Origin of the sequence: Microbispora sp. H10670, assembly GCF_014161385.1 — a bacterium.
In the GTDB taxonomy this organism is placed as follows: Bacteria; Actinomycetota; Actinomycetes; order Streptosporangiales; family Streptosporangiaceae; genus Microbispora; species Microbispora triticiradicis.
The window spans coordinates 222,356-337,698 of the sequence record NZ_JABBWW010000001.1; the positions used below are offsets into that span (position 1 = coordinate 222,356).

The 115,343-nt window shown below is 71.2% G+C and carries 98 protein-coding genes, 1 tRNA gene and 1 pseudogene (2 of these 100 running past the window's edge); 35 read left to right on the top strand and 65 right to left on the bottom strand.

Features of this window, described 5'->3' with window-relative positions:
• Positions 1-327 carry the 5' portion of a response regulator gene (locus HHX33_RS01120; protein ID WP_182872915.1) on the bottom strand. Its footprint begins 297 nt before the window's first position, so 327 of the gene's 624 nt are visible here — the first part of the coding sequence; the start codon lies at positions 325-327; its stop codon lies beyond the left edge, outside the window.
• Positions 324-1,625, bottom strand: a complete 1,302-nt coding sequence (locus HHX33_RS01125; RefSeq protein ID WP_310741158.1) for a GAF domain-containing sensor histidine kinase — start codon at positions 1,623-1,625, stop codon at positions 324-326. The genes HHX33_RS01120 and HHX33_RS01125 overlap by 4 nt, the downstream gene beginning before the upstream one ends.
• A 124-nt stretch (positions 1,626-1,749) precedes the next feature.
• On the opposite strand from HHX33_RS01125, the gene HHX33_RS01130 reads away from it, so the two are divergent.
• The 4 genes from HHX33_RS01130 (at position 1,750) to HHX33_RS01145 (ending at position 4,878) form a co-directional block, all read left to right on the top strand.
• Positions 1,750-2,412: an SDR family NAD(P)-dependent oxidoreductase gene (locus HHX33_RS01130; protein WP_182872916.1), complete on the top strand. Its 663-nt coding sequence runs from the start codon at positions 1,750-1,752 to the stop codon at positions 2,410-2,412.
• A complete protein-coding gene (locus HHX33_RS01135) occupies positions 2,409-3,572 on the top strand; it encodes an S-adenosylmethionine:tRNA ribosyltransferase-isomerase (RefSeq protein WP_182872917.1) in 1,164 nt (387 codons plus the stop codon). Before HHX33_RS01130 ends, HHX33_RS01135 begins: the two co-directional genes overlap by 4 nt.
• A 41-nt stretch (positions 3,573-3,613) precedes the next feature.
• Positions 3,614-4,195, top strand: coding sequence for a hypothetical protein (locus HHX33_RS01140; protein ID WP_182872918.1), 582 nt, complete (start codon positions 3,614-3,616; stop codon positions 4,193-4,195).
• A gap of 122 nt (positions 4,196-4,317) precedes the next feature.
• On the top strand, positions 4,318-4,878 hold the full coding sequence (locus HHX33_RS01145) for a DUF11 domain-containing protein (protein ID WP_117409118.1): 561 nt from the start codon (positions 4,318-4,320) through the stop codon (positions 4,876-4,878).
• 92 nt (positions 4,879-4,970) lie between these two features.
• On the opposite strand, the gene HHX33_RS01150 is transcribed toward HHX33_RS01145, so the two are convergent.
• Together HHX33_RS01150 and HHX33_RS01155 are read right to left on the bottom strand one after the other, a co-directional pair.
• Positions 4,971-5,999, bottom strand: coding sequence for a lysophospholipid acyltransferase family protein (locus tag HHX33_RS01150; protein ID WP_220501362.1), 1,029 nt, complete (start codon positions 5,997-5,999; stop codon positions 4,971-4,973).
• The gene (locus tag HHX33_RS01155) at positions 5,996-6,754 is read right to left on the bottom strand and encodes a GNAT family N-acetyltransferase (RefSeq protein ID WP_182872919.1); all 759 of its coding nucleotides are present in this window, start codon (positions 6,752-6,754) and stop codon (positions 5,996-5,998) included. The genes HHX33_RS01150 and HHX33_RS01155 overlap by 4 nt, the downstream gene beginning before the upstream one ends.
• Positions 6,755-6,902: 148 nt before the next feature.
• Here HHX33_RS01155 and serB point away from each other — a divergent pair, with 148 nt between their 5' ends.
• Positions 6,903-8,126: a phosphoserine phosphatase SerB gene (serB, locus tag HHX33_RS01160; protein ID WP_182872920.1), complete on the top strand. Its 1,224-nt coding sequence runs from the start codon at positions 6,903-6,905 to the stop codon at positions 8,124-8,126.
• 6 nt (positions 8,127-8,132) lie between these two features.
• Here the strand turns inward: serB and HHX33_RS36980 are convergent, their stop codons facing one another.
• The 5 genes from HHX33_RS36980 to HHX33_RS01185 all read right to left on the bottom strand — a co-directional run bounded on the left by HHX33_RS36980 (position 8,133) and on the right by HHX33_RS01185 (position 14,875).
• On the bottom strand, positions 8,133-10,508 hold the full coding sequence (locus HHX33_RS36980) for an FUSC family protein (RefSeq protein ID WP_182872921.1): 2,376 nt from the start codon (positions 10,506-10,508) through the stop codon (positions 8,133-8,135).
• Positions 10,509-10,576: 68 nt separating this feature from the next.
• A complete protein-coding gene (locus tag HHX33_RS01170; protein ID WP_182872922.1) occupies positions 10,577-11,050 on the bottom strand; it encodes a SixA phosphatase family protein in 474 nt (157 codons plus the stop codon).
• A gap of 236 nt (positions 11,051-11,286) precedes the next feature.
• A complete protein-coding gene (locus HHX33_RS01175) occupies positions 11,287-13,620 on the bottom strand; it encodes a sodium-translocating pyrophosphatase (protein WP_182872923.1) in 2,334 nt (777 codons plus the stop codon).
• A 456-nt stretch (positions 13,621-14,076) separates the two neighbouring features.
• Positions 14,077-14,505 (bottom strand): ATP-binding protein, encoded by a 429-nt coding sequence (locus tag HHX33_RS01180; protein WP_111700492.1) that lies wholly within the window; start codon positions 14,503-14,505, stop codon positions 14,077-14,079.
• A 19-nt stretch (positions 14,506-14,524) separates the two neighbouring features.
• Positions 14,525-14,875, bottom strand: a complete 351-nt coding sequence (locus HHX33_RS01185) for an STAS domain-containing protein (protein WP_030506779.1) — start codon at positions 14,873-14,875, stop codon at positions 14,525-14,527.
• Positions 14,876-15,021: 146 nt separating this feature from the next.
• Between HHX33_RS01185 and HHX33_RS01190 the strand changes: the two genes are divergently transcribed.
• Positions 15,022-17,649, top strand: coding sequence for a DEAD/DEAH box helicase (locus HHX33_RS01190; protein WP_182872924.1), 2,628 nt, complete (start codon positions 15,022-15,024; stop codon positions 17,647-17,649).
• 22 nt (positions 17,650-17,671) lie between these two features.
• Here HHX33_RS01190 and HHX33_RS01195 read toward each other — a convergent pair whose 3' ends face one another.
• From HHX33_RS01195 to HHX33_RS01235, 9 genes are all read right to left on the bottom strand, one after another.
• The gene (locus HHX33_RS01195) at positions 17,672-19,285 is read right to left on the bottom strand and encodes a hypothetical protein (protein ID WP_182872925.1); all 1,614 of its coding nucleotides are present in this window, start codon (positions 19,283-19,285) and stop codon (positions 17,672-17,674) included.
• A 307-nt stretch (positions 19,286-19,592) separates the two neighbouring features.
• Positions 19,593-19,982 (bottom strand): Rv3654c family TadE-like protein, encoded by a 390-nt coding sequence (locus HHX33_RS01200; RefSeq protein WP_182872926.1) that lies wholly within the window; start codon positions 19,980-19,982, stop codon positions 19,593-19,595.
• Complete coding sequence (locus tag HHX33_RS36985) at positions 19,979-20,509, bottom strand: TadE family type IV pilus minor pilin (protein WP_310741159.1); 531 nt, start codon at positions 20,507-20,509, stop codon at positions 19,979-19,981. The genes HHX33_RS01200 and HHX33_RS36985 overlap by 4 nt, the downstream gene beginning before the upstream one ends.
• Positions 20,510-20,546: 37 nt before the next feature.
• A complete protein-coding gene (locus HHX33_RS35455) occupies positions 20,547-21,002 on the bottom strand; it encodes a DUF4244 domain-containing protein (RefSeq protein WP_259402013.1) in 456 nt (151 codons plus the stop codon).
• A 235-nt stretch (positions 21,003-21,237) separates the two neighbouring features.
• A complete protein-coding gene (locus HHX33_RS01215) occupies positions 21,238-21,987 on the bottom strand; it encodes a type II secretion system F family protein (RefSeq protein ID WP_182872928.1) in 750 nt (249 codons plus the stop codon).
• A gap of 301 nt (positions 21,988-22,288) precedes the next feature.
• Positions 22,289-23,047 carry a type II secretion system F family protein gene (locus HHX33_RS01220; RefSeq protein ID WP_310741160.1) on the bottom strand — a complete coding sequence of 253 codons (759 nt, stop codon included), beginning with the start codon at positions 23,045-23,047 and terminating at the stop codon, positions 22,289-22,291.
• Positions 23,034-24,224, bottom strand: coding sequence for a TadA family conjugal transfer-associated ATPase (locus tag HHX33_RS01225; protein WP_182872929.1), 1,191 nt, complete (start codon positions 24,222-24,224; stop codon positions 23,034-23,036). Before HHX33_RS01225 ends, HHX33_RS01220 begins: the two co-directional genes overlap by 14 nt.
• Entirely contained in the window at positions 24,221-25,306 is a 1,086-nt protein-coding gene (gene ssd, locus HHX33_RS01230; protein ID WP_182872930.1) for a septum site-determining protein Ssd, read from the bottom strand. Before ssd ends, HHX33_RS01225 begins: the two co-directional genes overlap by 4 nt.
• A 931-nt stretch (positions 25,307-26,237) precedes the next feature.
• Positions 26,238-27,014, bottom strand: coding sequence for a Fic family protein (locus HHX33_RS01235; RefSeq protein WP_182872931.1), 777 nt, complete (start codon positions 27,012-27,014; stop codon positions 26,238-26,240).
• A gap of 274 nt (positions 27,015-27,288) precedes the next feature.
• Here HHX33_RS01235 and acs point away from each other — a divergent pair, with 274 nt between their 5' ends.
• The 4 genes from acs (at position 27,289) to HHX33_RS01255 (ending at position 31,700) form a co-directional block, all read left to right on the top strand.
• Positions 27,289-29,265: an acetate--CoA ligase gene (acs, locus tag HHX33_RS01240; RefSeq protein WP_182872932.1), complete on the top strand. Its 1,977-nt coding sequence runs from the start codon at positions 27,289-27,291 to the stop codon at positions 29,263-29,265.
• 352 nt (positions 29,266-29,617) lie between these two features.
• The gene (locus HHX33_RS01245; protein ID WP_182872933.1) at positions 29,618-30,118 is read left to right on the top strand and encodes a phage holin family protein; all 501 of its coding nucleotides are present in this window, start codon (positions 29,618-29,620) and stop codon (positions 30,116-30,118) included.
• Positions 30,108-31,028, top strand: coding sequence for an alpha/beta fold hydrolase (locus HHX33_RS01250; protein ID WP_182872934.1), 921 nt, complete (start codon positions 30,108-30,110; stop codon positions 31,026-31,028). Before HHX33_RS01245 ends, HHX33_RS01250 begins: the two co-directional genes overlap by 11 nt.
• Positions 31,029-31,214: 186 nt before the next feature.
• Positions 31,215-31,700: a DUF309 domain-containing protein gene (locus tag HHX33_RS01255; protein WP_111700481.1), complete on the top strand. Its 486-nt coding sequence runs from the start codon at positions 31,215-31,217 to the stop codon at positions 31,698-31,700.
• Positions 31,701-31,790: 90 nt separating this feature from the next.
• On the opposite strand, the gene HHX33_RS01260 is transcribed toward HHX33_RS01255, so the two are convergent.
• Positions 31,791-32,975, bottom strand: a complete 1,185-nt coding sequence (locus tag HHX33_RS01260; protein ID WP_182872935.1) for a MarP family serine protease — start codon at positions 32,973-32,975, stop codon at positions 31,791-31,793.
• Between the two features lie 71 nt (positions 32,976-33,046).
• Here HHX33_RS01260 and HHX33_RS01265 point away from each other — a divergent pair, with 71 nt between their 5' ends.
• A complete protein-coding gene (locus HHX33_RS01265) occupies positions 33,047-33,799 on the top strand; it encodes a HEAT repeat domain-containing protein (protein ID WP_220501363.1) in 753 nt (250 codons plus the stop codon).
• On the opposite strand, the gene HHX33_RS01270 is transcribed toward HHX33_RS01265, so the two are convergent.
• Both HHX33_RS01270 and nth read right to left on the bottom strand, forming a co-directional pair.
• Positions 33,746-34,441 (bottom strand): CoA pyrophosphatase, encoded by a 696-nt coding sequence (locus tag HHX33_RS01270; protein ID WP_310741161.1) that lies wholly within the window; start codon positions 34,439-34,441, stop codon positions 33,746-33,748. The two genes, HHX33_RS01265 and HHX33_RS01270, sit on opposite strands and share 54 nt — an antisense overlap.
• 182 nt (positions 34,442-34,623) lie before the next feature.
• Positions 34,624-35,373 (bottom strand): endonuclease III, encoded by a 750-nt coding sequence (nth, locus tag HHX33_RS01275; protein ID WP_182872936.1) that lies wholly within the window; start codon positions 35,371-35,373, stop codon positions 34,624-34,626.
• Between the two features lie 351 nt (positions 35,374-35,724).
• Between nth and HHX33_RS01280 the strand changes: the two genes are divergently transcribed.
• Entirely contained in the window at positions 35,725-36,405 is a 681-nt protein-coding gene (locus HHX33_RS01280; RefSeq protein WP_111700476.1) for a Crp/Fnr family transcriptional regulator, read from the top strand.
• Here HHX33_RS01280 and HHX33_RS01285 read toward each other — a convergent pair.
• The 4 genes from HHX33_RS01285 to HHX33_RS01300 form a co-directional block, all read right to left on the bottom strand.
• The gene (locus HHX33_RS01285) at positions 36,402-37,205 is read right to left on the bottom strand and encodes an MBL fold metallo-hydrolase (RefSeq protein ID WP_310741162.1); all 804 of its coding nucleotides are present in this window, start codon (positions 37,203-37,205) and stop codon (positions 36,402-36,404) included. The genes HHX33_RS01280 and HHX33_RS01285 overlap by 4 nt on opposite strands.
• The gene (locus tag HHX33_RS01290) at positions 37,202-38,038 is read right to left on the bottom strand and encodes an NUDIX hydrolase (RefSeq protein WP_182872937.1); all 837 of its coding nucleotides are present in this window, start codon (positions 38,036-38,038) and stop codon (positions 37,202-37,204) included. Before HHX33_RS01290 ends, HHX33_RS01285 begins: the two co-directional genes overlap by 4 nt.
• Before the next feature lie 104 nt (positions 38,039-38,142).
• The gene (locus HHX33_RS01295; protein ID WP_182872938.1) at positions 38,143-38,604 is read right to left on the bottom strand and encodes a RidA family protein; all 462 of its coding nucleotides are present in this window, start codon (positions 38,602-38,604) and stop codon (positions 38,143-38,145) included.
• On the bottom strand, positions 38,604-38,756 hold the full coding sequence (locus HHX33_RS01300) for a DUF4177 domain-containing protein (RefSeq protein ID WP_076440089.1): 153 nt from the start codon (positions 38,754-38,756) through the stop codon (positions 38,604-38,606). Before HHX33_RS01300 ends, HHX33_RS01295 begins: the two co-directional genes overlap by 1 nt.
• Before the next feature lie 172 nt (positions 38,757-38,928).
• Here HHX33_RS01300 and HHX33_RS01305 point away from each other — a divergent pair, with 172 nt between their 5' ends.
• The gene (locus tag HHX33_RS01305) at positions 38,929-39,966 is read left to right on the top strand and encodes an ArsA-related P-loop ATPase (RefSeq protein ID WP_310741163.1); all 1,038 of its coding nucleotides are present in this window, start codon (positions 38,929-38,931) and stop codon (positions 39,964-39,966) included.
• A gap of 44 nt (positions 39,967-40,010) precedes the next feature.
• Positions 40,011-41,150 carry an ArsA family ATPase gene (locus HHX33_RS01310; RefSeq protein ID WP_182872939.1) on the top strand — a complete coding sequence of 380 codons (1,140 nt, stop codon included), beginning with the start codon at positions 40,011-40,013 and terminating at the stop codon, positions 41,148-41,150.
• A 36-nt stretch (positions 41,151-41,186) separates the two neighbouring features.
• Here the strand turns inward: HHX33_RS01310 and HHX33_RS01315 are convergent, their stop codons facing one another.
• Positions 41,187-41,483, bottom strand: a complete 297-nt coding sequence (locus HHX33_RS01315) for a WhiB family transcriptional regulator (protein WP_030506755.1) — start codon at positions 41,481-41,483, stop codon at positions 41,187-41,189.
• 312 nt (positions 41,484-41,795) lie between these two features.
• On the opposite strand from HHX33_RS01315, the gene HHX33_RS01320 reads away from it, so the two are divergent.
• Entirely contained in the window at positions 41,796-43,982 is a 2,187-nt protein-coding gene (locus tag HHX33_RS01320) for a transglycosylase domain-containing protein (RefSeq protein ID WP_310741164.1), read from the top strand.
• A 141-nt stretch (positions 43,983-44,123) separates the two neighbouring features.
• Here the strand turns inward: HHX33_RS01320 and HHX33_RS01325 are convergent, their stop codons facing one another.
• Positions 44,124-44,579, bottom strand: coding sequence for a GatB/YqeY domain-containing protein (locus HHX33_RS01325; RefSeq protein ID WP_111700472.1), 456 nt, complete (start codon positions 44,577-44,579; stop codon positions 44,124-44,126).
• A gap of 81 nt (positions 44,580-44,660) precedes the next feature.
• Here HHX33_RS01325 and HHX33_RS01330 point away from each other — a divergent pair, with 81 nt between their 5' ends.
• Together HHX33_RS01330 and HHX33_RS01335 are read left to right on the top strand one after the other, a co-directional pair.
• Positions 44,661-45,593, top strand: a complete 933-nt coding sequence (locus tag HHX33_RS01330; RefSeq protein WP_111700471.1) for a metallophosphoesterase — start codon at positions 44,661-44,663, stop codon at positions 45,591-45,593.
• 35 nt (positions 45,594-45,628) lie between these two features.
• Positions 45,629-45,705 (top strand) — tRNA-Pro (locus tag HHX33_RS01335).
• Between the two features lie 489 nt (positions 45,706-46,194).
• Here the strand turns inward: HHX33_RS01335 and HHX33_RS35460 are convergent.
• From HHX33_RS35460 to HHX33_RS01350, 3 genes are read right to left on the bottom strand one after another with little or no spacing between them, the layout of a single operon-like run.
• Complete coding sequence (locus HHX33_RS35460) at positions 46,195-47,346, bottom strand: tyrosine-type recombinase/integrase (protein ID WP_182872941.1); 1,152 nt, start codon at positions 47,344-47,346, stop codon at positions 46,195-46,197.
• Positions 47,343-47,546, bottom strand: coding sequence for a helix-turn-helix domain-containing protein (locus tag HHX33_RS01345; protein ID WP_182872942.1), 204 nt, complete (start codon positions 47,544-47,546; stop codon positions 47,343-47,345). Before HHX33_RS01345 ends, HHX33_RS35460 begins: the two co-directional genes overlap by 4 nt.
• Entirely contained in the window at positions 47,543-49,054 is a 1,512-nt protein-coding gene (locus HHX33_RS01350) for a replication initiator (protein WP_182872943.1), read from the bottom strand. The genes HHX33_RS01345 and HHX33_RS01350 overlap by 4 nt, the downstream gene beginning before the upstream one ends.
• Before the next feature lie 129 nt (positions 49,055-49,183).
• Here HHX33_RS01350 and HHX33_RS01355 point away from each other — a divergent pair, with 129 nt between their 5' ends.
• On the top strand, positions 49,184-50,026 hold the full coding sequence (locus tag HHX33_RS01355; RefSeq protein ID WP_182872944.1) for a GntR family transcriptional regulator: 843 nt from the start codon (positions 49,184-49,186) through the stop codon (positions 50,024-50,026).
• Positions 50,027-50,242: 216 nt separating this feature from the next.
• On the opposite strand, the gene HHX33_RS01360 is transcribed toward HHX33_RS01355, so the two are convergent.
• From HHX33_RS01360 to HHX33_RS01370, 3 genes are all read right to left on the bottom strand, one after another.
• A complete protein-coding gene (locus tag HHX33_RS01360; RefSeq protein ID WP_259402014.1) occupies positions 50,243-50,953 on the bottom strand; it encodes a HEPN domain-containing protein in 711 nt (236 codons plus the stop codon).
• Between the two features lie 4 nt (positions 50,954-50,957).
• Positions 50,958-52,097, bottom strand: a complete 1,140-nt coding sequence (locus tag HHX33_RS01365) for a DUF262 domain-containing protein (protein ID WP_182872946.1) — start codon at positions 52,095-52,097, stop codon at positions 50,958-50,960.
• A gap of 890 nt (positions 52,098-52,987) precedes the next feature.
• A complete protein-coding gene (locus tag HHX33_RS01370) occupies positions 52,988-53,266 on the bottom strand; it encodes a hypothetical protein (RefSeq protein ID WP_182872947.1) in 279 nt (92 codons plus the stop codon).
• A 112-nt stretch (positions 53,267-53,378) separates the two neighbouring features.
• On the opposite strand from HHX33_RS01370, the gene HHX33_RS01375 reads away from it, so the two are divergent.
• Positions 53,379-53,672: a winged helix-turn-helix domain-containing protein gene (locus HHX33_RS01375; protein ID WP_310741165.1), complete on the top strand. Its 294-nt coding sequence runs from the start codon at positions 53,379-53,381 to the stop codon at positions 53,670-53,672.
• A complete protein-coding gene (locus HHX33_RS01380) occupies positions 53,656-54,279 on the top strand; it encodes an SMI1/KNR4 family protein (protein ID WP_182872948.1) in 624 nt (207 codons plus the stop codon). Before HHX33_RS01375 ends, HHX33_RS01380 begins: the two co-directional genes overlap by 17 nt.
• A gap of 687 nt (positions 54,280-54,966) precedes the next feature.
• Here HHX33_RS01380 and HHX33_RS01385 read toward each other — a convergent pair.
• The 5 genes from HHX33_RS01385 to HHX33_RS01405 form a co-directional block, all read right to left on the bottom strand.
• Positions 54,967-55,644 carry a transglycosylase SLT domain-containing protein gene (locus HHX33_RS01385; RefSeq protein ID WP_182872949.1) on the bottom strand — a complete coding sequence of 226 codons (678 nt, stop codon included), beginning with the start codon at positions 55,642-55,644 and terminating at the stop codon, positions 54,967-54,969.
• 48 nt (positions 55,645-55,692) lie between these two features.
• Positions 55,693-56,178 carry a hypothetical protein gene (locus HHX33_RS01390; protein ID WP_182872950.1) on the bottom strand — a complete coding sequence of 162 codons (486 nt, stop codon included), beginning with the start codon at positions 56,176-56,178 and terminating at the stop codon, positions 55,693-55,695.
• Between the two features lie 95 nt (positions 56,179-56,273).
• Positions 56,274-58,130, bottom strand: coding sequence for a DNA translocase FtsK 4TM domain-containing protein (locus HHX33_RS01395; protein ID WP_182872951.1), 1,857 nt, complete (start codon positions 58,128-58,130; stop codon positions 56,274-56,276).
• A gap of 2 nt (positions 58,131-58,132) precedes the next feature.
• On the bottom strand, positions 58,133-58,504 hold the full coding sequence (locus HHX33_RS01400; RefSeq protein ID WP_182872952.1) for an effector-associated constant component EACC1: 372 nt from the start codon (positions 58,502-58,504) through the stop codon (positions 58,133-58,135).
• A 632-nt stretch (positions 58,505-59,136) separates the two neighbouring features.
• Positions 59,137-61,989 (bottom strand): immunoglobulin-like domain-containing protein, encoded by a 2,853-nt coding sequence (locus HHX33_RS01405; protein ID WP_182872953.1) that lies wholly within the window; start codon positions 61,987-61,989, stop codon positions 59,137-59,139.
• Between the two features lie 463 nt (positions 61,990-62,452).
• On the opposite strand from HHX33_RS01405, the gene HHX33_RS01410 reads away from it, so the two are divergent.
• Together HHX33_RS01410 and HHX33_RS01415 are read left to right on the top strand one after the other, a co-directional pair.
• On the top strand, positions 62,453-62,617 hold the full coding sequence (locus HHX33_RS01410) for a hypothetical protein (RefSeq protein WP_165900635.1): 165 nt from the start codon (positions 62,453-62,455) through the stop codon (positions 62,615-62,617).
• A complete protein-coding gene (locus tag HHX33_RS01415; protein WP_182872954.1) occupies positions 62,614-63,645 on the top strand; it encodes an NAD(P)H-dependent flavin oxidoreductase in 1,032 nt (343 codons plus the stop codon). Before HHX33_RS01410 ends, HHX33_RS01415 begins: the two co-directional genes overlap by 4 nt.
• Before the next feature lie 4 nt (positions 63,646-63,649).
• On the opposite strand, the gene HHX33_RS01420 is transcribed toward HHX33_RS01415, so the two are convergent.
• From HHX33_RS01420 to HHX33_RS01430, 3 genes are all read right to left on the bottom strand, one after another.
• Positions 63,650-64,366 (bottom strand): NADPH-dependent F420 reductase, encoded by a 717-nt coding sequence (locus HHX33_RS01420; RefSeq protein ID WP_182872955.1) that lies wholly within the window; start codon positions 64,364-64,366, stop codon positions 63,650-63,652.
• A gap of 23 nt (positions 64,367-64,389) precedes the next feature.
• On the bottom strand, positions 64,390-65,466 hold the full coding sequence (locus tag HHX33_RS01425; RefSeq protein ID WP_182872956.1) for an LLM class flavin-dependent oxidoreductase: 1,077 nt from the start codon (positions 65,464-65,466) through the stop codon (positions 64,390-64,392).
• A gap of 130 nt (positions 65,467-65,596) precedes the next feature.
• Complete coding sequence (locus HHX33_RS01430) at positions 65,597-66,019, bottom strand: winged helix-turn-helix transcriptional regulator (protein WP_182872957.1); 423 nt, start codon at positions 66,017-66,019, stop codon at positions 65,597-65,599.
• Between the two features lie 194 nt (positions 66,020-66,213).
• Here HHX33_RS01430 and HHX33_RS01435 point away from each other — a divergent pair, with 194 nt between their 5' ends.
• Positions 66,214-66,627, top strand: coding sequence for a VOC family protein (locus HHX33_RS01435; RefSeq protein WP_182872958.1), 414 nt, complete (start codon positions 66,214-66,216; stop codon positions 66,625-66,627).
• A gap of 106 nt (positions 66,628-66,733) precedes the next feature.
• Positions 66,734-67,072: an Imm51 family immunity protein gene (locus HHX33_RS01440; RefSeq protein ID WP_182872959.1), complete on the top strand. Its 339-nt coding sequence runs from the start codon at positions 66,734-66,736 to the stop codon at positions 67,070-67,072.
• Positions 67,073-67,238: 166 nt separating this feature from the next.
• On the opposite strand, the gene HHX33_RS01445 is transcribed toward HHX33_RS01440, so the two are convergent.
• Entirely contained in the window at positions 67,239-68,732 is a 1,494-nt protein-coding gene (locus HHX33_RS01445) for a non-reducing end alpha-L-arabinofuranosidase family hydrolase (protein ID WP_182872960.1), read from the bottom strand.
• A 35-nt stretch (positions 68,733-68,767) separates the two neighbouring features.
• Positions 68,768-70,189: an endo-1,4-beta-xylanase gene (locus tag HHX33_RS01450; RefSeq protein ID WP_182872961.1), complete on the bottom strand. Its 1,422-nt coding sequence runs from the start codon at positions 70,187-70,189 to the stop codon at positions 68,768-68,770.
• 708 nt (positions 70,190-70,897) lie between these two features.
• Between HHX33_RS01450 and HHX33_RS37610 the strand changes: the two are divergent.
• Together HHX33_RS37610 and HHX33_RS37615 are read left to right on the top strand one after the other, a co-directional pair.
• Positions 70,898-71,411, top strand: a pseudogene (locus tag HHX33_RS37610) (aromatic ring-hydroxylating dioxygenase subunit alpha); the annotation flags it as partial.
• Positions 71,412-71,519: 108 nt separating this feature from the next.
• Entirely contained in the window at positions 71,520-71,678 is a 159-nt protein-coding gene (locus tag HHX33_RS37615; RefSeq protein ID WP_396784033.1) for a hypothetical protein, read from the top strand.
• Between the two features lie 169 nt (positions 71,679-71,847).
• Here HHX33_RS37615 and HHX33_RS01460 read toward each other — a convergent pair whose 3' ends face one another.
• The 6 genes from HHX33_RS01460 to HHX33_RS01485 all read right to left on the bottom strand — a co-directional run bounded on the left by HHX33_RS01460 (position 71,848) and on the right by HHX33_RS01485 (position 80,203).
• Entirely contained in the window at positions 71,848-72,879 is a 1,032-nt protein-coding gene (locus HHX33_RS01460; protein ID WP_182872962.1) for an ABC transporter ATP-binding protein, read from the bottom strand.
• Positions 72,876-73,646: a molybdate ABC transporter permease subunit gene (gene modB, locus HHX33_RS01465; protein WP_182873289.1), complete on the bottom strand. Its 771-nt coding sequence runs from the start codon at positions 73,644-73,646 to the stop codon at positions 72,876-72,878. Before modB ends, HHX33_RS01460 begins: the two co-directional genes overlap by 4 nt.
• Positions 73,647-73,681: 35 nt before the next feature.
• Entirely contained in the window at positions 73,682-74,458 is a 777-nt protein-coding gene (gene modA, locus HHX33_RS01470; protein WP_182872963.1) for a molybdate ABC transporter substrate-binding protein, read from the bottom strand.
• A 12-nt stretch (positions 74,459-74,470) separates the two neighbouring features.
• Positions 74,471-74,881 carry a TOBE domain-containing protein gene (locus tag HHX33_RS01475; protein WP_111700393.1) on the bottom strand — a complete coding sequence of 137 codons (411 nt, stop codon included), beginning with the start codon at positions 74,879-74,881 and terminating at the stop codon, positions 74,471-74,473.
• Between the two features lie 98 nt (positions 74,882-74,979).
• Positions 74,980-76,122: a HupE/UreJ family protein gene (locus HHX33_RS01480; RefSeq protein WP_182872964.1), complete on the bottom strand. Its 1,143-nt coding sequence runs from the start codon at positions 76,120-76,122 to the stop codon at positions 74,980-74,982.
• A gap of 94 nt (positions 76,123-76,216) precedes the next feature.
• The gene (locus HHX33_RS01485; RefSeq protein WP_182872965.1) at positions 76,217-80,203 is read right to left on the bottom strand and encodes a metallophosphoesterase; all 3,987 of its coding nucleotides are present in this window, start codon (positions 80,201-80,203) and stop codon (positions 76,217-76,219) included.
• 499 nt (positions 80,204-80,702) lie between these two features.
• Here HHX33_RS01485 and HHX33_RS36990 point away from each other — a divergent pair, with 499 nt between their 5' ends.
• The gene (locus HHX33_RS36990; protein ID WP_220501364.1) at positions 80,703-81,998 is read left to right on the top strand and encodes a cytochrome P450; all 1,296 of its coding nucleotides are present in this window, start codon (positions 80,703-80,705) and stop codon (positions 81,996-81,998) included.
• Between the two features lies 1 nt (position 81,999).
• On the opposite strand, the gene HHX33_RS01495 is transcribed toward HHX33_RS36990, so the two are convergent.
• The 7 genes from HHX33_RS01495 to HHX33_RS01525 all read right to left on the bottom strand — a co-directional run bounded on the left by HHX33_RS01495 (position 82,000) and on the right by HHX33_RS01525 (position 91,133).
• Positions 82,000-83,301, bottom strand: a complete 1,302-nt coding sequence (locus HHX33_RS01495) for a sensor histidine kinase (RefSeq protein WP_220501365.1) — start codon at positions 83,299-83,301, stop codon at positions 82,000-82,002.
• On the bottom strand, positions 83,298-83,987 hold the full coding sequence (locus HHX33_RS01500; RefSeq protein ID WP_208802871.1) for a response regulator transcription factor: 690 nt from the start codon (positions 83,985-83,987) through the stop codon (positions 83,298-83,300). Before HHX33_RS01500 ends, HHX33_RS01495 begins: the two co-directional genes overlap by 4 nt.
• A gap of 141 nt (positions 83,988-84,128) precedes the next feature.
• Entirely contained in the window at positions 84,129-85,460 is a 1,332-nt protein-coding gene (locus tag HHX33_RS01505; RefSeq protein WP_182872967.1) for a cation:proton antiporter, read from the bottom strand.
• 15 nt (positions 85,461-85,475) lie between these two features.
• Positions 85,476-86,864: a cytochrome P450 gene (locus HHX33_RS01510; protein ID WP_220501366.1), complete on the bottom strand. Its 1,389-nt coding sequence runs from the start codon at positions 86,862-86,864 to the stop codon at positions 85,476-85,478.
• Positions 86,858-87,904 (bottom strand): alpha-hydroxy acid oxidase, encoded by a 1,047-nt coding sequence (locus HHX33_RS01515; protein ID WP_208758792.1) that lies wholly within the window; start codon positions 87,902-87,904, stop codon positions 86,858-86,860. The genes HHX33_RS01510 and HHX33_RS01515 overlap by 7 nt, the downstream gene beginning before the upstream one ends.
• A complete protein-coding gene (locus tag HHX33_RS01520) occupies positions 87,901-89,460 on the bottom strand; it encodes an NAD(P)-binding domain-containing protein (protein ID WP_182873293.1) in 1,560 nt (519 codons plus the stop codon). The genes HHX33_RS01515 and HHX33_RS01520 overlap by 4 nt, the downstream gene beginning before the upstream one ends.
• A gap of 74 nt (positions 89,461-89,534) precedes the next feature.
• Positions 89,535-91,133 carry a class I adenylate-forming enzyme family protein gene (locus HHX33_RS01525; RefSeq protein WP_220501368.1) on the bottom strand — a complete coding sequence of 533 codons (1,599 nt, stop codon included), beginning with the start codon at positions 91,131-91,133 and terminating at the stop codon, positions 89,535-89,537.
• A 183-nt stretch (positions 91,134-91,316) separates the two neighbouring features.
• Here HHX33_RS01525 and HHX33_RS01530 point away from each other — a divergent pair, with 183 nt between their 5' ends.
• Entirely contained in the window at positions 91,317-91,970 is a 654-nt protein-coding gene (locus HHX33_RS01530; RefSeq protein WP_182872968.1) for a GNAT family N-acetyltransferase, read from the top strand.
• A gap of 65 nt (positions 91,971-92,035) precedes the next feature.
• Here HHX33_RS01530 and HHX33_RS01535 read toward each other — a convergent pair whose 3' ends face one another.
• The 4 genes from HHX33_RS01535 to HHX33_RS01550 form a co-directional block, all read right to left on the bottom strand.
• The gene (locus HHX33_RS01535) at positions 92,036-92,497 is read right to left on the bottom strand and encodes a PPOX class F420-dependent oxidoreductase (protein ID WP_111700386.1); all 462 of its coding nucleotides are present in this window, start codon (positions 92,495-92,497) and stop codon (positions 92,036-92,038) included.
• Between the two features lie 41 nt (positions 92,498-92,538).
• The gene (locus HHX33_RS01540) at positions 92,539-94,752 is read right to left on the bottom strand and encodes an ATP-binding protein (protein WP_182872969.1); all 2,214 of its coding nucleotides are present in this window, start codon (positions 94,750-94,752) and stop codon (positions 92,539-92,541) included.
• A gap of 73 nt (positions 94,753-94,825) precedes the next feature.
• Positions 94,826-95,053, bottom strand: coding sequence for a hypothetical protein (locus tag HHX33_RS01545; protein WP_182872970.1), 228 nt, complete (start codon positions 95,051-95,053; stop codon positions 94,826-94,828).
• A gap of 72 nt (positions 95,054-95,125) precedes the next feature.
• Positions 95,126-95,599 (bottom strand): NUDIX domain-containing protein, encoded by a 474-nt coding sequence (locus HHX33_RS01550; protein ID WP_244301663.1) that lies wholly within the window; start codon positions 95,597-95,599, stop codon positions 95,126-95,128.
• A gap of 162 nt (positions 95,600-95,761) precedes the next feature.
• Here HHX33_RS01550 and HHX33_RS01555 point away from each other — a divergent pair, with 162 nt between their 5' ends.
• Together HHX33_RS01555 and HHX33_RS01560 are read left to right on the top strand one after the other, a co-directional pair.
• On the top strand, positions 95,762-98,014 hold the full coding sequence (locus tag HHX33_RS01555; protein ID WP_182872971.1) for an MMPL family transporter: 2,253 nt from the start codon (positions 95,762-95,764) through the stop codon (positions 98,012-98,014).
• Positions 98,015-98,201: 187 nt separating this feature from the next.
• Positions 98,202-99,401: an MFS transporter gene (locus HHX33_RS01560; RefSeq protein WP_182872972.1), complete on the top strand. Its 1,200-nt coding sequence runs from the start codon at positions 98,202-98,204 to the stop codon at positions 99,399-99,401.
• 244 nt (positions 99,402-99,645) lie between these two features.
• Here HHX33_RS01560 and HHX33_RS01565 read toward each other — a convergent pair whose 3' ends face one another.
• Both HHX33_RS01565 and HHX33_RS01570 read right to left on the bottom strand, forming a co-directional pair.
• Positions 99,646-99,951, bottom strand: a complete 306-nt coding sequence (locus tag HHX33_RS01565) for a DUF1778 domain-containing protein (RefSeq protein WP_182872973.1) — start codon at positions 99,949-99,951, stop codon at positions 99,646-99,648.
• Positions 99,952-99,991: 40 nt separating this feature from the next.
• Positions 99,992-100,723: an MBL fold metallo-hydrolase gene (locus HHX33_RS01570; RefSeq protein WP_182872974.1), complete on the bottom strand. Its 732-nt coding sequence runs from the start codon at positions 100,721-100,723 to the stop codon at positions 99,992-99,994.
• A 54-nt stretch (positions 100,724-100,777) separates the two neighbouring features.
• On the opposite strand from HHX33_RS01570, the gene HHX33_RS01575 reads away from it, so the two are divergent.
• Together HHX33_RS01575 and HHX33_RS01580 are read left to right on the top strand one after the other, a co-directional pair.
• Positions 100,778-101,593 carry a putative RNA methyltransferase gene (locus HHX33_RS01575; RefSeq protein WP_182873295.1) on the top strand — a complete coding sequence of 272 codons (816 nt, stop codon included), beginning with the start codon at positions 100,778-100,780 and terminating at the stop codon, positions 101,591-101,593.
• A 110-nt stretch (positions 101,594-101,703) separates the two neighbouring features.
• The gene (locus HHX33_RS01580) at positions 101,704-103,485 is read left to right on the top strand and encodes a prolyl oligopeptidase family serine peptidase (RefSeq protein ID WP_182872975.1); all 1,782 of its coding nucleotides are present in this window, start codon (positions 101,704-101,706) and stop codon (positions 103,483-103,485) included.
• A 38-nt stretch (positions 103,486-103,523) separates the two neighbouring features.
• Here the strand turns inward: HHX33_RS01580 and HHX33_RS36995 are convergent, their stop codons facing one another.
• Positions 103,524-105,056 carry a PP2C family protein-serine/threonine phosphatase gene (locus HHX33_RS36995; protein ID WP_310741166.1) on the bottom strand — a complete coding sequence of 511 codons (1,533 nt, stop codon included), beginning with the start codon at positions 105,054-105,056 and terminating at the stop codon, positions 103,524-103,526.
• A gap of 158 nt (positions 105,057-105,214) precedes the next feature.
• Here HHX33_RS36995 and HHX33_RS01590 point away from each other — a divergent pair, with 158 nt between their 5' ends.
• From HHX33_RS01590 to HHX33_RS01600, 3 genes are all read left to right on the top strand, one after another.
• A complete protein-coding gene (locus HHX33_RS01590) occupies positions 105,215-109,429 on the top strand; it encodes a HAMP domain-containing protein (protein WP_182872976.1) in 4,215 nt (1,404 codons plus the stop codon).
• Between the two features lie 3 nt (positions 109,430-109,432).
• Positions 109,433-110,065: a response regulator gene (locus HHX33_RS01595; protein WP_182872977.1), complete on the top strand. Its 633-nt coding sequence runs from the start codon at positions 109,433-109,435 to the stop codon at positions 110,063-110,065.
• A 128-nt stretch (positions 110,066-110,193) separates the two neighbouring features.
• On the top strand, positions 110,194-111,120 hold the full coding sequence (locus HHX33_RS01600; protein WP_396784038.1) for a MerR family transcriptional regulator: 927 nt from the start codon (positions 110,194-110,196) through the stop codon (positions 111,118-111,120).
• A 25-nt stretch (positions 111,121-111,145) separates the two neighbouring features.
• Here HHX33_RS01600 and HHX33_RS35475 read toward each other — a convergent pair whose 3' ends face one another.
• Both HHX33_RS35475 and HHX33_RS01615 read right to left on the bottom strand, forming a co-directional pair.
• Positions 111,146-113,110: an NYN domain-containing protein gene (locus HHX33_RS35475; protein WP_310741167.1), complete on the bottom strand. Its 1,965-nt coding sequence runs from the start codon at positions 113,108-113,110 to the stop codon at positions 111,146-111,148.
• A 229-nt stretch (positions 113,111-113,339) separates the two neighbouring features.
• Positions 113,340-115,343: the 3' portion of a hypothetical protein gene (locus HHX33_RS01615; RefSeq protein ID WP_182872978.1), read on the bottom strand. 918 nt of this gene lie beyond the right edge of the window; 2,004 of the gene's 2,922 nt are visible here — the last part of the coding sequence; its start codon lies beyond the right edge, outside the window; the stop codon is at positions 113,340-113,342.

Sequence of the window (115,343 nt, forward strand, 5' to 3'; positions counted from 1 at the left end):
GAGCGCGGCCGGGTCCACGTCCTTGTAGAGGAAGCCCGCCGCGCCCGCCCGCATCGCGGGGGCGACGTCGCCGCGGTCGCTCACCGAGGTGAGGACGATCACCCTTACGTCCCGCCCGCTCAGCTCCGCCAGCGCGCCGAGGCCGTCGAGCACCGGCATCCTCAGGTCGAGCAGCAGCACGTCGGGGCCGAGCGACTCGGTCAGCGCGACGGCCTCGGCGCCGTCGGCCGCCTCGCCGACGACGTCGATGTCCTCCTGGATCTCCAGGAACGTGCGCAGGCCCTGCCGTACGACGGGATGGTCGTCGGCGATGAGCACGCGGATCACGCGGGCACCTCCAGTCGTACGGTCGTGCCGCGGCCGGGCGTCGAGGAGACCGACAGCCTGCCGCCGACGGCCTGGGCCCGGTCGCCCATCGAGGGCAGCCCGAGGCCGCGCGCCGCCGTCCCGTTCATGTCGTCGCTGTCGAACCCCGCGCCGTCGTCGGTCACCTCCAGCGCCAGGGTGGTCGCGGCGCGCGTCAGGCGTACGCCGATGCGGCCGGCCCCGGCGTGCCGTACGGCGTTGTGCAGCGCCTCCTGGGCGACCCGGAGCACGGCGACCTCGACCTCGGGCGGCAGGTCGCCGGGCGGCTCGCCCTCGGCCGCGAACACGACGGTCGCGGGATGCAGGCGGTCGAGCAGGGCCACCTGCTCGCGCAGGCTCTCCACGAGGCCGTACCGGTCCAGCTCGGGCGGGCGCAGTTCCACGATCACGGCGCGCAGCTCGGTCAGCGCCTCGCCCGCCATCCGCTCGACCCGCTCGATCGCCTCGGCCGCCCGCTCGGGCTCGGTGCGGGCCAGCGCCGCGGCGGCCCGCGCGGTCAGCCGCAGCGAGAACAGCTTCTGGCTGACGGCGTCGTGCAGCTCGCGGGCCATCCGCGTACGCTCCTCGATCACCGTGAGCTCGCGCCCGCGCTCGTACAGGCGGGCGTTGGTGAGCGCGATGGCGGCGTGCGCCGCGAACAGCGTCAGCAGGTCCTCGTCGGCCTCGTCGAACCCGCCGGGCGTCCGCTTGTTCGACAGGAAGATGATCCCGAGCACGGTGTCGCCGTCCGTGATCGGCACGCCGAGGAAGTCCGTGAGCACGGGATGGGCCTTCGGCCACCACCCGTACCGGGGATCCTGGCGGATGTCGGGCAGCCGGACCGGCCTTCCCTCGCGCAGCAGCGCGCCCAGCATGCCGTGCTGGCGGGGGGTGGGGCCGATGGCCTTCCACTGCTCGTCGGAGATGCCCTCGGCCACGAACTCGGCGAACGCGCCGTCGTCGTCGGGCACGCCGAGCGCGGCGTACCGCGCGTCCAGCAGCCGCCGCGCGGACCGCACGATGACCTGGAGGACCTCGCGGACCGACAGGTGGCGGGTCACCGCGAGCACGGCCGAACTGACCGCCTGCAGCACGGCGTCCCGATCCCGGTCGGCCGGATCGTGGGCGGCCGGATCGTGGGCGGCCGGATCGTGGGCGGCCGGATCGTGGGCGTCGGGGTCCGGGGCAGCGCGGTCCAGGGCGGCTCGCTCGCAGGCGCACCCGTCCGGGCCCGGCCGGGGCGGCTCGGGCGGGGGGACGGTGTCGGCGGGCTCGGGCACCCACCCAGCGTAGGTCGCCCGGTGCCCGGCACGCGTCGGCCGGTGGGCCTAGGGCCAACTGCCGAACCCGTGCCGGACCGTGGTCCGATGCCCGCCTGACGTGCCGTTTCCTAGCGTGAGGCGCATGAGACAGGCACTCATCACCGGAGCGTCGCGAGGGCTGGGACTGGCCCTCGCCAGAGCGCTCGCCGACGACGGCTGGTCGCTCCTCCTCACCGCGCGGGGCGAGGAGGACCTGATGTCCGCGGCCTTCGACCTCGGCGCCCGGGCCATCCCCGGGGACGTCGCCGATCCCGCGCACGTGGCCCGGCTCGCCGAGGCCGTCCCCGAACTGGACCTGCTCGTCAACAACGCGAGCGGGCTCGGCCCGGCCCCGCTGCCCAGGCTCGCCGACTATCCGCTGGACGCGTTGCGGGCCCTGTTCGAGACGAACGTGGTCGGGCCGCTGGCACTGGTCCAGGCCACGCTGCCCGCGCTGCGCAAGCGGCGGGGCGCGATCCTGAACATCTCCTCCGACGCCGCCGTGGAGGCCTACGAGGGCTGGGGCGGGTACGGCGCGACCAAGGCCGCCCTCGACCAGGTCTCGAACGTCCTCGCCGCCGAGGAGCCCGACGTCGCCGTGTGGTGGGTGGACCCGGGCGAGATGCGGACCCGCATGCTGGCGGACGCGGTCGGCGAGGAGGAGGCCGGCGCGGCGCCGCCTCCCGAGAGCGTGGCGCCGGCGCTGCTGCGCCTCGTCGCCGCCCGTCCCGCGCCTGGCCGCCTCACCCGTGGAGACCTGCGATGACCGGCGCCGGCGGCCGGACGGCGGCGGAGACCGAGGGCCGCTCGGATACGGCATCGGGTGGGGGTGGGCCGGCGGATGCGATCGGGGAGCCCGCCAGGCCGCAGGCGTCGGGCGACTCGCTGACGTTCGCGCTCGCGGCGCCGCTGGAGGCCCGTGAACCGCCGGAGGCGCGCGGGCTGCGCCGCGACGAGGTCAGGCTGCTGGTCTCCCGCCGCGACACCGGCGAGGTCACCCATCACGTCTTCGCCGACCTGCCGTCGCTGCTGGCCCCCGGCGACCTGCTCGTGGTGAACGACTCCGCCACCCTGCCCGCGGCCGTACGGCTCGACCGCCTGGCCGTGCACTTCTCCGGGCGGCTCGCGTCCGGCGACTGGCTGGTGGAGTTGCGCCGCCGAACGGCCACGGCGACGGAGCCCTACCTCGGCGCCGCGCCGGGAGAGTGGCTGCCGCTCCCAGGAGGGGCCACGCTGCGTCTGGTCGAGCGGGAGACGGCGCGGCTGTGGCGGGCCCGACTGGACCGCGACGTGCTCTCCTACCTCGCCGCGCACGGCGCGCCGATCCGGTACGGCTACGTGCGGCGCGACTGGCCCCTCGCGGACTACCAGACGGTCTTCGGGGTCGAGCCCGGCAGCGCGGAGATGCCGAGCGCGGGCCGCCCGTTCACGCCGGAACTCGTGACCGCGCTGGTCAGCCGGGGCATCGGCATCGCTCCGATCACGCTGCACACCGGCGTCGCGTCTCCGGAGAAGGACGAGCCGCCCTATCCGGAGTGGTTCTCGGTCTCCGCGCGTACGGCCCGGCTGGCGAACCTCACCCGCGCGCACGGGGGCCGGGTGATCGCCGTCGGCACGACGGTCGTACGCGCTCTGGAGACGGCGGCGGCGGTGCGGCCTCCGGTCGCCGAACCGCACCGGGGGGAGGCGGGGCCGGACGGCGACGGGGTGCGGGAGCTCTCGGGGTGGACCTCCCATGTCGTCACCCCGGCGGGAGACGTCCGCGCCGTGGACGGGCTGATCACCGGCCTGCACGAGCCGCGGTCGAGCCACCTGATGATGCTGTCGGCGATCACCGGGACCGGGGTGCTGGCCGACGCGTACGACGAGGCGTTGCGCGAGGGCTACCTCTGGCACGAGTTCGGCGACAGCCATCTCATCCTGTGATATGTGACGAATCTGAGATTTTGTTGGTCAAGGCTGTCCGTATGCGAACACTGATCCGTAAGTCGACGACGTCGCTGGTCGCATCACTGGCCGCCGGAGCGCTGGTGGTCTCCGTCCCCACCGCCACCTCGGCGGCGACCACGGCGACGCGAGCGGCCACCAGCACGGCCACCAGCACAAGCACGACCACCACCGCGGCGGCCGCCGCCCCGGTCGCCATCAAGGTGAGCTATCCCTACCGCGTCAGGGCGGGCCGGGTGGTGTCTTTCAAGGTCACCCTCGTCAACAAGCTCAAGACCAGGACAGACGAGATTTTCCTGGCCGCGAAGTTCCCCAAGAACGTCAGCAAAGCCCGCATTTACGTTCCGCAGGGTTCTCACTACAACGAGCGGTGCACCAGGGAACGAATCCGGGCGCTCTGCGTGCTGCCCGGTCTCAAGAAGGGGAGGATTTACACGTTCTGGGCCAAGGCCTGGGTGAGCGGATCGGCGCGGGGCAAGCTCTACGGCTATTTCGGCGGAGCGGTGACCGACACGTCACTCAACACCGACCCCAAGCAACTGCTCGGCGAGTTCGGTGACAGCATCAGCTGGGTGAAGACGAAGAGCACAATCACCCGCTGACATTCGGATCCGCAATCTTCACATTAAAGATCTTTACGGATGATGTGGGGGGATGGTACAAAATCTTCCCCATTGCGGGGGAACCTCCCTTTCCCCCCATCGTCCTCAGGAGACACACACTCATGCGTCACCCGATCGTGAAGATCGTCGGCCTCGCGACGGCCGCGCCGCTCGCGGGCGCCCTGTTCCTCGCCGCGGCCCCGGCGGCGTCGGCCGCCCCGGCGTCCACCGCTGCGGCGACCGCGAAGGCGGAGCCGTACTCGAGCTTCTACGTGGTCGCGAAGGGCCCGAAGAAGGCCAAGGCCGGCTCGCGGATCACCTACACCGTCGGCGCGGTCAACCAGGGCCCGCACCTCGCCGACACGTACTTCGTCGGCGGCCAGCTGCCCAAGGGCATCGAGCGCAAGGTGTACTACAGCGCTCCCAAGGGCACGGGGTGCGCCTTCTTCCCCGACGGGTTCTGGTGCGTGGTGCCCCGCGCGCTCGAGGTCGACGACGCGGTCTCGTTCTCGATCACCGTCAAGCTGAAGAAGGGCGCCCGCGGCACCGCCCTCGCCCGCGTCGGCGTGGACCAGTGGGACGTCCCCAACGGCGCCGAGGACCTCAACCGGCGCGCCTGGAAGGAACTGGGCGTCAAGCACTGGTACTTCCTGAAGACGGTCAAGACGAAGATCGTCCGCTGACCTCGCCATAGCGACCCGACGACGCCCGTCTGCCCCGGCAGGCGGGCGTCCGCCGTTCCCGGGGTCACCGTCCGAATGATCGGCCGACCGGCTCAGGCCGCCATGGAGGGTCTGCCGGAGTCCGGCAGGAGCGCCGTCCTGACCTGGGCCTCGGTGATCCTGGCCAGCGCCGCGCGCGCCGCGCCGCGCCGGGACCACTCGCCCCGCCCCGGCTCGCCGTGCGCGTCGATCCGGCCGAGGCCGCGCGGGGCCGCCTGGTCCAGGCGTACGCCGGGGAAGACGGTCACCTCCGCGACCAGATCCCGGGTCGCGACGATGCGCAGGAGCGACGCGACCAGGGTGTCGTCGCCGACGAACGACGGCCGGGTGGACGGCGTCACGCACTCGCCCACGCCTTCCACGAAGCGCAGCGCGACCGGCCGTACGGGCACTCCCGCGTCGAGCGCGGCCTGGAACACGGCCGGGCGGAAACGCCCCATCTCCCGGCCGCACCAGGTGGTGCCCTCCGGGAACGCCGCCACGCTCTCGCCGCGGCCCAGCGCGGCGGCCATGTCCGCGACGACCCGCGGCAGGGTGGACAGCGCGTCCCTGTCGACGAACAGCGCGCCGCCGCCTGCGGCCAGGGTGCGGACCACCGGCCAGCGGGCCACCTCCGCCTTGGCCAGCGGACGGCACGGGAGGGTCGCGGCCATCACCAGGGGATCGAGCCAGGAGACGTGGTTGCCCACGAGCAGGGCCGGGCCGCCGTCGTCGCGCACGGCCCGCGCCCGGGCGGAACCTCCGAGACAGGAGAACCCGCGGCGGACCACCACCCTGATGCCGAGTGCCCGCAGGAACAGCCGCGACCAGCGGGCCACGGCCGTTCCCCGCCGGGCCGTACGCCCGATCACGAGCGCGAGCGGCAGACCGGCGGCGAGGACGGCGACCGCGCCCGCGAGCCGGGCGGCCCGCCGCAGCGGCCCGGCCGTCCGCGTCTCGGCCCGCAGGCACGCGGCGGGCACGCAGGACGACACGGGCAGCCAGACCGAGCGCTCAGCCGAGGAGACAGCCGGGGGAACCGGCGCGAGGGCCGGCGACGGGGGCGGTGCGGGGGTGGGCGGCAGGGGCGTGACCGCGCTCACCGCGTCTCTCCCAGAAAGTGCCGCAGATAACGCGGGTCGATCTCGGCCAGCGAGAGCAGCACGAAGAAGTCCGCCGTGCCGAAGTCCGGGTCGTACGCGGGCGCTCCGCAGATCCAGGCGCCGAGCCGCAGATATCCGCGCAGCAGCGGCGGCAGCACGAACCGGTCGGGCCGGGGCACACCCGCGTCGCGCCAGGGCGTGCGCGGGGTCACCCGATACTCCTCCGGCCCGAGCGGCACCCGGTCGACAACCCCCGCGGCGACCACGCCGCCGTCGTCGAGCGGCACCGAGCAGCAGCCCGCCAGCCAGGTGCAGCCGTGATCGGTCAGGTAGCGGGCGATCCCCGCCCACATCAGCGCGACGACCGCCCCGCCCCGGTGCGCGGGATGCACGCAGGTGCGCCCCGCCTCGACCAGGCCGCCGCGCAGGCCCTTCAGCGCGGCGAGGTCGAACTCGGTCTCCGAGTAGAGCCGGTCCGAACGGCCGGGCGGCAGCAGACGGTAGGTGCCGACCACGGTGTCCCCCTCGCGGACGAGGAGATGGTCGCAGTAGGCGTCGAACCGGTCCGCGTCGTGACCGTTCAGCGGCGAGTCGAGCCGGGCGCCCATCTCGACGGCGAAGACCTCGTGGCGCAGCCGCTGGGCGGCGCGGACGTCGGCGGCGCTCTCGGCGAGGCGCACGGTGTAGCGGCCGCTGTGGTGGCCGGTCCGCAGAGAGCCGGGCTGGAGTGGTCCAGGGCCAAGGGAGATCGTCATGTGTCGTCACGTCCTTCCTCGGGGCATGCGCCCACCACCATGACGACATGCGGAAATGACGCCGCTCCCTCAGCCCGGGGGCACGAAGGCGTCCGCATCGTGAACCTCGTGCGCGGCCACGACAAGCCGCACAGTAACCTCAAACAACGTGAACCAGCGCACGCTCCTGATCACGCTGACCGGTCCGGATCGCCCGGGCGTCACCTCACGGCTGTTCGCCGTACTGGCCGGGTTCCCGGTCGTCGTGGCCGACGTGGAGCAGGTCGTCATCCGCGGCCGACTCACCCTCGGCGTGCTCGTCGCCTACGCCGGAGGGCCGCCCACCGGCACCGGAGGCACCATCGGCGGGCTGTGGACGGCCGTCGAGCAGGTGGCCGCCGATCTCGACATGGACCTGGAGATCGCCACCGGCACGACCTCCAAGGAGAAGAGGCGGCGCGGACGACTGCACGTCACCGTCCTGGGCGCGCCGCTGCTGCCCGCCGCGATGGCGGGGATCTCCGGGCGGATCGCCGCGAGCGGCGCCAACATCGACAGGATCGAACGGCTGTCGAGCTACCCCGTCACCTGCATCGAGCTCGCGGTCTCGGGAGCCGACCCGCAGGCGCTGCGGACCGAGCTCGCCACCGAGGCGGCCGCCCAGCAGGTGGACGTGGCGGTCCAGCGCAGCGGCCTGCACCGCCGCGCCAAGCGCCTCATCGTGATGGACGTCGACTCGACGCTGATCCAGAACGAGGTCATCGAGCTGCTGGCCCGGCACGCCGGCTGCCTGGACGAGGTCGCCCGTGTCACCGACGAGGCCATGCGGGGCGAACTCGACTTCGCCGAGTCGCTCGTCAGGCGGGTCGCGCTGCTCGAAGGCCTGTCCGAGGAGGTCTTCGAGAAGGTCGTCAAGGAGGTCGTCCTCACCCCCGGCGCGCGCACGCTGGTCCGCACGCTCAAGCGGCTCGACTACCGCTTCGCGATCGTCAGCGGCGGCTTCACCCAGATCACCGACTCTCTCGTGGCGGATCTCGGCATCGACTACTCGGCCGCCAACACCCTGGAGGTGGTGGACGGCCGGCTCACCGGCCGGGTCGTCGGCGAGATCGTGGACCGGCCGGGCAAGGCCCGCGCGCTGGAGCGGTTCGCCGCCGAGGCGGGCGTCCCACTGAGCCAGACCGTGGCGATCGGCGACGGCGCCAACGACCTCGACATGTTCGCCGTCGCCGGGCTCGGCATCGCGTTCAACGCCAAGCCGATCGTCCGGCAGGCCGCCGACACCGCGGTCAACGTGCCCTACCTCGACTCGATCCTCTACCTCCTCGGCATCTCCCGCGAGGAGGTGGAGGCGGCCGACGCGGAGGACGGCATGCCGCCCGCCACCACCTGACGTCCCTCACCGTACGGTCACGAAGGCGCCGCCCACCGCGGCGCACAGCCGTACGGCGTCGGCGTCCAGCGAGCGCAGCGCCTGGTCGGCGGCGGCGGTCCGCAGGAGCGCCCGGCGTGACCCGGCGCCCTCCGGCGCCGACTCCAGCTCGGCGAGCCGGCGCTCGGCCTGCCCGCCGACCCACAGGGCGTCGTCGGCCAGCCCGCGGCTCACGCCCGCGCCCGGCTCGTACGGCTCCCCCGCCTGCACAGCCTGCGAGGCGGACTGGAGCTGCCCGGCCACGGCGTCCAGGACGTCGGCGACCGGCCCCGCCCCGAGCGGCTCGTCCCGGAGCAGCGAGAACATCGTCAGCAGGTCGTCGCGGACCCGCTGGGCGGCGTCGAGGGCGCCGCCGACGGCCTCCGGGGCGGTGCCGCCCGGTTCCCGCGCGATGTAGCCGAGCGCGCCCGCGACCATCTCGGCGTCCACCCCGGCCTTTCTGATCCGGGCCTCGGCCCGATCGGCGCCCGTCCTCCCCCGCGCCAGCTGCGCCAGCGCGCGGGCGGCCGCCGCGTGCGAGCCGAGCATCCGGCCCACCCGATCGGCGAGCCGCCGGGTCTCGCCCCGCGGCCACAGCAGCCGCGTGCAGGCGATCGCGATGGCCCCGCCCGCGAGGGTCAGGGCGACCCGCGACTCGGCGATCCGCGCGGTCTGCGGCACCTGGAAGTCGAGCAGCAGCAGCACGCACATCGTCATGAACGTCGCCCAGTAGGCCTGGTGGGTCGGGGCCAGGCCGAACGCCAGCGCGGCCGACACCCCGATCAGCGCCACAAGCGCCCAGTGGCCCGGCGTGAGGTGCAGCACGGCGGCCGAGACCAGCCCGCCGACCGTGCTGCCGCCCACCCGCGCCCACACCCTCGCCCGCGTCTCGCCGTACGTCGGCTGGATGGTGACCAGCACGGCGATCACCAGCCAGTGCGGGAACGCGGGCTTGAAGAGCACGATGACGACCGAGGCGAAGGCCGTGCCGAGGACGACGCGCAGGGCGTGCCGCACCCGGGGGTCGTCGAAGGCGAGCGGCGGGGGCGCCGCGAGCCCGGCGAGGCCGCGCGCGGCGGCGTCCAGCCCAGTGACATCGAGCCGGGTGACGTCGAGCCGGGCGTCGAACCCGGGCGCGCAGAGGCGGCGGGCCTGCGCGGCGGCCCCGTCCAGCGCCGCCTGGATCCGTCCCACGCTGTGGGCGACCTGACGCAGCAGGACGAGCACGACCATCTCCCGCTCCCCGCCGGTGATCCGCTCGCGCAGCCGGTCGACCCGGGCGCCGAAGTCGACCACCGGTTCCCGCAGCGGAGGGCAGTCGGCCAGGTAGGCCCGCAGCGCGCCGGCGAGCGACGCGGTCAGGTCGGCGATACCGGCCTCCTCCATCGCGCGGGGCGCCCGGCGCCGCAGTGTGTCGGACAGGCCGCGCAACGCGACGATCTCGTGGAACACCCGGCGAAGCGCGAGCGCGACCTCGTCCGCCGCCCGCGAGCGTTCGCGGCGCAGCCGCCTGGCCCGGGCGGTGCCGACCTCGGCGAGCGCGTCCGCCGCCGCGCGACGGCGCGCGTCCCACTCGTCCCGGCCCGAGTCCCGGCCCGAGTCCCGGCCCGAGTCCCGGCCCGAGTCCAGGCCCGACTCCGGGCCCGCTTTCCGCACCGCGGCGGGGTCCGCGTCCGAGTGCGCGTCCGGGCCTGTGCTCCGGGCGGCGGCGTCGGCGGCGGGGCCGTTCACCGGGCCTGTCCCTGGCACTGTCCCCGGCGCTGTCCCTAGGCCTGTGCCTGGCGCTGTGCCTGGGCCGGGCACGGCCTCGGCCAGCGCGGCCAGGGCGGCGGTCACCTCGTTCAGCGTCGTGATGACCGGGCGGGTGCGCCGCCACGGCCAGGGCAGCGTGAGCAGGACGGCCGACAGCAGCCCGCCGAGCAGTTGCAGGCCCGTGTGCGGCACGGGGTCGAGCGGCAGCGGGTTCGCGGCCGTCAGCAGCAGCGTGAGCGCCGGTGTGACGCCGATCGGCCGCACCAGCCCGCCGAGCCCGGCCAGGGCCGAGGCGGCGCCGATCATGAGCAGGCTGCTGCCCGACACCAGGACCCCGAGCGCCGTTCCCACGCCGACCGAGACCACCACCCCGAGCAGGTACGGCGTCCGTACGCTCGCGGGGTTCGCGATGGCCCGAGCCGCCACCAGCCACGCGCCGAGCCCGGCCGTCGCGCCGCCGGCCGGATGGCCGGTGAGCAGGCCCACGAGCAACGGGACCACCAGGCAGCAGGCCCCGGTCAGGCCGAAGCCGAGCGCGAGGCGCGGATCCTCCAGCCTCGGCGCCCTGGCGAATGCGATGTTCCGGAGCGGCAGGAGCAGGTCCCTACCCACGATCGGCGGGCGTTATCACCCCGGGACGGGCCGGGGCCGGTTCACGTCAGGGACGGGGGCCGGGCGCGTCAGGGACGGCCGACGCGGATCAGCCGTCCCGTCTCCGGCCCGGCCTCCTCCCACGGCACGCCGATCTCGATCACCGCGTACGCGCAGGTCGGGAAGCCGTCGAGCCGGGTGCCGGTCAGCGCCGTGACCAGTTCGTGGACGCCGGGGTTGTGACCGACGAGCACGAGGGACGCGATCTCGGCGTCCGTACGGCGCAGCACGCCGACGAGGTCGTCGAGATAGGCCTCGTAGATGTCCCGCTCGATCTCGGCCGGGACGCCGGGGGCGAGCAGTTCGGCCGTCCTGCGGGTGCGGACCGACGGCGAGCAGAGGACGAGCGCGGGGGCGAGCCGCTGAATCTCCTCGCCGGCCGCCCGCGCGTCCCGCTCGCCGCGGGGGGTGAGGGGACGTTCGCTGTCGGGGAGACCGGGCGCGTGGCCCGCCTGGGCGTGCCGGACCACGACGAGCGTGCGGACGCTCACGGCTTCGGTCACGGCTTCACTCACGGCATCGCTCACGGCATCGCTCACGGCATCGCCCAGACGGCGAGACCCACGATGAGGGCGAGCATCGCCACCATGGTCAGCAGGATCAGCGCGAGCGTCCTGCCCCCGTTCGGCTTGTCCATAACGGCCCAGTCTACGGACGAAGGTCCCCCGCTTGACCAAGCAGGGGACCTTCGGACGAGCGCGGCATGCGGGCCGTCAGTGCGCGACGGCTCGCGCGGGCGTCAGTGCGCGACGGGCTCGCTCGCGCGGGCGGCCGCGTCGGCCTCTCCCGACGGGGCGATGGCCGTCGCCCGGCGCTTGGAGACGACCACGGCGCCCACGACGACCGCCACCGCGGCGACCGTCGCGACGACGCGCACCGTCACGTTGTCGGCGTACGTGACGACGGCCGGGGCGATCAGCAGCGCGACCAGGTTCATCACCTTGATCAGCGGGTTGATGGCCGGGCCGGCGGTGTCCTTGAAGGGGTCGCCGACGGTGTCGCCGATCACGGTGGCGGCGTGCGCCTCGGAGCCCTTGCCGCCGTGGTGGCCGTCCTCGACCAGCTTCTTGGCGTTGTCCCAGGCGCCGCCGGAGTTGGCCAGGAACACCGCCATGAGCGTGCCGCACGCGATGGCGCCGGCGAGGTAGGCGCCGAGTGGCGCGTACCCCAGCGCGAAGCCGACCGCGATCGGGGTCAGCACGGCCAGCAGGCCGGGCGTCGCCAGCTCGCGCAGCGAGTCACGGGTGCAGATGTCCACCACCCGGCCGTAGTCCGGCTGCTCGGTGCCGTCCATGATCCCCGGCTTGGTGCGGAACTGCTCGCGCACCTCGTAGACGACCCGGCCGGCGGCGCGGCCGACGGCGCTGATCGCGAGGCCGGAGAACAGGAACACCACAGAGGCGCCAATGATGAGGCCGACCAGCACGTTGGGGGCGTCCACCGACAGGCTGAAGTCGGCGAACGAGCCCAGGGCGTTCTTCACGCCCTGCGACGCCTTGGCGAGCTCGCCCTCGACCGCCGTACGGAACGACCCGAACAGCGCGGTCGCCGCGAGCACGGCCGTCGCGATCGCGATGCCCTTGGTGATGGCCTTGGTCGTGTTGCCGACCGCGTCCAGGGAGGTGAGCACGCGGGCGCCCTCGCCCTCGACGTCGCCCGACATCTCGGCGATGCCCTGCGCGTTGTCGGAGACCGGGCCGAAGGTGTCCATGGACACGATCACGCCGACCGTGGTCAGCAGACCGGTGCCGGCGAGGGCCACCGCGAACAGGGCCACGGTCACGTTGCCGAAACCGAGCAGGAAGGCGCCGTAGACCGCGCCGCCGATCAGCAGCGCCGAGTAGACCGCCGACTCAAGGCCGACCGAGATGCCGGACAGGATGACCGTGGCCGGGCCGGTGAGCGAGCTCTCGCCGATCTCCCGGACCGGGCGGCGGTTGGTCTCGGTGAAGTAGCCCGTGAGGATCTGGATGGCGCTGGCCAGGACCAGGCCCACGAGCACGGCGCCGATGGCGATCAGACGCGGGTCGGCGGTGAGCGCGGCGACGTCCGGCGACGCGCCGGACAGGCCGGCGAAGCTCGACGGCAGGTACGCGAACGCCGCCACGGCCACCAGCACGGCCGAGATCGCGGCCGAGATGAAGAAGCCGCGGTTGATGGCGGACATCCCGGAGCGGTCGCCGGCGCGGGGGGCGGTGGTGAAGATGCCGATGACCGCGGTGATCACGCCGATCATGGGGACGATCAGCGGGAAGACCAGGCCCTCGGTGCCGAAGGCGACCCGGCCCAGGATCAGGCTGGCGACCAGGGTGACGGCGTACGACTCGAACAGGTCGGCCGCCATGCCCGCGCAGTCGCCGACGTTGTCGCCGACGTTGTCGGCGATGGTGGCCGCGTTGCGCGGGTCGTCCTCGGGGATGCCCTGCTCGACCTTGCCGACCAGGTCGGCGCCGACGTCGGCCGCCTTGGTGAAGATGCCGCCGCCGACCCGCATGAACATCGCGAGCAGCGCGGCGCCGAAGCCGAAGCCCTCCAGGACGTTCGGCGCGTCGCCCTTGTAGACCAGCACCACGATCGCGGCGCCCAGCAGGCCCAGGCCGACCGTGAACATGCCCGCGACGCCGCCGGTGCGGAAGGCGATCCGCATCGCGACCCGCTCGCCCGACTCCCGGGCGGCGGACGCGACGCGGACGTTTCCGCGTACGGCGAGCCACATGCCGATGAATCCCGTCAGAGCGGAGAACACCGCGCCGACGACGAAGAACACGGATCGGCCGATCCGCTCGCCGGTCGAGCCGGCCGGAAGCAGCAGAAGCAGGAACGGAATGACGACGACGAAAATCGCGAGCGTCCGGAACTGCCGCGTGAGATAGGCCGCGGCGCCCTCCTGTACCGCCCGCGCGATGTTCTGCATCCGCTCGGTGCCCTGCCCGGCGGCGAGCACCTCTCGTACCAGTCCGCCCGCGACGGCCAGAGCGAGCAGCGCCACGACGGCGACGACGATGACAAGGGTGAGATGGGAACCGTTCAAAGCTACCGCTGCGCTTTCGCCAGCGGCGTGATAGGCAGACATCCGTCCTCCTCGGCCAGACGGGGTTTCGGTCCTCCTGCCCGGACGACGCTACGGACGAACCCTCTGGCCGTGCGGCGCACTCCCCGGGCGGTTGGCAAGTGCCGCTTCCGGTTGCATCCGCAATACCTTGGCCGGTGCCGGGAGTCTACGCAGCGACGCCGCGGATATGAAGGCCCTCGTGCCCGGGAATCGGGTCGGCGTCCGATGATGAACGAACATTTGCACCACTATGAAGGTGCTTTGACCAGCGCGGTCAGGATCATGTCCGGCGGCATTCCCCTGGTTACGACACATCCTTGCTCTGAATTTTGGACGGCCAGAACCTCTGCCGACATCTGCCGGCGGACCCATCGGAACGCGGGCATACCAAAAGATCGAGTGTCACGCCGGGGGCGACACTCGATCTGTACGGTGGTCGGCGCGCGGAGCCGGAGAGCCGGAGCCGGAACGCGGGAGTCAGAACGCGGCGACGCCGTTGGCGGAGGCGGGCCAGCTCATGCGGATGCGCATGCCCTTCGGCCCGGGAAGCACCTCGACGTCGTCAGCCAGCCCCGCGATGACCGCGATGCCCAGATTGTCGATCTCGGGCATGAGGCTGCCGTTCGCCTCCAGGACCTGCGGCATCACGTCGTCGCCCGGAGCGGCGTCGGTGACCGTCACCTCGAAACGCCCCGCGTCGTCACGTAACTCGATGCGTACGGGCTCCCCGGGGCAGTGGAGGCGGTGTGCCTCCACGGCCCGCGAGCACGCCTCTCCGACGGCGAGCCGCACCTCGTCCAGGATCGCCTCCGCCACCCCGGTGCGCCTGGCGATGGCCGTGGCGACCAGCCTGGCCGTACGCACATGGGCGGGCAGGGCGGTGAACGTCAGCTCGACGGTGGCCATGGTGCTGGTTCCCCGGCCCTCACTTGTCCCGGCCGTGGGCTTCCTTGGCCTCCTCGACCGAGGCGTAGATCCCGAAGACCTTCGTCAAGCCCGTGATACGGAAGATCTTCAGAATGCGCTCCTGTGTGCAGACGAGCTCCAGGGAACCGTCATGCGCCCGCACGCGCTTGAGACCGCCGACCAGCACGCCAAGGCCCGTCGAGTCGAGGAAGTCCACCTTCTCCATGTTCACGAGCAGGTGGAAGTTGCCCTTGTTGACCAGGTCGATCAGCAGCTCACGCAGTCTGGGCGCGGTGTAGACGTCGATCTCACCCTCGACATCGACGATGGTGAGGTTGTCCTCGGAATGGTGGTCCAACTTCAGATCCACAGATCCTCCAGCGCCTTACTTGCGTAGGTCTCCATACGGGTCCTGCATCCTGGTAGTCCAGAAGCACGACCCCGACGCGCGGCATTCAACCACGCTACGACTCCGTGTCTATACGAAATCACGACTCCGGGCGACTCTCCCCGCAGATGCCAAACTGGAAACCAGTGACTCCGACTTCTTCGTCCTCTGCCCGAACAGGCGACCTTCTCACCCGTCTGCTCGCGGTTCCCGCACGCCGGGGGCGCGTGACCCATGTGGAGCATGTTCCAGCACGTCACGCGGGTGAGGCAAGATGGCCCGACTGGGCCCCCGATCTCCTGGTCGCACGACTGAGCCTCCAGGGGGTCGAAGGGCTGTGGGAACATCAGCTTCACGCCGCCGAGCTGGTTAAACGTGGCCAAAACGTGATCATTGCCACAGGGACCGCCTCCGGAAAATCACTGGCGTACGTCGTCCCGGCCGTCACGGAGATCTTCTCCGGCGGCACCGTGCTGTACCTCACCCCCACCAAGGCGCTCGCCGCCGACCAGTTGCGAGCGTTGCGGAGGTTACGGCTGACCCAGGTGCGCGCCGCGACGTACGACGGGGACACCCCGCCGGAGGAACGCCGGTGGGTCCGGCAGAACGCCAACTACGTGCTGACCAACCCCGACATGCTGCACCGGTCGATCCTGCCGAGGCACGCGTCCTGGTCGTCCTTCTGGCGGCGGCTGCGCCTGGTGGTCGTGGACGAGTGCCACGGCTACCGGGGGGTCTTCGGCTCGCACGTCGCCCAGATCCTGCGCCGGCTGCGCCGGGTCTCGGCCAAGTACGGAGCGTCCCCGGTGTTCCTGCTGGCGTCGGCCACCGCGAGCGACCCCGCCGCCGCGGGAATGCGCCTGACCGGCCTTGAGATGGCCGAGGTGACCACGGACGCGTCGCCGAGGGGTTCCACCACCTTCGCCCTGTGGGAGCCGCCTCTGACCGATCTACGCGGGGAGAGCGGCGCCCCGGTCCGCCGTACGGCCACGGCCGAGGCCGCCGACCTCCTGGCCGACCTCGTGATCGAGGACGTCCGCACGCTCGCCTTCGTCCGCTCCCGCCGCGCCGCCGAAGCCGTGGCCCTGTCCGCGCGGCACACCCTGGAGGAGGTCGAGGCGCTCGTCGAGGACGATCCGCCGTACGGGGAGGACCACCCCTGGGCGTCCCCGCTGCCGGACGAACCGGGCGAATCGGCGGAGGCGGCCGAGGCGGTGACGACCCCTGCGACCACCCGGAGAGTACGGCTGGCGGACCGGGTGGCGGCCTACCGGGCGGGCTACCTCGCCGACGACCGCCGAGTGCTGGAGAAGGCCCTGCGGTCGGGGGAGCTGACCGGCCTGGCGACCACCAACGCACTCGAACTCGGCGTCGACGTGTCGGGGCTGGACGCGGTCCTCATCGCGGGATGGCCGGGGACGCGCGCCTCACTCTGGCAGCAGGCGGGCCGGGCCGGGCGCGACGGGCAGGACGCGCTGGCGGTCCTGATCGCCCGGGACGATCCCCTGGACACCTACATCGTCCACCATCCGGAGGCGGTGTTCGGGCGCCCGGTGGAGGCCATCGTCCTCGATCCGGACAATCCGTACGTGCTGGCTCCGCACCTGTGCGCCGCCGCCGCGGAGATCCCGCTCGGCGAGCAGGACCTGGAGATCTTCGGCCCCTCGGCGCGGGACGCGCTGGACGACCTCGTGAACCAGGGGCTGCTCCGCAGAAGGCCCGCCGGCTGGTTCTGGACGAGCCGGGACAACGCGGCCGACCTCGCGGACATCCGGGGCTCGGGCGGCGCCCCGGTCCAGGTCGTGGAGGCGTCGACGGGCCGCCTGCTGGGCACGGTCGACGAGCCGTCGTCGCACACGATGGTCCACCCGGGCGCCGTCTACCTGCACCAGAGCGAGACGTTCGTGGTCGATCTGCTCGACCTCGACGCCGGGGTCGCCCTGGTCACCGCCGCGGAACCGGACTACGCGACCTTCGCGCGGGACGTCACCGACATCCGGGTGATCGAGTCACTGCGTTCGAGGGACCTCGGCCCGGGCACCCTGCACTTCGGGTCCGTGGAGGTCACCCGGCAGGTGGTCTCGTACCTGAAGCGCCGCACCCAGACCGGGGAGGTGCTCGGCGAGGAGCCCCTCGACCTCCCGCCCCGCACGCTGTGCACCCGCGCGGTCTGGTGGACGCTGCCCGACCCCGCCCTCGCCGGCCTGCGCGGGGAAGGCCGCCCCGCGAATGCCGGAGAAGCGGAGCGTACGGCGGACGCCGGGTCGCGGTCCGCAGGACGCACGAAGGATCTCGGGTTGCGGTCCGCGGATTCCGGGTCGCGGTCCGCGGGGCGATTGGCGGATTCCGGGTCGCGGTCCGCGGGGCGCTTGGCGGACGCCGACGGCCCTGCCGCCGGGCACGCGGTGGACCTCGGCGGGGCGGCGCACGCGGCCGAGCACGCCGCCATCGGTCTCCTTCCCCTCTTCGCGACCTGCGACCGCTGGGACATCGGCGGCGTGTCCACGGAGCTCCACCCCGACACCGGCCTGCTCACGGTCTTCGTCTACGACGGCCATGACGGAGGCGCGGGATTCGCCGAGCGGGGGTACGCCCGGGCGTCCGACTGGCTGACGGCGACGCGGGAGGCGATCGCCTCCTGCGAGTGCGATCGGGGCTGCCCGTCCTGTATCCAGTCCCCGAAGTGCGGCAACGGCAACGAACCACTCGACAAGGCAGGGGCCATCCGCCTTCTCGACGTCCTCCTGGGCCCCTGACGTCCACGGCCCAGGGTGGCGGTCAGAAGTCGCGGTGGCGACCGGAGTAGGGATCGTCGTCCTCGTCGGTCCACACGTCGGGCTCGGGCTGGCGCAGCGGCCGATCCGGAAACTGACCGCCGGCCATCGCGCCCGCCGCCACCGACCCGGCCGGTACCGTCGCGGCCGGAACCAGCGGGACCTGCTCTACCGGCACGCGTGCCGGGGCGGCGCGCCCGTCACCCGGCTCACGCTGCTCCCGCTCCGTCTCCGTCCCCCGCCCCGGCTGCGTCCCCTGCCCCGGCTTCGGCTCCGGCTCCGTGTCGGTCGGGGACACGGCGGGGCCATGGCCGGGCAGCGTGATCTCGCCGCTCGTGTCGGGCGCGTGGGCCGCGTCCGGGCCGGACCGGGTGTCGGCCTCCGCTTCCGGTTGACCTCCGCGGCTCTTCGGCGTCGCCAGGATCACGGCGGGGCGACGGGTGGGTGCGTTCCCCCGGCTCTTCGCGGTGGCAACGCTGCCGGCCGTCGCGGCACCGCCGGCGTCAGCGGCGTCCCCAGCCCCGGCGCTCGATCTGCCGATGATGGGCTTCGGCCGGACGGCGGCGGGTTCTCCGTCTCCCGTGGTGTCGCCGGTCACGCCCTTGCGCCGCAGCCACGCCCCGAGATTGGCGCCGATGAGCAGCAGGACGACGGCGATCGCCACGTACACGCCGAAGTTGAGGCCGCCGAGCGGCAGAAAGGACGACTGGGCGGTCGTCTTGGGCGCCTCGGTCTGCTCCGGCACCAGGACCGGCTCGGTCTGGTCGCTTCCGCCGTTCGCCTCCGGCAGTGTGAGCTCCCCGTCCTTCGGCAGCTTGGGCTCGGGGTTCGGCACCGTGGTGGGAAGGTGGGTCTTCGGAGTCTTCGCGGCAGGTGACGTGACCGCCGACTGATCGGGCCTCTTCGACGGCGACGGCGTGGCAGAGGGGGTCCGGGAGGCCTTCGGCGCCGGAACCGTCACATAGACGGGGGCGGAGGGGGAAGAGGCGATGGTGCCGCCGACGCCGTCCGCGCGCACCGCGCGCACGCTGACGTCCACCTTCTGCCCGGCCGTCCTGGCCGGGAGCGTGAGGCTCGCCCGGCAGGTGGAGCCGGGGCAAGCTGAGTCGACGGTCACGGAGCCGGACTTCCCGGCCTTCGCCGAGGTGATCTCGTACTTCTGGAGGTCGGGCTCGCTGCCCTTCGCCCAGCTGACAAGGACGGTCGTGGCGTTCTTCAGTTGCGCTCCGACGCCGGAGGGAGCCTCGGGCGGACGGCTGAGGACGAAGGTCGAGGTGGCATAGGTCTTGTGCGTGACCTCGCCGAGAAGGGTCACCGTGAAGGTGCCGTTGGGGGCGTCACCCGGGTCGAACGATCCGCTGATCGTCTGGTTCGCTCCCCCGGACGCGATCTCCTGCCGGGACACGGAAGGGCCCTCGACGAACAGGGACATCTTCACCTGGTACCAGTCCGTCTTGGCGGACACGGCCACCGGGCCGGGCGCCTTGACGACCTGCCCGTTCGAAGGAGACAGGATCTCGCCGTCCGCCGCTGCCGGGGAGGCGCCCGCCAGCAGCGCGGACACCACCGCGATCGGAACGATCAACGCCGCGGTACCAAGCCTGGGAACCCCGGTCACGACGCATCCCTTCGTGGAGAACCGTCCACCCCTGCCTCGGCCGGCCGAAGGCGTGGGGCGACTGAGAGTACGGGGCACTTTATGCCAGCCGCCCCCTCTTGGACGTTATGTCTAAGAAGATGTGATTCTATTGCGACACAAGTAGTTTCATATCGCGGAAGATCTGAAAAGCGCCGCGTGCCGTCCGTCAAGTAAGCCGCTGGTCGACGGCCTCGATTCGCGTGGCCGTGCCGACTACGCCTCGCCGAGTGCCACCACGGTCGTGGGCGGCGACTTGTCCGCCCGCTCACTGACACCCGCTCCCGCCTCATGCCGTCGCACCGGCCGGGCCGGCCGTCGCGGACGCGACAGCCGTCGCCGCGCCGAGGAGCGGCACCTCGAACCGTACGGACACCGCGACCTCCGCGACGCTCTCCGAGATGGCGCAGGACCGCAGGGACGCATGGTTGGCCACCGCGATGGCCTGTGCCCGGCCACACGCCTCCCCCGGAGCCGCGAGGGTCCAGCGGGCGGCGCCGAGCGCGGCGAGGTCCGCCGCGCTCTGCGCCCGGTGCCGCGCGACCCGCGCGAGGCCCACCTGGACGACGACCATCGCCGCCAGCCAGACGACGGCCATCAAGGTCATCGACCAGATGGTCGCCGAGCCCCGCTCCCGGGCAGGACGCACCACGTCCGCACCGGCGGGCGCGCCCCTCATCGGCGTTCCTGCGTTCCGGCGTCGTCCAGGTGGGGCGAGGAGCGGCCGCCACCATGCGCTTCGCCCGGGCCGGCGTCCCGCTCCCGTCTCGTCAGCGCTCCGGACGTCCTGGGCGCAGGCCTTGGCGATCCGGGCGGAGTCGACGGCATGGACCGGGTGGGCCCGAGTGTCGCGGAGCTGAGGGCCCCGGGCGGGGGCGGGAGGACACCGGGCTCGGTGTCGGAGACGGCGCTCGCCCTGAGGCGAACCGGGCGCAGGAACGACCTCCACAGCGGCCGGACGGTCGCGGTCACCTCGACCCGGACGGTGCCCGCTCCCGCGGCGACGGACACGGTGGCGTCCGCCGGAGCCAGTCGCAGGACCACCGCACGCACCTGTTCCGGCGCCTCGCCCCGGGCAGCGGCCCGGGCGCCCGCCCGGGCCGCGTCCACACATCGCAGTTGGGCGTCCGTGGCCGCCACCGCCCACAGGGAGGCGGTCAGGACCAGAACCAGTGCCGGAAGCGCGACAGCGGTTTCCGCCGTCACCGAACCCCGCTCCCGCCGGCGCGTCATCGCGGGCATCTCAGGCGGCCAGCTTCAAGGCCTTCTGGATCAGCGCGGCCAGCATGGACCGCACCTCCGCGCTGGTGACGATCTTGTAGAGAAGCGCGGCGAAGCCGCAGGCGGCGATCGTCCCGACGGCGTACTCGGCGGTGGACATGCCCGCGTCGGCCCTCGTCCTCGCCTGCACCACCCATTGGATGCCCAGCTTCCGCGCCCGGCTTGTGGCCCTTCCGACGGCTCGCCGCATACCCGGCCATCCTCGCTTCGGCCCGGACGACATGGCCGCGACGACGGCCGGGCCGACGAGCCACGCCCCCCGCCCACAGGCGAGGTCGAGCACCCGCCACACGGCATCGCCGAGCGCCGCCCACCGTCCCGAGCGTGCCCGGTGCCGGCCCGCGCCCTCCGCCGATCGCCGCCGGGGCTCGCTGTCCGTCCGGCTCGTCCGGCCGGTCGCCGCCGCGTGCCTGCTCATCGGTCCTCCTGACCCGTGTGGGGCGGCTCGTCCGCCCTCGTTCAGGCCAGGTTGCGGCAGGATGGGCGACCACGGTCGGGCCGAACGCGGTTCTGTGGACAACGCTCCCGCCGAGCCCGTTCTCCACAAGGACCGCAGCCCTGCATGAATGCCGATCACGCTGGTCATGACGGCCTCGGCGAACCGCCGCACCCCCCACTGTCCACAGGTGTGGATGGCGATGTCCACAGGCTGTTCACGGCAGGAGGATCTGACCCGCCAGGCCCGCGACCATGGGGATGACTCCGAGGAGGACGAAGGCCGGGAGGAAGCAGAGCCCGAGCGGAGCCACGGCGTGGACGCCCACCCGTCGTGCCGCCGCCGCTGCCGTCGCCCTGGCGGTTCGGCGGGCGTCGTCGGCGAGCCTGGTGAGGACGTCGGCTACGGGCGCACCGCTCGCAGCGGCACGGACCATGGCCCTGGACAGGGCGGCGAGCGAGGGTTCGGCCGAAAGCCCGGCCCAGGCGTCCTCCGGGGCCGCACCGAGGCGCAGCTGAGCGCCCACCCAGGTCAGCCGCTCGCCCACCGGACCCGGCATCGCGGCGGCGGTCGTCTCCACGGCTCCGCTCATCGGCTGCCCTGCCCGCAGGCAGGCGACCATGAGATCGACGGCGAACGGGAGATCCGCCTCCATTCGCGCCCGCCGCCGCCCGGCCTCGGCGGGCTCCCGACGACGAACGGCGATGAAGACACCCGAGGCCGCCGCCACTCCTGTCACCAGGCCTGCGGGCCCTCCGACCAGCAGGAAGAGCGCGAACCCCACGGGCAGCGCGACGGCCGCTCCCCGGCGGGACATGCTCTCGCCCTCCGGCGGACACGCCGTCGCGCCGGCCTCCCCGCGGGTACGCGGCGACGCGATGGCGGCGAGACGCCCGGCCGCCGAAGGACGAGCGGGCCACGCCAGCACGGCCAGCGTCGTCAGAACCCCGGCCAGCACGCAGATCATCCGTCATCGCCCTTCCGCAGTCTTGGGCCTTCCGCCGGCGGCGCTCGTCGCCGGCTTTCCGCCACAGGAGCATCCGCTCCCGAGGCCTGATGCCTGGCACTCGGCGCTCGGCACTCGGCCGCCCGACCGTTGGGCATCCGGCTCCCGGCGGGTGACACCTCCGCGCCCGGCGCTCGACGGCGGCGCCCGGCAACTCCGCACTCGGCGTCCGGCACTTGACACGATGGCGTGGGGCCGCCGCGCCCTGCGCCCGACCCTGCGCCGACTCTGTTGCCGACCTGTTGCCGGCCCTGCTCTCGGTTCAGCGTGGGCCGGAGCCTGGGGGCTCCTCCGCCCGCTTGACGAGCCTGTGGGTCCACCACAGGCCGGCGGCGTCCAGGGCGAGCCCGGCGACCAGGCAGGCGAGACCCGCCGGGCCGCCGAGCAGGAACGACAAGGGGTTCATGCCGAGACCCGCGGCCATCAGCAGCCCGAGCGCGGGCAGGCCCGCCAGCATCCGGGCGGTCGCCCGGGGTCCGGAAAGCTGGGCCGCCACCTCCTCGCGATGCGCCTGCGCCTCCCGCAGCGACACGCACACCCGTTCCACCAGCGCGGTCAGACCACCCCCGGCGGCCACGCTCACCCGCCAGCACGCGGCCAGCCGGACCAGCCCCTCCCCGCCTCGGGCCGGCGCGGCGGCGAGCAGAGCGGCCGCGACGTCACCGCCGTCTCTCGCGGCGGCGGTCGCCGGGTCGAGCGCCGCGGGGTCCGGCGGCCGCACCGACGAGACGGCCCGCGCCAGGGCGTCACCGGGAGGCCGGCCCGCCGCCAGTTCGGCCGCGAGGCCCTGGCACAGCTCCAGGGACACCGCTCGCCAGGCCGCGGCGGTCGCGCCCGGACGCGGGGGCCTGGCGAGTGCCGTCCACAACCGGCCGGGGGCCCTCGTCCCCCGCCGTGCGCCGGTGAGACGGGCCAGCCGCGCCGCCGCGGGCTCCGGCCCGGCCCACAGCCAGGCGGCGAGCGCTGTGGCGAGCACCGCGACCAGCCCCAGGGACAGGAACCGGCCGTCAGCGGGCGGCACGACGGCCTCCCGGCTCCGGGCAGAGGTCCCGCAGCGTGCCGAAGGACGACCCCCGGCTCACCCGGCCCTCCGCGTCGAAGGCCAGCGCAGGCACCGCCGTCACCAGGCCGGACGGCCCACGTTCGAGGACGCAGACCTCCGCGACCCGGCGCCGGCCGCCACCTGGTTCCCGTACGAGGTGGACGACGAGGTCGAGGGCGGCGGCGATCTGGCTGTGCACCGCCTCCCGGGACAGCCCCGCCGCGCAGGCGAGCGCCTCCAGCCGGGCGGGCACGTCCGCGGCGTTGTTGGCGTGCAGCGTGCCGCAGCCTCCCTCGTGACCCGTGTTGAGCGCCGCCAGCAGGTCGACGACCTCCGATCCGCGCACCTCGCCCACGACCAGGCGGTCGGGCCGCATGCGCAGGGCCTGCCGTACGAGATCGCGCAGTCCGACGCCGCCCGCGCCCTCCAGGTTGGGCGGCCGGGCCTCCAGCCGTACGACGTGGGGGTGGGCCGGGTGGAGCTCCGCGCTGTCCTCGACCAGCAGCAGGCGCTCGTCCGGACCCGCGAGGGAGAGCATGGCGCTGAGCATGGTCGTCTTGCCGGTGCCGGTCCCTCCGGTGACCAGGAACGCCAGCCGCGCCGCCATGATCGCCCGAAGGACCGCGGCGCCCTCCTCCTCGGCGAGTTCCTCCACCGCGAACGTCCGCCGCGACGGCAGCCTGAGGGACAGGCAGGTCCCCTCGGCGGCGATCGGGGGAAGCACCGCGTGCAGCCGCACGCCACCGGCGAGCCGGGCGTCCACGTAGGGGCAGGCGTCGTCGAGACGCCGTCCGGCCGCCGCGGCCAGCCGCTGGGCGAGGCGGCGCACCTCGTCGTCCCCGGAGAACGTCACACCCGTGCGGCGCAGGCCGTCCCCGTCGTCCACCCACACCTCTCGCGGCCCGTTGACCAGCACGTCCGTGACACCCGGCTCCGCCAGCAGGACTTCGAGCGGCCCGGCGCCGATGAGATGGGCACGCAGGGTGCGCGCGACGGCGAGCACCTCGGCGTCGCCGAGCACCGCGCGTTCCGCCCGCAGGGCCGCGGCCACCTGGGCGGCGGTGGGCGCGGCGTGGGCGTGCGACAGCCGTACCCGGACGGCCTCGACCAGGTCGGCGCTCACGCCGGGCACGGTCGCCGGGCCCTCGCGGCTCATCGGCCCTCCGTCGCCGGCGGCGACCACCCGTTCCGACCGGCGCCGAGCCCGCCCGGCAGGGAGTCGAGCAGATCCGCGCAGAAGCGCCCGAGCGGGGCGCGGCCCAGCGGCGGCGGGTCTCCCCGATCCAGGATCTCGGCCAGTCCGCGTACCTCGGGGAGCACGCCCGCGCACGGAACGGCGAGGGAGGCCGCGACGACCTGGGAGTCCAGCGATCCGGCCCGCATCACCAGGCGCAGGTCGCCGGTCCCGGGGCGCAGCAGCGTCACGGTCTGGGCGGCGGCGAGCGCTCCCCGGAGGTCGGCGGGGACGACGACGATCGTCGCCGCCGCCCTGGTCAGCGCCTCCGCCTCGCCCTCCCCCACATGGCGTGGCAGGTCCACGACGACCAGGTCGCACCCGCGCCGCGCGGCGTCGAGCACTGCGCGCATCGCCTCGCGGGGGATCCGCACGGGCTCCCCGCGGTGCGCCGAAAGCACGGTGAGCTCTCCGAAGGTGGGCAGCGCCTCCTGGAGCGCGGCATAACTCACCCGGCCTTCTCGCCCGGCGACGTCGGGCCAGCGGGCACCCAGCGCCTCCTCCTGTCCGAGGAGCACGTCGATGCCGCCACCGAGCGGGTCCGCGTCGACGAGCAGCGTGCGGAGCCCGCGACGCGACGCCGTGAGCGCCAGGGACGCGGCGAGGACGGTGGCGCCCGCACCGCCCTTGCCGGCGGCGACGCAGACGACCGTCCCGGCCCGGGTCTCCGGCTCGGCCGCATCGCCGAACTCCTCGACCAGAAGCCGCTCGGCCTCGGGCAGCTCCAGCACGGTGCGCGCGCCCACGGCCACGCACCTGCGCCACATGTCGGGATCGCCGGCCGCCCGCGTGACGACGACCACGTTCGGCCGGGGCGGCGGGCCGGTCACGGCGAGGTCGTCGGCCAGGTCCGCCCCGACCACGACCAGCGGCGCCCGGATCCAGTACGGCCGGGCATGGGCGGCCGCCTGGGCGACGTCCAGTTCGACGCCCGCCGCGGCGGCGATGCGGAGCAGATCGTCGAGGAGTTCCTGATCGTCGGTTACGGCCAGCGGGCGTGGCATCGGCTTCTCCCTGTCGTCCGGGAGCACCACGATGCGACAGGACCGGAACCCCGGCTGGGCGCGGACCGCGTCCTGTGGACGACGCGCGTTCTGTGGACGACGCCGCGACCATCCGGACGCGGGGCCGCGGCGGAGACCGATGGAAGACCGATCGGAGAGCGCACGGAGACCGGTCGGAGCCGGCCGGAGAAAAAAGGCGACCCCCGCCGGGGGGGATAGCGGGGGTCGCCGTGGGTCCGGCTCTGGGGGGGTAGAGCCGGGCCGTTATTCCGAAAGCTTTAAACACGAAGCCGGGGCGTGGCAAGAGGTCCGCCGCTCCGATGACACAGATGCCGCCTCTGGGGGGAGACGCACCCGTATGCTGCCTGATCGGGAGAGGTAGGTCGAGCCCGCCGCCGATTTGAGTAAAATTTTTTCTCCGAGTCAGTGTTACATGTGAACACGCGCAATCGCAACGGTGCGCCAGGGGGCTCATCGCATCACGTGCCCCGCTTCGCCTCATCCTTCACAGGCGTCACAATCAGGAAAAAAGACCCTAAAGAGGATGAAGCGCCATGAAAGTCGCATACTCTCGGTAAAGCTTCCGCGCCCGGGGCTTTCCATCCCGAGGATTCGGACGTAAAAAGGGATTACGGGCCTGAGGGTCCGCGTACCGCATCGGGTACCCACGCGCGACCAGCCGCGGGAGGCGTGTCGAGACGGGCTTGACCCGCTCCGACAAATACGAGGTGCACGCTTGGTAACCCGGTGACGTGTACTTGCGACGGCGTTCCACACCAGGGACGCCGTCCGCTTTTTCGGCCTGCTGAACGCCCGAAACATCGGCGTCCCGGGCACCTCGGAACATCGGCGTGCCGGGCACCCCAGAAGATGCGCGGCTTCCCCCCCGGCTTCCCCCGGAAAGACGCCGGACCCCCGCAAAAGGGGTCACTCAGCGGGACATGGCCTCGCAGATCGCCGTCGTCTCACGCACCCCGAGCACGACGGCCGTGGCGCAGTGCCGGATCCAGGTCCCGACGCCCTCGCCCGTCCCCTTCAGGTACGACCTCAGGCTCTCCGCGTACGCGTCGCCCAGATCGGCGTGCCCCACCTCGACGGCGGCGAGCGACTTGGGATCGAGACCGAGGCCGACGAGCGTGAGCCGTTCGGCGGCGCGGGCGACCAGGCCGTCGGCGACGCCGAAGGGCCGCAGCACCGCCAGTTCCGCGTGCACGACCGCCGCGAGCACGAGCGCGGGCACCGTGGACGAGCCGGTCACGAGCCCGGCCAGCGCCGACATGCGGGCCGCGGTCTCCTCCGGGCCGGGGGCCGGGCCGAGACCGAGCGGATCGGCGGTCGTGGGAACCGTACGCGGCCTGCCGGGGTCGGCCGTCAGGCCCGCGGCCGCCAGCGTGTGCAGCCGCGCGAGGACCTGACGCGGGGCCGGCCGCCACGTGGCGGTCAGCCGTCCGAGCTCGGCCGACGCGCGCAGCGCGCCCTGCGCCACCGGGTCGGCCACCTCCCCCGTACGCAGCTGCTCAAGAGGCACGTCGACGCCTTCGAGCGCGGCGGAGGCACGGGCCCCGCGCAGCGCGGACTCGGCCGACACCTCGGGACCGCGCCGCCGCAGCACCCGGTGCCGGTAGAGCCGGTCGACGGCCTCCCGGGCCTCCTGTACGGCCTCGGACACGCCGGGCAGTCCGGCGACGACAGCCAGCGGATCGCTCACAGCCCCCGACCATACCGGCCGGTAGGACGTCGTTCGCCGAGGAGGTGCACCCGTTCACCGCAGACGCGCGTACGCGATCTCGGCGGGCTTCCCACCTGTCACTAAGTTTGCCGGTCATAGCCCTGTTACCACGGACAACGCGAAGCTACGGCGTGCCTGCCCGGATTACTTGTACTTGACGCCGCTCGCCTGGTGAAGTGGGACACGACATACCCCAGCTTGGCCGAGGCGGCCGAACGAGAGACAACCCGAAGACGCTGTGAAGGAGTACGGAGTGGCCACCGAGACCCCTGGTCAGGAAACCCAGGAGACGCTGTCGAACCTGCTGAGTGAGACGCGCCGGTTCGAGCCTCCCGCGGACCTGGCGTCGGCCGCCAACGTCACGGCGGACGCCTACGAGGAGGCCGCCCAGGACCGGCTCGCCTTCTGGGAACGCGCCGCCGAACGCCTCACGTGGGCAGAGCGCTGGGACACCACGCTGGAGTGGAAGCCGCCCTTCTCCAAGTGGTTCGTCGGCGGCAAGCTGAACGTCGCCTACAACTGCGTCGACCGTCACGTCGAGGCCGGCCGGGGCGACAAGGTCGCCTACCACTGGGAGGGCGAGCCGGAGGGCGACACCCGTACGATCACCTACGCCGACCTGCAGAAAGAGGTCGCCAAGGCGGCCAACGCGCTGGAGGAGCTGGGCGTGCGCAAGGGCGACCGGGTCGCCGTGTACATGCCGATGATCCCCGAACTGCCGATCGCGCTGCTGGCCTGCGCCCGGATCGGGGCGATCCACTCGGTGGTCTTCGGCGGGTTCTCCGCGTCCGCCCTGAAGAGCCGCATCGACGACGCCGACGCCAAGATCGTGATCACCGCCGACGGCGGATACCGCCGCGGCGCCCCGAGCGCGCTCAAGCCGACCGTGGACGAGGCGGTCGCCGACTGCCCCGGGGTCGAGCACGTGCTCGTCGTACGCAGGACCGGGCAGGACGTCCCGGTGAACGAGCGCGACGTCTGGTGGCACGACCTCGTCGAGCGCCAGCCCTCCGAGCACGAGCCCGTGCCGCACGACGCCGAGGACCCGCTCTACATCCTCTACACGAGCGGCACGACCGGTAAGCCCAAGGGCATCCTGCACACCACCGGCGGCTACCTCACCCAGGTCGCGTGGACCCACCACGCCGTCTTCGACCTCAAGCCCGAGACCGACATCTACTGGTGCACGGCCGACATCGGCTGGGTCACCGGGCACTCCTACATCGTGTACGGCCCGCTCGCCAACGGCGCGACCAGCGTGATCTACGAGGGCACCCCGGACACCCCGCACCGGGGCCGCTTCTGGGAGATCGTGCAGAAGTACCAGGTCACGATCCTCTACACCGCCCCCACGGCGATCCGTACGTTCATGAAGTGGGGCGACGACATCCCCGCGAAGTACGACATGTCGTCCCTGCGCGTGCTCGGCTCGGTCGGCGAGCCCATCAACCCCGAGGCGTACGTCTGGTACCGCGAGCACATCGGCGCGAACCGCTGCCCGGTCGTGGACACCTGGTGGCAGACCGAGACGGGCGGCATCATGATCAGCCCGCTGCCGGGCGTCACGGCCGCCAAGCCCGGCGCGGCCATGCGCCCGCTGCCCGGCGTCGTGGCCGACGTCGTCGACGACCAGGGCGAGTCCGTGCCGAACGGCGGCGGCGGCTTCCTCGTGGTCCGCGAGCCCTGGCCGGCCATGCTCCGCACCATCTGGGGCGACGACCAGCGCTACATCGACACCTACTGGTCGCGGTTCGAGGGGATGTACTTCCCCGGCGACGGCGCCAAGCGCGACGAGGACGGCGACCTGTGGCTGCTCGGCCGGGTGGACGACGTCATGCTCGTCTCCGGGCACAACATCTCCACGACGGAGGTCGAGAGCGCGCTCGTCAGCCACCCGAAGGTGGCCGAGGCCGCCGTCGTGGGCGCCACCGACCCGCTGACCGGCCAGGCCATCGTGTCCTTCGTCATCCTGCGCGGCGGCGCGGAGGAGAGCGAGGACATCGCCGCCGAGCTGCGCGCCCACGTGGCGAAGACGCTCGGCCCGATCGCCAAGCCGCGGCAGATCCTGGTGGTGCCCGAGCTGCCGAAGACCCGCTCGGGCAAGATCATGCGCCGCCTGCTGCGCGACGTCGCCGAGAACCGGTCGCTCGGCGACGTCACCACGCTCACCGACAGCTCCGTGATGAACCTCATCGCGGAGAAGCTGCCCAGCGCCAAGAGCGACGACTGATCCGCCGGCCCGGCCCCCGGGCGGTTCGGTGATCGGGGGCCGCGGACGGATCGTGGAAGGCGTGGACGGAGCCTGCGTCCACGCCTTCTCCGTCCCGGCTTTCCTGTGGCCCGGCTTTTCCACAAGCTCCGGCTTTTCCACAAGCTCCGGCTTTTCCACGGCCCCGGCGGCGGAGATTCGCCGTGACGGGGAGACGCCGGATCGCCTTCGGCGTCATAATCCAGCCGCCTGTGGGCAGGTCCCCCGCATGCCCGCCGGGCGGGCTGAGGTTGTCCACAGGCGGGGGTCTTCCTGTTCGCGTGCGCGGACGGAGACGAGATGATGTTTGATAGTCGCAGATAGGAGATCGCTGATGCCCGAGGACGAATCGCTCGGCGCGCTGGTCGCCCAGGCGAGCCATCACATCTCGACCCTCGTACGGTCGGAGATCGAGCTGGCGAAGGCCGAGCTCAAGTTCGACGCGAAACGGGTCGGGATCGCCGCCGGGATGTTCGGCGCCGCGGCCTTCATCGGGCACCTGTGCCTGATCCTGGCCTCGTTCGCGATCGCGTACGGCCTCGTGGCGCTCGGGCTGGCCACCTGGCTCGCCTTCACCATCGTCACCGTGTTCTACCTCCTGATGGCCGGGCTGCTGGTCTTCGTCGGCTACCGCCGGCTCAAGGGGCTGGCCGGGATGAAGCGCACCATGCGGAGCCTGCGTGGCCTCGCGGGCCCCGAGGAGGCGGAGGCGCCGCTGCCGGAGACGGCCCCCGTCCCCGCCATGGCGGCCGAGACTCCCGCACCGCCGCCCTACACCGGCCCGACGGCCGGGCAGGTGGGCGCTCACCGGGAGTCCATCCGCGATGGCCACTGACGAGTCGCTGATCGAGGCCGACGGCCCCTGGACGCACCGGGTCGTGTACGCGGGCGGCGTGCGGTTCCATGTGGCGGAGGCCGGAGACGGGCCGCTGATCCTGCTGCTGCACGGGTTCCCCCAGTTCTGGTGGACCTGGCGGCACCAGCTTCCGGCGCTGGCCGAGGCCGGCTACCGCGCCGTCGCCGTCGACCTGCGCGGCTACGGCGGCAGCGACAAGCCGCCGCGCGGCTACGACCTGCCCACGCTGGCCGTGGACGCGGCGGGCCTGGTGCGGGCGCTGGGCGAGACGAGCGCGATCGTGGTGGGTCACGACTGGGGCGGCCTCCTCGGCTGGACGATGAGCGTCCTCGATCCCAAGGTGGTGCGACGGCTGGTCCCGGTGTCGGCGCCGCATCCGCTGCGCATGCGCGCCGCCCTGTTCACCGATCCGCTCGGCCAGCTCAGGGCCAGCCGGTACGGCCTGGGCTTCCAGCTTCCCTTCCTCCCCGAGCGGAAGCTCACCCGGCGGAGCGGCGCCGCCGTGGGGCGGATCATCGACAGGTGGGCCGGACCGCAGTGGCCGGGCGACGGGGCGACCCGCGTCTACCGCGACGCGATGCGGATCCCGACCGTGGCGCACTGCGCCCTGGAGTACTACCGCTGGTTCGCCCGTTCGCAGATCCGCCCGGACGGCTTCCGCTACGCGCGGCAGATGCGCGCCGAGGTCGAGGCCCCGACGCTGCAGATGCACGGCGCGCTCGACCCCTGCGTCCTGCCGCGGACCGCCCAGGGGTCCGGCCGATTCGTCGCCGCGCCGTACCGGTGGCGGCTGATCGAGGGCGCCGGGCACTTCCCGCACGAGGAACGCCCCGGCCAGTTCAACACCGAGCTGATCTCCTGGCTCGCCGACCCCGAGCCCGACCGCTGATCCCGCCCCCGCCGTTCGTGCGTGCCACCCGCGGCCAAGGGCCGGGAACCCCACCCGTGATCTTGCAGAAGATAGTAGAAATGTGCCCTGAAGTGGCCCAACTTCTTGGTTGATCTATCGCGTCCGCCGGGAAGGTCGCTGGTCCTTCGGTCGCCGTGAACCGCCCACGCGCCCTGAGGAGAGACCATGCGTGACCGTGACGAAGCGGGACGTCCCCGCAACGCACGCCCTCGTGACGAGTACGGCAGGCCACTGCCCCGGGGGGCCGAAGGGGTCCCCCGCGTGCCCGACGACTACGCCCCCGGCCCGGAGGAGGCGCTGGAGCAGGCCAGGAGTCTGCTCGCCGACGGACGGCCGTTCCACGCGCACGAGGTGCTGGAGGCCCGCTGGAAGACCGGCCCCGACGAGGAACGCGAGCTGTGGCAGGGACTGGCCCAGATCTGCGTCGGTCTCACGCACCTCCAGCGCGGCAACCTCTCCGGCGCCGCCGCCCTGCTGACCCGTGGCTCCGCCCGCCTGGGCGCGTACGGATCCACCCGGCCCTACGGGCTCGACCTGCGGGCTCTGGCCGTACAGGCCGACGCGATCACGACCGCGATCGACGAGGGAGACGCCGGCGCCGGCACGGCGATCTCCGCGGTCCGCGCCCTCCTGACCCCGGCCGAGCCCTAGAAGCCCGCGTCCTAGGCAGACCCGACGGCCGGCCCCACCCGCGCCCCGCTCATGGCGACGGGTTGTGGTGAGCGTGGTGGGGTGGTGAGCTCAGTCGCAGCCCTCGGTGCTCACCGGGCCGACCGCGTGGCTGCCGTCCTGGGCGTCGGGCAGGACCTCCTCGGCCGTCATGGCGAAGCCCGTCTCCGGCGTGTCGGTCGCGGCGGCGAAGATCACGCCGAACACCTTGCCGTCCGGGCTCAGCAGCGGCCCGCCCGAGTTGCCCGGCTGCACCTTGCCCCGGATGGCGTAGACCTCGCGCTCGACCTTCCGCTTGTTGTAGATGTCGTACATCTCGGCGCGCTGCTTGACCCTGATCCGCGCGGCGAGCGGGGTGAAGCCCTGATCCTTCGGATATCCGGCGATGATCGCGCTGTCGCCCCTTCTGGCGACCGTGTCGAAGCGCAGCGTGCCGATCTGGAGGTCGGGGACGAACAGCACCGCGATGTCGCGTTCGGGGTTGTACAGGACCACCCGGGCGTCGTGCTGGTCACCGCGGTAGTCGGTCACCCGCAGTCCCTCGGTGACCCCGGCGACGACGTGGGCGTTGGTCATGATCCGCTGCCGGGAGTAGACGAATCCCGTCCCCTCGATGCGCTTGCGGCAACTCGGCGCGGTGCCCTGCACCTTGACGATCGCCCGGCGGGCCCGGACCAGGGAAGGGCTCGCGTTGATCAGGGTCTGGTCCGGCGGCGCCACGTTCTGACCGCCGATGGAGGTGATGACCTGCGGCCAGTCGGAGGTCTCCACGAAGTCCCTGAACGGCTTCTGCAGGGCCCGTACACCGTCCGGGATGGCCTCGTCGACGGTCTGCAGCACCAGTGAGCCGTTGATCTGCTCCTTGATGAGCGCGAAGCTCATCGAGACCATGAGCGAGCCGATGAGCCAGGCGATGACCAGGACCGACAACCCGCTGGCCACCGACCCGCCGAAGGCGTCGACCATCCGGGCGGGCTCCCAGGTGACGTGGCTCCGGGCGACGGCGCCGATGGTCGAGGACGCGAACTGCCCGATGGTCGCCGCCAGGAAGACGATCACGATCGCCAGCAGCGCCCGCTCGGTGTCGCCGCTCACGATCGCCCCGGCCAGCGGAGGCGCGATGAACATCCCCAGAACGGCGCCACCGACGAATCCGATGAAGCTGAAGGCCCCGATGATGAATCCCTGCCGATAGCCGGATACCGCGAAGGCCACAACCAGGCCGATCAGGATGAGATCCAGAAGATCGCCGCTCACAGCTACCACGGTATCCAGCCACGCCATTCGTCGTGCGGGCGTCCCTGGAGTCTCATCGATATCGTGACGACATGGGGGTATCGGAACGGCCACCCGCGGCTGGGGACCGCGACGACGGCGCGCGGGGCCCGGAAGACGCGAAGGACACCGCGGACGCGAAGGACACCGCGGACGCGAAGGACACCGCGGACGCGAAGGACACCGCGGACGAGGCCGCGGGGCGAGGCGACGGCGGCGGGGAGCCCGCGCACGAGCTGATCAGGATCGCGCTCACCGACACGGACCCGGACGGGCCGGTCAGGTGGCGGGCGATCACCACGCTGCAGGCGCGGGGCGACCCGGAGACCTTCGCCCTCGCCCGGCGGCTCTGCGTGAGCGCGGACCCCGCGGAGCGGGTGCTGGGGGCCGACATCCTCGGCGAGCTCGGCCGGGACCATCCCTTGAGGGACCGCACGCTGCCCGTGCTCCGCACACTGGCGGCGGACGAGGACGATCCGAGGGTGCTCTACTCCGTGCTGATCGCCTTCGGCCATCTGCGCGACGGGCGAGCGCTGCCGTCCGTGATCGACCTCGCGGCGCACGAGCACCCCACCGTCAGGTACGGCGCGGCCTACGCCCTTCCGCATGTCATGGGCGATCCACCCGACACCGCTGGACTGGCGGCACTGCGCCGCCTGGCGGCCGACGCGGACGAGGACGTCGCCGACTGGGCCGCGCTCGGCCTGTCCCTGAACGGCCTGACGCCGAACGCCGCGCCCGCGAAGCGAAGCTCAGCCTCGCGCGGCCAGGTCGACGACCTCGGGGGGCAGGTCCTCGATCCGTGAACGGTCCCAGGGCCGCTCGAAACCGGCCGCGGTCAGCACGCCGTCGAGCACGCCGGCGGTGAAACCCCACACGAGCAGGCCCCGTACGCGGAACGCCACGGACGGGACCACTCCGCGCGGGTGACGCAGCCGCAGCCGGTTGGCGGGGTCCACCAGCTCCTCGATCGGCACCCGCTCGACGGTCTCGACCTCGTCGGGAGAGGCCGCGTGCACGGCGCACGGCGTGTGCCACCAGCCGAGCACCGGCGTCACCCGGTTGTCGCTGTGCCAGATGTAGAGCTCGGGCATGGTGCCGACGACCTCGACGCCGGCGGGGTCGAGGCCGGTCTCCTCCCCGGCCTCCCGCAGGGCCGCGCCGACCGGGCCGTCGTCGCTGGGGTCGACGCCGCCGCCGGGGAACGCGGGCTGGCCGGCGTGCACCCGGCCCTTCGAACTGCGCTGGATCAGCAGGATGTCCGGGCCCTGCGGCCCCTCGCCGAACAGCAGCAGGACCGCCGCCGAGCGACCGGCGCCGTTCGCGGGCGGCCGCAGCGCGGTGGGGACAGGGCTGTGCGCGGCCTTCGCGGCGAGCCGGGTCAGCCAGTCGGGAGCCGCGACCACCTCCACCACGACCACCTCCACATCGTCGGGGCGGCCGGGCACGCGGACATGCGCCGGCCGGGTGTGCCGTACAACCATCGGCGTGGGCGCGAACTTCCCGCCGGCCTCCCGCCGCTTTCCCGACCGGCTTTCCACCGGGGGCGCACCGAGGACGCCGAGAGGCATCGGGGACGCGCCGGGGAGGCGCCGTTCACCGGGCTCACCGCCACCGGGGCCGGGAGACGTCAGGAGAACGGGCCCGCCTTCACAAGCTTGCGGGCCTCCTCCGGATCGGTGGGACCGGTGCCGTACGACGGGCAGAGCTCGGCGAGAGGGCACGCGCCGCAGGCGGGCCTGCGGGCGTGGCAGATGCGGCGACCGTGCCAGATCAGCCGATGGGACAGCATGGTCCACTCCGGCTTCGGGATCAGCTCCCCGACCTCGTGCTCGATCTTGACGGGATCGGTCTCGGCCGTCCAGCCGAACCGCCGCGTCAGCCGCTGGAAGTGCGTGTCGACGGTGATCCCGGGCACGTCGAAGGCGTTGCCGAGCACCACGTTGGCCGTCTTGCGGCCCACGCCGGGCAGCTTGACCAGGTCGGCGAGCCTGCCGGGGACCTCTCCCTCGTGGCTCTCGCAGAGGGCCTGCGCCATTCCGATGATGCTGTTGGCCTTCGCCCGGAAGAACCCGGTCGACTTGATGATCTCTTCGAGCTCCGCGCGGTCGGCGCCCGCGTAGTCGGCCGCCGTCCGGTACTTGGCGAAGAGCACCGGCGTGACCATGTTGACCCTCTTGTCGGTGCACTGCGCCGAGAGGATCGTGGCGACCAGCAACTCCAGGGGATTGCCGAAGTCCAGCTCACAGTGGGCGTCGGGGTAGGTCTCGGCCAGGATCCGGTTGATCCGCCGCGCTCGCCGCACCAGGCCCAGGCGGGTCTCGGCCTCGCGTCGGCGCCGTCGCGGGACAGCCGTGTTCACGGCCGGGTTCGTCGCCATGCCGCAAGCGTAGGCCCTCCGGCGACCGCCCACCTCCCGTCCCGCCGGGTCGACCGCCTTGTCATACATGCCGCATATGCTGCCCGTATTTGCCAATTTGTCCGTACGCAGCGCAATACACTGTGCCCGTAGGGGGACGGCCGGCCGCCCGAGCCGGTCGAGCGCGGGATGGGCGTAAGAATAGGTTTCGCGAAGATTGTCTAGTTTCGCCAGGCGCGACGCACACGACTGCGAGCCGGGGCCGGCGCTCGTACGACGCAACAGGACACCCCGTAATGCGCCGGGAAGGGTGTGGGTCACAATGGCTAGCACGGAGCCGGCGACCGAGCGCGCCCGCAGCAAGGAGGCACCGTGAGCACCGAGGAAGTACTGAGCAAGGCGCCGCTGTTCTCCGCGCTCGACCGCGAGAGCGCCGCGGCGCTGCGTACGAGCATCACAGAGGTGGAGCTGCCCAAGGGACGCACCCTCTTCAGTGAGAACGAGACGGGCGACCGGCTCTACGTGGTGCTCGAAGGCAAGATCAAGCTGGCGCGCACGGCCCCCGACGGCAGGGAGAACCTGCTCAGCGTGCTCGGCCCGGGCGAGATGTTCGGCGAGCTGTCGCTGTTCGACCCCCGCCCCCGCACCGCCTCGGCGATCGCGCTGACCGACGTCCGCCTGGCCGGGCTCGGGCACGACGACCTCCGCCCGTGGCTGACCGGGCGGCCCGAGGTCGCCCTCCACCTGCTGCGTGCCCTCGCGCAGCGGCTGCGCCGCACCAACGACGTGCTCGCCGACCTCGTCTTCACCGACGTGCCCGGCCGGGTCGCCAAGCAGCTGCTCGACCTCGCCGACCGCTTCGGGCACAAGACCGACGACGGCATCCGGGTGCACCACGACCTCACGCAGGAGGAGCTGGCCCAGCTCGTGGGCGCCTCGCGCGAGACGGTCAACAAGGCACTCGCCGACTTCGCCCAGCGCGGCTGGCTGCGCATCGAGGCCAAGGCCGTCGTGATCATGGACAGGGAACGGCTCTTCAACCGCTCTCGCTAGAGGGTTGTCTTGAGGTAGTCGAGCTGGGCCGCGACCGACATCTCGGCGGCCGGCCACAGCGCCGGGTCGACGTCGGCGTAGATCATCTCCACGATCTCCCGCGCGTCCCTGGCGCCCCTGCGGATCGCCTCGCGGACCTGCTCCAGCCTCATCCGGCGGTGCACGACGTACGCGTTCAGGACCCCGGCGGGATCGGGCAGGACGGGGCCGTGGCCGGGCAGCAACGCGGTGGCCTCCAGCATCTCCGCGCCCTGCCTGAGCCGGTCCAGGCTGCGCAGGTAGTCGCCGAGGTCCCCGTCGGGGGCGATCGTCGTCGTCCCCCGGCCGAGGACGGTGTCGCCGGTGAGCATCGCCCGGTCGCCGGGCAGCCAGAAGCACAGCGAGTCGAACGAGTGCCCCGGCGTGGCGACGACCCTGATCTCCACGTCGCCCGCCGTGACGACGTCGCCGTCGTCCAGGCCCTCCTCGCCCAGGCGGTGCCGGGGGTCGAGCGCCCGCACCGGAGCGCCGAGCAGGCGCGCGAGCGGGCCCGCCCCCTCGCTGTGGTCGGCGTGCCCGTGCGTGAGCAGTACGGCCGTCACCCGGCGGCCGTCCACCCGCTCGGCGACCCGCCGCAGGTGCGCCTCGTCGTCCGGGCCAGGATCAACGACCAGTACGGCGTCCGCCCCGCCGACGATCCACGTGTTGGTGCCGTCGAGGGTCATCGGCGACGGGTTGGGCGCCAGCACGTTCACGGCGGTCGCCGTACCCGCCCCGTCCGGGCCCTCCGCGCCGTCCAGGGGAATGCGCAGGCCGCTCACGCGCCCGCCCTCCCCGCCTCGGGGATCTCCTCGGGGATCACCAGCACCATCCGGCCGTCCACCTCGGCGGGGGCGGGCATGATGGTCGTGACCGACCGGGAACAGGACAACACATCGCCGATCGTCTCGAAAGCGGCGATCTCGGTCAACGTCCGCAAGGTCGGCGGCATCAGGAACGCCGTACGGTCCCGCGCGGCGGCCAGGGCGTCCCCGGGACGCATCCACGCCACCTCGGACGCCTCGCCGCCCACGTCACGCGTACGCTGACCGGACGGCAACGCGGCCACGAAGAAGCGGGTGTCGAACCGCCGGGTCTCCATGACCGGGGTGATCCAGTGTCCCCACGCCTTGAGCAGGTCGGACCGCAGCACCAGCCCCCGCCGGTCGAGGAACTCGGCGAACGACAGCGTGCGCGCGATCAGCGCGAGGCGGTCGGCCTCCCAGTCGTCGCCGGTGGTGTCGGTCACCACGGTCCGCGGGCCCGGCCCGGCGAGGAGCACGCCCGACTCCTCGAACGTCTCGCGTACGGCGGCGCAGACGAGGCCCCGCGCCGTGCCCTCTCCGGTCCCCAGGAGCGCACCCCACTCGGCGGGCGAGGGACCGGCCCAGGCCACGGCCTGGTCGGCGTCCCTGGGGTCGACCGACCCGCCGGGGAACACGTACGCGCCGGCCGCGAAGGCCATCGTCGCGTGCCGCCTGAGGAGATACACCTCAAGGGGGCCCTCGCGGAGCAGCACCACCGTGGCCGCGTCACGGGCCGGGACGGGAGCCATTCGGCCGGCCAGGATCTCCCGCGCCCGCTCGCCGAGATGACCCGGCAGCGGAAACCCCATGGAGCCCTCCCAACCAGAACAAGGATCGGTCCGACCGGCCCCATGCTCCCGTACGCCGTCCCGTGACCGCAATCGACGGGTCTCCGACGGCCATCCTGCGGCGGTCAGCGGACCTCCGCGACGACCTCCACCTCCACGGCCGCGTCGAGCGGCAGGACCGCCACGCCGACCGCGCTCCGCGCGTGCCGCCCCGCCTCGCCGAACACCTCGCCGAGCAGTTCGCTCGCGCCGTTGACGACCTGCGGCTGCCCGGTGAAACCGGGAGCGCTCGCGACGAACCCGACCACCTTCACGATCCGCACGACCTGCGACAGATCGCCGACGACGGACCGGATGGCCGCCAGCGCGTTGACGGCGCAGATCCGCGCCTGTTCCTTCGCCTCCTCGGGCGAGACCTCCGCCCCGACCTTGCCGGTGACGCTCAGCTCGCCCTTCACCAGCGGAAGCTGGCCCGAGGTGTGGACGTGGCCGCCCGTCCGTACGGCCGGCACGTACGCGGCCAGCGGAGGCACGACCTCGGGCAGCGTGATCCCGAGCTCGGCGAGGCGCTCCTCCGGAGTGGCCATCACTTGGGCCGCTTCATGTAGGCGACCAGCTGCTCCGGGTTGGGCCCCGGGATGACGGAGACGAGCTCCCACCCGTCTTCACCCCAGTTGTCCAGGATCTGCTTCGTGGCATGGGTGAGCAGCGGCACCGTGACGTATTCCCACTTGGTCATGGGCAAAGGCTATCGAGGCACAGCCTCTCCGCGCTCGGGGACGACCGGCGCGAATCGGCAGGTGAGCCTTGGGTAGCCTTCCTCACGTGGGCGAGTGGAGCAGGCACGCCGACGGGAACTACCGCGCGACGATCCGCGGAGGCGATCTCGCCGGCCGGCCGGAGGAGGCACGGTGAGTCAGCCGACCAGCAGGCGCGGCGGAGGCGGGGAGACCCGTGACACCGACTGGGACGGCGTGCGGCTGCACGTGGTGAGCGGCAAGGGCGGCACCGGGAAGACGACGGTCGCCGCGGCGCTCGCGCTGGCCCTCGCGGCGGGCGGGCGCAAGGTCCTGCTCGTCGAGGTCGAGGGACGGCAGGGCATCGCCCAGGCGTTCGATCTCCCTCCGCTGCCGTACGAAGAGCGCAAGATCGCGGTGGCGCCCGGCGGCGGGGACGTGTACGCGCTGGCCATCGATCCCGAAGAGGCCATGCTCGAATACCTGGAGATGTTCTACGGCATCAGGCGGGTGGGCAAGGCGCTGACCCGCATCGGCGTGGTCGACTTCGCCACCACGATCGCCCCCGGCCTGCGGGACGTCCTGGTGACGGGCAAGACCAGCGAGGCCGTGCGGCGCCGCGACAAGCTGGGCCGGAGGGCGTACGACGCGGTCGTCATGGACGCGCCGCCGACCGGCCGCATCTCCCGTTTCCTGAACGTGACGCAGGAGGTCGCCGGGCTCGCCCGGGTCGGTCCGATCAAGAACCACGCCGACCTCGTGAGGGGCGTCCTCGCGTCCCCGGAGACGGCGGTGCACTTCGTGACGCTTCTGGAGGAGATGCCGGTCCAGGAGACGCTGGACGGCGTCGCGGAGCTCCGGGAGACCGGGCTGCCGGTCGGCGGGGTGTTCGTCAACATGGTGCGCCCGGCCCTGCTGCCCGCGCGGGCGCTGAAGGCCGCCGCCGAGGGCCGGTTCGACGCCGCCGAGATCGCGCTCGGCCTGAAGGCCGCCGGGCTGGCCGACGCCTCCGCCGGCGCCTCGGCCATCGCCGAGGCGCTCGCCGAGGAGGTCGCCGAGCACGCCCTGCGCGCGGAGCTGGAGAGACGGGAGCGCGCGGAGCTGGAGGAGGCCGGAACGCCGCGGTACGACCTGCCGCTGCTGCCCGACGGCGCCGACCTGGCCGGGCTCTACGAGCTGGCCGACGCGCTGCGCGCCCAGGGCGCCGTGTGACGCCCGCCGACCGATTTCCCGCCCACCGACTGAGAGGCTGAGCTGTGACCAGGACGGCGCCCGCGCTGGACATCGACGCGATTCTGGACGACCCGGACACCCGGATCATCGTGTGCTGCGGCTCCGGCGGCGTCGGCAAGACCACGACGGCCGCGGCCCTCGGGCTGCGCGCCGCCGAGCGCGGCCGCTCTGTGGTCGTCCTGACCGTCGACCCCGCCCGGCGGCTGGCCCAGGCCATGGGCCTGACCGAGCTCGACAACACGCCCAGGCGGGTGGACGGCACCGACGGCGGCGGGGAGACCGGCGGCGAGCTCCACGCGATGATGCTCGACATGAAGCGGACCTTCGACGAGATCATCGAGGCGCACGCCGATCCGGAGCGGGCCGAGCAGATCCTGACGAACCCCTTCTACCAGTCCCTGTCGTCCAGCTTCTCCGGCACGCAGGAGTACATGGCGATGGAGAAGCTCGGCCAGCTCCGCCGCTCGAACGAGTGGGACCTGATCGTGGTGGACACCCCGCCCTCGCGGTCGGCGCTCGACTTCCTCGACGCGCCGGAACGGCTCGGCCGGTTCCTCGACGGGCGGCTCATCCGCATCCTCACTGCGCCCGCCAAGGCCGGCGGGCGCAGCGCGTTCAAGCTGCTCAACGCGGGCTTCGGCGTGGTCGCCGGCATCCTGACGAAGGTGATCGGGGCCCAGGTGCTCCGGGACATCCAGTTGTTCGTCACCGCGCTCGACGCCGTGTTCGGCGGATTCCGCCAGCGGGCCGAGCAGACGTACCGGCTGCTCCAGGCGCCCGGCACCGCCTTCCTCGTCGTCGCCGCGCCCGAGCGCGACGCGATGCGCGAGGCGTCCTACTTCGTCGAACGGCTCGCCGAGGAGCGCATGCCGCTGGCCGGGCTGGTCGTCAACCGGGTGCACCGGTCGCCGGCGCCCTCGCTGTCCGCGGCCCGGAGCTCCGCCGCCGCCGAGGACCTGGAGGCCCGGGGCGAGCACGAGCTGACCGCGGCCGTACTGCGGCTGCACGCCGGAAGGATGCAGCTCGCCGCACGGGAGCAGCGCCAGCGGGAGCACTTCACGTCGGCCCATCCCACGGTGCCGATCGCGCAGGTGCCCGCGATGCCGGAGGACGTGCACGATCTGGCGGGACTTCGCCAGATCGGGCAGCTCCTCGCGTCGTGACGTCCGGCGCCCCTCGGGGAGGAGGCCGGCCGCCGGTCAGCCGGCGATCAACTCGTTGGTCCGCTCGTACTCCTCTTTGGCGGACTCGAGCAGGTCCCGCCAGGACTCCACATCGGGCCGGCGCCTGAGCAGCGCGCGGCGTTCCCGCTCCGTCATCCCGCCCCACACCCCGAACTCGATGCGGTTGTCCAGCGCATCGGCGAGGCATTCGGTACGGACGGGGCATCCACGGCAGATGAGTTTCGCCCGGTTCTGGGCGGCGCCTTGCACGAAGAGCGCGTCAGGATCCGCACCTCGGCAGGCGGCACGGGAGGTCCAATCCGTGATCCACATGTGCGACCCCACTCCCCTTAGGTGGTCAGTCGTTGTTTCGGCCGACGGGCGCGGGCGTCGGGCCTCCTGTATTGCAGTAGCCGCAGAGGAGAACGTACGCAACGAAACGATCGATCCGACATACCCCGGGGGGACCAAATTCGTACATGGTCAAGTCAGGCCATGTGGCCGGGAATGACTAGTCCCCCCTCCCCGGGGTAATGCCGAGCCGTGAGGCCGATGCCTGGTGAGGCACCAAACGGACGTACCCTTGGTTCCGTGCAAGCTCACGGTAAAACACTGGCATCTCGGTCAGCCGCCGTCCTGCGCCTCGTGGGCGCCGCGGGAGTCGCGGGCGTGCTGGCGGCGGCGATTGCACTACCCGCCGTGGGCGGGGCGGGCGTTTCGGTCAAGTCCGGTATCGAGACCCTGAGCCTCAAGCCGGCCGACCTCGACGAACCGCCACTGCCCGAGAAGACCGTACTCCTCGACGCGGACGGCAAGCCGTTCGCCCAGTTCTACTTCGAGAACCGGGAGTCGGTCCCGATGGACCGCATCGCCCCGATCATGCGGAAGGCGATCGTGGCGATCGAGGACTTCCGCTTCTACGAGCACGGCCCGCTCGACCTGGAGGGCACGACCCGCGCGCTGGTCAAGAACATCACCACGGGCGGGGTGACCCAGGGCGGTTCGTCCATCACCCAGCAGTACGTGAAGCAGGTGCTGTTCAACAAGGCGGAGACCGACGAGGAGAAGGCCGCCGCCGTGGCGCCGACCGTGGGGCGCAAGCTCAACGAGATCCGGTACGCCATGACGATGGAGCAGAAGTACAGCAAGGACGAGATCCTCAACCGGTATCTCAACATCGCCTACTTCGGCGCCAGCGCGTACGGCGTCGAGGCCGCCTCCAAGCGCTTCTTCGGCAAGCACGCGTCCGAGCTCACTCTGGCCCAGGCCGCGACGCTGGCGGGAGCCGTACAGGACCCGAACGCCACCGACCCCAACCGGGGCAAGACGTTCCGGGACCGGCTGCTGGCCCGGCGCAACGTCGTGCTCGACCGGATGGCCGAGTTGAAGATCGTCACCGAGGCCGAGCGCGACGAGGCCAAGAAGAAGAAGCTGGGGTGGAAGGACAAGGAGATCCCCGGCGGCTGCGAGGAGAGCGGCTACCCGTACTTCTGCCTGTACGTGCGCAACGAGATCCTCAACGACCCGCAGTTCGGCAAGTCCAAGAAGGCCCGGCAGGACTTCCTGGCGCGAGGCGGCCTGACGATCAGGACCACGCTCAGCTCGAAGATGCAGAAGGCCGCCGAGAAGGCGATCAAGAAGTACGTCCACCCCTCCGACAAGCCGGTCGCCTCCGAGGCGCTGGTCGAGCCGGGCACGGGCGCCATCAAGGCGATGGCCGCCAGCCGGAAGTTCGGCACCAGCAAGAAGAAGAACGAGATGTCGATCAACGTCGTGGCCGACGCGCTGCACGGCGGCGGCGCCGGCTTCCAGGCGGGATCGACGTTCAAGGTCTTCACGCTGATCACCGCGCTGAAAGAGGGCTACAAGTTCAACGACGGCATCAACACCGGCGCGACCTTCCAGGCCAGCGGCCCCTCGGCGTTCAAGGACTGCAACGGGAACCTCGTCGGCGACCCCCGGGGCGTCCAGCACAACTCCGAGGGCGGCAGCGGCGGGTTCCTGACCCTGCAGACGGGCACCTGGAAGTCGGTCAACACCTTCTTCATGGCCCTGGAGCAGCGGGTCGGGCTCTGTGACGTCGTCAAGACCGCCAAGGACCTCGGCATCAAGCGGGCCGACGGCGGCAAACTGCGCGAGTTCCAGACATTCACGCTCGGCTTCAACGAGATGGACCCGGTGACCGTGGCCAGCGCCTACGCGGCCATCGGGGCGCGCGGCAAGTACTGCAAGCCCATGGCGATCACCGAAATCACCGACCGCTTCAACAAGGTGACCTCGTTCAAGCCGTCCTGCAAGCAGGCCATCGAGACCGAGGTCGCGGACGCGGTCACGCACATCCTGTCGGGCGTGTTCACCAAGGGCACCATGTCCCCCGTCGGCGGCATCGGCCGGGACGCCGCGGGCAAGACCGGCACCGGCGACGAGTCCCGCACCGTCTGGTTCGCCGGCTTCACTCCCGACCTCGCGGGCGCCGTCAGCCTCGGCGACCCGCGCGGCCCGATGCGTTATCCGCTCCCCGGCCAGGTGATGGGAGGCCGGACGTACGGCTCGGTCTTCGGCGCCACCATCCCAGGACCGATCTGGAAGGCGACGTTCCTGTCGGCGCTCAAGGGCGTGGACAAGTCGTCGTTCACCAACCCGGACATGTCGCGGTTCGGCGGCTGCGCCCACCAGTGCGCGCCCCCGCCCAAGCCCAAGTCGGAGCCCGGCGGCCATGGCGGTGGCCCCGGTGGTGGTCCCGGCGGTGGCGGTGACGGCGGGCGCGGCGGCGGCAACGGCCGCGGGCCGGACCGGCCGTTCGGCAACCAGCCGTTCGACCCCTTCAACTGAGGTCTCCGACCGGCTCCCCTTCCGATGGGCCGCTCCTCTCCAGAGGGGCGGCCCATCGGCGTACGGGGACTCTCCGGTCTCCCGGGCGCTCCGGTCTCCCGGGCGCTCAGGCGGAGGCCGCCCGGCCCGGTGTCGCGGAGGTCAGGCGGAGAGACGGGCGCGTACGGCCTGGGCGACGCGGCCGCCCTCGGCCCGGCCCGCGACCTTCGGGTTCAGGACCTTCATGACCTGGCCCATCGCCTTGGGGCCCTGTGCCCCGCTCTCCGCGATCGCCTCGTCGACGAGCGCGTTCAGCTCGTCGTCGCTGAGCTGGGCGGGGAGGTACTCCTCCAGCACCGCCTGCTCGTCCAGCTCCGCCTGCGCCTGCTCGGCCCGGCCGGCGCCCGCGAACGCCTCAGAGGCCTCGCGGCGCTTCTTGGCCTCGCGGGTCAGGATCTTGACCACCTCGTCGTCGCTGAGCTCGCGGGCCTCCTTGCCGGCGACCTCCTCGACGTTCACGGCCGCCAGCGCCATCCGGATCGTCCGGAGGCGCACCTCGTCACGAGCCTTCATCGAGGCCGCGAGGTCGGCCTTCAGCTTGTCCTTCAACGCACTCATGCGTCCCATCTTGCCGTGCCGAGGGCCCGGTCTTCGCCAGGTTATGCGGGAGGGAGCGCGAAGGTCGGGCATCATGGCTGTGTGAGGAAAGCCGCCGCGATTCCCCTGTCAGTGCTCGGCCTCGGCGTCGCCGGTGCCGGTTACGCCGCCGTGATCGAGCGGAACTGGTTCCGGCTGCGCCGGTTCGACGTCCCCGTTCTCGCTCCCGGGCAGCGGCCGGTCCGGATCCTGCAGATCTCCGATCTGCATCTCACCCCCCGCCGCGACCGGCTGATCAAGTGGGTGCGGTCGCTGGCGTCGCTCAACCCCGATCTCGTCGTGAACACCGGCGACACGCTGGCGCACCCCGACGCGGTCGAGGCGTACATGCGTGCCGTGGATCCGCTGCTCGACCGGCCGGGCCTGTTCGTCTACGGCTCCAACGACCTCTACGCCCCCCGGCCGAAGAACCCCGTCCGCTACCTCTGGCGTACGTCGAAGGGCGACTCCCGGCAGCACGTGCCGAACCTGCCCTGGGAGGAGCTCGGCGCCGCGATGCGGGAGGCCGGCTGGCTGGACATGAACAACACGACGGCCCGCCTGAAGGTGGCCGACCTCGACGTCCACGTGGGCGGGATCCACGACTCCCACATCGACCGGGACCGCTACGACGACATCGCCGGCCCGGCTCCCGCCGACGCCGACCTCCGGCTGGGCGTCATGCACTCACCGGAGCCACGCAACATGTCGCGCTTCGCCGATGACGGGTACCAGCTGCTCCTGGCCGGCCACACCCACGGTGGCCAGCTCTGCATCCCGTTCTACGGCGCCCTGGTCACCAACTGCGGCATCGACCGCGCCCGGGTCAAGGGCCTGAGCAGGCACGAGAGCTCCTGGCTGCACGTCTCGGCCGGCCTCGGCACCTCCCCGTACGCGCCCGCGCGTTTCGCCTGCCCGCCCGAGGCGACCCTCCTGACCCTCGTCCCGCGCCGGCCGGTCGCGTCCGATGGCACAAGCGGCCGCAAAGTCCGCTAGACTTGCCGAGGCGCAGGACGAAAAGTCCAAGCGACCGGGGTGTAGCGCAGCTTGGCAGCGCGCTTCGTTCGGGACGAAGAGGCCGTGGGTTCAAATCCCGCCACCCCGACCATGTAGTACCAGCTGAGAGGCCGGTTCCGAAGATCGGAACCGGCCTTCTGCGTTACTGAGTGACTAAGTGAGTGACTAAGCCCTACTGACCAGCGCGTAGATGACCAGGAAGATCCCAAAGAGCGCAGCGAACGGGGGCAGGGCCAGCGACTGAATCCCCGTGATGAGCAGCGCGGACGAGAACGCCGCTCGCGCAGCCTGGCCGTCGAGGGGGAGCAGCAGGCGCTTACTACCCACTGTGATCTGCACCAGAGCAGCTAAGTACCTGTACATCCATCTAGCGTCTGCGGTAGTGTGCGGGTAGTTAGAAGAAGAGTCATCCTCCATAGGAGGGCTCCTTTCGTTCGGAGCCGAGCCCTGGGGCGGCAACCTATACAGGGCTCCGGCTCGTACGGATGTTCGCCCCATCCTAGATGTTGGACCGTCATTCAGATACTCTCTGCCTGCAATTGATATAGTTGCAGGCTCTTTTTTATGCATTTCGGACGCCCTAATCAAAGATACGATCCATTGCTACGGCACCAGACTGGAGAACAGGGCGAATCTGCTTGCGATAAACGGCCTCTGTGACAGCAGTGCTGCTGTGGCCGACGAGGCGGGAGATCTCCTCCAGGGGAAGGCCGTTGTCCGAGAGCAGCGAGACGAAGCTGTGCCGGAGCTCTCGGGGTGTCCACTCGGCGGGGTTCACCCCCTCGGCGTCCTTGATGGCGTTGCGGAAGTCGCGCCGTACGTGCGAGGGATCGAGTGGGGTCCCGACCTTGGATGCGAACACGAGGTTGTTCGCCTGCCACTTCTCCCCCGCGGCTTCCCGCTCCCCTTTCTGCTGCTCCCTCTGGCGCTGTAACGCGTCCAAGCAGCGCTTGGACAGGGCGAGAGTCCGGCGCGATTTGCGTGTTTTGGTGTCGCCCCCGGCTCGCACAGAACGCCAGACGGCCACGTGCGGCGGCACAGGCGGATTGGCGTTCGAGTCACCGTCCATATCAACGTGATCCCACGTCAACGCCCTGAGTTCTTCCGTCCGTGCTCCCGTAAGCAGGGACAGGACGATGTAGGCGTACATCCGTGAGCCCTCGGCCGCCTTGAGTACGGCCTCCGCCTGAGCGAACGTGAGGGCCTTGGACGGGCGGCCCGCCTTGCCTTTGGGGACGGAGCAGAGCGCCACCACGTTTCGCTTGACCTTGTCGCGCGCCATCGCTCGCTTGATCGCCCGGTTCAGGCAGGAGTGAAGCCCTTGCAGGGTTCGCGTGCTCAGGGTCTTCGCCTTCTCGGCGAGCCACTTGTCCACGTCTTCCGCGCTGAGGTCCCGGAGCTTTCGAGCCCCCAGCGCGGGAATGATGTGGGTATTGCACAAGATCGTGCAGGCGGTGACGGTGCCCTTGTCGCGCCCATTGAGCCCGTAGGTCAGCCAGTCATTCACCGCGCGCTCCACCGTGTAATCAGCCGGAGCGATAGCGAGGCCGTCTTCGTAGTCGCGGAGTATCTCTTTGAGCTTGGCCTTGGCTTCGGTCTTTGTCTTGCCGCTGGCCTTCTTGACGATGCGCTTTCCGGCGGGGGTGTAGCCGACCGTTACGGAGGCGATCCAGCGTTGCCGCTGTTCGTCCCAGTGCAGGCCGCCGTCTCCCCGGCTGCGTCGTGTGGTCATGGTGCTTTGGCCTCCTGTTCGAGTAGGGAGATGTAGGCGTCGATGGCCGCGGCCGGGATTAGTCGGGTACGGCCCTGGCGGACGGTGCGCAGGCGGCCCGCCCGGATCTGCTCGTAGATCACGCTGCGGCTCAGGCTGAGCAGGCGCATCGCGTCAGTGACGCGGTAGAGCCGCCGGTCGTCGCTCCCGGGTTCGGTCATTCGGCCGTCCGCTGGGCGGCGATCTTTCGGGCGAGTTCGATGCGCTGGCGGAGCTGTTCGGCCAGAACGGCTTCTCCGGGGGTGTGGCCGCTGCCGGCGAATCGCCAGTGCGCGAGCACGAGCGTGGTCTCCTCGCCGGGGTCGGGCAGGCCGTAGCGTTCGCGCGCCTCCTTGGCGCGGTGGTCGGTGCGTGCCTGCCGGAGGTCGAGGAGGCGAGTGGAGTAGCGGCGGCTCTTGCTGGAGAAGTGGCCCCGGAAGCCGAGCATGTGCGCCCAGGGCCGGAGCCGGAGGCCCGCGAACTCCGGCCGCGCGCCGAGGTCCCAGCAGGTGCGGATCATGCGCCGGGCGTGGTCAGTGACGGGAAGTGCTTCCAGGTCGAGCCCCGGCTTGAGACCGGTCCCCTTGCAGCGGGCACAGGTGACCAGCAGGCCCCACCCAGAGGGACGGCCCCGGCCGCCGCACGTACCGCAAGACAGGCGGTGATCGACGGTCCCGGAGGCTTCCGCGCCCTTGGTGGCGTACTTGGCGATGTAGCCCGCCACCGCCTCCTCGCTAAGGCCGTCCAGGTCTCGGAACAGGAGGATGGGGCGAACGTCGAGCTGGTCACCCCAGCCGAGCAGGCGGGCGCCGATCTCGCTGTCCGGCGTGGAGATGTGAACCGCGCGGACGGCCAGCGGTATCGCCTCGCTGAGCAGGTCGGTGGTCGCCCACGCGGGCGGCCTGTCGGCCGGACCCTGCGGGCCGTCGAGCCGAATCACGGTGTGGAAGTGGACCAGGCCGCGCCGCTGATATTCGGCCACCTTGGCGAACGACAGCCGGACCTGCCGCGCGAAAGAGGTGCGGCTGATCCCGGCGAGCTTGGCCATCTCCCGACGCAGGCCGAGGGTGAAGCGGTGCCACAGCAGGCCCGCATGCGCCTGCCAGAGCACCGCACCTGGGTAGTCGTAGCACTGTGGGCAGATGGGCTGCCCGAGAAGCTGATCACCCGTGCCGTGGACCTCCGGGCAGCCCACCGGGTTCCCGTGGGAGCAGGTGCCACCGTTCTTGCGGGGGCGGCAGCGCAGCGTCTTGCCGTTACGCCCGCGCAGTGTGTGGACCGGCCCGAAGGACGGCGCGGTGAGGGTGGCGAACACACGAGGGTGTTCGCTGACCTGTTCCGGCACGCCTTTGCCGCCGGACAGGCCCGCCCGGATGAGTCGGTAGGTGTCGGCCTGATAAACCTCCGAGCACGCGGGGCAGACCGACGCGCGGCGGTTCCCGCACGCGACCAGCAGGTGCCCGGACGGTTCGTCGGCCGTCCGGTAGGAGTGCAGAACCTCGCCGGTCGCCGCGTCGATCACGTGCGATTCACCGGCCAAGTGCACGGGGTGGGAGCAACCACCGGTTGCCGCCACCATGGAGCGCCACCGCTCATAGCCGGGGTCGTTGAGGACCCGGACCATGTCGGTGAGCCATTCGGGGTGGGCGTCCGGTCCGTTCGTGGACGCCGGGTTTGCCTCCTCGTTCATCGTTGACCTCCTTACCTCGTTGCCGACAGGTAGTCCAAGACGTGCTACGTCTTCGGTCACATGGACATGTTAGCTAACACGTGCTACCTCTTGTAAAGACATCAACGACGAGAAGAAGGACAACGACACATGGCCGAGGAGAAGGAAGCCGCCCGCTGGCGGATCATCGCCGACCTCTTGCGCAACGACGTGCTGGAAGACCACTACCAACCCGGCCAGGCCCTACCAGGAGAGGCATTCCTCGCCAACGAGTACGCCACCTCCCGGCCGACCATCCGCAAGGCCATCGCCCAGCTCGCCGGAGAGGGACTACTGACCGTCGCCCACGGACGCGGCACATTCGTCCGCCCGACCCCCGACCGCCGCCTGATCCTCACCGGCTCGCCCGACCACGAGGACCTGCTGAGCCCGGCCTACGACCCCGGGAAGCAAGGATGGGAACACGTCACCGTCCCCAGCGAAGCCGAACGCGCCCAAAGCAAGGTCACCCCGAACTCGGCGCTGTTCATGACCGCCGAGGGCAACCGAGCCGACATCCTGGCGGTACGCCGCGGAACGATGGTCGTCTACCGCTACGCCTACTGGCAGCACACCAAGACCCGCGCCCGCATCCACCTGTCCTCGTACGCACTCGCCGACCAAGTCGCGACGATCAAAGGCGAAGGCTCAGGCCGGGAGATCGAATCCCACGTCGAGCCCGAGGACTACTACGCCCACCTGGAGCGGCAGCACGGTCCGCTGCGCTGGACCACCTCCGTCCACGCCCGCATGCCCTACGGCGAAACCTACGAGGATCTCGGCATGGAGCCGATCGGCACGCCCCTGCTGGTCGTGCGCCGGGTCATGCTCAGCCAGCACGGCCGCCCGCTGGAGTTCACCGAGATCGAAGCCCCCGGCGACCGCTTCGAAGCCGCACCCGTCAGCGACCACCACACCGCCGAACCGGGAGGGCTCGCAGCCCTTCGGGTGTAGGTGGCTCAAAGTTTCTTTACTGGTTCAAGGCGACGGCGCTCCGCGCCGCCGCTGGCGGCCCCACGCCCGCCCGCCGTCCGGGCGTGCGGCTCTCCGGCCGGTCCCGGACGTCGGCGGCTCGGGCCGCCCTACCGCAACCAGCGCCACGCCGTACCGACCGAACCCGCCAACCACACACGCGCCACCGCCGGCCCCCATACCACGAAGGCAAACTTCCTATATCAGCTGCACCGAGGCACCATTGATGATTTCCTCAATATACTGGCCTAAGGCGCCATGTAATACTCTTGCTAGCACCTCGACAAAACGAAGATTGTAGCTCAGCTCAGGACGAGAGATATGCATGGCCTGCGCAGTGTGAGCAACCTGGTGTCGAGAGTTTAGAATGCTGTCGAGCTTTTGACTTTCAAAGCCTGAAACTTCCTGCCTGCCCCACATCCTCAGAAACTCTTCGTTGCATTTCACGAAGATATCCGCTAGCCCAACGGATTTGAACATGCGCTTAACGCATGCAGCGTCGGGATTGCTATTTGTTGAGGACAGCGCTTTCGGATCGAAGCTGTCGCGAGCTAGCAGTTTAGCCGCCGCAAGTACATGCTCGAGACGCAACTCTCGCTCTAACCCCTTAGTAGTGTGGTCGCCCTTGAGAGCCAGCTCTAAAGAAGCGAAAGAAGCCTCAACTTGAAGCTTCTTGGGGAGGGCCTGCATCGGGACCTTAGCGGTCCTTAGTCGGTCTAGCTGTTCTTCGAAAAGATCCCTGAGGAACTTCTCGAATGAGGCGACCGTCAGAACAGTACATGCACCTCTCAGTGCGGAAACAATAGGTAGGTCAAGGCTATCGGGGGGGTCCGGGTAGATCGACTCTAACCCGATGAGAGCACGCACAGACTGCGCCCCCGCCTCGAGGGTCGCCAGGGCACCTGACATTGCCTCAGCCAACCTTTTTAGCGATCATATCCTGCATCATAGAAATACGATCTCGGAAGTAGCTCGGTGTGTTGGTCGCCGCGTCAACAGCACGCCTGAACATCGAGTTCTCAAAAAGTTCTTTGACTCCTTCGATAATTCCGCCCCTCTCGCCACGAAGGGCGTTCTCCGAGAAGTCGGCTACCGCGAAGATTTCTGCGTCGTACAGCGAAGCGAGCACCTGCCGGCGCCATTGCTGTTTTTCAGGCGACCACCGTTGAAACGCGCAATCACCGAAAGCGGCTCGAGCTTTTCTGGCGGCGGAACGAAAGGCCGCACGGCACTCCTCGACCTCATGCGCTGACATGTCGCGGTGGTCGGCCATGAAGGAGTCTAGCTTTCGCCCCATCCCTCCCGAGAAGGTATTCCAATTCTTCCTGAAGGTCAGGTAACGAAGAACGAACTCAGCGTCCCTCATTTCTCTGTAGATAGCAGACCGATTTTTGTCACGTATACCGAGTAGGCGATGGAATTCATTACTGACAGACTCTTCTAAGATCATGTCGTTCAGCAAGCCAGGCCACGCACTATTCCTGATCTCTTGCGGATTCAGCCGGATACCCCCGGTGTTCAGCCGCTGGAATACCTGATATTTGATATCAGGATCCGATTGCCGAAGGATAATCACAGCCCTGAGGTTTGCCCTGGTTTCGAGAATTGTTTGAAACGTCGTAGGCAACTCATCGAAAGTTAGGCCATTTGCTTCGCTGAAGACGGTCAGCCCTTGGAGGCTAAAGCGCCCAAACAGGAAGTCGCTGATTGCTGTTAGCCTCTGCTTGCCGTCGATAACAGAGTAGTGACCATAAGCATCCTCATTGAGAAAGATGTTAGGGATTGGCACATTCATCAGGAACGACTCGATGAGCTGAGACTTGCGGTCGTCATCCCAGCGATTTCGGCGCTGATAATTAGGAGAAAGATCAATTTTTTTGTTCCGGACAAGGTCGGTAAGCGACCGAAGATTGTAGTCCAGGACGCTCGTCAACAGATCCCTCTGCTTTGCCTCCCAGAACCCCACCGGGTCTACATCATACTCTGAATCTAGCTCTTTCTCGGATTCCTCAATATCGCGCGTAGTCTCGAGTCCCAACTCAAGCTCGTCCATCTGTCCGCTCACTTCTTCCCCTTCCTCGGGCTGATCCTCAGCATGTTAAGACACACACTATGACGTTGCTAGGAACTCCGAAAGGGACTTCATCCTGATGGTGCTGAGCAGGATGAGCGCAAGAAGTTGAGGGCCAGGCAAGGATGCCCGTTGACGGCGTAGAAGTGTGGCCGCCCCGCTGCTGCCGCTGCACGACGTCGAGGAGCGTCCTGAAATGTCCTGCCTTGTAGACGGAAGCTTTGACGATGGAGGAGACTCAGCGTGGTGGCATAAACGGCCGAGCAGGGGAGATGCCTCCGGCGGGGGCACTCCGGCCCCGAGGTGATCGCCGAGCAAGGGCACGCGCCGTAGGTGGCGGGGCTGATCGCCTCGCCCACCGTCGCCCCAGGCAGAGCCCAGCAGACCGGCTCCTACGGCGCAAGCCCGGCCGTGCGGGCAGGACAACCAGCGAGTACGGAAGGTCACCGGGAGCAGGTACACGCGAGGCCGGGCTTGCTCCTTCGTCCCCGGCCCGCTGCCGCTTCGCGGTGGGACGACGGCGTACGAGGCGATCGCTAGCGAACTCGGCCCAGCAGGACCGAATGCCACCAGAGACGAGCCTCGCCAGGCCGCCAGCCGCCCGCGTAGGAGTGCTCGGGTGGTTCCGACTGCACCACCTTGTGAATCTGGTAGATGCCGCCACAGGAGATCAGCTCATAGAACACGGCTTCGCAGTCGCAGGTGTAGTCCACGACCCGGTACTGCCCGCGAGGTTGAGAGACCCAGAGCAGCTTCTCCGGCTCGGGTACAGCGCAGCGGAGGTGCGGCGAGAGACCTGGGCAATCGGGCTCCTCCATCAGGTCCGCCGGGACACGTAGGAGGCCCGCAGTTTCGCGTCCACGTGGTGCCGCTCAGTGCGAGCTGTTCCGAGAGCCAGGGCACCGCGCTTCGCTGTTGGGCACAGCGACAGTCAGCGCGGCTTGTCGGCGAAGCTCCTCAGCCAGTTGCCCCACGTCATCGCCGTCGACGGTCTGGCATAGGCCGCGGTTGTAGTCCTCGTTCGTCAGGTGGCCGTTGCGCGTGGCCCACAGGCGTCCCGCTGAGCTTCGCCAGATGCTCCAGCCGGGGAACGCCTCCCGCAAGCCGCTGACGGTCAGGACAGGGACACTCGCCGTCTTCTCGCCGCTCATTCCGCTCTCCTCTCACAGGCCCATGAGCTGCATCGTAGGCAAAGAAAGCTATGGCACGCTATAGCGTGCTGTCCATCGCCACGGCACGCGGTGGCTTCCTACCGTTGCTCGCGTGGTGGAGTTCAAGGCCAATCAGCCCAGGTGGCGGCAGGTGTACGAGATCATCAAGACCCGTATCGCCTCCGGCGAGTACAAGCCTGGCGAGCGCATCCCATCACTCATCGCTCTGATCGAAGAGTTCGGCATCGCGAACGCCACCGGCCAGAAGGTCATGCGAGCCCTCAGGGCAGACGGTCTGATCCACACCGAGCCCGGCATGGGCAGCTTCGTCACCGCTCCTGAAGAACGCGATCAGTCAGATTCACCTACTCGTGAAGAAAGGGGCAGCGATGGCGAGCCTCGCTGACCTCACGGCGATCATCGGGCCTCCTCGCAAGCCGGCGCCCTTGGTGGACTGGGCCGCTATCGAGGCGGAGACCGCCCTTGTCTTCCCCGATGACTACAAGGAGTGGGCGGCACGGTACGCCAACATCCGGCTCAGTAACTTCCTCTACGTCTCCCGCCCTGACGCGGCGGGCGAGGAGAGGCAAGGAGTCATCGCCCGGCTCAACCAGCTTCGTCCGCTGATCGAGGAATGGGGCACGATCGACTTGGTGAACGACGAAGGCGAGGAGATCGAAGCCCCGCCTTTCCCGCTCTATCCCGAGCCGGAAGGACTGTACCCCTGGGGCGCCACGGACAACGGTGACTATCTTCTATGGCTCACCACCACAGATCCCTCGCCGTGGACGGTCGTGGTCACCGACGGGGCAACATGGTGGCACTTCCCAGGGTCGTTGACGGACTTCCTGGTAGGCATCATGTCGCGCAGCGTGCGATGCCCTCTCTTCCCTAAAGACTTCCCAGAGAGGACCGAAGTCGAGGAGTACACCCCCGAGGACTACGCCCGCATCACAGCGGAACACGACGCATGGCTCGCCGACCAACAAGCCCTCGAAAGGCAAGGGCGCTGACAGCTTGGCCCCGTTCAGAGGCCATGTGCGCAGGGTCGATCAGCTTTCAATCCGTCGCCAAAGGGTGCCCACCTCCAGCCGCAATGCTGGCAGAACTGAGTGACGAAGTGAGTGACGACGGCCGCGGACAGCCCCGGACAGCGCCGGATCTTGCTGGACTGAAATCACAGGTCAGACGCGCTATAGGCCGAAATGCCACCCCGATCTTGATTGCTTCGGGACGAAGAGGCCGTGGGTTCAAATCCCGCCACCCCGACCATGTAGTTGCAGGTCAAGGGCCTGATCGCTGGAGACAGCGGTCAGGCCCTTGATCGTTCGTTAGCGTGGCGTTAGCGGTTTGAACCCGATCATGTAGCCGTTAGCAACCCCAGGCAGCCCTAAAGATCCCCCCTACGGCACCCGATTGAACCTCGGCCCCAGGTCTGCGCTGCCGGTCCGTTAGCTCCCGGTCCTACTCACCACCCACTCATGTCGGCGTTGCCCGACTCGCAGCCCGGCTGCCCCGGCCTCCACGCGGTGAATGCTCATGGCCGACGTCATCGTGGAAGGTACGATCTACGCCACTCGACGCGGCGCTCGGCGACGGGTAAGGCTGGGACGCAGGGCTCGGCGGCCTGCCGAAGGACGGGAGGGCCACGGCGCCCTGGCGGCGCCGGCCACCCGGAGCTCCGGAAGCCGCTCGACGGGCTACCGGAGGTGCCGTACGGCGTCCTGCGCCGCGGGCCAGTTCCCGCGCAGGCGCTCCAGGTACGACCGGGCCTCCTGCCCCAGCTTCGCGCCCCGGGCGAACGCCCGCATGTTGCCCGGCCCGGCGTTGTATCCGAGAGCGAGCAGCTCGTCCTTCGTGTACGGGGTGCGCCACTTGGCCGGCAGGTGGCCGGCGAGGTCGTGGAGGTACCAGGCCGCGGACTCGATGGCCAGATCGGGGTCGTCGGGCAGCTCCTCCCACTGCCGGGCGGCGAAGTCGCGCCCCCGCTTGGCCTCGTCGAAGGCGGCCTTGTGCATGTTCGCTATGCCGAAGGCCGCGTCAGGCTTGAGCTTCTGCCAGGCCCGCTCCAGCGCCGGATCGTGCGGCTTGTTCGACTCGTTCAGCAGGATCGCCATCAGCAGCGACGAATGCACCCGGGCCTTGCTCGCATGGGCGACGACCCGAGGGGCGAAGCGTACGGCCTCGCGGTCCTCAGCGGAGCCGGAGGAGGGAGGGGGGGACGTCCGCTGAGGCCGATGCGCCCCCGGCGTGGCGGTCGCGACGGCCCCGGAGCCGAGAGGTTCGTGGTCTCCGCCGCAGGCGGCGGTGAAACCGGACACGGCCACTCCCACGGCCAGCGCGGCGAGACCGTGGCGGCGGCACTGACGCTTCCCCATCCTTCTGCTCCTTACGTCGCCGCTGCGAGTGCCCAGGACTCTCCGCGACTAACCGCCCTCGGAGCTCCACCCGCCCGGATAATCGGGGTCCCAGCGGCTTCTGCGAAGGAGGCTGGTCAGTGCGCGGCCGGTGAGGGGTTCGGCCTGACGGGCTGGGGCCAGCCGGTCACTCAGGTCACCGACGTGCAGGTCGACGACCGCCTCCGCCAGGTCCGCCAGCGTGGCGGCGGCCATCCGCGCACGCGACCACGCGGTCGCGAACAACAGGCCCGCGATGACCGCGCCGGGCCACCACCACACGGCCAGCAGCAGGTAGAGCGCGGACCAGCCCGTCAGGCGCGCGGCGGCGGCCAGCGAGTCGCGCGCGGCCTCCACCGCGGTCCGGCTCTCCTGCGGCACGATCAGCCACAGGTGCGGCCAGCAGGCGTCCAGATCGAGCCCGTAGGCCTCGGACACGTGCACCCGTGGGACGCGGAGGCGGTCGCCGATCCAGGCGGGCCTGGCGGGCTCCAGCAGGCAGATGCGGTCGGCCATCGCGAGATCGGACAGCGTGTGGGGCCTTCCTGGCTGGACAGGACGAACTGCTCCAGCTTGCGCGACGCGGAGATCTTGCGGAGCTCCGTGGACTCCTACGTCCGGGGGAAGAGCTTGTGCCGGACCTCGGCGAGGCGCTCGGGGACGCGGTGCACCGGGGTCGCGGTGATCACCAGCAGGCCGAAGCCCGACAGCATCACCAGCAGCGGGATCGTGATGAACGCCGGCAGGATGCTCGACGGCGGCGCCGAGACGATGAAGCCGACCATGCCGCCCGCCGCCGACACGTTGTCCATGCCGTCGGTCGGCCCGCCCGAGGGGTACGGCGTGCCGTGGGCGACGTGCACGATCCCGAGGATCCCGGCCAGCAGCGCGGTCCAGCCGATGCCCATCCTGCTGGTCTCGAAGTTCTGGTCGGCCCGGCGAAACAACCGCCAAGAAACCCAGGAGAGCGCCGCGGGCAACGACCAGGCCAACGAGCCGAGCAAGGCGCGAATCACCGCATTGGCCACCTCCATCCAGCCATCACCACTGTTGCGATTGATGACAGCTACACACATCGAAGCGACGATCAGCACCGCGAGCGCCACCCCGTCTCTTCGGCGATCGGGATCGACGTCGACAGACCGTTTCCAGGGGGTCCGGGCCAGATGGCCAACGCTGCGGGCCAGCAGCAGCCACGGCCCCATGACCAGCCTGCCGATCTGCAGGAAAACCCAGCTAAGCGGGTCACCGCTCCGCGACCGTCGCGCTGGTGGCTTCCGGCTGGTCCCCACACGGACTGGAGGGGTCCGCACGGGTGCAGCGGGCTGCGGGGCTCTCGCCGGCTCTGCGGCCGATACCCGGCCCCCGGCGTGCGAGTCCTTGCCCCGCGGCCTCCCCTCGGCTCTTGTCCGCCGGTCACCCACCGGTCGGCGTGGCAAGTCGGCGGCGGTGTTTTCCCCGCCGACCTGCCTGAACACCGGTATGGCCGCCTCTCCAGGAGGTGCCGGCCCGTATGGAGTGGTCCAGTCGGTGATGAAACGGGTGGCGCGGGCCGCTACCCGGCGATCTGCGTCAGACTGAAGGCGGCGCAGGACGGTGAGAGCGGCGGTGACGACGTCGCCGTCTGCGTTCAGCAGGAGTTTTGCCGTTTCATCCACGGCGGTCAGGCGGATCCCGGGGTGAGAGTTGCGCAGGGCATCGTGCAGACCGGGGGGAAGCAGGGCGGGCCTGGCGGCGTTCTTGGCGATGACGACCTTCCCGCTGACCAACGACAGCTTCTGCGGGTGCTGGGTGGGGTTCGCCTCGACGGTGCGCTCATAGGCGTAGTCGTAAAGTTCGTCGAGGTCCACCTCGCCATCGAAGTTGAGATCGGCGGCACCGGTCTCCAGGCCTTCGACAAGGAATCGCGTGAAAACAGACGTTGTCGCGTCGCCGACGACACCGCCGTCCTCGAATGCGTACTGCAGAGCGTCGGACGCGGTCAAAATCACACGGCCGTGCCCCTGAAGCTGCTGTGCCGCCTGCAACGTACGCGCCTGTTTCGCGATCATGTCTCGCGGAAACGCGCCACTGCCGCAGCAGTCGAGAATCACCACCTTGGTTCGGGACCTGCTGGGGTTGAGCACGTCCTTGACGAACTGCGCGGAAACAGCAGTGGAGCCGAGCAGGCCGAATCGGGTGTTCGTCATCGCGAAGAAGAGGCGACCCTCCGGATCCAGAAGCCCGTGCCCGGTGAAATAGAACAGCAGCAGATCGTCGCGTTTGTGCCCGCTGAAGAACGCCTCCAGCCTCGTGCTGACCACATGGGACGGCTCGTTGATGACGGTCTCGACCTCGAACGCCCCGATGCCGGGATCGCTCAGTACACGCGCCAACGCCCGTACATCGGCCTGAGGGCCACGCAGCTTGCGCAGTCGGGCGTCCTCGGTGTAGTCGTCCGATCCGACGAGAAGGGCGTACCTGCCCATGGTCAGTGGCGTTCCTGCTGCGCGATGAAGGCGTCGAGCAGCAGGCGACGCTCCTCATCGGTGGCGTTGGGCAAGGTGATCGAGTTGTCGCCGAACTGCACGGTCACCGTCACCGGCTCCTGACGTCGGCTCAGCCATCCGTTTATCGCCGCGATGATCGTGGTGATGACACCACCAGAGGCGGATAACGTCACCAGCAGCGTCGTCCAGATCGCCCCATCCCCCGCTTTGGCGTTCGCCGGGGCCGAGTCGGGAAGGTGCCTCACGTCGTCCACGTCCAGGTCGAGGAGTTCGCCGCGCAGGTTACGAGAAAGTCGCTCGATTTCGATTTCGTCCGCTTCCGAGCCGGCATCGAGAGACACCTTGAGTTCCAATATCCTCCTCCACCCTCAATCGCCCATCGCGCACCTAAGGTAAGACCCTCTATTCTGCCAGCAGCAGCAGACACAGTCGCCTGCATCTCACGACTCGTTCACCTACAGCCGCAATTAGGCTGCAGTGATGGGACGCGCCGTAGACCGGTACGACGTACCCGGCTGGCAGACAGAGCACCCCGTAGCAAGCAGAGCCCAGCGATCGAGGGAACCGACGGCTCGCATGACCGGCTCGGCCGTCATCTCACCAAGTTCCGGGCAGCCCTTTTCCTCCTAACCGATTTGAGGATTCAAACGCGTCAGGATGTGATTCGAGGCCATCACCCCACCGTGTCCCGGCCAACTGCTTGAGCGTCGTTGCCCTGGAATGTGGTTCAGCGACAACCCGGGCCGAGGCCGCTTCGGGACGAAGAGGTCGTGGATTCGAATCCCGCCACCCCGACCATGCAGTAACAGCTGAGAGGCCGGTTCCGAAGATCGGAACCGGCCTTCTGCGTTGCCGGGTGACTGCCTCCCACGCGGAGCGGAGCGGCATCGTGTCCTTCTGGCGGGCCGGCGAGGTTGAGCTCGCCGGCCCGCCACCTGCCTCCCGGCCCCGGTTCAGTAGCGGGAATGCGCCGTGGCCGGTCGGGTTAGGCGCAGTTGATGGCGGTGTAGGAGGGGTTGTAGGTCGAGGTGACCTGCCGGCCATCGATCGTCGCGGTCGCCGTCACGGTCGCACTGCCCGCGGCGATCTGCCCGGCCCTGGTGTTGAAGGACTGGTAGGCCTGCTTGCCTTGGGCAACGTCGGCCACGGCCTTCGAACCGTAGGGGGTGGTCAGCGTCACGTTCGCCGGCACGGCGGCGTCGTTGACCGCGGTCACGGCCACGTACGCCGTGGTGCCCACGCAGCGGGCGGTGGCGGTCACGGTCAGCGCGAGCTCCGGAGCGACCGGCACCGTGAACGACGCCGTGCCCTCCGACGCCTTCAGGTAGTCGATGCCGAGGTACTCGGCCTTGACCGTCCGGGTACCCGCGGGCAGACCCTCGGGCAGCGTGACCGTGGCCGCGCCGTCCTCCAGGTAGGCGAGCTTCGACCACGAGCCGATGCTGAACCGCACCTGACCGCCGGTCTCGAACCCGTCGGCCGCCTTCACCGTGGCGGTGGCCGTGGTCGTCTGGGCCCCGCTCGCGTACGGCTTGACGGCCACCTCCGTGGTGGTCGCGACGTCGCTGTTCGGGATCTTGCGGATGTCGTTCCACTCGCGGAGGGTGATCGGGATCACGGTGCCGTGACGCGGACGGACGACGCCCGCGTTGGTCATCGTGATCGCCTTGGCGTTCCAGGTCGGAGCCTCGATGTTCTCGTGGCATGCGGCCTGGTAGCCACCACCGTTCGTGTACCGGTCGCCCCAGAGGTAGAACTGGCCGGGGCAGGAGGTGTCACCAGGGTTGGCCTTGAAGATGATCGGCCCCTCGTACCCCTGGTCGGCGACCCACGTCGTGCGCCCCAGAGCCGGAGCGAGCGACTTCCAGTTGTTGATGTTGCTGTCCAGGAAGTCGGTGTGCTTCTCCGAGAAGATGTCCGAGCCCTGGTTGCCGGCCTCGTTCTTGGTCACGCGGTAGTAGTAGTCACCGACCCGGATCGCGGTCGTGTCGATCCGCGACAGAGGGGCCGGGTTCTGCCAGACCTTGGGAGCGGAGAAGGTCTGGAAGTCGCGCGTCGTGGTGTACCACATCTGCGCGTTCCCCTGACCGGTGCGGTTCACGGGGTCGTTCCACAGCGACTGTGCCCAGAACACGGCGTAGGCGCCGATCTCCTCGACCCACAGCGACTCGGGCGCGAAGGCGTTGCCCGCGTTGTCGGGCGCGACTTTCACGTGCCGCTGAGGAGTCCAGTGCACGAGGTCGTGCGACTCGAACACCTCGATGTACTGGGTGTCGTTGATGGCGTATCCGCCCTGGTCGTACCAGTTCAGGTCGGTGGCGATCATGTAGAACGTGTCGCCGTCGGGTGAGCGGACGATGTGCGGGTCACGAAGGCCCTGATCGCCCAGCTGGGAGATGAGCGACGGCCGGCCTCCGGTCAGCCCGGTCCAGTCCAGAGCGGTGTTCCCGTTGGACGTCGCGAACATGATCTGCTCGCCGTCGGCGATCCCCTCGCCCTTGAAGTACCCCAGGAAGTACCGCTCGCGCTCCTCGGAACGGGGCATGGCGGTGATGGTCACCGGGAACGACTTCGTCTGCGAGGCCGACCCCTTGGTGATGGTCGCCGTCAGTACGGCGTCGGCGTCCGCGCGGCCGAAGGCCGGACGGGTCACCTCACCCTTCGGGGTGACGAGGTCGGTGGTCGACTTCCAGGTGATCGTGGATCCGAACTCGCCGGTGACGGGGAGGTCGATGTTTCCGCGCAGGTCGTCGGTGTCGTGCAGGGTCAGGTCGAACGTGTCACGGCCGACCGCCTGCGCGTCGTCGAACTCGGCCTTCACCACAACGGGGATCTCCCGTGTGGTGACCTCCTGGGAGCCCTTGCGGACGGTCGCCGTGAGCGTGGCCGTCGCGTCGGGCTGCCCCTTCGCGGGCCGGGTGATCCTGCCGGTGACCGCGACCTTGCGTGCGCTGGGGAGGGCCGGCGGGGTGTAGACCTGGACGACCGACGGGTCCGAACTCGTCCACGTGATGGTCGAGCCCGCCACGGAGCCCACCTTGGGCAGAACGATGTCGCGTACGATCGCGCTGGTCAGGCCGAGGTCGATGGCTTCGGCGTCGGCGTGGACGCCGGTGGAGACGGTCCTTTTCGCCAGGGCGAGTGTCTCGTCGACGCTCACTGCCCGGTCGTAGACCCGGAAGTCCCGGAGCGTTCCGCGGAACGAGTAGTGGCTCGACGTCTGCGAGCGAGCGAGGAAGTTGCAGTTGGTCCCCGCGGCGTTCACCGACGGCGGCGTGGTCAGGTTCGTGGACGTCGCGTGCAGCACGCCGTCGAGATAGAGCCTGCCGGTCCAGCTCGTGCCGTTCGGGTTCAGCGACTGCGTGTAAGTGACGTGCGTCCAGGCTCCCTCGGTCATCCGGACGCGGTTCTGCTGGAGGTTCGCCGAACCCACCGCGACGCGGAACCGCTGGGTGTTCGACGCGAAGATGGAGCCCTGGGCGCCGGTGTCGACGTCGCACGAGCCGGACTTCGCGCCGAAGCCCCACATCTGGTGCTCGCCGACGTTCGCCGGGGCGATCCACACGTCATAGTCGACGGTGAGGTTCGACATGCCGGCGGTGAGGTTGTTCGGCAGCTTCACGTACGCACCGTCGAGGGCGCTCTCGTAGGAGCCGGGGTTGAACCTGACTCCATCGCCGGTCAAGGTCGCCTTTCCCGGATTCACGAGCGTGGCGTTCGCCGCCGAGCCCGCGCTACCCGAGTTGACCAGCGTCGTCCCACTGGTCTCGTCGAGGGCGAAGTGGTGCACCAGACCCTCGTCGAGCGTCCCCTCGGCGGCGTGCGAGGGCGTCGCCACGAACGAGACCGAGAGAAGCCCACCCAGTACCAGGCCGGTGACACCTCTGCCCTTGCGACTCAGCCTGTGACGTGACCTTTGCTGTCGCACTCTCAATTGGTCCTCCTTGATCCGGTCACTGTGATCAGGCCTCGTTGAGCGCTCCGACGAGACGAGGGCAGCACAGACAAAGTTCACCTCGCTGTGAGACATGGGGGGACGGCGTGAACTGGGGGGAGACTGGGCCATATGTCGCAGGTGTCCGGGTCTTGAATGCAGACACTAACCTCCAGCCCCAGCGAAAGATAGCCTCACCATAAGTAAGCTTTGTCAGTGAACCGATGAAAGCTATGCATGACCTGGATAAAGGCCTTATCCCCGTCTAACCAGGTCACGTGGGTTCTCACCGCCGATACTCGGTTCGGGGCGGAGAGAGCCGTACCTTGGTGATCTGCGCGGAGGCGGGACCAGAGAAGGGGCCAGCATGAGCAACCGGGGCCAGGAGGTCGCCGTGATCACCGGCTTGACCGTCCAGGGAGACATCTCCGGCCGTGCCACCGCCGAACGGGTCATCGCGGCCGGCGTGCTCCACCTGGAGACCGCCCTCTCCGTCACCAGCGGCCGGAGCGCAGGGCGCCGACTCCTGTGAACGAGGCACTGACCGCCCTCGGGGTGAGCGCTCCCGTCCTGGCCGCGCCGATGGCCGGCGGCCCGGGCACGCCCGCCCTGGTCGTCGCAGCGGCGCGCGCGGGCGGCATGGGCTTCCTGGCCGGCGGGTACAAGGACGCCGGCGCGCTGGGCGAGCAGATCGACCAGGTACGCGCCGGTGGGGTCCCGTTCGGGGTGAACCTCTTCGCGCCCAACCCGCTGCCGGTCGATCCGGCGGAGTTCCGGCGCTACGCCCGCACGATCGCCCCCGAAGGCCAGGCGTACGGCCTCGACCTCCTCACCGCGGAGGCCGTCGAGGACGACGACCACTGGTCCGACAAGATCGAGCTGTTGCTGTCCCGACCGGTTCCGGTGGTCAGCTTCACCTTCGCCGTTCCGCACCCGGCGGTCGTCAGGGCACTGCGCGCCGCCGGGACGCTCGTCGTCCAGACCGTCACCTCACCCGCGGAGGCGCTTCAGGCCGCGGAGGCCGGGGCCGACATGCTGGTCGTTCAGGCCTCGGCCGCGGGCGGCCACTCGGGCACGTTCACGCCCCGGCGGACCCCCGCCGACGTGCCGCTCCCCCGGTTGCTGGGCGAGGTGGCGGGCCGCGTGTCCCTGCCCCTCATCGGCGCGGGCGGGCTGGCCACCCCCGCCGACGTGGTCCGGGCGCTGGGGGCCGGCGCCGCCGCGGCCATGGTCGGCACCGTTCTGCTGCGTGCCGACGAGTCCGGGACGTCGCTCGCCCACAAGGACGCGCTGGCGGGCGCGGCGGGCCGGGGAACGGTGGTCACCAGAGCCTTCACCGGCAGGCCGGCACGGGCCCTGCGCAACCGCTTCACCGACCGCTACGGCGATCTCGCGCCCTTCGGCTATCCCGCGCTGCACCACCTGACCGGCCCCATGCGCCGGGCCGCGACAGCCGCCCGGGATCCGGAGCGGATCAACCTGTGGGCCGGCACCGGCCACCACCACGCCACTCCCGAACCCGCCGCCCGGATCCTGCGACGGCTCGCATCCCGCCTCTGAGGAATCAGGGCGTCGGGCAGGGCGACGACGTCACTGCGCCGCGCGCGCGGAGCACCTCGCGGCCGCGCCGCGACTCGGGGAAACGATCGAGCATGGCACGCAGTCCGGCCGCGTGGATGTTCGCGCCGAACGGCTCCGTGCCCGGCTCCGTGCGGACGCCCTCGGCGAGCGGGCCGGCGATCACGGGGTCGAAGCCGAGCGCGTCCACGATCGAGGCGACGACCTCGACGTCCTCCGGATCGTCGCCGGCGACGGCGATCGCGCGGCGGCCGGGGGCGCCGGCGGGACGGGCGTTCTCCTCCAGGTCGTGGTAGCCCATGTGATTGAAGGCCTTGACGACCCGCGCGTGCGGCAGGAACGCCTGGACGATCTCGCTGGAGGACGTGCGCGGGTCGGTGAGGTCGTCCCGGACCCCGTCCACGTCCTGCCAGTAGTTCATCGCGTCGAGCACCAGCCTGCCCCGCAGCGCTTCGGCGGGGACGTCGCGATGCTTGCCGAGTGGCAGGGCCAGCACCACGACATCCGCCTCGGAGGCGGCCTCCACCGCGGTCACCGCGGCCGCGCCGGGCGTGACGACCTCGACGGTGAGGGAGATCCGTGCGGCCTCCCCGGAGCCCGCTATCAGGACGCGGTAGCCGGCCGCCACGGCGAGGCGGGCCAGGACGGTGCCGAGCTTGCCCGCGCCGAGGATGCCGATGGTGCGGACGTCGCCTGCTTTCATGGTCGCTCCAAGTCGCCGATGGGTCACGCGTGGACGGTGCCGGCTGCGAGCAGCTCGCGTACGCGCGGGGCGACCTCTCGGCCCAGCAGCTCGATCGTGCGAGCACGGGCGTCGCGAGGAAGGTGCATGATGTCGTACTTGAGATCGAAACGGCTCAGGCGGAGATCGCGGGCCACCCTGACGATCTTGCGGGCAACCGTCTCAGGCGATCCCACGAAGAGCGCGCCGTCCTCGACCTCGGCTTCGTACCGCTCCCGATCGGGGGCGTAGAAGCCGCGCTCGGCGGCGAGATCCTCGACGACGGGCCGCCAGTACCGCCACCACGTCTCGACGGCCTCCTCGTCGGTGTCGGCGACGAGGCCGAGCGAGTGCTGGCCGATCGGCAGCGCGGGACGACCGAAGCGCTGGAGCGCTGTGAGGTACAACTGGACGTTCCTGGCGAAGCGCTGGGGCCGTCCGCCGATGACGGCCATCATGAGCGGCAGGCCGTGACGGGCCGCGCGCACCACGGAATCCGGGCTGCCGCCCACGCCGATCCAGGTGGGGATGCCGCCCGGCCGCATCCGGGGATGCAGTCGCTGCCCGGTGAGCGGCGGACGCACCGTCCCGGACCAGGTCACCCGCTCCTCGCGTTCGAGCCGCAGGAAGAGGTCGAGTTTCTCCTCGAACAGCCGCTCGTAGTCGGCCAGGTCGTAACCGAACAGCGGGAACGACTCCGTCGCGGAGGCACGGCCCAGCACGATCCGGGCCCGGCCGCCGGACACCGCGTCGAGAGTGGAGAACTCCTGGTACAGCCGGACCGGGTCGTTCGTGCTCAACACGGTCACGGAGGTGCCGAGCCCGATTCGCCGGGTGGCCGTGGCGATCGCGGCGAGCAGCACCGGGGTCGCGGAGTCGTTGTGTCCCTCCCGGTAATGCTCTCCCACGCTGAAGACGTCCAGCCCCACCGCCTCGGCCAGCCGGGCCTCCTCCACGAGCAGGCGTACGGTCTCGGCGTCGTCGAGCACGCGCCCGCCGTCCGTCGCCACCTCCCCGAACGAGTTGAGCCCCAGCTCGAAGCGTGGGTGTTCGGACCTACCGACGGTCGTGGTGCCAGACATACCGATCAACTCCCGTACGTGCGCCGACGGCCTGGAACAGGCCGCCTCAGCGACTCCGCATACCTGGGTACACGCCGGCGATCGGTAACTTCAATTGAACCGTGGTCACATGAAGTGGACCGACGAGGTCTCAGTCGAGATCGTCAGTATCGAGGCCGGCCGCCTGGTCGAAGGCGCGGCGGTTGGCGCGGATCGCGTCCTGGTTGTCGGCCGCCCACCGGGTGAGCGCCAGGACGGGCTCGGACAGGGTGCGTCCGAACGGGGTGACCTCGTACTCGACCCGGGGCGGGATCTCCGGATAGATCAGGCGCTTGACGAGCCCGTCACGCTCCAGGCCGCGCAAGGTCAGCGTCAGCATGCGGCGGGAGATGCCGGGCGCCGTCCGCAGCAGCTCGGTGAAGCGCATCGGCCCCTTGTCGAGCAGCCCGATGAGGATCAGGCTCCACTTGTCACCGACCCGGTCCAGCACGGATCGGAGCACGTCCGGGTCGTGTTCGAGGCACGCCCTGCCCAGCGAACGCAGCACCCTGTCCGCCTCGGTCTGGTGTGACATTGTTCCCGCCTGCTCCGTCACCCGAAAGTGACCAGGTCATGTTGCTGTTACCGGTTGCCGAAGAGTACATCCGTGACCAAAAGCAACCTCCGTCGCCCGCTGACATCGGTCACGAATCGAGAAGCGCCGGACCCGGAGCCGCTCGTAGCGTGAGCTTCATGAGCACGACCCCTGAAGCGCGAAGGAGCAAAGGTATGAAGGCGCACGTCAGCTCGATCCTCCTCGGTGTCCGTGACATGGACCAGGCCAAGCGGTTCTACACCGAGGGTCTCGGCTGGAAGATCAAGAACGACTACGGCGTCTCGGTGTTCTTCGAGTCGGACGGAGCTTCGCCGGTCGGCTTCTACGGCCGCGACGGCCTGGCCGACATGGTGGGAACGAGCCGGGACGGCAGCGGCTTCGGCGGGCTCGTCCTCACCTACGTCGTCCGCAGTGAGGCGCGGGTCGACGAGATCATGGCAGAGGCCGAGAAGGCCGGCGCCACGATCCTCAAGCCCGCCGGCGCGCTGCCGTGGGGCGGGTACGGCGGCACCTTCGCCGACCCGGACGGCTACATCTGGAGCCTCGGCTACAGCGCCCAGGGACAGGACCAGCCCTACGCGGAGTGACCCCGGCGCGCGGCCCTCAGGCGTCCCGCGAGGGACGCCAGGGACGGCGCCGGCCGGGCCTGGGCCCAGGCTTGCGGCTCGGGAGCGACAGTGGCAGCATGCGCCGGTGCATCCACTGAGGCTGATCGAAGCGACCCCGGGCCAGTACTCGCTGTTGCTGGACGCGGGAACCACGCGGGTCGACGACGTGATCGAAGATCTCGGCCATGAGCCGAACGGATACTTCTGGGAAGGCGTCGCGCAGGTGCTCGTCGGCACCGAGGCGTCCGCCCTGGAGGGCCGGTTCTCGTACGACCCCGAAGGCGGCATGTTCTGCGCGTACGGAAAAGACCGTGGCGCGCTGGAGGAACTCGGCGTCCTGATGGCGGCCGTCGCGACGGACGCCGATCGCGTGCGGCGGCTCGTGGCGGCCGCCGAGGCGGACGGTTTCGAGTTCGACGACTGACTCGCCCGCCGCCGAGCGAGGCAGGCGGGCCGGCGGTCAGGACGCGCTCTATCCAGGCCGGAACAGACTGAGGCGGGCTCGGCGTCGTGCCGAGCCCGCCTGTCTCGGGTCCGCCCGGTCCTGGCGTTCAGCCGTCAGGACGTCCGGGTGGAACCTGTGTCATGCCTTAGCGCTGCAGGGTCAGCAGGCCCGGACGGTAGGGCAGGAGACCGTAGTCGACACCGTCGGAGCTGGGGCTGCGGCCCTGGTAGAGAAGCTGCAGGTTGCAGGGGTCGACCGTCTTGGTCTGGTCGGGGTTGTTGCGGACCAGGTCACCGTGGCTGATGTCGTTGGTCCAGGTGGCACCGCTGTTGGCCTTGCCGGCGAACGGGTTGCTCTCGGTCGCGGCGTTCGGCGTCCACGACCCGCTCAGGCTGTCGGCCGTGAACGAGCGGAAGTACCGGCCCCGCGAGCCGATCGCCTCGACGAGCATGAGGTACTTGTTCTGGCCCTGGAGCTTGTAGACCTCGACCGCCTCGAACAGGTTGTTGGTCGAGTCGCTCATGATCTGCGTGTAGTTGGAGCCGAAGCTGCCCGGGAAGTTCCCGATCGGCATGCTCTGCCGGTAGATCTTGCCGTTGTCGCCGGCGAAGAACAGGTACATGTTCTGGCCGTCACCGATGAGCGTCTGGTCGATCGGACCGGTGCCCGAGCCGGAGATGCTCGCGGTGGACAGGGTCTGCTGCGCCGACCAGCCGTTGGGGTTGGTCGGGTCGCTGGAGGTGCGGTAGGAGAACGCGGTCCCGCCCCACTGGTAGGCCAGCACCCAGATGTTCTTGGGCGCGAAGTAGAACAGCGTGGGCGCCACGGTGCCCGAGTTCATCTTGGTCTGGGTGGCCGAGGCCATGTCCGACCAGTTGGTGAACGTGCTGAAGCCCATCGAACCCCAGCTCGACCCGTTGTCGTGCGTGGTGGCGTAGACCAGGTGCTTGCCGTTGTAGACGACGTTGGTGAAGTCCTTCAGCGAGACCCACCCGGACTTCGGCTGCGCCAGCGCACCCGTCGAGGTCCAGCGGTACGACGACGGAAGCGGGCACGTACCGGTCGGCGTCACCGACGGAGACGGAGACGGCGACGCGGACGGCGACTGGGACGGCGACTGGGACGGCGTCGAGCTGGGCGACTGCGTCGGGGTGGAGCTCGGCGTGGCGCTGGGCGTGCCCGGGTTGCCGGTGCAGGCCACACCGTTCAGGGAGAACGAGGTGGGCACCGGGTTGCTGCCGTTGTACGAGCCGTTGAACCCGAAGTTGGTGTTGCCGCCCGAGGGAATGGAGCCGTTGTAGGACACGTTGGTGGCGGTCACCGACGACCCGGACTGGCTGTTGGTGGCGTTCCACATCTGGGTGATCTGCTGGCCGGCGTCGAAGGACCAGGTCAGCCGCCAGCCGTTGATCGCGTCACCGAGGTTGTTGATGGTGACGCTGGCGTTGAAGCCGCCCGGCCAGCTCGAACTGATGACGTAGTCGACCCGGCAGGCCACGGCGGCCTGGGCGGGCTGGGTGGCCAGCAGGCCGGCTCCGCCGCCCAGCAGGGCCGTGACGGCACCGATCGCGAGACCGCGGCGCGAGGCGGTCGTGCCGGCGGAGAGGCGCGATGACCGCGCTCGCCAGGGCAGATGCATTCGAATTCTCCTTGTGATCATTTATATAGCCGCCGTCAGGGGCTGGTGCAGGTAGCGGTCGGGGTGGCCGCCGTGCCGTTGGCGGTGAAGCCGAAGGTGGTGGAGCCGCCGGCGGCGATGGAGCCGTTGTAGGTCTCGTTGCGGACGGTCACCGAGGAACCGGACGTGCTCTGCCGGCCGTTCCAGAGGCTGCTGATGCTCTGCCCGCCGGGCCAGGTCCACTTCACGGTCCAGCCGTTGACCGCCGAACTGCCCGCCTGCACCGTCACCTCGGACTGGAAGCCGCCGCCCCAGCTGTTGATCGTCTTGATCGTCGCCGAGCATCCGCCGGGAACCGGGGACGTCGACGGCGAGGCCGACGGGCTCGCGCTGGGGCTCTGCGAAGGACTCGCGCTGGGGCTGACCGGCGGGGTGGGCGAGATGGTGGGACCGGAGTTCAGGGCGTTGAGGACCGCGTCGTACGCGGGCTTCTTGTTGTTGCCGCTGAACAGCAGCGGGGTGTCACCGGACCGCCAGGAGTCCTGGTCGCGGACGCCCCACACGGTGATGCCGTTGCACCGCGGCACCGCGAGGCAGTCGTTGGTCACGGCGGCGTAGGTCTGGGCGGAGGCGCCCTGGATGTCCAGCTCGGTGATCTGCACGTCCACCCCGAGCGCGGCGAAGCTCTGGAGGGTGGTGCGGAAGTTGCTGTTGTACGCGCTGCCGCTGTTGAAGTGCGACTGGAAGCCCACGCAGTCGATCGGCACGCCGCGCTGCTTGAAGTCCTTGACCATGTTGTAGACGCCCTGCGTCTTGGCCCAGGTCCAGTTCTCGATGTTGTAGTCGTTGTAGCAGAGCTTGACGGACGGGTCGGCGGCCCGCGCGGTGCGGAAGGCCACCTCGATCCAGTCGTTGCCGGTCCGCTGCAGGTTGGAGTCGCGCCGGCCACCGGAGTTGCCGTCGGCGAACGCCTCGTTGACCACGTCCCAGGAGTAGAGCTTGCCCTTGTAGTGGCCCACCACGCCGTTGATGTGGTCGATCATCGCCTGCCGCAGCGAGCTGCCCGACAGCGACTGCATCCAGCCCGGCTGCTGACCGTGCCAGGCCAGCGTGTGGCCACGCACCCGCTTGCCGTTCTGCACGGCCCAGTTGTAGACCCGGTCGCCGCTGGAGAAGTTGAACTGGCCCCGGTTGGGCTCGGTGGCGTCCGGCTTCATCTCGTTCTCGGGCGTCACCATGTTGAACTCGCGGTTCGCGATCGTGGTGTAGTTCGAGTCGCCGAGCCGGCCCGCGGCGATGGCGGTGCCGAAGTACCGCCCGCTCTGCGCGGCGGCCGCGCCGAGCGTACTCGCCGCCGCGTCCGCCGGCGTGGTCGACACCGCCACCGCGGCGACCACGCCGAGTACGCCGGCGGCCGCGGCGATCAGAACCCGCGGGCTTCTGGAAGGCCGCGACGGAAGTAAGGCTTTGCTGCCCATGAGGGAGTGCTCCAGACTGAATCACGGGAAAAGCGGACAACGGGGGTCTCACCCACGCGATCGACGCCGCGTCCCGTGATCAGGGAACGCACACCACTGGGGCGTCGCGAAGGGCGGTCCTCACCGCTCACCACCACAGGGCAGGAGGAAGCCGCCTCGGGACACAGTTTGGAAACCACTCCGAAATGTGTCAAGCCCCGCAAGAAAGTTTCAGAGCGACGCTCTCGCCGTCACGGGCGGCGCCCGCTGATAACGCCTGATGAGGCGCACACCCGCCCGCCACCCTCCCGCAGGCGTGCGGCGCCGTCCTTGACGCCTCCTCTTCGTCTCGTATTGGCTCCGATCTGCCACCACCACCGTCTGACAGAGAAGGAACCGCGACAGGGAAAGCGTGTGAGCGCTAACAGCCGAACCGGGTCCGTCACCCGGCGGCCGGCGCGGGGCGGTCCGGGGGACAGACACCACGTCCCTGGAGCCGCCCTCCCGGACAGTCACCGATGAGGAGGTTCACGACCGCAGAGACGAACGTCCAGGACGCTCGCCTTCGTCGCGTCGTGCCGGCACCGGCGCAGCCGCGGGTCGTCCGACCCTTCTCGGCGGCGTCCGGTTCTCCCTCGCCGCACCCGCCTCCATCACACAAAAGCCTTGAAACCCGACGAAAAGGATCTGCGGGAGCCCGGCAGCTACGTGACCGGCACGGTGGCGGGCATGCCGATCGTCGCCGTACGGGACGAGGCCGGCACGCTGCGGGCGTTCTACAACGTGTGCAAGCACCGGGCGCACGAGCTGCTGTCCGGCTCCGGCGTCCGGCGCGGCATCGTGTGCCCGTACCACGCCTGGAACTTCGACCTGACCGGCCGGCTGAGACGGGCGCGCAACACCGGCGGCATGCCGGGCTTCGACGCCTCCGCCGTGTGCCTGGACCAGGTCGGGATCACCGAGTTCGGCGGCATGGTCTACGTCAACCTCGACCCTGAGGCAGCCCCTCTGGCGGAGCAGGCCGGGAGCCTCGAAGCGGAGATCGAGACGTGGGCGCCGGACGTGGCCAAGCTGACCCTCGCCCGCCGGCTCACCTACGACATCGCCTCCAACTGGAAGAACGTCGTCGACAACGTCCTGGAGTGCTACCACTGCCACGTGGCCCACAAGGACTTCGTGTCCCTGGTGGACATGAGCACCTACAAGGTCACCACCTACGGGATCTACTCCAGCCACATGGCCCAGGCCGGCAAGACGGAGAACTCCGCGTACGACGTGTCGGACGCGACGGTCACCGAGCAACAGCATCCGGTACATCGACGAGGTTCTCCAGGTGGAGGACATCGCCCTGGTGGAGAGCGTCCAGCGCGGGATGCGCACCCCCGCGTTCACCCAGGGGAAGATCGTCTTCGACCCCGACGGGTCCGGGTTGTCGGAGCACGCGGTCCATCACTTCCACGGCCTCGTCCTCGACGCGTACCGAAGCGAACTCGGACGAGACCGCTCGTGACGAGGTGACGCGGTCACGGTGAGCGTCTCGCCCCGGCCGGCGCACGGTGGTGCGGCCGCTCCGGCGCCGTCGAGGTGCACGGCCCGGAGGCGGCGCGCCGCGCCCTGCCCCGGTGGTTCAGGTTGTCCACGTTCGCCCAGGTCCCCCGCCCCACCGGCTGAACCGGGCCTCATGCCGGGTAGGCGTGCGTCTCCGTGGCCTTGACGGCGGCCCAGACCTCCTGGCCGGGGACGAGGTCCAGGTCGGCCGCGGCGGACGGCGTGACGTCGGCGGCGAGCGGGATCGGGCCGTCGAGGTGGACGCGGACGTTGTCCCCGTGCCGCTCGATGCCGTCGATCACGGCCTTCCACAGGTTCCGGGGGCTGCCGTCGGGGCGGGTCCGGTAGAGGGCGACAGCGGACGGCGGAAAGGCGACGAAGGCCGGGCCCTTCAGGCGTTCGGCGCTGCTCAGGCGCACGTCGCCCACGGTGACGTGGGTCCCGTCGGCCTCGCCGCGGTAGAGGTTGAGGCCGACGAGGCGGGCCACGTAGTCCGTACGCGGACGGCGGGCGATCTCGGCGGGGACGCCGGTCTGCACGACGGCGCCGTTCTCGACGACCACGAGCCGGTCCGCCAGGACCATCGCGTCGAGCGGGTCGTGGGTGACCAGGATCGTCGCGCCGTCGAAACCGGCCAGGTGGCGGCGCAGCTCCGACCGGATCTCCAGCCGGGTGTGCGCGTCGAGCGCCGCCAGGGGCTCGTCCAGCAGCAACAGGCGGGGCCGTACGGCAAGGGCGCGGGCGAGGGCGACCCGCTGCGCCTGGCCCCCGGACAGGCGCCCGGGGCGGACGCCGGCGAAGTCGGCCAGGCCGACGCGCTCCAGCAGCCCGGCGGCGATCCGGCGGGCGGCGGCCCTCCCGACGCCCTGGCACCGCGGCCCGAAGGCGACGTTGTCCAGGGCCGTCAGGTGCGGGAACAGCAGGTAGTCCTGGAAGACGACGCCGATCCGGCGGCGTTCCGGCGGCAGGTGGTGCACCTCGGCGCCGTCCAGCACGATGCGCCCGCCGCTCAGCGGCGTGAGCCCGGCGAGCCCGCGCAGCGCGGTGGTCTTGCCCGCGCCGTTGGGACCGAGCAGGGCCACCACCTCACCGTCCGGCACGTCGAGTTCGGCGTCGAGGCGGAAGGCGGGGCGTTCGACGACCAGGTGGGCCCGCAGGCTCATGCCGATCCCACCCAGCGGTCGCGCAGCGCGGCCAGCACGATCACCGAGACCGCGAGCAGCACCAGGCTGAGCACGATGGCGGCGTCCGGATCGGTCTCCAGGGCGAGATAGACGGCCAGCGGCATGGTCTGCGTACGGCCAGGGAAGTTCCCGGCGAAGGTGATGGTCGCGCCGAACTCGCCGAGCGCCCGGGCCCAGCACAGGACGGCTCCGGCCATGACGCCGGGGGCGATCATGGGCAGGGTCACCCGGCGGAAGACCGTCCAGCGTGAGGCGCCGAGGGTGGCGGCGGCCTCCTCGTACCGCTGGTCGGCGGCGCGCAGCGCCCCCTCCACGGCGATGACGAGGAACGGCATCGCCACGAACGCCTCCGCGAGGACGACCCCCGTGGTGGTGAAGGGCAGGGAGACGCCGAAGGCGTCGTACAACCAGCGCCCGGCGAGGCCGCGCCTGCCGAGCACCAGCAGCAGCGCGACGCCGCCGACGACCGGCGGCAGGACGAGCGGCACGGTGACCAGCGCGCGCAGCAGCCGCCTGCCCGGCAGGTCCGTACGGGCGAGCAGCCAGGCCAGCGGCACGCCGAGCAGCAGGCAGATCACGGTCGCGATGGTCGCGGTCACCAGGGACAGCCGCAGGGCCTCGATCACCCGCGGTTCGGCCAGCCGCTGGGGCAGGGCCCGCCACGGAGCGCGCACCAGGAGCCCGGCCAGCGGCAGCACCAGGAAGGTCAGCCCCGCGAGCGCGGGCACGAGCAGCGCCCACGGCATGCGCGCCCGCGGGCCCGGCACTCGTACGGGCCCGGTCACGGCGCCTGGAAACCGGCCTTGGTCAGCACGTCCCTGCCCTGCCGCGACAGCACGAGATCGACGAACCCCTTGGCCAGATCGGACGCGGGCGCGGTGCCGAGCGCCGCGATCGGATAGTCGTTGACCGCCTGGGCGGCTTCGGGGAAGTCGATGCCCGTGACCTTCCCGGCGGAGGCGATCACGTCGGTGCGGTAGACGAGCGCCGCGTCGACCTCGCCGAGCTCGACCTTGGTGAGCGTCGCCTTGACGTCCTGCTCCAGGGTGACGGGGGTGACCTTGAGGCCTGCGGCGTCCAGCGCCTTGACCGCCGCGGCGCCGCAGGGCACCTGCTCGGCGCACAGGGCGACCTTGACCTTCGGGTCGGTCAGGTCCTTGAGCGACTCGACCTTCGCCGGGTTGCCCGCGGGGACCGCGATCTGGAGCGTGTTCCTGGCGAACACCGCGGGCGCGGAGGCGGTCGGCCCCGCGTCGGTGACCGTCTTCATGGTGGCCGGGCTGGCGGCGGCGAAGACGTCGGCCGGGGCGCCCTGCGTGATCTGCTGGGCCAGCGTCGCGCTGGAGCCGAAGTTGAAGGTGACCTTCGTGCCGGCGTGGGCGCTCTCGAACTGCCTGCCCAGCTCGGTGAACGTCCCGGTCAGGGACGCCGCGGCGAACACGCTGAGCGACCTGCCCTCCCCCGACGCGGCGGGGGCCGCCGGGCCGGTGGAGGAGCCGCACGCCGCCAGGCAGGACACCGAGGCGAGGACGGCGGCCAGGGAGAGACGCTTGAGCACGACCGGCTCCTTCTAGTGACTCGCGACGCGCGCGTTGTCCGGGATCTCGACGACGACGTTGGTGGACTTGACGACGGCCACCGCCATCACCCCCGGCTCCAGCCCGAGCTCGTCGGCCGCCCGCCGGCTCATCAGGGAGACCACCCGGAACGGCCCGGCGGCGATCTCCACCTGGGCCATCACGGAGTCTCTGATCACCTCGGTCACGATCCCGCGCAGGCGGTTGCGCGCCGAGGAGACCCCGGTGCGCTCGTCCTCCTCGGTCTGCGCCCTCGCGAACGCGGCGAGGTCGGTGCCGGCGATGACGCGGTGGTCGTGCTCGTCGCGGTGCGCGGGCAGCCGGCCCCCGTCGACGAGACGCCGTACGGTGTCGGCGCTCACGCCGAGCACCGCGGCGGCTTCGCTGATCCGGAACATCGTCACAGACGACACCCTACGCCGCAGTTGCGGATCAATGAGTCTCAGTAGGGTTGCAATATCGACCTTATCGTTGGTCTGCATCTCGCATCTGCGAAGCTCGTTCAGAGCTGCGGCGTGATCCGGTCGACGCACCAGTAGAGGCTCACCGCCACGATGGGGACCGACACGGCGGCCGTCACCCAGCGAGCGGCGGAGGTGCGGCGCAGCAGCGCCAGCAGCGGGAAGAGCACGGCGATGATCAGGAGCTGGGTCGCCTCGATCCCGGCGTTGAAGCAGAGCAGCGACAGGAGCAGCCCCCACGATCCCTTCTCCTCGATGTCCAGCGCGCTCGCGAAGCCCAGTCCGTGCACCAGGCCGAAGGCGAAGACGATCGGCAGCCGCCATCCGCCCAGTCTGTCCTCGTCGCGGCCCAGGAGGTTGGCGACGGCCACGACGATGATCGACACCGCGATGACCGGCTCGACGATCTCCGCGGGCACGTCCACGATCCCGAGCGCCGCCATGAGGAACGTGATGCTGTGGGCGGCTGTGAAGGCGGAGGCCGCGACGACGACGTCGCGCGGGCGGCGGGCGCCGATGATCAGTGCGAGCAGGAAGAAGACGTGGTCGAGGCCGGACAGCAGATGCTCGGCGCCGAGCAGGAAGAACTCCCCGGCCTGGTGCGAGGCCCGGTGCTCGCCGACCCGCAGCGTCGGATTCCCCGCGGTCAGCACCGCGGAGCCGGTCGTGCCGTCGAGCGTGTATCGGACGATCGTCTGCGTGCTGTGCACGAAGCTCTCCGCGTCGGGGAAGAGCGCGCTGGAGACGGTGTGCCCGCCCCCGCCGTCTCCCGCGCAGCGGTAGGCGAGGGTCACCACCGCGAAGGCCACCCCGTCGCGGTCGCGCACGTCCGCGTCGCCCACGGAGGTGGGTGCGCACGGCGCGTCGCCGTACGCCACGGCGAATCGGCGCGTGACGTAGTCGGCCACCGCGGCGTGGTTCTTCCTGAGCTGGCGGAGTTGCTCGGCCCGTTCCTTCGCGTCGTACGCCTCGGCGTACAGCCAGGCCGACTTCATGAGGAGGTCGTACTCCAGGTCGAGCACGACTCTGACGTCCGCGCCCGTTCCGGTCACCGTGGCGTGCGCCTTCGTGGTCACGTCGTGCGCCGACGCCGGGGCGGCGGACACCATCAGGCCGCCGAGCAGGCCGCCGAGGAAAAAGGCGAAAGCGAGGACGGCGGCGGACAGCCGGCGCCTGCGGGACATGTCTCGTTCTCCAGGATTCGAGCGGTCGAAGGGGGAAAGGCCGCCCCGGGCGCTCCGCCGTGAGGCGGTGCCCGGGGCGGCGGTCACGGATTGCTCAGCTCTTCTCGTGCTGGAACCAGTGGTAGAGGGGCGAGTCCGGTCCCCACTTGCCGGGGCGGCCGTGCTCGTCCTTCGTGACGAAGACGCTCGGCTCGGAGGCGGTCACGCCGCCGCCGGTGGAGCGTGCGGTGACGAACCAGGCGTACGCCGTGTCGCCCTTGAGGCGGTCCCAGGTCACCGAGGCGACCTGCCCCGACGCGACCGTGCTCGTGCCGATGACCCGGGTGGGCTTGTAGATCGCCAGCGAGTCGGTGGTGAAGCTCGTCGTACGGGTGGTGAGGTCGACCGGGAGCACCATGTTGTCCTCGCGCCCGTCGTAACGGCGCAGCGGGTCGAACTCGCCCGCGCCGAAGTCGTTCAGCAGCGGCGAGTAGGTGTCCACGGTCAGCTCCGCCCGCTTGACGTCGAACTGCAGCAGCCGGAAGAAGCTCGCGCCGAACTGGAGCTGGTCGTCCGGGTTGTACCCGCCGACCTGCGTGAGCCCGAGGCGGCCGGCCGAGACCGTGTAGAACTGGTAGTCGGCCAGCAGTTCGACGACACCGTTGCCGACCTGGCCCACCTTCGGCTTCACGTTCGTCCCCACGCCGTGCTCGTGCCCGGCGAGGATGAGGAAGACGTTCGGGTTCTTCTCGACCACGGTCTTGTAGAGCATCGAGCCGTCGGGCGCCGAGAATCCCGCGCCGCGTCCGTCGGGGTTGGTGCTGGGCACGAGGTAGTCGTGCGAGAGCAGGATGCCGTTGCGGCCGGGGAACCGCTTGAAGACGGAGTCGGCCCACTCGGCCTCCTCCCGCGTGACGCCGTACGACAGGCCGACCACGACGAAGTCCAGCCCGCCCGCGGAGAACAGGTCGTAGTGGTTCTGGTTGTCGCCCTCCTTCCACGGCCCGCCGTACTCCGCGTGCTGCCAGCCCTGTGCCGCCGTCTGGTAGCGGCCGGGGCCGTAGTACTTGTTGTAGATCGCCTCCGGCCCGTTCTCGGTGCCCGACTGGTTGTCGTGGTTGCCGGCGATCACGCCGTTGGGGATGCCCGCGTCGTCCAGCACCTTCTGCTGCTTGGACGACACCTCCAGCTCGCCGGTGACCTGCCGCTGCGTGGCCTCGTCGGCGGGCTTGCGGATGTTGTTCTCGATGATGTCGCCGGTGTGCGCGACGTAGGAGATCTTCCGCTGGTCCCTGTTGCCCTTGATCCAGTTGACGATCCCGGCGTACGCGGACTCCCACACCGCGCGTTCCTCGGCGGTCTCCTGCTCCACCGCGCCTTCCGACAGGTACTGCGTGTCGGTGAAGTGGACGATCGAGAAGTCGTACGTGGAGGGGTCGGCGAAGCCGTTGGGGTCGCCCGGGTCGATGTCGTCGGTGAACGGATCCTCACCCGTCACCATCACGTGGACCCGCTGGCCGTCGACGTACTCGTCGCCGACGACGGCGCTGAGCGTGGTCCGGCCCTCGGCGGCGCCGCGTGCGCTCGTCAGCAGATCCCACGCCCGGGTCCCGGTGTTCCAGGCCCGCAGCGACACCAGGCGCTCGGGGTCGATGACGCCCTCCCAGCGCAGGACCGGGGTGTCCACGTGGCCCTTCACCTGGATGTCGTACCGCTGGTAGGTGAGGTTCCGTCCGGCGGGCGCGTCGAGCGTGGCGCCGTCGGCGGGCTCCAGGCCCGCGGCCTTGACCTTCTTCTCACCCGGCACCTGCAAGGTTGTCGGGACGGCGTCGGCGACGCCCTGGTAGGCCTGGTTCGGTGTCAGGATGTCGGCTTCGGAGAACGTCGCCCTGACCCGGCCGCCGCCGGGCTCGGCCACCTTCGCCGAGAGCGTGACGGTGCCCGGCACGTCGGCGGTCCCGGACGCCGGGGTGAGCTCGGCGGGCACGTCCGGGATGCCCGCGGACTCGAACGCGATCTCACGGGTGGCGGTGTTGCCGAGCGAGTCGGCGCCGGTCACGGCGAGGGTGTGCCTGCCGGGCGGCAGACCGGGGCCCACCCGGGTGCCCAGCGCGATCGGCCGGCCGTCGAGCGTGACGTCCGGCCCGGACACCACACCGGAGGCGTCCTCCAGCGTGACGTCCAGCACGACGGAGGCGGTGATCTTCTTGCCCGCGGCGGGGACGCTCGTCGCGACCTCGGGCGCCGTGTTGTCGGTGACCAGTGTGCGGGTGGCCTTCTCGCCCGTGGTCGAGATCGCGGCGAGCGCGTGCCTGCCGTCCTTGATCGCGGTGGTGTCGAGGTCCGCGCGCAGACCGGCGGCGGGCGCTTCCACGAGGAACTCGAGGTCGATCTCGGTCAGCAGGTTCACGTTGTCGCCGCAGTTGCCGTCGCCCATGCTGTAGGAGCCCTTGAGCATCTGGCCGCTCGCCGTGCCCCGCACCGGGGTGAGGGCGATGTTCGAGATCGCGAAGTCGTCGCGGTTGGCGCCGCACGACGTCGGAAAGCTGCCGGCCACGAAGTCGATCGTGTTCCAGCCGGGCACGAGGTACTCGTTGGGGAAGGTGAAGTCGACGCGCCGGCTCACGAAGTCGCCGTCGAGCACGACCTTCTGCCCGTTGACGAGCACGTAGTTCTGGTAGCGCGCCTCGATCGAGTTGGTGCCCACGGTGAAGCTGAGCTTCGCCTCTCCCGAGCCGAGCGTCTGGACGACGTGCACACCCGGCGCGTCGATCGTGTAGTGCAGTTCGACCTCCCGGAGGGCGCTCTGGCCGCTGCCGCAGGTGCCGTCGCCCATGTCGTAGGACGGCTCGATGTCGTGACCCTTCACGGTGGCGCCGTCGAGGGCGAGGTCGAGGTTCGCGATGGCGAAGTCGTCGCGGTCGACGCCGCAGGACGCCTTCCAGTCGCCGGTCACGACCTTGATCGTGTTGTCTCCGGGCACCAGGAACCGGGCCGGGACCGCGACGGTGACGCGCCGGCCGGCCCAGGAACCGCCCAGGTCGACGCGCTTGCCGTTGACGAGCAGGAAGTCGTCGTACTTGTCCTCGATCCCGTCCGCGCCCACGTCGAAGCCGAACATCGCCGCGCCGTTGCCCAGCGTGGCCTTGGCGGCGGGTTCGGCGCCGTCGACGGTGAGGGACGAGACGCCGCCCGCGCCCGCGGCGGGCACGGTCGCGGACACCGGCGTGGTACCCGACACCAGCGTGCCGTCCGTGGGCAGCAGCCGGGGCGCCCCGGCCGGGGCGTTGTTCACGGTCACGGCGTTCTTGACGGTGGCCCCGGACGCGGTCGTGGCGGTGATGGCGTGCTCGCCGTTGGCCAGGGTCGTGGTGTCCAGGTCCGCCGCCAGACCGGTCGTCCCCCGCGGGTCGCCCTGGACGAAGAACTTCAGCGCGGCCTGCTTGAGCAGCGCGGTGTTCGAGCCGCAGTTGCCGTCGCCGAAGGACAGGGTGTACGGGTTGTCCTCCCCGTCCGCGACCTCGCCGAGCAGTACGAGGCCCACGTCGGACAGGACGAAGTCGTCGTAGTTGACGCCGCACGAGCTCTGGACGGTCCCGGCGAAGATCTCGATGGTGTTCTCGCCCTTGACGAGGTGTTCGTTCGGGATCTCGATGGTCGCCCGCTCGTTCACGAGATCGCCGATGTCGGTCCGGTACGCGCCGTTGACGAGCACGTAGTTGTGGTACCGCGCCTCCGTCGAGTTCGAGCCGACGTCGAAACGGAGCCGCGACACGCCCACCGTACGGGTGGCGTTCAGGGCGTCGCCGTCGACGGCGAGTCCGGTCACGCTGTCACCGGCCGCGGCCGGGACCGCCGCGACCTTGACCAGGCCTTCGAGGTACGAACCACCGGCGGGGCTGAGCGTCGGCGGGGTGGGGGAACCGGTCGGCGCCGGGCTGGGACGTCCGCTGCCCGCTTTCGCGGGGTCGGGGTCGGCGTGCGCCGTGGTCATGACGGCGCCGGCGAGCAGCGTCGCGACCGTGGCGATCACGGCGGCCACGGCGAGACGCCCTCGCCGCCGCACGCCTCCCAGCAGCTTTCTCGCTGCCACTGGCTGCATCTGGTGCAGTCCTTCCATCACGTTCGATAAGACGCCGATAAAAAACGGCGTGGTCTTCGAGCGGTCACCGTGGATTTCGCGAGTGAACGAAGTGCGTGAAGAGACTGAAGTGAAGACGAACTATCGCCTCATTCTGGTCATATGTCACGAATCGGGAACAAGTGCGTCACATTGCCCGTAATCCGGCGAAGAGCGGCCACTCAGTCGAACTCCGGGCGTTCACCCGTGGCCCGCCGTCGCTCTCCGTACGCCGGTCAGGCTCGATCACGACATAGGAACAGTGCCGCGCGCGGGGCCTCCGGGCCGCTGACAGACGGAGCCGGGCGCTCTAAGATCGCCGCCCATACCCGGGCGTCGCGCGATCGGCGCCGTCCGGGCGACTGGAAAGGCGGGCGATTCCTTGACTCCCGACATATGGCCGGCGCCGACCGCGGAAGACCTGTCTTCACTGCCCCTCGAATCCCTGCTGACCAGGGAGTACGAAACGAACCCGGCACGCGTGCACGAACGTCTGCGCGCCGCGTACGGCCCGGTCGCCCCGATCGAGCTGCACGGTGTGCCGGTGTGGTTCGCCTTCGGGTACGACGAAGTGCGATACATCATGCAGAACCCGGACGAGCTCTGGAGTAAGCACGCCGGCAACTGGCGGGCGTTCGCCGAGGGCCGGATTCCCGCCGACTGGCCGCTGATCCCCCTCCTGTCGGCCGACAACTCGGGCTTCCACGACGGAGACCGGCACCGCGGCCTCCGGGGCGCGTGGATCGCGGGCCTGCGGGAGTTCCAGGACCCCGGCGGAGAGCACACCCAGAAGTTGGAACGCGCCATGACGAGGTACTGCGACGACCTCATCGAGGTCATGACGGAGGGCACGCCCACCGGTTGGGCGGACCTGGCGGCCCAGTACGGGCGGCCGCTGCCCCTCATGGTCGCCAACCACCTCCTCGGCGTCACCCTCGAACGCGGCGAAGAAATGATCATGGATCATTGGCGCCTGCTGGACGGCCCCGACGCCGCCGGCGCCTACCAGCGCCTGAACGCCGCCCTCCTGGAACTGGCGACGCTCAAACGCCACCAGCCCGGCCACGACCTGCCCTCCGCCATGTTCGCGGCCGATCCCGCGCTCACCCCCGAGGAGGTGGCTCGCGAGCTGTTCATGCTGTCCGGCTTCCTCGACTTCACCGGCAGCCTGATCTGCAACGTCCTTCTCGAGGCCGTCGGCAACCCGGACCTGCGGACGTCGGTCTCGTCGGGACAGATCGAGGAGCTGGTCAACCGCGTCGCCCTGCTCAACCCCGCGCTGGCCAACCTGACCTTCCGCTACGCCAGGGCGAGCGTGAAGCTCGGGCGGTTCACGATCGCCGCCGGAGACCCGGTCATGCTGTCCATCTCGGGCGCGCACGCCGATCCCCTGTTCGCCTCCGCCCTGAACCGGAACACCGTACGCAGCACCCGGGCCCATCTCGCCTGGGGCGCCGGCCCGCACAGGTGCCCAAGCCAGCGGCTCGCCACCCAGATGTGCACGATCGCCGTACGCCGGCTGCTCGACCGGTTCTCGGTGCTCACGCCGGCGATCCCGCCCCACCAGCTGCCCTGGCGGCCCTCCCCGTTCATCCGCGCGCTGCGCTCCCTTCCCGTGCGGTTCGAGGTCAACCCCAACGCCGTGCCCGTGTCCCGTCCCGGTCCGGCGACCGCCGCCCAGGAGCCGCCGCCGGAGGAGACGAACGCCGGCGGATGGCGGCCGTCCTCCCGTTCCGGCTTCTGGACGTTCCTCCGGAAGCTGCGCCGCGGCCAGTGAGTCACCGGCCCGCGGGGCCGTCCCCGGCGGGCAGGGAGGTCGCGCTCCGCGCCTGTTGCGGCAGCAGGAGCCGGGGCTCGCGCGGCACGGGTTCCGGCGCCGTACGGGGCAGGCTGATGGTGAAGGTGGCTCCGGCTCCCGGCAGCCCGTCCACCTTCATCGTGCCGCCGTGCGCGTCCACCACCTCGCTCACGAGGGCCAGGCCGATGCCGAGACCTCCGCTGTGGGGCGCGCCGGTGTGCCGGGCGAACAATCGCTCGCCGTCGCGCGGATCCAGGCCCACCCCGTCGTCCCGCACGCTGAGCTGGACCAGATCGGGCCCCGAACAGATCGTCACCCAGATGTGCCCGCCCGTGGAGGTGTGCCGGAGCGCGTTGTCCAGGAGCGCGGAGATCACCCGGCGGAGCGCGGACTGCGCTCCGCGCACGACGTGGTCGCCCGGCCCCCGCCGCACGTCGATCGTCACCCCGCGCTGCCCGGCGCGGGCCGCCTCGGCCCCGGCCGACTCCTCGGCCAGCGCGGCCAGGTCGACCGGCCCGGACGGCCGGTGCTGCCTGAGCTGGCTCGACAGCAGCAGGTCCTCGATCACCTCGCCGAGCTGACCGATGCCCGTGACCAGCCGGTCGAGGTCGCCCGCGACGAGGCCGGGATCGGGTTCCCGGCCCAGGCGCCGCGCGGCGAGCTGGGCGCGGACGTGCAGGCGGGCCAGCGGACTGCGCAACTCGTGGCTGACGTCGGCGGTGAACCGGCGCTGCCGGTCGAGGGCGTCGCCCAGCGGTGCGATCGCCCGGCGGGCGAGCACCTGGCCGATCAGCAGCGCCGCCAGCAGGGACGCGACCTCGGCGGCGCCGAGGACCCGCAGCAGCCGCTGCCGCTCGGCGGTCTGGTAACGCAGGTCCTGCACCGCCTGCACCGGCACGTCGCCGCGGAGCTGGGTGTGGACCAGCAGGTCACGCCCGGCGAGGCGAACGAGGCCGGTCCGCGTCCTCCCGTCGGCGGCGACCGCGTCCAGCGTCGCGCGGATCGGCAGGATCGACGGCGCCCCGGGGGAGCTCCGCATGGTACCGCCGCGCAGTTCGAACAGCCAGACGCAGGGCGGGGGCTGAGCGAGCGGGGCCACCTGCGCCGCGACGGCGAGGTCCCGCCGGGCGCCGACGTCCTGCCCGTGCGCCACCGCCCAGTAGACCACCGCGCCCATCACCGCCGTCACCAGGCAGAACACGCCCGCGATCTGCAGGGTGATCCGGCGGCGGGCCCGGATCAGCAGGCGCCGCTCCGGGTCGAAGGGCCGCCGGGGCGTCACAGCTCGCCCAGGCGGTATCCGACGCCGCGCACGGTGCGTACGACGCCCGGGCCCAGCTTGTTGCGCAGGTAGTAGACGTAGGTGTCGACGATCGACTCGGTGCTGGCGCCGTCGAAGACCCGCTGCCGCAGCGAGGAGCGCGTGTGCACCTGCCGGGGGCGGGCCGCCAGCGCGTGGAGCAGCCAGTACTCCCGGCCGGACAGCGTCACCTGTTCGCCGGACGGCAGCCGTACGGTGCAGGAACCGGAGTCGAGCCAGCCGGCGCCGAGCGGCAGCAGCGTGGCCTGGTCGAGGTTCCTGCGGTGCAGGGCGCGGACCCTCGCCAGCAGTTCGTCGATCTCGAACGGCTTGACCAGGTAGTCCTCGGCGCCGGCGTCGAGCCCGGTCACCCGGTCGGCGACGGCGCCGAAGCCCGTGAGCATCAGCACCGGCACGGTGACCGCCTGGCGGCGCAGCCGTCTCAGCAGATCGAGCCCGTCGACCACGGGGAGCCCGCGATCGATGATCATCACGTCGTAGCCGCGGCTCAGTCCCAGATGCAGGCCCCGCTGCCCCTCCAGTGCCAGGTCGACCGTGTATCCCTGGTCACCGAACACGCCGGCCAGCATGTCTCCCAGCTCGCGGTCGTCCTCCACGAGCAGCAGGCGACGGGAGCGCGGTTCGGATGTCCCCGATATCCGTGCCACTGGAATACCGTGGCACCAATATCGCGAAATATCCAGACTTTGGGACGTCGCTCCGGCTCCCGCCCCCGCCGTTCTGCGTTTTCTCCGGGTTTTCCCTGGCCGCCTCCCGACCGGGACGTGAAAGTAGCTGAAACCGTTTTCTCAGGCGGCCGCCCGTTCGCGCCCGGCCAGGCTCTCCGCGTCCGCCGCCTCCGCCCGCTCGATGCGTTCCGGCAGCGCCAGTTTGTACAGCGGCAGGGCGCTCGCCGTGGTGAGCACGGCCACGAGGACGAGCATCGCGAAGAGCTCCTGCGTGATCATGCCCTGGGCCAGGCCGATGTTGATGAAGATGAGGATCATCAGCCCGCGGGCGTTCATCATCGAGCCCACGGCCCAGGACTCGCGCCAGCCGAAGCCCAGCCCCCTCGTCGCGAGGGAGCAGCCGAAGTACTTCCCGCAGAAGGCCGCGGCCAGGATCAGCGCGAACGCCAGGAGCGCGGAGCCTCCGGCGATGCCCGCGAGATGGGTGTTCAGCCCCGAGAACGCGAAGAAGACGGGGAGCAGCAGGGTCGAGACGACGTCCATCATCCGGCCGTGCAGGGCGGCGCGGAACGCCGGCTCACGCGGCATGGCCAGCCCGGCGATGAAGCCGCCGAACACCGAGTAGACGCCGATCGCGTCGGTGATGTACCCGGCGGTGAGGGGCACCAGGACGACCACGTAGACGGCGCCGGCGCCGAACCGCCCGGTGCGGGCGACCTGGCGGCCCAGGGGGCGCAGCAACCGGGCGACCACCAGGAGCATCACCGCCGCGAACACCGCCGTCAGGCCGATCGTGCGCAGCGTGTCGGACGGGCCGCCGCCGAGATGCACCGCCGACAGCGCCGCGAGCAGGCACCACGCCACGGCGTCGTCGATGGAGGCCGCCAGCAGGGTGAGACGGCCGACACGCGTGTTCTGCAGCCCGCGTTCGTACAGGATCCGCGCGAGCATGGGGAACGCGGTGAGCGACAGCGCTCCCCCGAGGAACAGGGCGAACTCCCACCGGCCGACGTCGGGGCGGGAGAGCCGGTCCCACAGGAGGAGCCCGGCGCCGAGGCCGAGGACCATCGGGGAGCCGATTCCCGACGCCGCGAGCACGCTCGCCTTGCGCAGCTCGCCCGGCGCCCGGGCGTCGTGGTCGATCCCGGCTCCGACGAGGAACATGTACAACGTCAGGCCGATGGTGCTGAGCACGTACAGGATCGGCCTGACGTCGGCGGAGAACAACGCCGCCTGGGCGTCGGGGAACAGCGCGCCGAACAGCGTCGGCCCGAGCAGGACGCCGGCGACCATCTCGCCGACGACGCGCGGCTGCATGACCATGGTGGCCAGCCGGCCGCACACCGCCGCGGCCAGCAGGATGACGGCCAGGGCCGGCAGCACCTTGAGAGCGAGTGCGAGGTTGGGGTCGGTGGCGGGTGCGGCCGCCAGGGGAAGGGCCGGAACGAGCATGACACGCTCCTCAGCTCATGAACGGATGGCGTCGCCGGAGAGATCGGCGAAGTGGCGCTCGCACAGTCGCAGCCTGCGCGCGTCCCAGACCATGTACGTGCCGAGGACGAGCTGCACGAGGCTGCGCCAGAGGTTCTCCCAGTCGTCCCTGAACCGCATGAACAGCAGCGTCATGCGGAGTCCGGGCCCGTGCGGGGCCCCCAGGGGGGTGAGGAGGCAGGGTCCGCGGTTGGGCAGGGACCGGGTGTGGGCGGCGGTGGAGTCGAGCCGGTACGCCCCGAGGATCTCCCGCACCGCGACCCGCATCATCAGGGGGGCGAGCCGCCAGGCCGGGCAGGGACGGTTCGCCGGCATGCCGAACGGGATGTGGTTGAGCTCCCGGACCGGGGTGTGCCCGGGGGCAAAGCGCCCGGGATCGAAACGCTCCGGGTCGGGGAACCCGGCGCGGTGGAAGGAGGGGTAGTCGAAGCACAGCACCGAGCCGGCCGGTATCGCCGCCCCCTCTCCGAGGGGGATCTCACCGGTGGTGATGCGGTGCGCGATGCCGAAGAGCGGGTAGAGCCGCAGCGTCTCCGAGATCACCTGGTCGAGGTAGCGGTCGTCGCCGCCACGCGCCCTGTCCTGGACCTCCGGATGCTGCGCGAGGGCCATCAGCACGTGTGCCGTGGCCTCCGACATCTGCACCACGGCGGTGTTGAAGAAGGCGCCCTGGAGGTAGAGCGCCCGCTCCCGGTCCGTCAGGCCGGGCGGGAGTTGCCGCCTCACGTCGTCCCGCAGCCTGGGCAGCGACTCGACGAGATACGCGGTCAGCCGGTCGCGCCGGTCCATGTGCCGCAGGCCGCAGCACTTCAGGGAGGTCACGACGTCGTCCGCGTTGCCGACGATCAGGTCGCGGGCGTACGGCGGGCACTCCTCGCCGAAGACGAGCTCGTAGGAGAACTCGGCCCACGCCGGCATCGTCAGGTCACGCAGCCGGACCACGCCGCGCCTGTCCCGCCCCTGCCCGTCCCGCAGCGCACGGATCACGCAGCGGCGGGTGAGCTCCTCCGCCCGCGCCCGGGGCACGGACAGGATCCGGCGGGTGGCCAGGGCGACCGCGTCGTAGCGCTCTCCCTCCTCCAGGTGCTCCTGGTGCATCTCGGGTCCCGGCGACAGCCAGTACCAGAACAGGTCCGACAGGGCGGCGCCCCTGCTGCGGCCGGAGGCCGCCGGGTGTGAGTAGACCTCCCTGAACCGATCGACGCCGACGAGATCTCCGGGGACCGGGATGCTCTCGTCGCCGTTGATCCGGGTGAAGACCCACCCGCGCAGGGCGACAACTCGCCCGGGGAGCCACCGGGGCAGGCTGACCACGACGAGGGCCGCGGCCACCCATCCCGCCGTCGCCCACATCCCGCTCAGCACGGCCGCACCAGGTCGGGCCCGAGGTCCCGTACGGAGGCGACGCCGCACAGGGCGAGCGCGTGCTCGATCTCGTCGCGGAGCAGCCCGAGCACGCGGGCCGCGCCGCGCTCGCCGTCCGCCGCGAGGCCCCAGATCACCGGACGGCCCACCGCGACGGCGGACGCGCCCAGCGCCAGCGCCTTCACCACGTCGGTGCCGCGCCTGATCCCGCCGTCCACCAGCACGGGTACGGCGCCGCCGACGGCGGCGGTGATCGCCGGCAGCAGGTCGACGGCCGCCGGGACGGTGTCGAGCTGCCGTCCGCCGTGGTTCGACACGTACAACGCCGACACGCCGTGGTCCAGGGCGAGGCACGCGTCGGCGGGATGGGTGACGCCCTTGAGCACGATCGGCAGCCGCGTCATCCGCCGCAGCCGGTCGACGTGCTCCCAGCCGACCTCCGGCGACATGACGATGGGCCGCACCCGGTCGCCGTCGCGCAGGTTCTCGCAGCACATGCCGTCGGGCAGGTCGTCGAAGCCGTTGCGGGCGTCCCGGTCCCGCCGCCCCCGGGCGGGGGAGTCGACGGTGACGACCAGCGCCGCGCAGCCGGCCGCCTCGGCCCGCCGGACGATGGCCTCGGTGAAGTCCATGTCCGGCTGGAGGTAGAGCTGGAACCACAGCGTGACACCCGACGCGGCGGACGCGACGTCCTCGACGGCCATGGTCGAGGCCATGCTCACGATCATGACGGTGCCCGCGGTGGCCGCCGCGCGGGCCGTGGCCCGCTCGCCCTCGGGATCGGCCAGCCGGTGGAACGCCGTCGGCGCCACCAGCACGGGCATCGCCAGGGAGCTGCCGAGCAGGGTGATCCCGGTCCGGGGGCTCCCCGCGCCGCGCAGCACGCGCGGCAGCAGCGCGAGCCGGGCGAACGCCGTCTCGTTGGCCCGCAGGGTGATCTCCTCGCCGGCCCCGCCCGCGAAGTAGTCGTAGTGGGCGGGGGCGAGGCGGTCGCGGGCCGCCGCCTCGTACTCCCCGATGGTCGGCAGCACGGTCGTCACACCGAGACCGGAAGGCTGTGGTGCTGGAAGAAGTCCCGCAGTGGGTTGAGATGCACCCGCTCGGACGTCCAGTCGTTCTCCAGGTTCTCGGTGACGTGGTGGACGGCCTCCACCACGCCGTTCCGGAAGAGGCGCACGACGGGGTGGAGGTAGTGGCCCTCGTGCGCGCGCTCCGCGTCGCTCTGGGTGATCCGCCCCACCGAGATGTCGAAGGGGTCGACCTGGTCGTGGCCGGGGCCGTACTCCAGCGTCACGGCGAAGTGGCCCTGGTCGCCGACCGGCGGGCCCTGCAGGTCGAGCGGCACCTCCTCCAGATAACGCGCGCCGCCACGGCCGTCGGGGACGATGACGTCGGCCAGCACCCCGAACTGCTGCCACAGCGCCGAGCTGCGGTTGACCCGTTCGAGCACGGCCGCCGCGAGCGCGCCGGGGTCGCCGGACAGGTCGCGGCCCGGCCACTCCACGCCGTGGTACCGCGCCTCCAGGGCACGGTGCAGGGCGCGTACGCCGTACCGGAACCCGTGGATGAACCCGCTGGTCCCCCGCTTGAAGTCGCGCGACTGGGTGATGGTCCCGGCGAAGTGGAGATCGGGCACGTTGACCGACTCGTACGCCGGGGTCAGCGCCGGGAACCTGTCCTTGATCGCCAGTTCGGGACGGCATTCGGGCGCGAAGATCGAGGAGTCGAACCGGAATCCGGTGCAGACGATCACCCGGTCGTACGGGATGTCCTTGGTGACCTCGTCGGCCCGGACGAAGGCCACGGTCACCAGGTAGGAGCCGTCGGCCCGGCGCTCGATGCGCCGGATGTCGCCGTCCAGCACGGCGTTCTGCAACTTGAGCTGGTAGGTGTCGAGGAAGTTGTTGTTGTACGCCCGCAGATGCCCGACGAAGTGGGTCTTCCAGGCCAGCTTGACCGAGTGCGGCCCGGCCACGTGGATGACCGCGGCGGTCTCGATGAGGTTGTCGGCGGTCTCGAAGGCCGAGTTGGCCTTGCCGATGATCAGCACCCGCTTGTTCGTGAAGTCGGCGGGGTCGACGGAGACGGCGCCGTACTGCTCGGCGGTCTCGATGCCGGGGATCGGCGGGACGTTGGGCTGCGTGACCCCCGTGGCGACGATCACCCGCCGGGCCGTGAACGTCCGGCCGCTCTCGTCGGTCACCCTGAACGGGCCGTCGGCGTCGGGGCGCGCGACCTCGGCGACCCGCGCGTCGTACGTGATGTTCGGCTCCTGGGTGGCGGCGAAGTCCTCCAGGTAGCGAACCATGTCGTCGGCGTCGGGGAAGTAGCGGTCGCTGTACTGGGTGAACAGGAGCCGGGGGTCGTCGGACAGCAGCGAGTTCCAGTCCATCCGGAGGTTGAGCTCCGGGTCCTCCCAACCGGTGTACTTCTTGTTGATGGAGATGAGCGTCCGGTGGCGGGGAAAGGTCCGGAAGAACGCGCCCGGCGCGGGCGTCGCCTCCAGGATCCGGTAGCTCCGCCCCGCCCGGTGCAGGAAGTGGCCCATCTGCAGGCCCGCCGGTCCGGCGCCGATCACCAGGTAGTCAAGGATCATTTCCGGCACTGCCGCCTCCCTCGCTGGGGTGGTTGAAGTTTCACCAGTGTTGGCGGGTGATTCTCAGAAAACTCTCAGAGCGCGGACGGCGGGTGCCGTTCCAGCAGGGCGCGCTTGTCTGGTTTGCCGCTCGCCGCGACCGGCACTCCGGGCACCGTCGTGATCGTCCGGGGCACGCTGTCCGCGCCGAGCTCGGCGCGGACCAGGTCGGCCAGGGCCGCGGAGTCCGGCGTGCGGCCGGGCACGGGGACGACGAACGCGTGGACGGCCTCCCCCGTCCGCTCGTCCGGCGCGCCGGTCACGTACGCCTCGGCCACGTCCGGGTGCCCGGCCAGCACCCGCTCGATGGGACCGGCGTAGACGACGATCGCGTTGACCATGACGACGTCCCTGGTCCGGCCGGCCAGGTAGAGCAGGCCCGCGTCGTCGAGGCGGCCGAGGTCGCGGGTGCGCAGCCAGCCGTCCCGCAGCACGTCGCGGGTCTCCTCCGGCTGTCCCCAGTAGCCCGTCATCAGGAAGGGGCTGCGCACGTGGACCTCACCGGTGCGTCCCGTCCCGACCGGGCGGCCCTCCTCGTCGCGCACGCTGATCTCGACGCTGGGGTGGGCACGGCCGACGGAGGCCGGCGCGCGGGTGAGGTCGCCGGGGTTGAGGATGGTGATCATTCCGGCCTCGGTCGCGCCGTACGCCTGGTAGACGACGGGACCGAGCCGGTCCGCCGCCTCACGCATCCGGTGGGGGCTGATGGGCGACCCCGAGACCATCAGCATGCGCAGGCTGCCGACGTCGACCCGCTCCTCGCGGAGCAGGTCGAGCATCTGGCACAGCCGGGGCGCGGTCACGATGGCGCTGGTGATGCGGTGGCGCTCGACCGCGTACGGGAACAGCGGCCGGCCGTCGTCCTCCGGGATGACCACGGTGCCGCCGCCGAGCAGGCACGGCCCCAGGAACTCCAGCATCACCAGGCTGGCCAGGGTGCCGAACAGCAGGTGCCTGCCGAACCGGTCGGTGAAGCCGGGCTCGACCGACGACCAGACGCGCGGCCAGGACCAGTGCGCGGCGAGAGCGCGGTAGGTGAGCACGCAGCCCTTCGGCTCTCCGGTGCTGCCGCTGGTGAAGGTCAGCAGGGCCACGTCGTCCGGCCGCGCCGTGACCTCGGGTATCGGGCCGCCGCCCGTTCCGGCCGCGGTGAGGATGTCGACGGCGGCGGGCACGCCCTCGACGGGACCGAGTGACAGCACCGTCGCCGGCCCGGCGGCGTCGAGCACCTCCGGGGTCGCGGTCGCCGGGTCGACGACCACCGCGTCGACTCCCGTCCCGAGGACGTGCGCGAGCTGACGGGGCGTGTATCCGGGCTTCACGCTCACGACGCGGCAGCCCAGCACGTGCGCGGCGATCTGGGCGGCGAACGCCTCCGGCGTGACCCCCGTCCGTACGGCGACGCCCCGGCCGGGCCCGAGACCGGCCTCCCGCATCGCCACGGCCAGGTGCCCGATCAGGCCCAGCAGCTCGCCCCGGGAGACGGTCCTGTCCCCCTGTTCGAAGGCCGGGCTGCCGGGCGCGCTCCGCAGCGCGTCCAGGAGCACCTGCGGAAACGCCACGGCATCGGCCTCGGCGGGCGCGGCGGGCAGGGGAGATGCGGCGGGCGCGGTGGGTGCGGCGGGATCGTGCACGTCCAGCTCCTTCGTCTCGCGGGCGCCGGACCGCGGCGACGACGCCGTCGGCCGCGGCGCGGGTGCCGGTGTGCCACCGGCACCCGCCGACGGTAGGAGGCGCACATCAGAGCCGCATCAGAGCCAGGGCCGTTCCCGGAAATCGGGGTGCGGCGAGGCACCGGGTCTTGTCACGATCGGCGCATGCGACACTGGCCGCTCTTCGCGCTCAGGGTGACGACTCCCCGGCTGGAGCTACGGCTGCCCACCCTGGACGACCTGGACGCGCTCGCCGACCGCGCGGCGGAGGGCGTCCACGAGCCCGGGGGGATGCCGTTCGGCGTGCCGTGGACGGACGCCCCGCCGCACGAGCGCGCCCGCTCGACCGTCCAGATGCATTTCCGGCAGTGGGGCACCTGGTCCCCCGACGACTGGTACTGCGGCTTCGTCGTCGCCTGGGAGGGCCGGATCGTCGGCACGCAGGAGATGCGGGGCCGCGAATTCGCGTTCACCCGGGAGATCTCCACCGGTTCCTGGCTGGGCCTGCGCTTCCAGGGCAAGGGCATCGGCACCGAGATGCGCGCCGCCGTCCTGCACCTCGCGTTCGCCGGGCTCGGGGCCCGCTACGCGGTGTCGTCCGCCTTCACCGACAACCCACGGTCGCTCGCCGTGTCGCGCAGGCTCGGCTACCGGGACGACGGCATCGAGGTGTGCCGGCGCCGGGACGAGGCGGCTCGGCAGCAGCGGGTGCGGCTGGCCCGCGAGGACTGGACGGCCCCGGACGGGTTCGCGATCCACGGTCTCGAACCCTGCCTGCCCCTGTTCGGACTCGCCGTAGGCCGCCCCCCGCACGCCTAGCCGTACTGCCCCGTGCGCTTGTGCGTGCGGGGCGAGCTCTTCGGACGAGTGGCGTCTCCTCGGCGTCAGGCCAGGCGCGGCGGGAACCCGCCGGTGGCCACCGGGCCCCAGGAGATCGGGGTGACCCGCAGCAGCGACTTGCCCTGCCGGATCATCGCCGCGCGGTACTCCTCCCAGTCGGGGTGCTCGCCCGAGATCGAGCGGTAGTACTCCACCAGCGGCTCAAGGGCGTCGGGCAGGTCGAGCACCTCGGCGGCGCCGTCCACCTGCACCCACGGTCCGTCGAAGTCGTCCGACAGCACGACCACGCTGACGCGGGGGTCGCGGCGGGCGTTGCGGGCCTTGGCCCGCTCGGGGTACGTCGACACGACGATGCGCCCCTCGGGGTCGACGCCGCAGGACACCGGGGAGGCCTGCGGCCCGCCGCCGCTTCTCGTCGTGATCAGGATGGCCTTGTGGCGGTCACGGACGAAGTCGAGCAGTTGTTCACGGGAGACGGTCTCGGCGGTCGCGATCCTGGGACTCATGACGCAACTCTAGTAACCGGCCCCCGCCGCACCAGCCGACCTCAGACGGCCGGCCTCCTGTTCACCCAGGCCGCGACCTGGACGCGGGACCGGAACCCCAGCTTTTCGAGGATGTGCTCGATGTGGCCCTCGGCGGTGCGCTGCGAGATGACCAGCCTGCCGGCGATGTCCTTGTTGCTCAGCCCCTCGGCCACCAACCGCGCGATCTCGGTCTCCCTGCGGGTCAACGGTGCGATCTTCCCGGGTGCGTGGGCGGCGGGCGGCCGGTCCGCCAGGGCGTACGCGACCGCCTCGTCCGCCGGCAGGGCCGCGCCCCGGGCGAGCGCGGCCCGGAAGGCGGCCTCGCCGAGTTCCGTACGGGTCGCCGCCACGCACGCGTCGTGGAATCGGCTCAGGTAGCCGAACTCCCCCATCCGCGACCCGGCGGCCGCCCAGACGGCATCGGCGGCGCCCAGCAGCCGGGCCGCCCGCTCGTGGTCGCGCGCTCCCGCCGCGAACCAGGCATGGACCTCCAGGTTCACGCCCAGGCCGAGCCGGTCGTCCAGCAGGGCACTGTGCCGCAGGCTCTCGTCGCCGTGCGCCACGGCCGCCCGCGCGTCCCCCCGGCGCCAGGCGGAGATCGACAGCGCGAGCAGCGCGTACGCCCGGTGCCGGCCCTCGCCGTACAGGTCGCACAGGGCCACGCACTCCTCGGCGAGGCCGCGGGCCTCCGGACGGCCGAGGGACGCGTTCGCCAGGGCGAGCCGGCTGAGGGCGAGGGCGAGACCGACGGGGTCGCCGACGGCGCGGTGGGCCCGCGCGGCCTCCTCGTACCACCGCATGCCGGTGCGCAGGTCACCCCCGCGGACGGCGGTCATGCCGGTGAGGAACGCGACGTGGCCGTGGATCCCCCGCAGGCCGAGCCGCGCGGCGATCGCCCCGGCCTCCGCCAGCCGTACGGCCGCGGTGGCGTGGTCTCCGCCGAGCAGGGAGATCCAGGCCCCCGCCCACAGGCCGTGGGCGCGCACCTCACCCGGATCCGTCTGGGCGGCCAGGCCCCGGCCGAACCAGCCCGCCCCCTCCGACAGGTGGCGGCCGCTCCAGTGGTACAGCAGCTCCGCGATCATCGTCAGGGCCGTCCCGGCCTCTCCCGGCTCGCGCAGCGACCAGTCCAGCGCCGTACGCAGGTCGGCGTGCTCGCGCTGGAGGCGCCCGGTCCAGGACCGCTGCGCGGCGCCGGACGGCTCCGCCCAGGCCCGCGAGGTGATCTTCCGGTAGTAGTCGCGGTGCCGCCGGCGCAGTGCCGCCTCCTCGCCGGACTCGGCCAGCAACGCACGGCCGAACGCCCGGACCGTGTCGTGGAGGTGGTAGCGGACCACCCCGTCGCGCTCCCGCCGGAGCAGGACCGCCGCGTCGGCCAGGCCGGCGACCAGCGCGGGCACGTGCTCCCGCGCGACGCCGTCCCCGGCGCACACGTGCTCGGCCGCCTCCAGATCCACGCCGCCGCCGAAGACGGAGACCCGCCGCCACAGCAGCCGTTCGCCGGGCGTGCACAGGTCGTGGCTCCACTCGAACAGCACCCGCAGCGCGCACCGATGCCGCGACCTGGCGTCCAGCCCCTCCAGCACCTGCCGCACCGACAGGTCGCGCAGCCGTACGGCGGCCATCTCGATCGCCAGCGGCAGCCCGCCGAGGCGGCGGCAGATCCCCGCCACCTCGCACCCGGCCGTCTGGAACCCTGCCGTCCCGAACCCCGGCACGACGGCGGCGGCGCGATCCGCGAACAGCCGCACCGCGTCCGGCTCCGGGAGCGGCGCGAGCTCGACCACCCGCTCGCCCGGAAGACCGAGCGGCCGCCGGCCGGTGACCAGGACCCGAAGCTCGGGAAGCGCGCGGACCAGCGTGTCCACGAACCGCGCGCACCCGGGGAGAAGGTGCTCGCAGCCGTCCAGCACGACCAGGGCCGGCCCGCCGCGCAACCGGTCGATCACCACCTCCAGGGGCGGCCCGGCCGAGTGGCCCGCGACCGGCAGGGCATCGCCCACGGCGTGCACCAGCAGCGCCGGGTCCTCCAGGGCGGTGAGCTCGGCCACCCGGACGCCGCCGGGGAAGCTCCCGCGCGCCTTCTCGGCCACCCGCAGGGCGAGGCGGGTCTTGCCGACGCCGCCCACGCCCACCACGGTGACCACGCCCGCGGTCCCCAGCAGACGCCCGATCCCGGCCAGCTCGGGCCCGCGCCCGACGAAGCCCGTGCCTCCCGGTCCCCCAGCGGTCATGACGCCCATGCCGCCCCCGTCGTCCGTACGCCAGTGGCCTCTACCAGCGTACTTTCGCCGGCGCGGCCGTCGCTCAGGCGGAGCCCATCCGCCGCAGGATCTGCTCGCGCCTGACCTGCAGGTCGTCGATCAGCGCCTCCTGCTGTTCGACGTTGGTCAGCAGGGTGGCCCGCTCCGCCATGTCGGTGGGCGCGTCCCAGCTCTGCCCGATCTCCTCGCGCATCTGCACGCTGTCCCGGCGCATGCGCTCGATCTGCGCGTCCAGCTCCTCAAGCTCCTTCTTGAGCTCCGGATCACCCATGCCACACCGTCCCGCTTCCGTCACTCGCGCTCGTCGTTCCGTTCGCCCACCCCATTTCCACGCGGAGGAGAACTATTCGAGGACGGAGCCGCCGAGGTACTCGGTCGTGCCGCTCTCCCGCGCCCGCGCCGCGGCGGTCAGCCGGGCCAGCAGGTACGCCGGGAGGAGGGGGGCGGCCTGCTCGGCGGTGAAGAAGCCGTAGTCCTCCAGCTCCTCCTCCTGGAGCACCATGCCGGTGCCGTCCTCGACGACCCCGCAGTCGAACAGGAAGTGGACCAGCGGAATCGGCCGGTCGTCGAGCGGCGGCACCCAGTGGACGACGAGCAGGCGGCCCACCGGCAGGACGAGGCCCAGCTCCTCGGCCAGCTCCCGGTGGCAGGCCGCCTCGGGCGACTCGCCCTCGTCGACGTGCCCGCCCGGCCAGCCCCAGTGGTCGCGGTAGCCCGGCTTGACGAGCAGGACCCGGCCCGAGGGATCGGTGACGAACCCGGCCGCCGCGGCGGCCACCTTGAACAGGCCGGCGTAGAAGGCCTCCGCCGGTATCACCGCGGTTCCGATCGCATGTCCCTGAGCCTAGTCGGGGACGTCCCCTAGACCGCTGGGAGGAGCGGCGTACGCCCAGGGCAGTACGCGCGATCTGGTCTGCTCGCCCGATGTTTCGCCCTTGATCGACTTCTACCGTCGAGACAGTCGTGAAAAGGGGAGGTCATGAGAGGCCGCAGGAACATCGCCGCCGCCATCGGCGGCTGGAGCGCACGCCACCGCTGGCTGGCGCTGCTCATCTGGATCGCGTTCGTCGCCGTGGCGACGGTCGCGGGCAACGCCGCCGGCACGGTGGAGATGCGCGGCTACGAATCCGCGAACGGCGACTCCCGCCAGGCGGAGCGGATCCTCGACGGCGCGGCGTTCAAGGACGTGGCCGGCGAGATCGTGCTGGTCCAGTCGCGCACGGGGACGCTGACCATCGCCGACCCGGCCTTCCGCCGGGCGGTCGAGGACGTCAGGAAGGCCGTGGAGGCCACCGGCCAGGTCGAGCACGTGCGCACGCCGTACGACAAGGAGCCGTCGCCGGTGACGCAGGACCGGCGGACGACGCTGGTGCAGTTCGACATGAAGGGCGACGGAGGCACGGCCGAGGAGCGGATCCAGCCGGTGCTCGACGCGGTGGCCCGGGTGCAGGGGGCGCATCCGGACCTGCGCGTGGAGGAGGCCGGATCGGCCAGCGCGGGCAAGCTGATCGGTGAGGCGATCGACAAGGACTTCGTCCGCGCCGAGCAGCTTTCGCTGCCCATCACGATCGGGATCCTGCTCGCCGCGTTCGGCGCGCTGCTGGCCGCGATCGTGCCGGTCGCGCTCGCGATGACCGCGATCTTCGCCGCGACGGGCCTGCTGGCCTTCACCAGCCACCTCCTGCACGTCGACTCCGCCACGAGCAACGTCATGCTGCTCATCGGCCTCGCCGTCGGGGTGGACTACTCGCTCTTCTACATCATGCGGGAGCGGGAGGAGCGGGCGAGGGGCCGGAGCAAGAAGCGGGCCATCGAGATCGCGGCGGCCACCTCGGGACGCGCCGTGCTGATCTCCGGCATCACCGTCATCGTCGCCATGGCGGGCATGTTCCTCACCGGCAACGGCGTCTTCATGGGCTTCGCCGAGGGCACGATCCTCGTGGTGCTCACGGCCGTCGTCGGCTCGCTGACCGTCCTGCCCGCCCTGCTCTCGCTGATCGGCGACAAGATCGACGCCCGGTTGGTCCACGGCGCCGTACGGGTCGTCACCGGCGGCCGGGTGACCTGGCGCCGGGTGCTCGGCGTGCGCGGCGGCCAGAGCCGGGTCTGGGGGGCCATCATGCGCCCGGTGCTGCGGCACCCGCTCGTCTCGGTGCTCCTCGCCGGCGGCCTGCTCGTGGGCCTCGCGATCCCCGCCTTCCAGTTGAAGACCGGTGCGCAGACCATCGACGACCTGCAGGGCGACTACCAGATCGCCGAGACGTTCAAGCGGATCGACAACGCGTTCCCCGGCGGCAACGAGCCCGCGGTCGTCGTGGTCCAGGCCGCCGACGTGACGACGCCCGCGTTCACCGCGAAGATCGAGGACTTCAAGCGGCGGGCGCTGGCCACCGGCGAGGCCAACGAGCCCTTCGCCGTCGCCGTCAACCCCGCGAAGACCGTGGCGAAGATCAGTATCGGCATCAAGGGCACCGGCGCCGACGAGGTGTCCGAGCACGCGATCCGCACGCTGCGCGACGAGGTCGTGCCGGCCGCCCTCCCCGGCGCCCACGTCACCGGCAACACCGCGGGCTCGATGGACTTCAACGAACAGCTCGGCCGCAGGATCCCGCTGGTGTTCGCGTTCGTGCTGCTGCTGGCCTTCGTGCTGCTGCTGGTGTCGTTCCGCTCGCTGGTCGTGGCGGTCAAGGCCATCGCGCTCAACCTGCTGTCCGTCGCCGCGGCGTACGGCGTGCTCGTGCTGGTCTTCCAGAAGGGGTACGGCGAGAGCCTGCTGGGCTTCCACTCGACGGGGACGATCACCAACTGGCTGCCGCTGTTCCTGTTCGTGATCCTCTTCGGGCTGTCGATGGACTACCACGTGTTCATCCTCAGCCGGATCAGGGAGGCGTACGACAAGGGCATGAGCACCGAGGACGCCGTGGCGTTCGGGATCAGGAGCACGGCGGCCGTCGTCACGAGCGCCGCGCTCATCATGGTGGCGGTGTTCGCGACGTTCGCAACGCTGTCGCTGCTGACGTTCATGCAGATGGGCATCGGCCTCGCGGTGGCGGTCCTGATCGACGCGACCATCGTCCGGGCGGTGCTGCTGCCGGCCACGATGAAGCTGCTCGGCGACTGGAACTGGTACCTGCCGCGCTGGCTCGGCTGGCTCCCGCGGCTCTCCCATGGCGACGACGCGGCCGAGGAGGCCCCGGAGACTCCCGAGGAGCGGGTCCCGGCCCTGGTCTGATCACCCGAAGCCCGCACCGGGACGGCCCAGTCGACACTGGCGCCGTCCCGGCGTCGGCGTGTCCGGACTCACACCGGGTCACACAAGGGACAAGAACCACGCAACGGTAAAATGCGTCTACGTGGTGCATACGGGTGGGAACAGTCGAAAAGCCCTGATCTATTGGGCCACCGGTGTGCTCGCGTACATGATCGCGGTTTTCCATCGCCAGTCGCTCGGCGTCACCGGTATCGACGCGGCGACGAGGTTCGGGGTCGGTTCGACGGCGCTGTCCACCCTCGCGATGCTGCAACTGCTCGTCTACGCGGCCATGCAGATCCCCGTCGGGGTGCTGGTCGACCGCCTGGGCTCCCGGCGGATGCTGCTCGCCGGCGCCGCGGTGATGGCCCTCGGCCAGCTTCTGTTCGCCGTCTCGGCCGATCTCGTCCCGGCCGCCGCCGGGCGGGTGCTGGTCGGCTGCGGCGACGCGATGACGTTCATCAGCGTGATCCGGGTGGTGAACGTCTGGTTCCCACCCCGCCGCAACCCGCTGATCGTGCAGCTCACCGGCATCCTCGGCCAGTTCGGCGCGGTCGTGTCGGCCGTACCGCTGATCACCTCGCTGCACGCGTACGGCTGGACCCCGACCTTCCTGTGGGCGGCGGGGCTCGGCGGCGTGGCCCTGGTCGCGGTCGCGGCGGGGCTGCGCGACCGGCGGCCCGAACGCGCTCCGGCGGCGTCCGGAGTGCGCGCCGCCTGGGCCGAGCCGGGCACCCGCCTCGGCATGTGGACCCACGCCGCCACCTCGTCGTCGGCGGCGGCGTTCACCCTCCTGTGGGGATATCCGTTCCTGGTGCAGGGCCAGGGCCTGTCGCCCCGGACGGCCGGGATGCTGCTGACCTCGCTGACCCTGCTCGCCATGGCCTGCGGGCCGCTGCTCGGCCACCTCGCCGGCCGCTTCCCGCAGCGCCGCTCGTGGATGGTGCTGACGATCATCGGTGGCACGGCCGGCGCGTGGACGCTCGTCCTGCTGTGGCCCGGCCGCGCCCCCGTCTGGACGCTCGGGCTCCTGATGGTGGCCCTCGCCACGAACGGGCCCGGTGCGGTCATCGGCTTCGACTACGCCAGAACGTTCAACCCCGCCGAACGCATCGGCGTCGCCACCGGAATCGTCAACGGCGGCGGCTTCGCCGCCTCGATGTCCGTGATCGCGATCATCGGCGTCACGCTGGACCTGCAGGGCGGCTACCACTGGGCCTTCGCCGTGCAGTACCCCGTCTGGCTGCTCGGCGCCGTCCAGGTCATGCGTTACCGCACCCGCGCCCGCCGCCGCACCTCCGCTCGGCCCAGTCCGATCCCCTGTGCGGCTCTGTCCACACCCAATCGTGCCAGGATGACGACGGGCTGATCATGGCGACCGGCCCCCTTGAGCAGCCGTGCGGGAGCCGCTGCCGGACCGACGCTCCCGGCCGCGAGCGCGTAGTAACCCATCACTCGGCCGGACCCGGCGTCGCGGACGACGTACACGCGACACCCTCCACTCGCGTGCGCCTGCAGCGCATGGCGCGTCAGCCACTCGCTCTGTGCGGGAGAGCCGCAGTCGAAGCCGCCGAGGTCGTCGTCGCGTGTGATGGACGACACCTGCGACAGCTTCACGGGTTCTGGTCCAGCAGCGTCGGGGTTCCCATGAGCTCGGCCAGCCCCGGCACGTCACGCGGCTCCCGGGACAGGGCCGTGTCGAATTCCCGCCACTGCTCCTCATCGAGGCGAAAACCCGTACGGTCCGCCAGCAGCTCGCGAGCGGCCGTTGTCGCGGCGTCGAGCACGAACGAGGAGACCGTGGCCCCAGCGACCTCGCTCGCGCTCTCCAGCAGCCGCTTGGTCTCCCCGTCGACGCGCAGGTTGATGCGCTCCTCCTTGGCACCCACGACCAGAGCGTACGTACGTTGTGCAGCCATGGCCAAGAGCTTAGCAACCAGATAAGCGAGAGGTGATCGATTAATTACGCAGAGCGATGAAGGGCTGGGGGAAGTGGGCGGGGGCGAGGACGGCGGCTCGGGCGAGGAGGCTCCGGCGCGTCCGTACGGCGAGATCGGGATCCTCGTCGTACACGTAGCGGATCGTGGGATCGGCGAGTTGCGCCGGGTGGTGCAGGAGGTCGCCGCTCATCAGCACGTCCCCCACCTGCACGCACTGGTGACCGGGCGTGTGCCCGGGGGCGTGCAGCACCCGGACCCCGGGGACGGGCTCGGCGTCGCCGTCGACGACGTCGACCCGGTCCCCCAGCGGCAGGATGATCCGCTCGCGCACCGGGCCGGACGCCCACTCGACCTCCGCCCGCTGCAGCAGGTAGCGGGCGTTCGGGTAGGCCGGGGCGCCGTCCACGACGCACCCGCCGGCGTGGTCGCTGTGCAGGTGGGTCACCACCACGACGTCGACGTCGGCCGGGCCGACCCCGGCGGCGGCCAGTTCCGCGCCGAGCCGTCCGGGCAGGGGCGCCCAGGTCGCGGGCGAGTCCGCGCCGCCGATGCCGGTGTCCACCAGGACCGTACGGCCCCCGGCCCGCAGCAGGAAGCAGTGGAAGTGGAGCACCCACTCCTCGTCCGGCCCGAACGACGAGCCGGCGAACATCTCCGGCAGCGGTTTACGGATGGGCGGTCCCATCGGGCCCACGGCGTCGCACAGCGGAGTGATCTCGACGCCGGCCACTACTCTCGGCTCGTACGGCATCCGACCACGATACGGCGGGTGCGACGACACCCGGGCGGCCGGGATGATGGAGGCGTGCTCGCCGACGTCATCGACCTGCTCGCCTGCCCCCTCTGCGGGGCGAGGACCCACCTCGCCGGTGGATCGGTGCGGTGCGGGAGCGGCCATTCCTTCGACGTCGCGCGCCAGGGGTACGTGAACATGCTCACCCGGCCCGCGGGCACGGCCGACACGCCTGACATGGTGGCGGCGCGGGCGCGCTTCCTCGACGCGGGCCACTACGCTCCGCTGGCCCGCCGCCTCGCCCGGCTGTGCGCGGGCGCGGAGGTGGTCGCCGACGCCGGGGCGGGCACCGGCCACTACCTGGCGGCGGCGCTCGGCGACGGCGCGGTGGGGATCGCGCTCGACGTGTCCAAGCACGCGCTGCGGCGGGCCGCGCGGGCCCATCCCCGCGTCGGCGCGGTCGTCGCGGACGTGTGGCGGCCCCTGCCGGTCGGCGACGACCGCGTCGACGTGCTGCTCAACGTCTTCGCGCCGCGCAACGCGCCGGAGTTCGCCCGCGTCCTGCGGCCGGGCGGGACGCTGGTCGTCGTCACGCCAGGCCCCGGCCACCTGCGCCCGCTCGTGGAACGGCTCGGCCTGCTGTCGGTGGACGAGGACAAGGAGCGCCGCCTGGAGGAGAGCCTGGGTGGCGCGTTCACCCGGGAGGGCGAGGAGACGGAGGAGTTCACGCTCTCCCTCGGCCACGAGGAGGTCGGGGCGGTGGTCGGCATGGGCCCGAGCGCCTGGCACACCCGCCCGGAGGAACTGGCGGCGGGAATCGGCGACCTGCCCGACCCGGTCGAGGTGAGCGCCTCGTTCCGCGTCTCCCGCTGGGCCGCCCGCACCTGACCTTTCCTCTGTGGGCGGAATCCTCGCCCGACATCACCCATTTAGCGGTCATTGTCACGCCTCACCGGACATACTGAACGCGACCCCGTAGGAGCGCAGGGGAGGGCGGCATGAAGGCCGAGGAACGCTGGCAGGCCAGGTTCCGGGCACCCCGCGTGACCCTGCCCACGTGGGCGCGGCAGGCGCCGCACCGTGCCGTCTACCGCGGCAACGCCTCCGGCGCCTGGGAGATCTACGCCTGGGACCGGTCGAACGGGCGCACCCGCCAGGTCACCGACCGCCCCCACGGCACGCGGTACGGCGCGATCGACCCGACCGGCCGCTGGGTCTGGTGGTTCGGCGACGCCGAGGGCGACGGGCAGGGCGTCTGGTCGCGGCAGCCGTTCGACGGCGGTCCCGACGTGCCCCTGTCCCTGCCGCCCGGTCATCCGGGCGGGCTCGCGCTCGCCTCCGACGGCACCGCGGCGGTCGGCCGTTCCTCCCGGGACGGTTTCGAGATCCTGCTGGCCCGGCCGGGGGACGAGCCGGTGCGGCTCTACCACCACGACGAGTACGCCGTGGTCGCGGACATGTCCCTCGACGGGGCGGTCGTCGCCGTCAACCACAGCGAGCACGGCGACCTGCTCCACCCGGCTGTACGGGTCGTGAAGACGAACGGGTCGGTGGTCGCCGAACTGGACGACGGGCCCGGCAAGGGAGTGATCGCGGCCCGCTTCGCCCCCGTGCCCGGCGACCGGCGGCTGCTGGTCCTGCACGAGCGCCGGGGCCGCCGCGAGCCGCTCGTGTGGGACCCGGTGACCGGCGAGCAGCGGGAGATCTGGCTACGGGTGCGCGGGGAGATCTCCGCCGACTGGTACGACGACGGCCGCGCCCTGCTGATCGTCCACAACCACCGAGGCCGCACCGAACTGCTGCGCTACGACCTGGCCGGCGGGGGCCTCACGCCCATCGACAGCCCGCACGGGGTGATCGAGGCGGCCGCGCCCCGGCCCGACGGCACCGTCGAGTACGCGTGGTCGAGCGCGGCCCACCCTCCGGTGATCAGGTCCAGCAACGGCCACGTGGTCTTCAGCCCCGGCCGTACGCCACCGCCGTCCGTGCCGCTGGAGGACATCGACGTGGACGGCCCGGGCGGCCGGATCCACGCCCTCGTCTCCCGGCCGGAACGGGCCGCCGCGCCGTACCCGGCGGTGTTCCTGCTGCACAGCCAGCCGGCCGCGTTCGACGGCGTGCCGGGCGGGCAGGACGACGACTCCTTCCAGCCGCAGGTGGCGGCGTGGGTGGACAACGGCTTCGCCGTGATCCGGGTGAACCACCGCGGCTCGGCCGGGTACGGCTCGGCCTGGCGCGACGCGCTGCGCGGAGACGTCGGCCACATCGAGCTCGCCGACGTGGCGGCGGTGCGCGACTGGGCCGTGGAGCACGGCATCGCCGACCCCGACCGTCTCGTGCTCGCCGGGGCCGCGTGGGGCGGCTACCTGACCCTGCTCGCGCTCGGCACCCAGCCGAAGGCCTGGGCGGCGGGGATCGCGACCACGCCCATCCCCGATCACGCGGCGATGTACGAGCACGAGGCCGAGTGCCTGCGCGCGGCGCACCGGGCGCTGCTCGGCGGCTCTCCGGACGAGGTGCCCGACCGGTACGCCGCGTCCTCCCCGATCACCTACGCCGACATGGTCGAGGCGCCGCTGCTGATCATCGCGGGGGACGACGATCCGCACTGCCCGATGGAGCAGGTGGAGCAGTACGTGCGGGCCCTCGCCGACCACGGCCGCGAGGCGTCCCTCTACCGGTACGCGGCGGGACCCGGCGGCACGCCGGCGGTCGAGGAGCGGATCCGGCAGATGGGGGCGTCCATCGAGTTCGCCGTACGCGCCCTGGGCGGGGCCTGAACTGGCCTGAACTGGCCTGAACTGCGCGACCCGGCCGGTCAGGGGGCGCGCAGGACGAGGATGGCGAGGTCGTCGGCGCTCGGCTCGGGCGCGAAGTCCTGCACGGCGCGGCGGATGCGTTCGGCGACGGCGCGGGCGGACAGGTCCGCGCACTCCGCCAGCAGCCTGGCGAGGCCGCCGTCGTCGTCCAGCAGCCGGTCGCCCGACCGCCGCTCGGTCACCCCGTCGGTCACGCCGAGCAGCACGTCACCGGGGGTGAGCCGCAGCTCGTCCTCCTGGAACCTCGCCTCGGGGAACACCCCGAGCAGCGACTGCGGCGAGGCCACGACCTCGACGTCGCCGTTCGGCCGCAGCCGCATCGCCTCCGGGTGCCCGGCGGAGACGAGCCTGATGTCGAGTCCTTCGGGCACGACGTTGATCTGGCCGTGCAGCAGCGTCAGGAAGCGGGCCCGCTCCCCCTCCTCCAGGATGGCCTGGTTGAGGCGGCCCACGACGGCGGCCACGCCGTACCCCTCACGGGCGAGCAGCCGGAGCGTGTGCCGGGCCAGCCCGGTCACGGCGGCGGCCTCGGGGCCGGTGCCGCAGACGTCGCCGATCGCGAAGCGCCAGACGCCCTGGGCGACCGGGAACAGGTCGTAGAAGTCGCCGCCGACCTCGTTGGTCTCCCCGGCCGGCTCGTAGATCACGTGGAAGTCGAGGCCGGGCGTGTCCGGCTCGTCGGGCGGCAGCAGGCTGCGCTGGAGCGCCCGGTTGGCCGCCGCCTGCTGCGCGTACAGGCGGGCGTTGTCGAGCGCCAGCGCCGCGCGGCGGCCGAGGTCCTCGGCGATCTGCATCGCCTCGTCGGGGAAGTGGTCGCGCCGGCCCAGGCACATCACGCCGAGCCGCCGCCCGCGCGCGGTCAGCGGGTACGCCAGCGCCTGCCACTCACCCAGCGGCAGCACGGCGGGCCCGTCGTCGGCCGGTAGCGCGACGTCCTCCAGTTCGTCGCGCATGGCGTCGATCTGCGTCTCGTCCGCGTGCCACAGGTACGCGGGGCGCAGGTCGCCCGAGCCGTCCTGCGCGGTGTAGACGGCGCACCAGCTGGCCAGGCGCGGCACCACGATCTGCGCGATGATCGCCGGCACCATCTCGGGGTTGAGCGTGCCCGCGAGCAGGTCGCTCGCGTCCGCCAGGAAGCCGAGCCAGCCCGGGCCGTGCGCGGCCTCCAGCAGCCACTCGTCGCTCTGCACCGGCTCACCGCCGGGCAGGTCGAGCCGGGCCCACCGGGTGCGCAGGGCCGAGGTGAACGTCACACCCCAGGTCACGGCCTCGGCCTGCGGCCCGAAGTCCGAGCCGTCCGTCTTCTCCCGCACCTCCACCTGGACGCTCTCCCCGTGGTGCAGCCAGGCGACCTCGAAGGGCCCTCCCGACGCCTCCGCGACGAGTTCGCCCACCAGCCGCTCGGCCTCCGGGCACACGGACAGGGCAGCCCACGCCGTCATCACTTCACGCGTGAACCGCTTCGCATCGGGTACGGCCGTCTCGCCCGGCGTGAAGGACGCGGCGAGAACGGCACGAGGGGAAACAGGCACTGCCTCCTGCTTACCACACTTCTGGCTGACACCGGGTCAGGCAAGGGGGCCCCTCACCCCACGGAACGTGACAGACTGGCATGGAGTCCACGGCCGGACAAGGCCGTATCGGCCGCTGCCTTGGTCGCGTCAGCCCCGATCGGGGTAAAGGAGGCTAGATGTCGCCCGCCAACGTCGAACTGGCCGGGACCGAACGGACCTACACCGAATCCGATCTCGTTCCCTTTCTCGAAACCCTCATCACCTGGCGGGACGGCGACTTCCGCCGGCGTGTCTCCCACGCCCCGGCGGGGATCCTCAGCGAGATCCGGCTGCTGCTCAACGAGGTGGCGGACCGGCGTGAGCACCTGGCCAACGAGCTGGCCCGGGTGCGCCGCGAGGTCGTCAAGGAGGGCCGGTTCACCGAGCGGCTGAGCCCGGGACCGGGCGTGGGCGCGTGGGCGGAGAGCGTGGGCTCGGTCAACGACCTGATCGACGCGATCGTCACCCCGGTCAGCGGCGCCGCCGACGTCATCGACGCGGTGGCCAAGGGCGACCTGTCCCGCCGGATCGACGTGGACCGCGCGGCCCGGGGCGAGGTGCGGCGGCTCGGCAAGGCCATCAACGGCATGGTCGACCAGCTCTCGCTGTTCACCTCGGAGGTGACGCGGGTCACCCGCGACCTCGGCACCGAGGGCAGGCTGGGCGGCCGGGCGAACCTGCGCGGCATGTCGGGAAGCTGGCGCGACCTCACCGAGGCCGTCAACACGATGTCCGACCGCGTCTCCGCGCAGGTGCGCGACATCGCCGAGGTGACGACCGCGGTGGCCAGGGGCGACCTGAGCCGCAAGGTCACCGTCGACGCCGTCGGCGAGATGCTGGAGCTCAAGCACACCGTCAACACGATGGTCGACCAGCTCTCGGCGTTCGCCGAGGAGGTCACCCGGGTCGCCCGCGAGGTCGGCACCGAGGGCAAGCTGGGCGGCCAGGCGCAGGTGCGCGGCGTCTCCGGGACGTGGAAGGACCTCACCGACAACGTCAACTTCATGGCGAACAACCTGACCTCGCAGGTCCGGCAGATCGCCGTGGTGTCCACCGCAGTCGCGAAGGGCGACCTGTCCAGGAAGATCACCGTGGACGCCCAGGGCGAGATCCTGGAGCTCAAGGAGACCCTCAACACGATGGTCGACCAGCTCTCGGCGTTCGCCGACGAGGTGACCCGGGTCGCCCGCGAGGTCGGCACCGAGGGCAAGCTGGGCGGCCGCGCCGAGGTGAAGGGCGTGTCGGGCGTCTGGAAGGACCTCACCGACAACGTCAACTCGATGGCCAGGAACCTCACCTACCAGGTGCGCAACATCGCCCAGGTGACCACGGCCGTCGCCAACGGCGACTTCACCCGCAAGATCGACGTCGACGCCCAGGGCGAGATGCTCGAACTCAAGAGCACCATGAACACCATGGTCGACCAGCTGTCGTCCTTCGCCTCCGAGGTGACCCGCGTCGCCCGCGAGGTCGGCACCGAGGGGCGCCTCGGCGGCCAGGCGCAGGTGCGCGGCGTGTCGGGCAACTGGAAGGACCTCACCGACAACGTCAACTTCATGGCGAACAACCTGACGTCCCAGATCCGTCAGATCGCGGTCGTGTCCACCGCCGTCGCCCAGGGCAACCTGTCCAAGAAGATCACCGTGGACGCCCAGGGCGAGATCCTGGAGCTCAAGGACACGATGAACACGATGGTCGACCAGCTCTCGGCGTTCGCCGCGGAGGTCACCCGGGTCGCCCGCGAGGTCGGCACCGAGGGGCGCCTCGGCGGCCAGGCCCGGGTGCCGGGCGTCTCGGGCGTCTGGAAGGACCTCACCGACAACGTCAACTCGATGGCCAACAACTTCACCTACCAGGTGCGCAACATCGCCCAGGTGACCACGGCCGTCGCCAACGGCGACCTGACCCGCAAGATCGACGTCGACGCCCAGGGCGAGATCCTGCAGCTCAAGAGCACCATGAACACCATGGTCGACCAGCTGTCGTCCTTCGCCTCCGAGGTGACCCGCGTCGCCCGCGAGGTGGGCTCGGAGGGCCAGCTCGGCGGCCAGGCCCGCGTCGAGGGCGTCGAGGGCACCTGGAAGCGGCTCACCGAGAGCGTGAACGAACTGGCCGGTAACCTCACCACGCAGGTGCGCGCCATCGCCGAGGTGACCAGCGCCGTCGCCAGGGGCGACCTCACCCGGTCGATCACGGTAGAGGCCCCGGGCGAGCTGGCCCAGCTCAAGGACAACATCAACACGATGGTGTCCACCCTGCGCCAGACCACCAAGACCAACCAGGAGCAGGACTGGCTCAAGTCCAACCTGGCCCGGATCTCCCGCCTCATGCAGGGTCACCGCGACCTCATGGAGGTCGCGCGGCTCATCATGAGCGAGCTCACCCCGCTCGTGTCGGCCGGCCACGGCGCCTGCTACCTGTACGACGGCGGCCGGCTCAACCTCATCGCCGGGTACGGCATCCAGCCGGGGTCGTCCCCCAAGCCGTGCTTCGAACTGGGCGAGGGGATCATCGGCCAGGCCGCCCTGGAAGCCAAGCAGATCATCCTGGAGAACGTGCCGGCCGACTCGATCACGATCGAGACCGGGCTCAGCCGGTCGCACCCGGCGCAGATCGTCGTGCTGCCGATCCTGTTCGAGAACAAGGTGCTCGGCGTCCTGGAGATGGCCTCGTTCACCCAGTTCAGCCAGGTGCACGTGGCCTTCCTCACCCAGCTCGTCGAGACCATCGGCGTCACCATCAACACGATCATGGCGAACTCCCGGACCGAGGCGCTGCTGACCGAGTCGCAGCGGCTCGCCATCGAGCTGCAGGAGCGCTCGGACGAGCTGCAGCGCCAGCAGGAGGAGCTGCGCCGGTCCAACGCCGAGCTGGAGGACAAGGCGGCGCTGCTGGCCAAGCAGAACCGGGCCATCGAGATCCAGAACTTCCAGATCGAGCAGGCCCGGCGGACGCTGGAGGAGCGCGCCGAGCAGCTCGCGGTGTCGTCCCGCTACAAGTCCGAGTTCCTCGCGAACATGTCCCACGAGCTGCGCACCCCGCTGAACAGCCTGCTCGTGCTCGCCAAGCTGCTCACGGAGAACGCCGAGGGCAACCTGACGCCGCAGCAGGTCGAGTTCGCCCGCACCATCCACGACGCCGGCTCGGCGCTGCTCCAGCTCATCAACGACATCCTCGACCTGTCCAAGGTCGAGGCGGGCCGCATGGACATCCACCCGCAGGCCATGTCGCTGGCCGCGCTGGTCGAGTACATGGAGGCGACGTTCGCCCCGCTCGCGCGGGACAAGGGGCTCTCCTTCACCGTCGACGTCGATCCCTCGGTGCCCGGCGACGTCAGCAGCGACGAGCAGCGCCTGCAGCAGGTCCTGCGCAACCTGCTCTCCAACGCGGTGAAGTTCACCCACCAGGGCGAGGTCAGGCTGGAGGTGACCCGCGCGCCCGGAGACGTGCCGTACGTGGACGAGAAGCTGCAGGGCGCGCAGGAGATGCTCGCCTTCAAGGTCGTCGACACCGGCATCGGCATCGCCCCGGACAAGCTCGAAGTGATCTTCGAGCAGTTCCGGCAGGCCGACGGCACGACCAGCCGCAAGTACGGCGGCACCGGCCTCGGCCTGTCGATCTGCCGGGAGATCGCCCGCCTCCTCGGCGGCGAGATCCACGTCCAGAGCACGCCCGGGGCGGGCAGCACCTTCACGCTCTATCTGCCGCCGAGCTACTCCGGGCCGCTCGCCGCGTCCGACGGCGGTGCGATCACCTCGCTGGCGGCCTCGGACGGACACGAGGTGGACGTGCCCGAGCTGCACATCAAGGAGATCCTCCCGGAGATCCCGCTCCCGACCGACCCTCCCCTGGCGCAGCTCGCGCCGACCCCCGACGGCCACGTCCACGACTGGCAGGGCGACGACCCGCTGTCCGGAGCGAAGATCCTCATCGTGGACGACGACATCCGCAACGTCTTCGCGCTGACCAGTGTGCTGGAGCGGCACGGCTCGACCGTCGTCTACGCCGAGAACGGCCGCGAGGGCATCGAACAGCTCGAACGCAACGAGGACGTGGCACTCGTCCTGATGGACATCATGATGCCCGAGATGGACGGCTGGGCGACGACCTCGGCGATCAGGAAGATGCCGCAGTTCGCCGATCTCCCGATCATCGCGCTGACGGCGAAGGTCATGCGGGGAGACCGGGAGAAGAGCATCGCGTCGGGCGCGTCCGACTACGTGCCGAAGCCGGTCGACGTGGACCGGCTGCTCGAACGGCTGCGCGGATGGCTCATGCGCGGGCGGAACGTGGGCACAGAACGGACGAGGGGTGTGCCGGCCCCCGAGCCCCGCGACTCCCAGGAGGCATGATCGATGCCCGACCGCGCCAGGGTCCTGCTGGTCGACGACCGCGAGGAGAACCTGATCGCCCTTGAGGCGATCCTGAGTTCGCTGGACGTCGTGCCCGTACGGGCACGCTCCGGCGAGGAGGCGCTGAAGGCTCTCCTGTCGACCGACTTCGCCCTCATCCTGCTCGACGTGCGCATGCCCGGCATGGACGGCTTCGAGACGGCCGCGCACATCAAGCGGAGAGAGCGCACCAGGAATATCCCGATCATCTTCCTGACCGTGGTCGACAGCGCGCCCGACTACGCCTTCCGCGGGTACGCCGCCGGAGCGGTCGACTACCTCACCAAGCCGTTCGATCCCTGGGTGCTGCGCGCGAAGGTCTCCGTGTTCGTGGAGCTGTACGCCATGAACCGGCGGCTCACCGAACAGGCGGCGCTGCTGCGCGAGCGGCTGGCCGGTGAACTGCCGGGAGGCCGCGACACCGACCTGACGTCCGTCCTCGCCGAACTGGCCAAGCGGCTCGCCGCCGTGGAGGACGACCTGCGCCGCGTGCGGGAACAGGCCGGCAGGTCGGACGACTCACCACTGAACGGCGCCATCTCCGACCTGGGTGAGCGGGTCGCCCACCTCCGGGCCGGCTTCGACGCCCTCACCTGACGGCGAGCCGCCTCTCTCACCCCGCGTTCACCCCGCCGGGTTGAGTCTCCCGTAGGGGGAGACGGAAGGCTGGAGGCATGGACGGCGACACGACGTAGTCGATCGGCGAACTGGCGGCGCGAACCGGGCTGACGGTCAAGGCGATCCGGTTCTACTCCGACCGCGGCATCGTGCCGCCCGTCGACCGCAGCCCCGCCGGCTACCGCCGTTACGACGCCGACGCCGTGGCCCGCCTGGACCTCGTACGCACGCTGCGCGACCTGGGGATCGACCTTCCCACGATCAGGAGGGTCCTGGACCGGGACGCCACGCTGGCCGAGGTCGCGGCGGCGCACGCCGAGGCGCTGGCGGCGCAGATCCGGGTGCTGAGGTTGCGGCACGCGGTGGCGCTGGCGGTGGCCAGGCGCGGCTCCACCCCTGAGGAGATGGATCTGATGCACAGACTCGCCAGGCTCACCGAAGACGGACGGCGGCGGCTGATCGACGACTTCCTCGACGCCGCCTTCGGTGAACTGGACGCCGACCTGACCGGGATCAGGCGGACGATGACTCCCGAACTCCCCGACGATCCCGACCCCGAGCAGGTCGAGGCCTGGGTCGAGCTGGCCGAGCTGTCCGGCGACCCCGCTTTCCGGGCCGCGCTCAGGCGCATCGCCGAGCAGCATGTGGCCGACCGCGCACCCGCCACCGCACGTCCGGACACCACCGCGCTTCCCGGCACCGCCCCGCTTCCGGACACCGCCCCACGTCCGGACGCCGTCGCGATCGTCCGCGACCAGGTCGCCCCCGCGCTGGCGGCGGGCGTCGATCCCGCCTCGCCCGGCGCCGAACCGTACCTCGCCGCGGTCACCGCACGATATGCCGCGAGCCTGCGCCGCCCGGACGACGCGACCCTGCGACGCCGGTTGCTCACGCTGCTGGAGACCGCGAACGACCCGCGCCGCCAGACCTACTCCCGGCTGCTCGCGGTGGTCAACGGCTGGCCGCCGCCGGACGACCTGACACACGCTCTCACCTGGTTCGCCGAGGCCCTGCGCACCCGCGTGCCGGACTGAGCCCGGCGGGGGGTAGCGGCGAGGGTTAGCGGCGGGCCCGCTCCAGGGCGTCCCAGAAGCCGCGCCGCAGCGCGTGCCGGACCTCGTCGTGGAGGAGGAAGTCGATCGGGAGCGACGACCCCTGCAGAAGCCTGGCCTCCAGGTCGGACGGCATGCGGGGCTTCCGGGCGAGCACCGCCTCCAGCCAGAGCGCGGGAGCGTCCCTGGCCACGGACTCGCCGAAGTCGTGTCCCTCCTTGTGCGCGGCCTGCACCGCCTCGGCCAGCGTGGTGGTGCCCCCGGGCTGCATCGGCACCGGCGCGGGCTGCGGACCGGTGTACGGCCCGAGCTGGGAGGGCGGGTAACCGACGGGGCCGGAGGCGTACTGGCTGTTCAGTGGTGTCGTCGGCGGCGCCTGACCCGCGGGCGGCGCCGGCGGAGCCGGCAACGGCATGGACGGAGGCGGCATGGACGGGGACGGCGGAGCCGGACGCTGCTGCGGCTGGCCCGCCGACTGCTGAGGCTCCGGCGGATAGCCGTTGTAGGCAGGAGGGGACGGCTGCGCCGCCGGACGGGCGTGCCCGGAGGCTCGGCCGCCGCCGTGGGCACCGGAGCCGTGGGCACCGGAGCCGTGTGCGCCCGAGCTGTGGGTTCCCGAACTGTGGGTTCCCGAACTGTGCGCTTCCGAACTGTGCGTTTCCGAGCCCTGCGCGCCCGGACCATGAGCACCGGAACCATGGGCACCGGACCCCTGCGCCCCGGAACCATGTGCCCCGGTCCCATGGGCACCGGAACCGAACGCACCCGCGCCCTGGGCACCGGAATCCTGCGCACCGGACCCGAGGCCGCCCGACGAGTGATCGCCGCCGGACGGGTAACCCCCCGACGTGTGGCCGCCCGGCCCCGCGGTGCCGGACGCGTGCGCACCGGACCCCTGGGCGCCGGACCCGGACGCGTGGCTGCCGGACGAGTGAGCGCCCGTGCTGTGGGCCCCGCCGCCGAGCGACCCGCCCAGTGACGACCCGCTTAGCGACGATCCTCCATGCGACGCCGGACCGAGCGATCCCGAATCGCGCGAACCGGCACTGTGTGACCCGGTGCCGTGTGACCCGGTGCCGTGTGACCCGGAGCCGTGGGAGCCGCCGCTCTGTGGCAGCCCGTCGGATGCCGGCGTGCCAGATGCGGGAAGACCCGGCGTCGGAGCGTCCGGCGACGAGGTGCCCGGCGTCGAGGCGCCGTGTGCGCCCGAACTCCGTGCGCCGGAGCCGTACGAGGCGTTGTCGTGCCCGCCGGAGGCGGGAAGGCCGGGGGTGTGCGAGCCGAGGATGTAGCCGGCCTGCGACTGCGAACCGTACTGCTGCGAACCCTGCGCGTGGGAGCCGTTGGCGTGGGCGACGACGCCGTTGCCGTGGTGCTGGCCGTTGCCCGCTGTGAGCTGGTGCTGCCCGTTGCCGCTGTTGAGGCTCGTGTCCGCCGCGGTCGACAGGGTGACGTACGACCGCAGGTGCGCGCCCGCGATCTCCACGAGGTCGTCGCACTCCTGGCGCAGGGTGCGCGCGGCGGACCAGGCGCCGTCCGCGGCCAGTTGCATGACGGTCACCCGGACACCGAGATCCTGCGCGTCGCTCACCACCTGGGTGAGGTCCTCGTCACCGCTGACCACGACCGCGTCGCAGACGGCGTTGTTGCGGGCCAGGGTCATCAGGTCCCGGTGGACCTGGGCGTCCACGCCCTCCCGGCGGCCCGGACGGATGCGCCCGAGGCGGAGCTTGAGACCGGGGATGTCGGCCAGCACGTCGTGCTCGGGCGTCCGGCGGCCCTCGACGGTCGCCTCGTACCAGTAACAGCGCAGCAACGGCAGGCCGGTGCGCTCTCGCGACAGGTTCGTCAGGAACCGCAACAGCCCCGGATAGTCCCAGGAGACTGCCTCGCGATGGCGGGTCCCATGGACGGCCATCGCGCCGTCCGCCAGCAGGTAGCCGGCGTCAACGAACAGCGCGCAGCGATCCACGCGACACCGCCCTTCCTTACGTGGCTCTCTCAGGGTAGTCAAGCGTGTGTTCCCGCGAGGGTGATTCCCGGCGATTCAACCCTCGCCCCCAGGTGGGAGATCGGGACGTCCGCGGCCCCTGGAATCGGAAGCGTTCACGCCGACCGTACCAGTTTGTCCAGGTATTACCTGCCACTCATTCGTTATCGGTCACCTTCGGAAAAAGCTCCCCTCGGGGAGGCGGAATATGTCAGGACCACGTTCTCGCACTCACGACCGCGACCCCGAAGAAGGCCGGCTCCCGCCTGGTTGCGAGACGCAGCGTGGGGCGGCGTCCCAGCAGCGTGTGGAGGGAGTCCACCGCGACACCGCCGGTGGCTCCGGTGGCTTCGGTGGCTTCGGTGGAGGGGACACCCGCCTCCCCCCGCTCCTCGCCACGACCCCGGCCGCCGGTGGTGGCGAGCCCGGCCCTGACCCCCTCGGCGTTCCACACCATCAGGTCGATCCGTGCCGGGGCGCCGCCGGGGGCCAGGCCGTCGAGCGGGATCCGCAGCGCCTCCTCCTCGGTCCCCACGACGGCCGCGGCGTCCAGCACCACCACCCGCGTGTACGGCTGCCGCTCGTCCATGGCCAGCATCACCAGGCCCCACGCGGCGTGCCGGACCGTCCCCGTACGCGCCGGGGCCGCCCCGGCGACCCACCAACGGCCCCCGCCCGCGGCCCGGACGAGGGACGTGACGTCGGCGAACGCCTGGTAACCGGGACCCGTGGGCAGGTTCCGCCGAGCGATCTCGGCCGCGCGCACGGTGACGTACGCCGGGCTGCCCGGCGCGCGCACCCGGACGTCCCCGGCGGGCTCCGCCCGCCTGCCGTCCGCCGACCAGTAGAGCCCGGCCCACAGCACCCGGCCGGCCCCGGGCAGAGCGAGATCGGCGCAACTCGACGTCGGCGTCGAGTCGTCCGCGTCGAGGTCGACGGGCACGCTGACGCCCGCGCCACGACCGGGAGCGGTGGAGGCGGCGGTGCCCACGAGCGTGTTGCCGACGACCCGCGTGACCAGACGGCCGTCCGCGGCGAACCGGGCCGCCACACCCGACCCGCGTACTCCCGCCGTCGATCGGGCGGCGGCCTCCGTCCCCCCCGAGCGGACCCGGACCGTGAACGCCCTTCCCGTGGGCGCGTCCGCGGCCACGGCCACCTTCAGGAAGATCGCGGTCACCTCCCCGGCCGCCAGCGGCCCGCGGGCGCAGCGCACGACCCGGTCCTCCGCCGCGCAGGTCCAGCCGTCCCCCGTGCCGGCGTCCCCTTTCGCGCGCCCGTCCCGATGCCCGCCTCGGTGCCCGCCGGAAGCCGCGTACCGGCTCCGGGCCACGAACCTGACTCCCGGCGGGAGGGTCACGGTCGCGACGACCTCGTCCTTCCCTTCCCGGCTCTCCCCCTCCGTGGCTGCGCGGCCCGCGTCGCGCAGCCGTACGGCGACGAGCCCCGGCTGCCCGCGCAGCAGGGCGCCGAGCGGGTCGACGGCGACGACCGGCCCGGCCTCCCCGCTCCTCCCGGCACGGCTCACCGTGCCGGGGTGCGGGGTCCGCGCCGCGTGCCGCCTCCCGGTCGTCCCGTCGCCGCCGGGCCGGGTGCTCCGTCCGGCGTGCTCCGCATGATCCCGGACGCCGGCGCGGGCCTGACCGGGAACCCGCTGACGCACCTCCTGGCGAGTGGGGAACTGCTGGTGCGCCTGCCGGCGGCCCTGGTCGCGGTCCGTCTCGTAGGGAACCTGGGGAACCCGCCGGCGAACCCGCTGCCGTTCCGGGGCCGCGACGCGGCCCTCCTGCGCCCTGTCCCCCTGTGCGACGCTCTCCTGCGCTGTACTCCCTTCCTGCGCTGTACTCCCTTCCTGCGCTGTACTCCCTTCCTGCGCCGGGGCGTGCCCCGCGTTCACCCGGACATCGGAGGAGTGACGGGGAATCGGAGGCCACCCGGTGTGCCCTCGGCTGTCATGGGGCGGCGGGACCGGGTCGTCCGGGCGGGCCGGCTCCGGCATCGCGGCCGTCCCGGCCGGTGTCGCGGGGCCGACCGGCTCGCCCGTCCGGCCCGGTGACCCCGAGACGCTCACCGGAAGCACACCCGCCGGCTCGGCGACGAGCAGGAAGGCCGCCGTCGCCAGGCCGGCCACGGCGATGCCTCCCAGCACCGCGCGGTAGGAGGCCGGCACGCTCTGCACGAGGGCCGGCAGCCGCAGGATGGGCGCCCGCACCCG

What these genes read in the sequence shown, in the direction of transcription:
- HHX33_RS01130 (WP_182872916.1), top strand. Translation starts at nt 1,750, where the DNA reads ATGAGACAGGCACTCATCACCGGAGCGTCGCGAGGGCTGGGACTGGCC.
- HHX33_RS01135 (WP_182872917.1), top strand. Translation starts at nt 2,409, where the DNA reads ATGACCGGCGCCGGCGGCCGGACGGCGGCGGAGACCGAGGGCCGCTCG.
- HHX33_RS01140 (WP_182872918.1), top strand. Translation starts at nt 3,614, where the DNA reads ATGCGAACACTGATCCGTAAGTCGACGACGTCGCTGGTCGCATCACTG.
- HHX33_RS01145 (WP_117409118.1), top strand. Translation starts at nt 4,318, where the DNA reads ATGCGTCACCCGATCGTGAAGATCGTCGGCCTCGCGACGGCCGCGCCG.
- HHX33_RS01155 (WP_182872919.1), bottom strand. Translation starts at nt 6,754, where the DNA reads ATGACGATCTCCCTTGGCCCTGGACCACTCCAGCCCGGCTCTCTGCGG.
- HHX33_RS01175 (WP_182872923.1), bottom strand. Translation starts at nt 13,620, where the DNA reads ATGTCTGCCTATCACGCCGCTGGCGAAAGCGCAGCGGTAGCTTTGAAC.
- HHX33_RS01180 (WP_111700492.1), bottom strand. Translation starts at nt 14,505, where the DNA reads ATGGCCACCGTCGAGCTGACGTTCACCGCCCTGCCCGCCCATGTGCGT.
- HHX33_RS01190 (WP_182872924.1), top strand. Translation starts at nt 15,022, where the DNA reads ATGCCAAACTGGAAACCAGTGACTCCGACTTCTTCGTCCTCTGCCCGA.
- HHX33_RS01200 (WP_182872926.1), bottom strand. Translation starts at nt 19,982, where the DNA reads ATGAGGGGCGCGCCCGCCGGTGCGGACGTGGTGCGTCCTGCCCGGGAG.
- HHX33_RS35455 (WP_259402013.1), bottom strand. Translation starts at nt 21,002, where the DNA reads ATGAGCAGGCACGCGGCGGCGACCGGCCGGACGAGCCGGACGGACAGC.
- HHX33_RS01215 (WP_182872928.1), bottom strand. Translation starts at nt 21,987, where the DNA reads ATGATCTGCGTGCTGGCCGGGGTTCTGACGACGCTGGCCGTGCTGGCG.
- HHX33_RS01225 (WP_182872929.1), bottom strand. Translation starts at nt 24,224, where the DNA reads ATGAGCCGCGAGGGCCCGGCGACCGTGCCCGGCGTGAGCGCCGACCTG.
- ssd (WP_182872930.1), bottom strand. Translation starts at nt 25,306, where the DNA reads ATGCCACGCCCGCTGGCCGTAACCGACGATCAGGAACTCCTCGACGAT.
- HHX33_RS01245 (WP_182872933.1), top strand. Translation starts at nt 29,618, where the DNA reads ATGCCCGAGGACGAATCGCTCGGCGCGCTGGTCGCCCAGGCGAGCCAT.
- HHX33_RS01250 (WP_182872934.1), top strand. Translation starts at nt 30,108, where the DNA reads ATGGCCACTGACGAGTCGCTGATCGAGGCCGACGGCCCCTGGACGCAC.
- HHX33_RS01255 (WP_111700481.1), top strand. Translation starts at nt 31,215, where the DNA reads ATGCGTGACCGTGACGAAGCGGGACGTCCCCGCAACGCACGCCCTCGT.
- HHX33_RS01265 (WP_220501363.1), top strand. Translation starts at nt 33,047, where the DNA reads ATGGGGGTATCGGAACGGCCACCCGCGGCTGGGGACCGCGACGACGGC.
- nth (WP_182872936.1), bottom strand. Translation starts at nt 35,373, where the DNA reads ATGGCGACGAACCCGGCCGTGAACACGGCTGTCCCGCGACGGCGCCGA.
- HHX33_RS01290 (WP_182872937.1), bottom strand. Translation starts at nt 38,038, where the DNA reads ATGGGGTTTCCGCTGCCGGGTCATCTCGGCGAGCGGGCGCGGGAGATC.
- HHX33_RS01295 (WP_182872938.1), bottom strand. Translation starts at nt 38,604, where the DNA reads ATGGCCACTCCGGAGGAGCGCCTCGCCGAGCTCGGGATCACGCTGCCC.
- HHX33_RS01300 (WP_076440089.1), bottom strand. Translation starts at nt 38,756, where the DNA reads ATGACCAAGTGGGAATACGTCACGGTGCCGCTGCTCACCCATGCCACG.
- HHX33_RS01315 (WP_030506755.1), bottom strand. Translation starts at nt 41,483, where the DNA reads ATGTGGATCACGGATTGGACCTCCCGTGCCGCCTGCCGAGGTGCGGAT.
- HHX33_RS01325 (WP_111700472.1), bottom strand. Translation starts at nt 44,579, where the DNA reads ATGAGTGCGTTGAAGGACAAGCTGAAGGCCGACCTCGCGGCCTCGATG.
- HHX33_RS35460 (WP_182872941.1), bottom strand. Translation starts at nt 47,346, where the DNA reads ATGACCACACGACGCAGCCGGGGAGACGGCGGCCTGCACTGGGACGAA.
- HHX33_RS01345 (WP_182872942.1), bottom strand. Translation starts at nt 47,546, where the DNA reads ATGACCGAACCCGGGAGCGACGACCGGCGGCTCTACCGCGTCACTGAC.
- HHX33_RS01350 (WP_182872943.1), bottom strand. Translation starts at nt 49,054, where the DNA reads ATGAACGAGGAGGCAAACCCGGCGTCCACGAACGGACCGGACGCCCAC.
- HHX33_RS01355 (WP_182872944.1), top strand. Translation starts at nt 49,184, where the DNA reads ATGGCCGAGGAGAAGGAAGCCGCCCGCTGGCGGATCATCGCCGACCTC.
- HHX33_RS01360 (WP_259402014.1), bottom strand. Translation starts at nt 50,953, where the DNA reads ATGTCAGGTGCCCTGGCGACCCTCGAGGCGGGGGCGCAGTCTGTGCGT.
- HHX33_RS01365 (WP_182872946.1), bottom strand. Translation starts at nt 52,097, where the DNA reads ATGGACGAGCTTGAGTTGGGACTCGAGACTACGCGCGATATTGAGGAA.
- HHX33_RS01370 (WP_182872947.1), bottom strand. Translation starts at nt 53,266, where the DNA reads ATGAGCGGCGAGAAGACGGCGAGTGTCCCTGTCCTGACCGTCAGCGGC.
- HHX33_RS01380 (WP_182872948.1), top strand. Translation starts at nt 53,656, where the DNA reads ATGGCGAGCCTCGCTGACCTCACGGCGATCATCGGGCCTCCTCGCAAG.
- HHX33_RS01385 (WP_182872949.1), bottom strand. Translation starts at nt 55,644, where the DNA reads ATGGGGAAGCGTCAGTGCCGCCGCCACGGTCTCGCCGCGCTGGCCGTG.
- HHX33_RS01390 (WP_182872950.1), bottom strand. Translation starts at nt 56,178, where the DNA reads ATGGCCGACCGCATCTGCCTGCTGGAGCCCGCCAGGCCCGCCTGGATC.
- HHX33_RS01395 (WP_182872951.1), bottom strand. Translation starts at nt 58,130, where the DNA reads ATGGGCAGGTACGCCCTTCTCGTCGGATCGGACGACTACACCGAGGAC.
- HHX33_RS01410 (WP_165900635.1), top strand. Translation starts at nt 62,453, where the DNA reads ATGAGCAACCGGGGCCAGGAGGTCGCCGTGATCACCGGCTTGACCGTC.
- HHX33_RS01420 (WP_182872955.1), bottom strand. Translation starts at nt 64,366, where the DNA reads ATGAAAGCAGGCGACGTCCGCACCATCGGCATCCTCGGCGCGGGCAAG.
- HHX33_RS01425 (WP_182872956.1), bottom strand. Translation starts at nt 65,466, where the DNA reads ATGTCTGGCACCACGACCGTCGGTAGGTCCGAACACCCACGCTTCGAG.
- HHX33_RS01430 (WP_182872957.1), bottom strand. Translation starts at nt 66,019, where the DNA reads ATGTCACACCAGACCGAGGCGGACAGGGTGCTGCGTTCGCTGGGCAGG.
- HHX33_RS01435 (WP_182872958.1), top strand. Translation starts at nt 66,214, where the DNA reads ATGAAGGCGCACGTCAGCTCGATCCTCCTCGGTGTCCGTGACATGGAC.
- HHX33_RS01445 (WP_182872960.1), bottom strand. Translation starts at nt 68,732, where the DNA reads ATGCATCTGCCCTGGCGAGCGCGGTCATCGCGCCTCTCCGCCGGCACG.
- HHX33_RS01450 (WP_182872961.1), bottom strand. Translation starts at nt 70,189, where the DNA reads ATGGGCAGCAAAGCCTTACTTCCGTCGCGGCCTTCCAGAAGCCCGCGG.
- HHX33_RS01460 (WP_182872962.1), bottom strand. Translation starts at nt 72,879, where the DNA reads ATGAGCCTGCGGGCCCACCTGGTCGTCGAACGCCCCGCCTTCCGCCTC.
- modB (WP_182873289.1), bottom strand. Translation starts at nt 73,646, where the DNA reads ATGCCGTGGGCGCTGCTCGTGCCCGCGCTCGCGGGGCTGACCTTCCTG.
- HHX33_RS01480 (WP_182872964.1), bottom strand. Translation starts at nt 76,122, where the DNA reads ATGTCCCGCAGGCGCCGGCTGTCCGCCGCCGTCCTCGCTTTCGCCTTT.
- HHX33_RS01485 (WP_182872965.1), bottom strand. Translation starts at nt 80,203, where the DNA reads ATGCAGCCAGTGGCAGCGAGAAAGCTGCTGGGAGGCGTGCGGCGGCGA.
- HHX33_RS01505 (WP_182872967.1), bottom strand. Translation starts at nt 85,460, where the DNA reads ATGCTCGTTCCGGCCCTTCCCCTGGCGGCCGCACCCGCCACCGACCCC.
- HHX33_RS01520 (WP_182873293.1), bottom strand. Translation starts at nt 89,460, where the DNA reads ATGATCCTTGACTACCTGGTGATCGGCGCCGGACCGGCGGGCCTGCAG.
- HHX33_RS01530 (WP_182872968.1), top strand. Translation starts at nt 91,317, where the DNA reads ATGCGACACTGGCCGCTCTTCGCGCTCAGGGTGACGACTCCCCGGCTG.
- HHX33_RS01535 (WP_111700386.1), bottom strand. Translation starts at nt 92,497, where the DNA reads ATGAGTCCCAGGATCGCGACCGCCGAGACCGTCTCCCGTGAACAACTG.
- HHX33_RS01540 (WP_182872969.1), bottom strand. Translation starts at nt 94,752, where the DNA reads ATGACCGCTGGGGGACCGGGAGGCACGGGCTTCGTCGGGCGCGGGCCC.
- HHX33_RS01545 (WP_182872970.1), bottom strand. Translation starts at nt 95,053, where the DNA reads ATGGGTGATCCGGAGCTCAAGAAGGAGCTTGAGGAGCTGGACGCGCAG.
- HHX33_RS01555 (WP_182872971.1), top strand. Translation starts at nt 95,762, where the DNA reads ATGAGAGGCCGCAGGAACATCGCCGCCGCCATCGGCGGCTGGAGCGCA.
- HHX33_RS01560 (WP_182872972.1), top strand. Translation starts at nt 98,202, where the DNA reads ATGATCGCGGTTTTCCATCGCCAGTCGCTCGGCGTCACCGGTATCGAC.
- HHX33_RS01565 (WP_182872973.1), bottom strand. Translation starts at nt 99,951, where the DNA reads ATGGCTGCACAACGTACGTACGCTCTGGTCGTGGGTGCCAAGGAGGAG.
- HHX33_RS01570 (WP_182872974.1), bottom strand. Translation starts at nt 100,723, where the DNA reads ATGCCGTACGAGCCGAGAGTAGTGGCCGGCGTCGAGATCACTCCGCTG.
- HHX33_RS01580 (WP_182872975.1), top strand. Translation starts at nt 101,704, where the DNA reads ATGAAGGCCGAGGAACGCTGGCAGGCCAGGTTCCGGGCACCCCGCGTG.
- HHX33_RS01590 (WP_182872976.1), top strand. Translation starts at nt 105,215, where the DNA reads ATGTCGCCCGCCAACGTCGAACTGGCCGGGACCGAACGGACCTACACC.
- HHX33_RS01595 (WP_182872977.1), top strand. Translation starts at nt 109,433, where the DNA reads ATGCCCGACCGCGCCAGGGTCCTGCTGGTCGACGACCGCGAGGAGAAC.